This is a genomic window from Methylobacterium sp. Leaf361, assembly GCF_001424445.1.
Lineage (GTDB): Bacteria > Pseudomonadota > Alphaproteobacteria > Rhizobiales > Beijerinckiaceae > Methylobacterium.
The window spans coordinates 1-107376 of sequence record NZ_LMPY01000008.1 but is presented as its reverse complement, the minus strand read 5'-3'; the positions used below and the strand labels follow the sequence as shown (position 1 = coordinate 107376).

Genomic DNA, 107376 nt, shown 5'->3' with positions numbered 1-107376 from the left:
GGACCGCCCGCGAGGGTGCCGGCGTTGATCAGGCTGCCGCTGTTGGTCGCGCCGCCGCCGATGGTGCCGGTGTTGAGGGCCGTGCCGGTGTTGGTCAGGCCGCCCGCGACGGTGCCGCTGTTGGACAGCGTGCCGCTGTTGGCCACGCCGCCGGCGATCACGCCGCTGCTGAGCGCCGTGCCGGCATTGGTCGCACCTCCGGAGATGGTGCCGGTGTTGATCAGGAGGCCGGCATTGCTGACGCTGCTCTGGGTCCAGCCGGCATTGAGATAGGTGCCCGCACTCTGGACGGAGACCGGTGAGGTCAGGCTGCCGCTGGCGGACAGGAACAGGGTGCCGCCGGCGACGGTGGTCGGTCCGGCATAGGTGTTGGTGCCGGCGAGTTCGAGGGTGCCGAGCCCGACCTTGGTCAGSCCGCCGACGCCGGAGATGGCGTTGGCGAAGCGGCCGTAATAGGCCTGTCCGTTRTAGGTGGTGTTGACSGTCCAGTCGGAGGTGARCTGGCCCGGGCCGTCGATGGCCTTGCCGAGGTTGAGCAGGCCCCAGCCGAAGGTGGCGTTCGGGGCGTTGGCGGGCCCGTCGCCGAGATGGGTGGCGGTGGTGAACATGGTCTGGGCGATCTGCGGCGGCGGTGAGCAGGCCCCAGCCGAAGGTGGCGTTCGGGGCGTTGGCGGGCCCGTCGCCGAGATGGGTGGCGGTGGTGAACATGGTCTGGGCGATCTGCGGCGCCGTCAGGAACGGGAACGCCTGGAACAGCACGGCTGCAGCACCGGCCACGTGCGGTGCGGCCATCGATGTGCCGCTCTTGAGCCCGTAATTCGGGTCGTTGGGATTCTCACCCGATCCCATTCGGAGGGTTGAGTAGATGTCGACCCCCGGTGCGGACATGCACCAGTTCTTGGCGACGCCGCACAGATTACTGAAATCCGCGACGTTGTTGTTGCTGTCCAAAGCGACCACCGAAACGACGTACCCGTCGAGGCCGGAGAATCTGATCTGACTTTGGTCTACCGGATTTCCCGCATTGTCGACGAAGCGGTACACTCCCGCATTCGCGTTCTCTGGGCTGACATACGGAAAAAGCCCGCCGTTGATCGGGTTTTTATAGCTGGCTTGATTGTAGATCGTATGCTCGTTTCCGGCGGCTCGGACCATGAGCACGCCCTTCGCGGCCGCGTACTTCATGGCGTCGTACTCGGCCTGCGCTCCGCTCAATGTATAGGTCTGGTAGGACGTTCTCTCGTAGCGAAAATCGTCCCCGAAGCTGCCATTCAGAACCCGGGCACCCCGATCTGCCGCATACCGCGTCGCTTCATTGACGTATCTGAGATCGACCGCGGCGAGGATCGTGCTGTCGAAAGCGACGCCCATCATGCCCCGGCCGTCGAAACTCGCCGCCACGGTGCCGGACACGTGCGTGCCATGCCCCCCGATGGGATCATCGGCGGTGGGAAGGTCGGTGTCGCGGAGCCGCGTCTCGCCGGGGATGAAGTTCCGCGACGCCGGCGAGATGCGGCCGATGAATTCAGGGTGTGTCGGGTCGATCCCGCTGTCGACGACAGCCACCAGAACACCGAGGCCCGTGAAGCCGCGCGCATAGGCCGTGGCGGCATCGATCTTGGCCAGCCCCCAATCGGCTCGATACTCCGGCATCCGGATGAAATCCGCTGCCGTCAATCCCGCGGTCGAGGGTGATCGCGCCGGCAGGCTCTGTCCAACCACAGGTCCCAGAGCGAGTGCGAGCACGCCCAGCGAGGCGCCGATCAGCAATCCCATCCGCACACGGCCGCGCTTCCGCGTTCCGGAGCCGATACCTCTGCTCGGATCACAGGATCCGGTCACGGGCCCCGAACCGATATACTGTCGGACCATCGAACTGACCCCGGTCACGCCTGTCGCAAGCTTTGCGCGGGGCTTAGAAAATGCGGCCTCGACGAACTATCACATCGGGGCCACACTCGGCGTCGCGCGCGACAGCTTGAAACGGGGATCCCCCTTTCTGGAACGGATAGCCCCCCGGCAAGTGCGAGCTTGGGCCGAGCGCCGCGGTTCCGTGCGGCCAGATCGGGTCGGAACACCCGCGGGCGCAGCGTTCGATCCCCGCCACGTCGGACGGCTCAGCGTCGGTCCGGATCCGCGAGGCACGCAATCCAGGCGCGTGCGGCCGCCCTGTCCAGCGGCCCCGCGCATGACCGCCGAGCTCCGGAGGAGGTCTCATGCGATTCCTGGGGGCGGCGGCCGTTCGGATCGGCCCGTGCGGTCAGGCGACCGCCCAGAGCAAACCGAAGCGTAGCGGTTCGAAGGACGCACAGGAGCGGAATGGCGTTGTGACACGGCCGGACCATAGGATCGGGATCGCGGCGACCGGCTCGGCTTTCTCGGCGCCGCGACCGGCCCGCTCCCGCCATGCGGCCACAGACACAGGCGGAAGGTTCGCGAGGCGGTAAAGCGGCGGGCCGACGCCCGCCGATACCCCTCCGGTCCCGGCCGCCCGGAGACGGTCGGCGCCGCGCGCGTCATCGTCCGACGATCCTACCAGCGATAGGTGAGCGTCCCGAACACGCTCCGGCGGAACCCCTCGAAGACGTAGCCGGTGTAGAAGCCCGACGTGAAGTACCGCTGGTCGAAGATGTTGTTGGCGTTCACCGACAGGATTGCGCCCTTCCAGGCCGGGTTCAGCTGGGCGAGGTCGTAGTTCAGCGAGGCGTCGACGAGGGCGTAGGCCGGGATGCGATCGACGTTGGTGGCGTCCGTCCGCTCGCCGACGTAGCGCACGCCCGCCCCCGCCCGGAAGCCGGCGAAGGGCGAGTTCAGCGGCAAGGTGTAGTCGGCGAAGAGCGACAGGGTGTTGTCCGGCGCGTTCGGCAGGCGATTGCCGACGAGCGCCGGGTTGGTCGCGTTCCGCGTGACCTTCGTGTCGAGGTGAGCGTAGCCGAAGATCAGGTTGAACCCGTCGAACAGGCTCGCCTTGCCCTCCAGTTCGAAGCCCCGCGACTCCGCCGCGCCGGTCACGATGAAGAAGCCGGGGTTGCGGGGATCGGCCAGGGGGATGTTGGTCTGCGTGATCTCGAAATACGACGCGGTGACGAGCGCGTTGGTGCCGGGCGGCTGCCACTTGACGCCGCCCTCGATCTGGCTGGCCTCGCGGGGCGGCAGCGCCGACCCGTCCGCCCGCTGGCCGGCGATCTGCGGGTTGAACGACGTCGAGTAGGCGGCGTAGGGCACGATTCCGGCGGCGAACTCGTAGCCCAGGGCGGCCCGGTAGCTCAGGGCCGAGAAGTTCTGGTTGTCGACCGTCGTCCGGTTGAGGGTCGCGACCGGCAGGTTCGGGAAGTTGAAGGTGGTCCGGACCTGCTGGTCGACCCAGTCGTTGCGCAGGCTCCCCGTGAGGATGAAGCCGTTCCACTTCATCTGGTCCTGGACATACGCGCCCGTCTGCTGCTGGAGCGCCCGGGTCGAGACGTTCGTGCGCTGCGGGAAGGCGACGCCGAGGTTGTAGACCGGATTGTACAGGTCAATCAGGCGGTTCGCGGCGATCGTCGGGTAGCCGTTCGGGAAGGTCCGCGCGTCGCGGCGGTAGTAGTTCTGGAAGCCGACGCCGAAGACGACGTCGTGCTGGATGTCCCAGGTGTCGAAGCGCCCCTGGATATAGTTGTCGGTCAGGAGCCCCTGGCTCGACTGGTCGCGCAGGTACGGGAAGACCGAGACGGCGAGGAAACCGGGCGGCGTGAAGGCCGGGCTGGCGCCGACCGCGTCGAACTTCGAGGTGGTCTCGTAGGCCCGGAAGGCCGAGTGCAGCAGCCATCCCGGCGCGAAGCTGTGGTCGAGGATGTAGCCGATCTCCTTGTTCTCCAGGAGGCCGGTGTTGAAGTTCGGCTGCCCGACGAAGGGGCTGCGCGGGAAGAATCCGCGCGCGCTCGGCAGGATCGAGCCGACGATCGGCAGGCTCTGCTCCGAGCCGCCGCCGCGGTACTCGGCGTACTTGCCCAGCACCGTGAGCGACGTGTCGGCGTCCGGCCGCCAGGTCAGAGCCGGGGCGATGAAGGTCCGGTCATCCGGCGTGTACTTGACCTGGCTGTCGGCGTTGCGGACGAGGCCGGTCACCCGGTAGGCGAATTGCGGCGCCCCCTCGACCGGGCCGGACAGGTCGAAGCCGGCCTGGACGCGCCCGTAATTGCCGCCCTGGATGAACACCTCGTTGAACGGCACGAAGGTCGGGCGCTTCGAGACGAGGTTGATGATGCCGCCCGGCTGGCCCTGGCCGTAGAGGACCGAGATCGGCCCCTTCACGACGTCGATGCGCTCGTAGGCGTAGGGCTCGATGTTCTGGTCGAACGAGTTGAAGCCGTAGCGCAGGCCGTCCTCGTAGACGCTGTCGAAATTGTTGGCGTTGAACCCGCGCAGCGTGAAGGTCGGACCGCCCTGGCCGCCGGGATAGTCGACGGCCTGGACGTTGGGCGTGTAGGCGACCGCGAGGTTGACGTCCTGCACGCCCCGGACATTCAGCTCGTCGCGGGTGATGACGCTGACGGTGGCGGGCGTTTCCAGGATGGAATCGTTGCCCTTCGAGCCCGCCGTTGACCGGGTCGCGACGAAGCCCGTCGTCCCGAAGGTCGGCTGCTGGGCCTCGACCGAGAGCTCGTCGAGGGTGACCGACGCGGCGGCCGCCCCGACCGGCGTCGGCGCGTTCGAATCCCCCGGCGGCAGGGACGCCTGGGCGTAGCGCGGGTTCACGAGCGTGATCGTCGCGTGCTTCGCCGCGCGGTAGGTCAGCCCCGTCCCGTCGAGCAGCTGCGTCAGCGCCTCCAGGGGCAGGACGTCCCCCTCGACGCCCCGCGTCGCGAGGTTCTCGGTCAGCGCCGTCCGGTAAGCCAGCGACAGGCCCGTCCGCGCGATGAGGCTCGCCAGGGCCGGCTCGAGGGGGCCGGGCGCGATCGAGAGCCGGACGCGCCGCTCCGAGAGCGCGCGCGGCGGCGCGGCATCGCCAGTCGCGACGGGCACGATGTTGAGCCGCTCGCCCGCCCGCACGAAGGTCGGGGTGATCGAACGGTCCTGCGCGGCCGACGCCTGCCCGAGCGCGATCAGGGACGCGCTCGCCAGGGCCGCACCGCGCCATGGACCGCCCGGCGCGCGGCCGAGCGTGCCGCCAAGATCCCACACCGCCATTCATGCCCCCGTTCCGCGGAGGGCGGCGCGCTCGGCGCGCGCTCCGTGGCCCTCACGGACAAACGACAATCGAGGCGCGAAACTCCTGACCTCCCCGCGTCGGTTTTTTTCGCCTCGTCAGGCCGGCCGCCTGACGAGGACGAGGTACGGAGTCAGGCGCGTGACGCGCAGGCCCATCGTCGCGGCCAGAACGTCGAGCGCGTCGTCGGTGTCGCGGATGTCGAGCGTCCCGCTGAAGCGCTGCGCGCCGAGCCCCGAACCGAGCAGGACGATGCGCCCGCGCCGATAGCGGTTCAGGTCGGCCACGACCGCGGCGAGGGGCTGCCCCGTGACGACGAGCTTGCCCTCCCGCCACGCCGTGGCGCGCCCCACATCGCCGCGCTCGACCATCAGATGGCCGTCGGCGCTCCGGAGGGCGACCTCGCCGGCTCCGATGGTCACGGCGCCCGCGGTCGTCGACGCGTCCACGCGCCCCTCCGCCACGCCGACCGGTTCGGTGTCCCCGCCGGCCCGGACGAAGAAGCGCGTCCCCACAGCGCGCACCCGCAACCCGCCGCCGTAGACCACGAAGGGTCGGGCGCTGTCGGGCACGACATCGAACACCGCCTCGCCGCGCAGCAGGTGGACGTCGCGCGCGGCGGCCGTGAAGTGCAGGGCGAGCGCGGTGTCGGTGTTGAGGGCGGCGCGGCTGCCGTCGGGGAGCCGCGCCGTCTCGATGTCCCCGATCCCGGTCCAGACGTCGGCGCGGACACGGTCGAGGATCCCGCTCTCGTAGGTGATGAATCCGGACAGGCCCAGCGCTGCCGCGAGACCGACGAGGCGCGTCGGTGGCGGCCGCCTGCGCCGGCGCGTATCGGGCACGCGCCCGGCGATGCCCCGCCACGCCTCCATCTCCGCGTAGGCCTCGGCATGGGCCGGGTCGGCGGCGCGCCAAGTCTCGAAGGCTGCCCGGTCGGCATCGGTCGCGTCGGGGGAGGACAGGCGAACCACCCAGAACGCGGCCCGCGCGTAGATCGGGTCGTCGGCGGCCTCGTCGTCGCCCGCGGGCTTGCGCTCCTCCTCCATGTCGACCCGCTGCCCGCTCCGCCCGTCCGACCTATGAAGACCATCGAGGCCGCGAACTCCTGACGTGCCCGATCAGAAAAACTCGTGACACGCGCGACGAATGTGCAGCAGCGCCTTGATGAGGTGCTTCTCGACCATGTTGCGGCTGACGCCGAGACGGACGGCGACCTCCCCGTTCGAGAGGCCCTCGACGGTGCTGAGCAGGAACGCCTCCCGGCAGCGCGGCGGCAGCCCGTCGATCGTTGCCGCGACGAGGCGCAGCTGCTCGCGGGCGATCACCTGCGTCTCGGTCTGGGCGTGCCCGTCCACGACGCTCGACAGTTCGAGATCGGTCATGGATCGGAAGAGGCGCGCTTCGAACCGGCGGCGCTTGCCGAGATTGGCGGCGACGTTGCGCGCGAGGTGGAACAGGAAGAGGCGCGGATGCTCCAAGTCGGTGGTCGTGAGTGCTTTGACGAGGCGAAGATACGTCTCCTGCGCGGCGTCGGCTGCGTCGGCAGGGTTCCCGAGTTTGCGAAGAAGGAACCGCTGGAGGTTCAGGTTCTCACTGCGATGTAGGGCATCCAATGATACCGCCGCCATAACTCCAATCCTCAGGTGCCTCGCCGACGCACACGAGCGCGCGGCGCCGACCGATTAGACTGTCACGCCGAGGATAGATGCAAGCGTTCTGAACGCTTTTAGCCGATCTAAACTGATGCACCTGCTCTCAGCCAAACGCTTGTTCGGCCGCAACGAAACAGCGATGCGAATGCAGGGCCTTGAACTGGAATAGTTCTATTAGAACGGCTGTTTTCCATGTTCTGTTGCAAATCTGCGGCATGGATCGGGGCATGCCGGTGGCGTTCTGGGACCCGGATTCGCGCCGTTCGTGGTCGAGACGCGCTCAACGTCCCGGGGCGGCCTTCCGTCAGACGTCGAACGCCCACGTCCTCGACATGGTGCTCGGACCCGGCCGATCGCGGAGCCGCCCGTTCCGGCCACGCACCTTCGCCTCGCAACGCGACCTGCGATCTGGCGCTGCGAGGGTCTGAAAAGGGTCGGACTTGGTCCGTGCGGCTATATATCCGTTTCGCTACATCTGCCGTCCCACAGCAAAAATGGCGGCATTCCACCCGGAGCCGCCCTTCGGCTGTCGGCTCATCTCAGACGGCTACGCCCGTGGTGGGGAAGCCGACAGGCGGACGTTCTGATCTCCTGGCCGTATCATGGAGGTGCGGTGCGTGACGGCGATGATGGTCAACCCGTCAACGAGGTCACGTAAGCCGTCCATGATGTGCCGCTCGGTCTCGTCGTCGAGGGCCGAACTGGCTTCGTCCAGAACGAGAATCGCCGGTTCGCCGTAGAGCGCCCGCGCGATGGCGATGCGTTGCCGTTCACCGCCCGACAGCTTGAGGCCCCGTTCGCCCACGACGGTCTCAAACCCTTCCGGCATGGCCTCGATGCGCGTGAGGATGGAGGCCTGCGCGGAGGCCCGGCGGAGGCGCTCCGCGTCGAACGGACGGCCCAGCACGATGTTGGCCGACAGCGTATCGTTGAGCAGTGTCACCTCTTGCGGCACGACGCCGACATGGTTGAACCAATCATCGCTCGCGATGCGAGTCAGGTCGGTTCCGTCGGCGAAGATGTGGCCGCCGCTCGGTTGCAACCCCTTCAACAGCAGGCGAACGACGGTTGATTTGCCTGCACCGGTCTCACCCGTAAGGAAGGTCGGCGTGCCGCGGCGAGCGACGAAGGAGAGGTCGGCAACGCCACGACCATTGGCGTAGCGAAAGCTGACGTTCTCGAAAGCGACGATGCCGAGGGACGGCCGGTAGGGCAGCGGATCGGCGGGCTCGAGCTCTTCCGGTGCTCTCCACATCATCGCTAAGGGCCGGAAGCGGGCCGCTGCTTCGACCGACTCCTTGATGGCCATGCCGACCATGTGGAACGGCTCATTCAACTGGATCAGCAACGTGTTGAAGAGCACGATGCCGCCGATCGAGATCAGGCCGCCCTCGAACCGGGGGACGAGGATCAGGAACGTGACCGTCAACTGCAAGGCTGCAGCGATGCCCAGAAGCCCACAGAAGGCGCTGCTCACCAGCGCGTAGCGCCGCAAATTCGCGAAGGCGTCACCCGCGCTGGCAGTAAAGCGCTCGGTGATCCATCGTTCGCCGCGTGTCTGGCGCAGGGTGTCGATGACGGCGATGGCGTTGCCGACCAGGCGCGCATTGGCCTGACTTTGATTCATCGCCTCATTGAGAGCGGGTTTGACTTTGCCGATACGCGTGTAGTCGAGCGCGATCACGACCACGCCGTAGATGAATATGATCAGGGCTATGTCCCAGCTGACGAGGTTGCCGAGGACTAGGACGCTGAAGGCGATCTGGACGCATCCAGGGAGCAAGCCTCCGAGCCCAAGCTGGGTGATGAGGTTCAGCGTCTGGGTTCCCTGCTGACGGGCAGTCCCGATCTCCGCGGCGTTGTGCTCCAGGAAGAAGGCTGGCGTCTTGTGTAGGAGGCGCGCAAAGAAGGCCGTATTTGCAATGAACGATAGACGCTCCGCGCAAAGCACGATCAGGAACCGTGATCCAATGCCCAGAGCTTTCGCGCATCCGAACAGAAATGCGTAGGACATGAGGAGCGGGAGCGCGTCGGACCGCACTTGTCCGCGGGCCAGATCGTCGACGGCGCGTGAGAAAAGGTACGGAGCCGAGATCGAGGCCAATGCACCGAGCAAACTGGCCGAGATCACCGCGATGGTCGTCAGGCGGGCGTCACGCCAGTAGGCTCGCAGCAACGCGTTCAGAATCGATATCATTCGAAATTGCCAAGGAAAATCCTGAGGGCGATTTTCGAATCCCTCGCAAGCTTGAGGAATGCAAGATTTTTCGCGGCAACCCGCGACTGGATCTGTCCGCCGCGATGCATCCGCCGTCCGGGAGAGGACGGGCAAACAGCCAACTATCCCGGATAGTCGTCCTGTTCTGCCCTATGACCGGATGACGATCGAATACCCGATATCAACACGCTACATGTCCGGCGCGGGATACATCACATACTGCCATGCCAATCGATTATCCCTCACGCAATCCGGAAATTCGACCCGCTCCGATCCAAGCATCAATACAAGTTCTATTTTTCGGAAAACCGGAATGAACCAATAGGACCTGAGTACGAGAGCACCGCTTGACGCAGATCTGCACGCGATTCAATTGGGTTTCCCATCTTCCGCGATGTCCGCCGTGAGCGGGCCGGCGGCCATTTCCTCGATGTGTTCAATCGCGGCTTTCAGACTTATGAACGCGCCCAGCGGGCCGCGCAGGTGTACGACTATCTTTCGCCGACTGATCGGGGTGCCGTCCGCGCTGGGCTCGGAGAGCATCATCTCGAGGGCGAGGCGACCGACGCCTCCTCCGACGCCATGCGTCGATGTGGCTTCGAAGTAGATGACAGGAGCTTCGAGAGTACCTTCGACCTCACTGGGGACGATCGGAACGGAGCTGATCTTGGGACGGCTGGTCAACGGTGTGTCTCCGGTGTTGGCCGCGTCGATGGTGCAACCGGCCACATTGAGCACGCCATGCGGGCGTGCGCCTTCGCCGATGTCCTTCCATCGCTGCCTGTTCGACCTCCTCTGTCGCGTGCCAACGGTCGCCCGACAGAGCCACGATGCGCCCCTATTCAAAAGTGTCGGGACGATCACCGTCTCCCTGAGAGAGCGAACAGAGGACGAGCGTCACTCGGATCGAGAGGCGGACCGTCGATCCTGAGCAGCAAATGCTCCGGCGATGGCACCGCCCCACCCTCCACTTCGAGAGTTCCGCTCACGGGATGACAAAGGGATCCTCGAAGCCGTCGGGATACGTCGAGCAGGCCGGGGCGTCATTGAGCTTGCGACACGGCCATTGCGATCGGGTAATTCGATCGACGAGCTCGAAACGAGAACCGGTCCAGTGGACGAAGCCGAAGTGGGCCCAAGGGCCCGCGGCCTTCGGATCGTCCTTCTCGAGTGGTGGCGAGTCAGGATCGAATTCCATGATCCAGCGCATGGTGGGCGCATAAGGCAGCTTGTCGTCGAGCAGAAACAGGACGCTGCCGCCGTACTTCGTCTGACGCACGCGGTCGTCGGAGCTCAGGACCGGATCCGTCGGCAGCACGTCCGCACTGACATCCCGCAAGGCGCCGTCGGCAGCGAACCGAAAAGCCTTCCGACCCATGCCGTTGTGGCAATTCAACCCCGCCTCACCCTGATCGCATCGTACGGGCCAGATCAGGTACACGGTGTCTCGGGGGTCCGCTCCCTCGAAGCTGCGGACCATGAACGCGCCGGCCCCCAGCGTGAAGTCAGGACGGCGCCCGAAGCCGGGAGCCGCCAGGTAAAAAGCTTTGCGCAGATCCTCACGGCGCGTGTCACGTTCGAGGTCGAACGCTCGGACAGGGAGGGCCAAGATAGCGTGTGCCACGTGCTCAGGAGCCGGGCCGAAGCAGTAATCGTCGAAATGAAGCGCGAGGAACGAGGTCCCTCCGCCCGCGTCGTGGGGCTTGCAGATCGCCCCCATGGTCCGCCCAACCTCGAGGGGCATCCACGGACTTGGCATGATCGCCGTGACCTGAGGAAAGACGGGCTCGGCGTCAAACAGCTTCATGGCCGCGGGACGCACGATGGCCCCACGTGCGTCACCCAGTCCCGGAGCATGCCCTCGCGCGCACCCAATGCTGTAAAATCCGACCAGTGATGCGGCCACAAAGAGACTGGATAAGGATTTCATCCGACGACCTTGTCGCACGTCCGCGAATAAGCGATGTCACCAGCTATGGTTCAGCAGTAAATCGGCCCTGTATGGTAGGCGAATGTTAGGCTTGCTCGTTGCCGCGAGCCACCAGCGTTCCCGCTCTGACTTCGGCAACCGTCGCAGACCCGTCGGACAAACCCGAGCCCGCGCAGCGCGAGCGCCTGTGTTTCTGTACGCCGCGTAACAGGCGTCGTCACGCCACGGCGATGAGCTAGTCCGCTGGACAAGCCCATCGAGGTCTATGGTTTTGCGGGCCTGCGCCGTCACCCGCAGTGAATCGCGGCGGCTTTCCCGGAGCCTGTCCGGTTCGGGTCAGGCGGCCAAGGCTTGGACCTCGGCTTCGGCAGAAGCGGCGGGTTTCCGTCTCGGCGGAGGCAGCGTGCCGATCGGTTGGAGCGGCCGCCGGTGGTTGAACCAGTCGACCCATTCGAAGGTGGCGTACTCGACCGCCTCGAACGAGCGCTCAAGATCTCACGCCGCAGCGTCCATCGCGCCCTACAGGACGCAGCATCACCGGAATCGCTCGGGCGGTCCCCGCCCCTCGAATGACTGGTCGGGCCGCTCGCGCCCCTCGTGTGACTGTACCATCGGGCTCCAGAAGCCATCCGGCGACCAACTGTGCGGTTGCACGGGAACATGCCCGCCGTCCCAGTTGCGAGGCCTCATGTCGGCGATCAGCCTCGACCCAGTCTCGTAGCGGTACATCTCACGGCGGTCGCCATCGGCGCGGCGTCGCACCGCGCTCAGGTCCGTGGTGATGTCGATGGGAGCCATCTTCTGGGAAGCGCTGCGCGGCGCGCGCTTCGCGGTCACGGGCTTCGCATCGAAATAGTCACGGTAATCCCCGTACGACTCGACCGCCATCGCGCCGACCGTCGATCCGAGAAGTATGGCGGCTGCGAGCAACGTCTTCACTATCCCACACCTTCTGCATGCACGGTGGCGTCTAGCAGATCCGCGTTTACGTCGGCCCGCCGAACTGTGTAGGATTGTAGGCGATCTTCCAGAGGATGCGGTGACGTGCAGCACAGGCCGGATGCCGCTCAGGCCGCACGAAGGCGCGGCTCTCCAGCTCTCACGCGGCTCCTGATTTTGCTCCGCCGCGCATCCCGATCTTCCTGGCGCAGGGCAGCACGGACAATCGCGTGCCGCCGCGGGTGACCGAGGACCATCGCGCGCGGCTGTGCCGAGCCGGCAGCCGGGTCGAGTTCGACCGCGTGCCTGGCGTGGGACATCTGTCGATGGCCGAGGACGCTGCGCCGGCGGCCCTCGACCGGATCGGTCACCGCTCCGCCGGCGTGCGGGCACCGAGCGAGTGCGGCGAGCCTTGACCGCCGGACGGCGCCCTTTAGGGTCGGGTCTCTCCGCTGGGCGAATTCGAGACTGAGGTGATACCCCCTCAGAATATGCGACCGAGCGAGCCACGTGGCGCGGGAGGCGGGTCCATGACGGACATTCTCATCGTCGGCGCGGGGCCGGTCGGTCTGACCATGGCGGCGGAGCTGGCCCGCTACGGCGTCGGAGTGCGCCTGATCGACCGCGCCCCGCACGCCACGGAGACCTCGAAGGCCCTCGTGGTCTGGTCGCGCACCCTCGAACTCATGGATCGCATGGGTTGCACGCGAGCCTTCCTGGATGCGGGACTGCGCGCTCCCGGTGCCTCGATCCGCAGCGGCGGCAAGGTGCTCGGCAGCCCGCGCCTGGAAGGCGTGGCGAGCGCGTACAACTTCGCCTTGATGATCCCACAATGCGAGACGGAGCGCCTTCTCACCGCGCAGCTGGGCGCCTTCGGCGTCGAGATCGAGCGTCAGGTCGAGCTGGTCGACTTCGCCGAGACGGCCGACGGCATCGACGCGCACGTGCGACACGCCGACGGGCGCGAGGAGACGGTGAGGACGCCGTGGCTGATCGGCTGCGACGGTGCTCACAGCACGGTCCGGCACAAACTCGGCATCCCGTTCTCCGGCTCGGCGCAGGGGGACGACTGGCTGCTCGCCGACGTGCGCCTCGAGGGGCCCGCAGCACCGCCGGCGGACGAGATCGCGACCTACCTGCACCGTGACGGCCCCTTCGTCGTCTTCCCGATCCCGGGCGGTCGGGCGCGTGTCATCGCGACGGTGGGCAAGGCGGATGCGGCGCACCCGCGGCCGGAGCCCACCCTCGACGACGTGCAAGCCCTCGTCGATCAGCGCGCCGGCGGCGGCTTCCGCGTGTCTGACCCGGTCTGGTTGACGCACTTCCGCATCAACGAGCGCAAGGTCGCGGATTACCGGCGCGGGCGCGCCTTTCTCGCCGGCGATGCGGCGCACATCCACAGTCCCGCAGGCGGACAGGGGATGAACACCGGTATGCAGGACGCGGTGAACCTCGCCTGGAAGCTGGCGATGGTGGTGCGCGGTCAAGCGAGCGCGTCCCTTCTCGACAGCTACAGCCCAGAGCGCAGCGCGGTCGGGGAGCTGGTCCTGCGCAACGCGACCCGGCTGACCGACATGGCGACGCTGTCGAACCCGGCGGCGCAGACGGCGCGCAACCTCGCGCTGCGCTTCCTGCTCGGCCTCCATGTCGTCCGCGACCGGATGGCGACGCAGCTGAGCGAGATCGAGATCGCCTATGCCGACAGCCCGCTCTCCCTCGGACACGGCGCCGGGGCGCGTTGGGAGCCTGCTGCCTACGCGGGACCGCCCCCGGGCGCCGGCAGCGAGCCGCGCTTCGTCCTCTATGCGGCGGACGCGACGCGTGGGGCTGAACTGATCGAGCGCTTCCCCGGCCTGCTCGAACCGACGCGTCGGTCGCTGCCGAGCGGTTCCGACCTCATCGTTGTCCGACCCGACGGCTATATCGGTCTGGCTGCGAGGGACGGCGCGTGGGAGACCGCCGAGCAGTATCTGCGAGCCCTCGCGTAAGGTCCGAGCACCACCTGCTCCGCGCTCGTCTTCTGACCTCGCCGCATGCCCGACTTCTTCGGTCCTGGCCGATCCTCTCAATCAGCCCGGTCCAGAGCCAGTCGGTCAGGTCACACCGGCCTGTCCGTCACGCCCGCTTCGTCACCGCCGCCCACGCGACGTCCCTGGAATGGTCCACGTCGCGCTCAGAAGCGCAGCTGCATCCGAGCAGTCCCCGCATGCGAGAGGAAGTGATCGCCGACTTGACCCTGATACTCGCCGGTCACCTCGATGCCGCCACCGAGGCTGATCTGAAAGCCCAGCCCCATCTCGCCGAGGCGATCGGGGATCGACGATTCCGTAGCGAACAGGCCGAGAGCGCCGGTCCCCTGGAAGCTCGCCCGACCGGTGAAATGGTCGTCCGAGAGGAGCGTCACGCCGAGGATACCGTAAGGCCGGATCCAGCGCCCCGCATCGAGGTCGATCCGGCCGCCGATCTCCAGCATCGGGCTGAACGCCACCAGCGTCTTGGCGACCGGTCGCATGTCGAGGTTGAAGCCGGGGGCCCCGGTCTCTGAATAGGCGGGACTGTAGCTGTAGAGCAGATCCAGATCCGCGTAGGGCTTGAGATACCAATCGCCGAACAGGACTTGGTAGCTTGCCCGCAGCCGCCCGCCCGCCGAGAGGATCCCGGACTTGCTGCGCGCCGTGGCCGTGGCGCCGCCGAAGTCGATCAGGCGCCTGTTCTCGGCCCAGGAATAGCCGAGATTGGCCGATGCCGCGAGCAGCCAAGGGCCGATCTGGTGCTTGAGCGCCGCCGAGACATCGCCGGCATCGCTGGTCGTCCCGGTGATCCGGTCGGGATCGCTCTGGATGGCGCGTGTGTAGGCGCCGGTCAGACCGAAGAACCAGTCAGGGGCGAACTCGGTCTGGAGGCCGGTCTGGTAGCTGAGGGCGGTCTGGCGATAGCCGCCGTCCTCCGCGGTCGCGGAAAGGGTCGTGTGGGCGCTCGTGATCCGCCCCCAGACACACTCGCCCTCCCGCAGGAGCGTGCCGGTACCGCTGAAGGCCGGACAGCTCATGGCCCGCTGAAGACCTTTGCGGGTGTCGAGCGTCCGGTCGGTCAGGCTGTCCTGGTTGGACTCGGGCTTCAACTCGTCGAGGGCGGCGGCGTAGGCCTTCTGGCTGTCGACCGATAGGAAGCGCCCGTAGAGCGTTCCGAGCTGCCTGGTATTGCCGTCCCAGGCGTCCTGCAGGCCCTGCGCGACGCTGCGCTGGTCCGGCGTGAGCGTGACGCCCGTCGGCTCCGTGAACCGGGCTCTCGGGACCAGGGAGAGGGTATCGCCCGACGCGACGATCGACCAGGAGATCGGAACCGCGCCGGAATGGATGCTGCCGCCGACAGCCATGGCGCCGCTCTCCACGACCTGACCGGCCCGGAGGAAGGCGTACCGGCCGGGCAGCAGCCCGTCGATCAGATGCGGCTCGACGAGGCCCTTCAGCGATGCGGTGCCGGTGACGGTGAGGAGATCGGCGCGCAGGGCCCCCTCCGGCGCCAGGGGCGCCACGTCGACGAGCATCCGCCCGTACGCGCTCTGCTCGAAATTGCCGGTCACCGTCGCTCGGGCGACCTTGCCGACGCCGCCGATGTCGAGGGTGGCGCTGTTGTGCAGGCGGCCGTTCGGCCCCAGGGCGATGACGCCTTCGGGTCCGGTGCGCAGGATCGCCGAGGTTCCACCCGTGTTCTGGAAACCGCCGTTGACGAAGGTGACGCCCCCCGCCTGGCCGGCGGCCAGGTCCACGTCGCCGATCACGGTGCCGTGATTGTTGATCTCGCCGGCGGAGAACGCGCCGACGATGGCCCGGCCCGAAGCCGCGCTGACCACGGCGCGCCCGCCGATCACGATCGTAGTGGAGCGCCCGCCGTCGATGCGGATCGCCGCCCCGGTGCCGCTGCCGCCCGTGACGAGGCCGTTCACTTGGAGGTTGATCCTGCCGCCCCGCTCCGGGTCGGGTTCGAGGCTCCCGTCGGTGCGTTGGACGCCGGACTGGACGAAGATCGCGTTCGCGTCGCGGCCCGACGCGATGATCGATCCGGACGACGCGACGGAGATGTCGCCGCCCTTGCCGGTCGCGTTCAGACGGCTCTGACCCGACGCCCCGGCGGCCGGGCCGGTGAGGTCCAGGAGCAGGCCGCCGCCGCCTCCGAGGCTCTGGGCGAGGAGGCCGTGGGACTGGGCGCCCGACGTGCGGATCGCGCTGCCCTCCTCCAGCGTCACCCGGATCGTCCCACCGTTGCCGTCGGACCCGTCGCGCAGAGCGTAGGGCACCGCGTATCCCATCGCCTGGTGCGCGCCGCCGTAGCCACCGCCGCCGCCGATCGACTGCAGCAGCAGCGCCGGCGCCGCGTCGCCGGCGGTGGAGACCTGCGCGCCCGCGGTCAGGCTCACCGCGACCGGGCCGCCGCTCCCCGAGGCGCCGCCCGCGCCGCCGATCCCGAACGTGTAGCGGTGGCCGCCCGGGCCGGCCGCCACCGAGGCGAGACCGCCGCCGCCGCCGATGCTCTGCGCCAGGATGCCCACCGCCCCGAAGCCCGTCGTGGCGACCGTGCCGGATTGCACGATCGTCACGCCGCCACCATCGCCCGCCACGCGCCCGGAGCCGCCGAGCGTCAGGCTGCCGGATCTCTCGGAGACGCCGGCCGGATCCTCCGGTGGGGCGATCCGCTCGATGTCGAGCGCGGCGAGCAGGGCGTCCGCCAGCGCCTGGGCGTCGCTCTTCGTCCCGCCCTTCGTCTCGCTCTTGGTCTGGCTCTGAACCTGGCTCGCGGCCGGCTCCTTGGATGATTCCGTCCCCTCCGCCGCAGCGGCGGGGGTGGCAGCGGCGGGAGTGTCGGCCTCGGCGGAGGGCGCGGAGAAGCTTCCGCCACCGCCGCCGATGCTCTGGGCGACGACGGCATGCGCCTCGGCCCCGGCGGTGGTCACCGAGCCGCGGTTATCGACCTGGACAGATCCGCCCCGGGCGCCGGTTCCTCCCGATCCGCCGACGGTCAGGTTGAGCGTCAGGCCCTTGTTCGCTTGGCTGCCGGCGACCGTGGCGCCGACGCCGTTGCCGCCGCCGCCGCCGATGCTCTGCGCGTAGAGGCCGTAGGCGGCATCGTCCGCGGTGGCGACGGAACCGGTGTTCACGATCTTGGCCGTGCCGCCGATGTTGCCGCTGCCGCCCGTGCCGCCGAGCGTCGCCGTCACGGTCGTCCTGTTGGTCGCCTCCGCGTAGGCGAGGCCGCCCTGGCCGCCGCCGCCGCCGATGCTCTGCGCCAGGATGCCGTGCGCGCCGATCCCCATCGTCCGGACGGTGCCGCCGTTCTCGACCGAGACGCGACCGCCGTTCCCGCCCTGCGCGCCGCTCCCGCCGAGCGACAGGGTGAACGCCACGTCGGGCAGCTTGGTGGCGCCCTTCTTCTGCGCGTCCAGATAGCTCGAGACGCTGCCGCTGTAGGACTTGAGCGCCTTGCCGAAATCCGAGTTCTTGAGCTGATCCGCCAGGCCCTTGTACGTGTCGCTGGACTTGATGTCCTTCAGGAATCGATCGAGATCGTCCTTGTTCTCCTTGTCCTTCGCCCACTCCTGGTAGGCGGCGACACCGATCGTCTTCTTGATCTGCGTCCAGATCGTTCCGACGGTGTCGGGGTCGGAAACGTCACGCGCCGCGACGCTGCCGCCCATGCCGCCGCCGCCGCCGATGCTCTGCGCCACGATCCCGTGCGAGCCGTCGCCGCTGGTCGCGATCACGCCGGCGGCGGCATTGGTGACGGTCACGTCCCCGCCGCTGCCGCCGCTGCCGCCCTGGCCGCCGAGCGTCAGGCCGACGGTGAGCTTGCCGACGGCCGATCCGGACACGGTGCCGCCGTTGCCGCCGCCCCCGCCGATGCTCTGCGCCTCGATGCCGTGGGCGTTCGACCCCCCGGTCGTGATCGCGCCCCGGTTCGTCACCGTGACCGCGCCGCCGACATTGCCCTTGCCCTTCCCGCCGCCGATCGTCTCCGTCACCGAGAGGGTATCGGCGATCGGAAGCTTTCCGACGAGGCCGTTCAGGGTCTTGTCGAAGGAGAAGCCGGGGGCCGCGAGGCTCGCGGCGTTGCCGCCGTTGCCGCCGCCCCCACCGATGCTCTGCGCGAGGATGCCGACCGCGCCGGCTCCCCCGGTGGTGACGCTGCCGGACTGCGTGACCGTGACCGCGCCGCCGATCCCGGCGACCCCCGCGGTGCCGCCGACGCTCCGCGCCACCGTGACATTCTGCTTGAGGCTCAGGCTGTTGCTCGTCGCGGTCGCGCCCCCGCCATTGCCGCCGCCCCCGCCGATGCTCTGGGCCTGGATGCCGATCGCGCCGTCCCCGGACGTGCGCACCGCGCCGCTATTCGCGGCGGTGACGGTGCCGCCATTGCCGCCGCCGCCGCCCGTCCCGCCCAGCGTGGAGGTGGCGGACACGGCCATCTGGCCCGGCGGGGCGACCGCCAGCGCGTAGGCGGCGGCATCGCCGCCGATCCCACCGCCGCCGCCGACGCTGAGGACCAGCAGCCCCGCGGCCGCGTCGCCGTAGGTGGTGACCCGGCCGGCATTGATCACGCCCGCCGGGCCGCCGTTGCCGCCGTCGCCCCCCGAGCCGCCGATCGCGGTGGAGAAGGCGAAGCTCGGCAGCGACTGCCCGCTCGGCGTGGCCAGGGGCGTCGTGATCGCCGTCGCGCTGGCCAGGCCGCCGACGCCGCCGCCGCCGCCGATGCTGAGGACGGCCAGGCCGTCCGCCCCGAGACCGGCGGTGGTCACGGTGCTGCTGCTCTCGATGCGGGCCTCGCCGCCGTTGCCCCCCTTGCCGCCGGATCCGCCGATCGCCCACGACGCGGAGAGCGCCGCGCCCACCGCGATGCTCCTGACGTCGCCGCCGGCGCCGCCGCCGCCGCCGATGCTCTGCACCAGCACGGCCGTCGATCCCGCCCCGCCGGTCTCGATCGCGCCGGCCCGGCCGGTGAAGCGCGCGAGACCGCCATCACCGCCGCCGCCGCCGCTGCCGCCCAGGCCGACCGCGAAGAAGGCCCCGGCCGGGAAGGCGCCGCCACCGCTGCCGCCGCTGCCACCGATGCTCTGCACCAACGCCCCGAAGGCCGAGTCGCCCTCGGTCGTGATCCGGCCACCCGCGTTGACGATCTCCGCGGTCCCGCCCGCGCCCCCGGTCCCGCCGGCCCCGCCGCGGCCGAACCAGAGCGAGATGCCTCCGGCCCCGCCGCCGCTCCCGGGCGCCACGTCGAGCGCCGCGAGCGGCAGGGCCGAGAGGGCGCTGCCGCCGCCGATGCTCTGCGCCACGAGGCCGGTCGCCCCGGCGCCGGACGTCGTCACCGTCCCGCTGTTGGTCAGGGTCACCGATCCGCCCGGGGCGGCATCGCCCCCGCCGCCGCCGCCGAACACGCCGCCGCCGCCCTTGCCGCCCGGCCCGCCGACCGATTGCGCGACGAGGCCGAGGGCGTAGTCGCCCGCCGTGACGATCGTGCCGCTCTGGGTCACCGTCACGGTCCCGCCTTCACCGCCCCGGCCACCGGGCCGGCCGCCGGCATCGGGCTGTATCCCGCCGTTGCCGCCGATGCTCTGGACGAGGCCGCCGAGGGCAGAGTCGCCGGAGGTCCGGATGGTCCCGGCCATGTCGAGGCGCGCGGTGCCGCCCGCGCCGCCCGGCGTCACGAAGGGGTTGCTGTAGAAGGTCCCGGACCCGCGGATCGAGCCCGCGCCGCCGATGGACTCGACGATCACCGCGGTCGCCCCGACACCGTCGGTCGTCACCTGCCCGGAGCGTGTCACCGTGAGCGCGGCCGCGCCGCCGGCGCCGCCCCGTCTGGAGGCGGCCTGGTCGGCGTCGGTGCCCCCGCGGCCGGCATCGCCGCCGACCGCACTGACCCGGACCCCCAGGAAGGCCTGCCCCTCGATCGCGACGCGGGACGACAGGGTCAGGGTCGCCGGCCCGGCATCGCCGCCGGCGCCGACATCCTTCTGGGCGTCGCCGCCGTTCCCACCCCGGGAGAAGACCCAGAACCGCGGGATCGGCCGGAACTGGAGCTGGGAGACGCGGGCGCGCGTCGTGTAGCCGACCTGATCCCCCTCTCCGCTCACATCCTCTCCGAGCGTCACCGCGACGGCACCGCCGCGCCCGCCGCTCGCGCCCGGGACGGATGCCAGCCCCGGGACCGCGTCGCCGCGCCCGCCCGCTCCGCCCACCGAACCGGTCCGGATCGTCGCGGCGAGGTCGTTGCCGGCGGCCGCGGCATCGACATCGATCAAGGACAGGTCAGGGCCGTCGGCACCGGCCGTCGCGACGACATTCGACGCGATGACGTTGGCTCTTCCGTCGCGGCCGCTGGTGGCGGTCACCACCTCGGGCCGAGGTCGCTCCAGGGCGCGCGCCGGCAGGTCGAGGACCAGGACCAGGCCGGTGCTGGCCGCGACGACGAGCCGTCCGCCATCGCGGATCTTCCGGTCGCGGCGTGGGACACAGAGCTGACCTGGCCGGTGACCCATCAGGAACGCGTCTCTCTGCGCCGCTGTCTCAAGAAAAAATCCGGGCCCTCGCGGCTCAGGGCACCCAGCGATCGTCCACACGAAGTTTTGAATGCATTCCTCTCACATGGTTAACAAAACGTTTAGAACGCTCTTTCGGGCCGATGATGGTCATATTTTTCCCAATTCTGGAGCAAATGTGCGGCCTGAGATCGATATTTCCGACAGCGACCGAACCCATATTTCTTGGTGAATTCACGATTTTTAGTATCTGAGTCCATGTTTAAATGTCCTCAGATATTCGAGGCCGCGCCTGGAGCGAATTGCACGCGTCGCGGGTGCAGCAATATAGGTGCGGTGGATTTCAGACGGTCGGCGTTGCCCACCCCGTCGGGGGACGCGTTTCACACCGCCACAGGCCGGAGACGGAACAGGAATGACGGCTGTCCCTCGACGACCGTCCTGCCGGGTCTCGTCGCCGTAGCCGGCCGTCGGAACCGGACACGCTCGCCGAGCTGCTCGGTGAGGCAAGGCGCGCGCCGGCGTGCCAAATGGCGACGCCCTCGATATATTAGGATCCGCTAAATAAGAGACCCTGAGAGCGCCCGGATCCGGACCGATGGACGTCGTCACGCCGAACGAACTGCTGCGCCTTCAGGACAGGGCCGGCGACGCGGCCCGTCTGCTCCGTCTCCTCGCCAACGAGAAGCGCCTGCTCATTCTGTGCCTGCTGGTCGCCCGCGGCGAGATGGACGTGACGAGCCTCGCCGAGGCGGTCGGACTCAGCCAGTCGGCCCTGTCGCAGCACCTCGCCAAGCTGCGGGAGGACGGGCTGGTCGCGTACCGGCGCGAGAGCCAGACGCTTCACTACCGCCTGGAGGATCCCCGGGTCGCCCGCGTGCTGGCGACCCTCAAGGACATCTTCTGCCCGGAACTCGCCTGACCGCGTCAGCCACGCAGGATCTCCACCGCGAGTCCCGAACGGTCCGGCCGGTTGCGCAGCCGCAGGCTCGGCCCGCTGCGGCGTGACGCCATCGCGGCGATGGCGAGAGCGAGCCCGCAGCCCGTCGCGCGCGGCGATCGCGGAGGAAGCCCGCGTGCTCCGGAAGCCGGCCGGCGCGTCGCTCCGGCGCTCGCAGGCTTGTCGCAGAACATTAGGGCGCGCTAAATAAGGACCGTCTAATGTTCTCGCGCGGGACAGCGTTCTCCGCCGAGCCGGGCCTCGCCTGGACCGGAGCTGTGGGCAGATCGAGATGGATCACTTCACCCCGGTCGGCGCCCTTCTCGGCGGAGCGATGATCGGCGCATCCGCGTCGCTCCTCCTCCTCCTCACCGGGCGCGTCGCCGGCATCAGCGGCATCCTCGGCAGCCTCCTGGTCCCGCCCGCGCGCGGGACCGCTTGGCGGGCCGCCTTCGTGGCGGGCCTCGTCCTGGCGCCGGTCGCTTACAGCGGTCTCGGGGGCGACCTGCCGCCGGTGACGATCGGGGCGTCGTTCCCGCTCCTCGTCGTCGCGGGCCTGCTGGTCGGCTTCGGCGCGCGCCTCGGATCCGGCTGCACCAGCGGCCACGGCGTCTGCGGCATAGGCCGCGGCTCGCCCCGCTCGCTGGCCGCCACCGGCACGTTCATGACCGTCGCGATCCTCACCGTCCTCGTCGCGCGGCGTCTCGTCGGAGCCTGAGCCATGGCCAAGACCGTCTCCGCCCTCGCCGTCGGTCTCCTGTTCGGCCTCGGCCTCCTCGTCTCGGGCATGGCCGACCCGGCCAAGGTGCGCGCCTTCCTCGACGTGACGGGTCGCTGGGATCCGAGCCTCGCCCTCGTCATGGCGGGTGCCGTCGCGGTCTCGGCCGCCGGTTACCGCCTGGCGCTGCGGCGCGGCCGGCCGGTGCTCGCGCCCAGGTTCGATGTCCCGACCCGGCGCGACCTCGACCTGCGTCTCATCGCCGGGGCCGCGATCTTCGGCCTCGGCTGGGGCCTGGTCGGCCTCTGCCCCGGCCCCGCCCTCACCATCCTGACGGTGGCCCCGGCCGAGGCCCTGACCTTCGTGGCGGCGATGGTCGCCGGCATGCTGCTGTTCCGCCTCGTGCCGCCGGTGCGTCCGAAGCCGAAGGCCGTGCCGGGAGCCGGCGCCTGAAGCGCACCGCTCGGGCAAGCGGGTTCGCTGCGTCGGGATCGGACGCTCCCGCCATGTCGTCCGCGTGCCGGCGTCGCCGTGCGCTCGCGGTCCGACAGCCCCAAGGCGACGCTCTGCGGGCGCGGCGGGCACGGCTCGGGTCCGGAATCCGGCATCGCTCCGGTGGTGGCGGCCGCGACGGTGATGGGGCTCCAGCCTTCGGGTCTCGCGCTCCGCGCATCGGGCCCGACGGAGCGTCGGCGGCGCTGTCAGTCGGTGGGCTGGAGCCGCAGAGCGATGCCCCAGGGATCGCGGACAACGAGCGCGCCGTCGTCCGCGCCGAGGGGCGCGTCGGCCTCGCGCAGACGGTCTCCCGTCGATGCCAGGGTCGGTCGATCGACCAGCAGCAGCACCTCGGCGAGGCCCGTCCGCCCCTCGGATCTGACGGCCGCACCGCGGCTGTTCCAGACGTTGCCGGCCAGCTGATGGTGGTAGCCGCCGGAGCCGAGGAACAGGGCCCCCGGATAGCGGCACATCACGTCGAAGCCGAGCAGGTTCGCGTAGAAGCGCTCTGCCGCTCCGAGGTCGCCCACCTGGAGGTGGACGTGCCCGATGCAGGCGGCGGCCGGCATCGCCGACCAGGGACGTGTCGCGGCACCGACGATCCCGGCCTGATCGAGCCGTTCGTTGCGCATCACGACCGAACCGTCCGACGCACGCGGCCACGCCGATGCCGGGCGATCGACGTAGATCTCGATGCCGTTGCCTTCCGGATCGTCGAGGTAGACGGCCTCGCTCACGAGGTGGTCGGCGCCGCCCGTGAGCGCGATGCCGTGCCTCTCCGCGTGCAGGAGCCAGGCACCGAGGTCGCTTCGGTCGGGCAGCAGGAACGCCGTGTGGAACAGGCCGGCCTCGCGCGGGTCCCGTGACCGCGCGTTCGGGTCACGGCGCAGGACGAGGCGCGTCGCGTCGCCCGTCCCGAGCTGCACGGCACTCTCGGTCTCCGAGAGGATGCCGAGCCCGATGATGTCCCGGTAGAACCGCGTGAGCGCGTCGAGGTCGCGCACGGCCAGGGTCACCGCACCGATCCGGTACGGCGCCTCGGCCAGGACGCGGTCCGACCCGGCCTGGGGCCGGCTCGAAGCGGGTGTCGCCATGGTTCGTCTCCCGATCTCTGTCCGTCCGGCAGGTGGGATCGCCGGCCGGTCCTCAGCGGCTTCTCGTCTCCCGGGCGGCGGGCTCCGGCGCCCCGCGCCAGGATCCGAACAGGCTGAAATGCGGGGTCCCGCCCTCGGACGCGACCGCGACCGTCGCCGTGCGGCCCGCGACCAGGCGGGTCTCGTCGGGAACGTCGTCCAGCTTGATCCGCACCGGGATGCGCTGGGCCAGCCGGACCCAGGCGAAGGTCGGGTTGACGCTGGCCAGCAGGTTCGAGCCCGCCGTGCGCTCGCGGTCCTCGATGCCGCCCGCGAAGCTCTCAACGCGGCCGTTCAGCGTCGACGTCTCGCCCATCAGGCGGACGCTGGCCTTGTCGCCGACATGGATGCGCGGGAGCTTCGTCTCCTCGAAATAGCCCTCGACGCGCAGCGTGTCGCTGTCGATGAGCGCCATCACGCCCCGCCCGGTGGACACGTAGGTGCCGGGACGCAGCTCCATGTTGGTGATGCGCCCGTTGACCGCGGCCTTCACCGCGGAGCGTTCGAGGTTGAGCTTGGCGAGGTCACGGTCGGCCACCGCCTGCCCGTACGCCGCCCTGGCCTCCAGGTCGGTCGCCCGGGCGGCCTCGACCCTCTGCTGGGACGCGGCGGCGTCGCTGAGCTTCTGATAGCGGACGTAGTCGGCCGCGGCCCGCTCGGCGGTCGCCTGCTTGCCCTCGACCACCGCCTCCGCCTGGCGCAGGGCGAGATCGAAGCGCTCGGGATCGATGCGGAACAGCACGTCGCCCCGCTTCACCACCTGGTTGTCCGCCACCAGCACCTCGGTGACGAGGCCGGAGACGTCGGGGGCCACCTGCACCACGTCGGCGCGCACGCGCCCGTCGCGGGTCCACGGCGCCTCCATGTAGTAGTCCCACAGCGCCAGCCCGACGACCATCGCGGCGGCGACCGTCCCGAGGGTGACGAGGAGGCGGAACGAGAGGGCGAGAAGCCGGGGCATGGAGGGATCCGGAGGGTGTGGGCAGGGCGAGACCGGGCGGCCGGACGAGCCCGCCGGTCAGGAGGTGAGAGGGACCGCGACCGAGACGACGAGGCCGAGGAGCACGACGTAGAGGGCGAGGTCGAACAGGGGCCGGTGCCAGACCATGCGGTAGAACCCGGTCCGGGCCAGCACCCGCCGCAGGAGCAGGCTCAGGGCGAAGGCGATCAGCATCCAGGCCGCGAGGCTCGGCACGAACACGCCGTACAGGTCGAGTTCACCCGTCATGCCGCGAGCTCCGGATGCGTGGTGGTGGGCAGCGTCGACCGGTAGGGCGGCGCGTCCGGGAACAGGCCGCGCCGGACGCCGACGAGACCCATCAGCGCGGCCCGGCCGGCCGCCCGCCGCGCGTCGCGGGAGACGGCGTCGAGGGCCCCGTCGACGGCCTCGAGCAGGCCGGGGGCGGGCTTTCCCGGCTCGGCCGCGAAGTGCCGCGACAGCGCGACGAGGAGTGCCTCGACCGCCGCCCGGGCCGGCTCCGAGAGCTGCCGTCGGTCGCGCCGCAGCTCCACGACGTTGATGCCGACCCGGACCTCGGCGAGGAGGTCGGCGGTCCATTCCGCGTCGTCGGACGGCAGGGCGGCCAGCCGCGGCGCGATCAGGCCGACCCGATCGAGCATCAGCGCGGCGAGTTCGAGACCGTTCTGCGCGCCCTGGCGCCCGGCGGCGCGGGCGAGGCTGCGGCGGTTGACGGCCCGCAGGCGCCGCGCCGACCAGCCAGCGCCGACCGAGCGGACGAGGCGCGTGACGATGGCCGCGCCCCACATGCCGACGATGACCGCGACGGAGGCGTTGGTGAAGGCCGCGAAGTCCCCCGTGTAGCTGCCCTGGAGGGCGATCATGGCCGAGCCGTTGACCGCCGCGCCCATCGCCAGGGGCGCGGTCCTCGGCTGGGCCATGAACACCCCGCAGGCCAGGAGGGCCGGGGACAGCGCCAGGGCCAGCATCTCGAAGGTGGTGGCCAGCGGCAGGACCGCGAACAGGTAGGCGCCCGCCCCCAGGGCGCCGACGATGGCCGAGTTGGCGAAGCTGACGATGAACGGGGCGGGATCGTCCTGGGCGGCGAAGAAGCAGCAGCCGACCGCGGCCATCATCGGGGCCGCCGAGCCGTGCGGCCATCCGGTCGCGATCCAGATCGCGCAGGTGACCAGGATGGTCAGGAACACGCCCAGGGCCGACAGCAGCGCCATGCCGTGGTCGCGGTGGCGGATCGTGCGCGCCGCCGCGGTGTACCGGAAGGTCAGGTCCTCGGTGACCGGCGTCCCGTCCGCGATGTGCCGCTGCAGGATCCGGGCGTCCTGGCGCAGGTCGATGAAGTCGCGCAGCCGCGCCAGGAGGCTCGCCAGCACGAGGGCGTCCCAGGACGGCCGCTCCCCGAGCCCGGGTTCGAGGGCGTCCGCCTCGGCCTTCAGGCGGTCGGCCTCGGCCTGTTCGGTGGTTCCGGAGGCGAGCCAGCCGGCCATGGCGTCGAGGAGGATGCGCAGGCGCTGCGGCAGCGCGCTCGCCCGCTCCAGCGTCTCGATGCGGTCCGAGACCGCCGAGGCGATGGGCAGGAACATGAGCATGTGCTGGCGCAGAGTCGCCATGGCATCCGCCGAGCGTTCCGCGCCGGTCATGTCGTAGCGCAGCGGCGTCGCCAGGGCATCGAACGCGACCGCGTCCGAGGCCAGCTTCAGCCGGGTGGCCTGCGTGTCCGTCGTCGCGCGGGTGCGGCCGAGGACGTCGATGACCCAGCCCCGCGCGTCGCGCAGCCAGAGGTCGAGCCGGCCGGAGATCACCGGCGCCACCGATTGCGGCAGCACGATCGTGTTCACGAGGCTGGCGCAGAGGATGCCGAGGGTGATCTCCTCGGCCCGGGCCACCGCGACATCGAACATCGTCCCGGGATCGCCCACGGCCGGGAAGCCGATCAGCGCCGCCGTGTAGCCGCCGAGCATCATCAGGTAGCTGCGCGGGGTGCGGTCGAGGAGGGAGAAGTAGAGGCACGTCGCGACCCAGGTCGCGATGGCGAGCGTCAGGAGTTCCGGCGCGTTCACGAGGTTCGGCACGAGGGCGACCGTGACCACGGCCCCGAGCAGGGTGCCGAGCACCCGGTAGAGCGCCTTGGAGCGGGTGGCGCCGGCCAGCACCTGGCTGGTGATGTAGACGGTGCCGAGCGCCCAGTAGGGGTTCGGCAGATCGATCCAGAACGCCAGGAACAGGGCCAGCATGCCGGCACCGAAGGTCTTGAGCGCGAAGGCCCAGTCGCGCCAGCCGGGGAGCGTCATTCCGCGGCCTCGCCGCGTCGCGCCCCGGCCTCCGCCCCGTCGAGCCCGGCCTCGCCGCGGAGATGATCCTGCAGGGCCTGGAACACCCGCAGGCCGGCCTCCAGATCCGCGGCGCTCACGGTCGCGAACACCGTCTCCCTGAGGCGCTCGAGATCCGCCTCGATCCGCGCGACGACCGCCTGCCCCGCGGGCGTCAGGGTCAGCACCTTCGCGCGGCGGTCGGTGGGGTCCTCCCGGCGCGCGACGAGGTCCGCCTTCTCCAGTTGATCCAGGAGTCGCACCAGCGACGGCCCCTCGATGCCGATCGCGTCCGCCAGGGTGGTCTGGCGCGGCTCGCCGCCCATGCGGGCGATCAGCACCAGCGGCAGGGCCTTGGCCTCCGAGATGCCGTGGGCCTCGGTCGCCGCGTTGGCCAGGCGCCGCCACTGCCGTCCGGAGAGCAGCAGCGTGTGGGTGTAGGCCAGACGGAGCTGCCGCAGGGTCTTGGCTGCCATCTCAAGCCTCCCGGCGGATCGTGGTGACGCGCATCGGGCGGCCCCGCACCGATATTGATAGTAACCTATCGATTGGCGCGGCGCCGTTCAAGGGCGCGCGCCGGCGGGCCACAACGCGCGGTGGTCCATCCCGGGGATCTTCGAGGCCGGAAGCCCGGTCCGCGAGGAACGCGACGCCGGCCTCGGCGATGCGCCCCTCGCGGCCGATGAGCCGACGCCGGCACCGTCTCCGCCTGGGACGCCCCGGCAACGCGGCGGGTGCGGCCGGGGGGCTCCTACCGTCCCGCCCATGCGGCGGGCCAGGCGCCCGGGCGTCCGTGACCTTCGTCACGGTCGCGGAGCGGCGCACAGGGCATGTCAGTCTCCGCAGGCCAGGAGGATCAGATGACGGCTCCGTTCTCCCTCATCAGGCGATGGCTCGACTGCCGTCGCGCGCGGAGCGAACTCGCGTCGTTCAGCGAGCGCGACCTCGCGGATCTCGATCTCGTCGGCTGTGACGTGAAGCGCATCGCCTCGGCGCGGTCCGTGCGGAGAGGCGGGGCCTGAGGATCCCGGCGCCGTCAGCGCGGCGACCTGCGCCGGTCGCGTGTCAGGCGGTCGACGGCGAACTCCGCGGCGATGCCGATGACGGCACCCGCCAGCACGTCGGCGGGGAAGTGCGCCCCGCGGAGAACCTGCGCCGTGACGACGCCGGCCGCGGCGGCGTAGGACGGTCCCCTGATCTCCGGATAGGCGCGCGCGGCGGCGCGCGCGACGGCGGTGCTCAGGGCGGAATGACCCGAGGGGAAGGATTGCCACGGACCGATGCCCGTTCCCGGCCATCCCCGCACGTAGACCCCCTCATCCATCAGGACGTTCGGCCGCGTCCGATGCACCGCCCGCTTCAAGCTCGTCTTGACGACACCGGCCAGGAGACCGGCTTGCAGCATGTGCCGCCCCGCTTCCGCCATCCGGCGATCGCGCACCATGAGCCCCAGGACGAGGGTGCCGGCAGACAGCGAGAGCAGGGACTGCCAGCTCCCGATCTCGCTCGCCGTCCCCACCGTTCGAACGACGGGGTGGTCTTTCGCGCGTGCCAGCCCGACGCCGAGGGCGACGTCGGCCGCCTCGAACCGGTTGGCGGTGTCGCGTGCTCTGACGTCGGACGGGCTGTTCGGGGATCGCGCAAGCATGGCCATAAACGCGCCCGACGGGCGTTCGTTCGATGCGGCCCCCGCGAACGGCACCCGCCACCGCACCCGCGCCCGGTCAGGGACGCGCGCCGCGTCGGCGAACTCACGGTCCGGACGGGAGAGGCCGTGATCGCCTGAACTCGGGCCCGGCGGATGGAGAGGATCGGCCAGGATCTGAGCCAGGATCTCAGTCAGGACCGGCGGAATCGGATATGCGGCTCGGCCCCGAATACTCGTCAGGCCGGCCCGGAGTTGACGGAATCGGACAGATTGGACAGGTTCCAGTGACTAACCTGTGTTACAGTCAGGGCGACGATGTCCACTGATCTCCCCCAGGGTAGAGTCACGTTCCGCGGCCGCGGTCTGGCCTTCGCGCACGGGGCCAAGCTGGTGCTGAAGGTCTGCCCGCTGTGCTCGCAGTGGAACGCGCCCCGGGCTGCCGACCTCGGGCAGTGCGGCTGGTGCGCCTACACTCCGTCCTGTCGCGACGTCGAACCCGCGCCGAGCCGCCACGACACCGACGTCACCTCGTGAGACCGCGGAGGCTCGGACCGGCGCGCGACGCCGCGCATCGCGACGGTGCGGGCGCGGCGTTCCGCACCGATGCCGGCATGCCCCGCGCCGTTCAGCTGTACTGAAGCTCGGCCCGCGCGCGGGAGAGCTTGCGCAGGATACGGCGGATGTGCTCGCGGAGCATGAGGGTCTCGTCCGTCGGGTTCTCTTCCGAAGCCATCGCCGACACATCCAAGACACTTACGGCCCGGTAGCGCATCCGCTCCTCCGCACGACATCACGACGTGTCCTAGCAGCTACTTTCAATTAACGCATCCATCATTTGATCGATTCCGCGCCTCTGCAGCGCGCAAGTTTACGTAGATTTCTCAATCGATGCCCTGATCGGGCCGCGCAATAGAGTTTCCACGTCCCTCGCTTCACCGATCTGGCTTGCGCACGAAATAATCCCGACCCCGATCAGCTTCGGCCGCTCGGTCTCGTGGCAGACGGTGGCCGGCTCGACACAGACCGCGCGCGGGTTCGAAGGACTTCCCCGCCCCGCCGGCCGGGCGGCGCTCGGGATGCCGCGGACAGGGGGCGCTCTGGTCGAGCCGCGATGCCTTGAACGACGTGCCGAGATCCTGAGCGCGGCCGGATCGGCATCGGCTTTCCTGTGCTTTGACCGCCCCGGAAGGAACTGATCTTCCGCTCTGCTACGGCGCGGTGCCGCCGGGGCGCGGCCGGCGCGACGGACACCCCACCCCGGCGCCGGTCGTCCCGGACCTGCGCGTCCGCGCGGCCGCAGCGTTCGGCCGAGCGACCGTGATCGGGAGGTGCGCGCGTCCGGCGTCGCCCGCGCTAGGAATCCGCGGTCCGGCGCCCGATCTCGCTGTCGAGATACACGGACCAGTCCGACAAGGTCGTGAGCTGCGAGCCGAACATCTTGCTGACCTGGTAGTAGCCCAGGGCGCGATAGCTCTCGAACTGGCTCTCCGAGAACCACTGGTTGGCCGTGCTCTCGTGCGGGAAGGCCGGGCTGGTGGCGCCGTAGGCGCGGACTTCGGCGGGGATGTCGTCGAGGAAGCTCGGCTTGATGTAGATCAGCGAGGCCGCGTCGCGGGCCCCCGGATACGCGATCGTTCCCCGCGCGTAGCCCAGCGCACCGGCACGCTTGCCCTCGCGCTCGATCGTCGCGCGGGGGAGAATGCGCATCTCGCCCATCTGGACCTTCGCCAGCCCGTCCACCTCGGCCTTCCGGATCACGTTGCCGAGGTCGAAGAACGTGCAGCGCTCGTCCTGGCCCGCGTCGATCACCACGATCCGCGCGCAGCGCCGCCGCAGCATCTCGTAGACGCCGAGATTGTCGAAATGGCCGCCATCCGAGAGGTAGATCGCCTGCCGGACATCGGTGCTGCGGCCACCGAGCTCGCTCAGGAGCGCGAGCACGGAGTTCCTCGGCTTGGCGAGCTTGAGGTCGTCCCGGCGCGCCACCGCGGGGTTGGGCAGCCAGGCGCCGAGCCGGACGTTGAACAGGGTCATCAGGAACGCGATCAGGCGCGACGAGTGATAGCCCCAGTTCGGGCTGACCGCCGCCCCGGAGATCGTCAGCAGACCGCCCAGCAGCGGCCCTCGGCCCGCGCTGACACGGTCGCCCGGGGTCTCCATCCCGGCATATTGCGACGTGCGGATGTAGGCCCCGCGCGGGCCGACGGTGCCGGGCCGGTCGCGCGCCCTGTCGGCGCGGTCGAGGATCGCCGAGCCGCAGGCGAAGGGTGTCGCGGTGAAGGAGGCGGCCTTCCGCTCCGCCCACTCGGTGTGGAGGAGATCCGTCAGGTTGAGCGTCATGTTGACGACGGGCAGGAGCCGCTTCTCGGTCCCGAGATCGGCGATGCGCGGGCTGTCCTCCTCGTCGAAGTCGGTGAAGGGATCGGCGTCACGCCGCGTCCGCGCCGAGCCGAGGAAGCCCCGGGTCAGGCGGTTGCGGTAGACGCCGTGCATGGAGAAGCGGTTGACGTTGACGCGGCCGAACAGCCAGACGGCCCCGGCCAGGATTGCCGCCACCGCGACGTCCAGGAGCACGATCATGCCGTAGGGGTTGATGCCGCAGACGGAGCCGGCATCGGCGCCGGCGTCCGCGCCGCCGAGCGCCCGGCGCGGCAGCAGGCAGTCGCCCCACCAATCGTGCGCCTGGCCGAGGAAGCGGCCGAGCCACCAGCCCATCAGGGCGAACAGGCTGATCCCGAAGACCGCCGCCATCGCGCTGAGGCCGATCATCACGAGGTCGTCCATGCGTCCCTTGGCGGCCAGGGACTGCGCGCGGACGAAGACCTGCTTGCCCAGGAAGGCGGCGGCCGGGCCGGTGGCGAGGGCGCCGAGCGCGCCGAACAGGGCGGGGATCTGCGCGTCCTGGCGGCCGAGGGCGTCGGCGGACAGGACGAGGCAGCACAGGCACAGGCCTGTCCAGCCCATCGCGGCCAGCAGGAGCTGGCCGTCGACCCGCGCGACCCACTCGCGGTCGAGGTCGGCGCACTCGGCGCTCTTCCGGAACCCGATGAAGATGACGCTCTGGAGAAGGTGGATGACGATCAGCGCCGGCGGGGCCGCGACCGTCAGGATCTGAGAGACCTCGGCCTTCGCGGCGTCGAAGCCGGCAGCGGAGCCACCGACCAGCCAGCCGATGGACGCGTCGGCGCAGACGCAGATCAGCCCCGCCGAGACGAGGCTGCTGGCGAGCCAGGGACCGAGATTCCGCTCGTACAGCCAGAGGCCCGGATGGCCCTTCGAGGTCTGCCAGATCAGGCCGCTGAGATAGGCCGCGACCTGCACGGCGAAGTAGGCGAGGCCCAGGCGGCACAGGGAGAGGCCCGAGACCGGCAGCGGCTGCTCGAACAGCGCGCGGAGCGTGAACGGCAGCGCGAGGGCCCAGACGCAGGTCGGCGCAATGATGCAGGCCGCGATCCGCGCCGGGGACGCGTACGCCGTGACGCCGCCCGTCCGCGGCCGATGGCTCGGCAGGAGGGTGCAGGCGCTGAACGTCGCGACGAACAGCGCCGCGCTGCCGAGCACCAGGGGCAGCCACAGCGTGCTGCCGCTCGCAGCCTCGAGCGCCGTCCGGTAGGCGAGCAGCGCGAGGGGGACGAACAGCAGCAGCGGGAAGATGATCAACCAGTTGAGGATCGTGTTCCGGATGTAGAGAACGATGCCGGCCCAGGTGTCGCGCGACAGGATCCCGACCTCCGGGGTCAGGTAGTTCGTGTAGCGCCGCAGCTTGGCGAAGATCTCGTTGCCCGAGCCGCCGAGCTGGCGCTCGGCCTCGGCGATGCTGCCGCACTGACGGATGAACGTCTGCAACCAGCCGCCGGCGAAACCGCCCCCCGATACCGTCGACAGGTAGTGGAATTCGCCGAGCATCCGCCGGCTGGCCAGGGCCTGCAGGGCGCCGAGGCAGAAGGTGGCGCTGCGGATCCCGCCGCCGGACAGGCACAGGGCGGCGAGCCGAGCCTGGTCGGCCCGCGCCTGCCAGGGCGCGCGATCGCCGGGCTCCGGCGGCCCGCAGAAATGATCCATCTCCTCCGCGAGCGCCTGCTCGGTGTCGAGGAACCACGCGTCCCGGCCCGTCGTCAGGGCGGGCAGATGGTGGGGAGAGGCATCCGCCTGGATGTCCGCGACACTGGCGCTCATCGCTCCTCCTATCGCCCGCTATCGCCCGCGCTGTGCCGGACCGTGCCGGACTGTGCCGGACTGTGCCGGACTGTGCCGGACTGTGCGGTTCAGCCGCCGGGGCACGACAGCGACCGTGCCCCGGCCGTCCTGATCGGTGACCTCTCGAACATCTCCCCGCCCGATGTCGAAACAAGTGACGATAAAATTTTACGGGATCAGTAACCGCTATATAAACTATATCGAGAACAACGGTCGGGAGAACAGGTTGCCCGAATCAGCATTGCGGCCGAGCAGGGGCGCTGCACCACCGAAGCCCGAAACTACCGGTGCGCCGACCCTCACAGAAAAACTGTATTCGAACATCATCCATTCGAATGACGCGCGCACGGGGATCGGCGTTTATTGAAATCGGCGAGACGCTTCGCGAAGGCAGGGTTCCCGCCATGTCCCAGGTGCGATCGTGACCCGCTCCCAGGCCGCCCGCCAGACTGCCCGCCACGCCGCCCGCGTCGTCGCGCTCACCGCGGCGATCCTGCTCCCGGCGCAGGCCGGATCGCGCGCCGCCGACCGAGGACCGGCAGACGGGCCGGGCGACGGGCCGGCAGACGGGCCGAGCGACAGGCCGGACGGCACCCCGCACTTTCTCGAACAATCCTGGACGCCGCAGGAGCGCGCGTGGTTCTACCGGGCGAGCCAGGGCTCGCAGATCATGCCGTATGCCTGGTTCATGTCCCTGGAGCGCCCGGACGACGACACGCTCTTCGTCGCGGACGGGCTCGCGCGCTTCGGCTACCTGCCGAACCCGTACGACGGGACGCGCGGATCGGACCGCAGCGGGCTCCCCATCGGGTTCGTGAAGGACGTCGACGATCGCGGCGAGTGGATCGGCATGACCTGCGCCGCCTGCCACGTGAACCGGGTCGACCTGCGCGGTCGGTCGATCCTGATCGACGGCGGCCCGGCCGATGCCGACATGTTCGCCTTCATCGAGGAACTCGGCCGCGCCCTCGCGCGGACGCGCGACGACCCGGCGCGCTTCGAGCGCTTCGCCCGCCGCGTCATCCCGGCGGAACTGTCGGCGCCGGGGACGGGCCCGTCCGAGCCCGACCGCCGCCGCCTGCGGGCCAGCCTGACGCGGCTGGCCGAGGACTTCTCCCGTTACGTCGCGTCGAGCCGGACCGCGGTGCCCTGGGGGCCGGCACGCCTCGACGCGTTCGGCATGATCTTCAACCGGGCGACGGGCATCGATCTGCGCGACCCGCACAACATCGCCCCGCCCGACGCGCCCGTCAGCTACCCGTTCCTGTGGGACACGTCGTGGCACGACCGGGTGCAGTGGAACGGCTCCGCCGCGAACGGGCTCGCCGTCGAGCGCCTGGGCCGGAATGTCGGCGAGGTGCTGGGGGTCTTCGCCCGCACCGACATCCGGGAGCCGAGCCTGCCGCCGCTCTGGTTCGAGACCTCGGCGGACCGGGTCAACCTCCTGCGGATCGAGAACCAGCTGGGCGCCCTCACGGCGCCGGCCTGGCCCGACCGGATCGCGCCGCGCACCGAGGCGCAGGCCCGGGACGCCGCGGCCGGCAAGGTCCACTACGACCGGTACTGCGTGTCCTGCCACGCGATCGCCCCGACCGGCGCGAACCGCACGCTGACGGTGACCCTGACGCCGCTGGCGGAGATCGGGACCGACCCGAAGATGGCGACGAACGCCGTGTCCCGGCGCGCGCGGACCGGGATCCTCGAAGGGATCCGGATGCCGTTCCTGGCGACGACGCCGCCGCTGGCCGCCGAGACGAGCAGCCTCGAACTCGTGGCCACGCTCGTCGCCGGCGCGATCCTGGCGCCCCTCGACCGTGGACCGGACCCGGCGGGCGTCGGGGCGGACCAGACCGTCATCCTCGACCGGCTGCTCAAGCGCGGCACCGCCGCCCTCGAGGCCCGCAACGCGATGCTCGACGATGTCTCGACCGCCGGCGGCAAGGGCCTCGTCGCCGCGTTCGTCGGTGCGCGGAGAGACCGCGACCTGATGGTCTACAAGGCGCGGCCGCTCAACGGGATCTGGGCGACGGGCCCGTACCTGCACAACGGCTCGGTGCCGAACCTGTACGAACTTCTGCTGCCCTCCAGCCGGCGATCCAGGACGTTCCGGGTCGGCAGCCGGGAACTGGACGAGGACCGGATCGGCTTCCGGTCCGACGTCGGGCCGTTCCTGTTCGACACCGCGCTGCCGGGCAATGCCAATACCGGCCACGAGGGGCCCGCCTACGGGACCGAGCAGCTCGACGACGCGCAACGCCGGCAGCTTCTGGAATATCTGCGAACCCTCTAGGCGCGCTCCGCGGCTTCGATTTCTATCTTATCAGTATTGATTTGCTGTTCGATTGCATTCGTGATGGAATAACCGATTTCGGCACCGGCCGGTCTGACCGGACGGCTGGAGATCTGACAACACTCAAGACTCGCACTCAGCGCGGAGCGTGGCCATGCAGGATCTCGAGGCGTATTCGGTTCTGGTGGGGTCGATCTACGACCGCGTCGGCCAGCCGGAGGAGTGGTCGGCGCTCCTGGAGGATCTGACCGATTTCGTCGGCGGCCGGGTCGGCCAGCTCGCCGTGTTCAGCCTCGACGGGAACCGCAAACCGCTCTGGGCGGTGTCCGGCTTCGAGCGGTCGCGGTACCGCGAGTTCCTCTACCGGCACGCCACCGAGGATCCGCGCCTCCCCTACATCCTGTCGAACCAGGGCAAGGTCATCCGCGCCGAGGAGGGGGTCGACGCGGTGCAGTTCCGCGAGTCGGCCCTGTTCAAGGAGGTCGTCCAGCCCTTCGAGATCGAGCACAGCCTCGTCACCTACTTCGCCAAGGAAGCCGACGTCATGGCGACGCTCGCGGCGATGCGGGGCGAGGAGGGCGGCCCCTTCCGGTCCGACGAGGTCCGGCGCCTGGCGATGCTCGTCCCGCACCTGCGCCGGGCCTTCGAGCTGTACGCATTGATGCGGCAGGCCTCCGAGCGCACGTCCGATCTCGCCTCCGCCCTGGACCTGCTCGACGCCGCCGTGATCCTCACGGATTCCGACCTGCGCGTCGCGCACGCCAACCGCGCCGCCGAGGCGCTGGCGCGGTCCCGGACCGGCCTGTCCTTCGTGAAGGGCAGCCTCGTCCTCAAGGACAGCCAGACCGGGCGGCGGATCGCCCGCGCGGCCGGCGAGGCGCTCGCGGCCGCGAGCGGCGACGTCGCGATCACGCAGGCCGACCACATCACCGTGACCTGCGGCGAGAGCGGCATGCCCTACCGGGTGTCGCTGCACCCGCTGTCGAAGCGGCCGGCCGGCACCGGGTCGAAGGTGCGGGCCGAGCTGGCGATCGTGATCCGGACCGGGACCCCGAAGGTCCAGGGGAGCAACGCCGCGCGGCTGCAGAAGCTGTTCGGGCTGACCGTCGCCGAGTCGATCCTCGCCAACGCGGTCGCTTCGGGACGGTCCCTCGACGACCACGCCCAGGACCGCGGCATCGCGATCTCGACCGCCCGCACCCAGCTGCGCGCCCTGTTCGCCAAGACCGAGACGCACCGGCAGGGCGAGCTCGTGGCGCGCCTGCGCGAGGGGCTGGACGTCTCGCTCAACTGACCACCGGGCGTCGGGCCGGACGGCCCGCGCCGCTCCGCGAACGCCACAGGAGGTCGTGCATGCGCGCCGCCGCTCCCGAGACGCCCTGCCTCGCCTTCCTGGAGGCCCTGCCGGTGGCGGAGCGCTGGCAGCGCGCCCGGGACTGGATCGCCCGCGCGCCGCGGCCCTTCTTCGCGCAGCTGCGCGCGCGGCGGACCGCCCTGGATTGCGGCGCGGCCATCCTCGTCGCCGGCCGCGCCGAGGTCGAGGAGATCCTGTCACTGCCGCAGGTCTTCTCCGTCGCGCTCTACAAGCCCAAGATGGGCGAGTTCATGCTGGCGCTCGACGGCACGGAGGTGAATTACCGCGACAAGGCGGTCATGCGCGCCGTGCTGTCCTGGCGCGACCTCCCGGCGATCCGCGATCTGGCGGGCGCCGAGACCGACGCGGCCCTCGACGCGGGCCTCGACCAGGGGCTCGACCAGGGCGGCGGATCCATCGACGTCGTGGCGTCGATCTCGCGCCGCGTGCCGCTGCGGATCGTGCAGCGCTTCTTCGGGTTCGCGGCGCCCGATGCCGACCTGCTGCGCTGGTCGTACGCGAACCAGTTCGACCAGTTCAACAACCTCCCCTTCGACGAGCGCCCGGACGCCGACGCGATCCACGCGGCGGCGGATCTGGCGCGCCAGGAGATGCGGGCGGCCTTCGCCAGGATCATCCCGGCGCGCGTCGCGGCGATCGAGGCCGGTGCCGACCTGCCCGACGACGTCCTAACCCGGCTGCTCCGGCTGCACCTGCCGGCGGCGACCGGCTTCGGCATGGACCGCGTCGTCATCAACGTCGGCGGCCTGCTGATCGGGGCCATCGAGACCACGTCGGAGGCGGTGGTGCACGCCCTCGCGGAGCTCCTCGGCCGGCCGCAGATCCTCGCGGCGGCCCGCGCGGCCGCCCGGACCGGACCCGCCGCCTTCGACGGCTACGTGTGGGAGGCGCTGCGCTTCGCGCCGATCGTCGCCTTCATGTTCCGCCAGGCGGAGACCGACCACGTGCTCGGCCGGGGCAGCCCGGCCGAGAGCCGGATCGCCAAGGGCCGGGTCGTCCTGCCCCTCAGCCTGTCGGCGATGTTCGACGCGACCGGCGTGCCCGACCCGGACCGCTTCGACCCGGCCCGCCCGGAGCAGACCTATCTCCATTTCGGCCGGGGCCATCACGAGTGCCTCGGCCGCTACGTGGCGGGCGCGATGGTCCCGGAGATCGTTCGCCGCATCCTCCTGCGCGACGCCGTGCGGGCCGAGGGCGCGGTCGAGGACGGGGGCACGCCGTTCCCGACCGCGTTCCGGATCTCCTGCGCCGGCCGGCCGGCGGGGGCCGCCGGGCCCGGTTAGCCCGGCGCGCGCGGGACGTCGCCGACACCGCGCCCGGTCCATCCGTCGCGAGCCCGGGCGGCGCGCGACCGCGCGCGCCCGGATCCGGGGCGTCGCCCGGAGCCCCGCCCGATCGGTGCCCGGCCGCGCGCAGGTGCCGGCCGTCCCATCAAGGCTTCGTCACCGCAGAGCCCGGAGCATCGACATGGCATCCTTCCAGGATTTTCAGGACGGCTACGAGCGGACCTGGGCGTCGCTCCAGATCCGGCCGGAGAAGCTCGCGACGGTGCGCAAGCTCGCGCAGCAGCTCGCCGCCGGCAAGCCGCGCTACCAGGAGATCGAGGCGCGCACCGGCGTGCCCTGGTGGTTCATCGGGCTCTGCCACTACCGGGAATCGACCTTCGATTTCGACACGTATCTCGGCAACGGACAGAAGCTCGGACGGCGCACCACGATCGTCCCGAAGGGGCGCGGGCCGTTCACGGGGCCGCAGGCCTTCGTCGAAGGGGCAGTCGACGCGCTGCGCCTCCAGGGCCTGGTCGGGCTCGGCGACTGGAGCGTCGCGCGGGCCCTCTACCGGCTCGAGGGCTTCAACGGCTACGGCTACCACGGCCGGGGCGTGAACTCGCCGTATCTCTGGGGCGGATCGACGGCCTACGGGCCGCCGGGCGCGCGCGGCGGCAAGTTCGTGCGCGACCACGTGTTCGACCCGAACGTGGTCGACACGCAGATCGGCACCGCGGTGATCCTGCGGAGCCTCATCGACCTCGACGCGACGGTCGCGCTCGCGGCGCCGCGCGCCGTCGAGGCGGCCGTGTCCCGCGAGCCCGACGACGAACTCGCCGACAGCACGCTCTGGGTCCAGCAATCGCTCAATCGCCTCGGCGCGACACCGCCCCTCGTCGAGGACGGCCGGAACGGGCCGCGGACCATGACGGCCGTCGCGACGTTCCAGGCGCGGTGCGGTCTGGACGATACCGGCCTCGCGGACGCGCGCACGATCGCCGCCATCCAGGAGGCGCTGCGGCCGGCGGCGCCGGACCACGCGGTGCTGACGCGGATCCAGGACCTGGAGCGACAGCTCGCCGCGAGGGCGGTCACCCCGATGCAGCCCGCCCCGATGCAACCTGCCTCGATGCCCCCGGTGGTGATCGCGCCGGCCGCGCCGCCCGCCGACGTCGCGGCGCGGCTCGACGAGTTCCTCCAGGCCCTGCGCCGACAGATCGACGGTGCGCGCCTCCCGACCGCCCCGATCTTGCCCGGCCCGCCCGCGGCGCGTCCCGACGGCGCGGTCCTCGGGCCGGTCAACGGCGCGCTCGGGCAGACGATCGGGCAGCTGCTCTCCGGCAAGAAGTCGGCGATCGGCATCATCGGCGCCGTCGCCACGCAGATCCTGTCCCAGGTTCCGCTCAACACCGGTCTCGGGCAGGTGCTCGCACAGCTCACGCCCGCCTTCGGGCTGAGCCCCTACACGATGCCGATCTTCATCGGGCTGACGGCGTGGGGCGCGCTCGGGAAGTTCGAGAAGTGGAACGCACGCGCGGGGCAGGCGACCCCGTAGCGCGCGGCGGTTCTCCGGGAAGGGCGGCGCTCACGACGCGCCGCGCCCGCTCACTCGGCGAGCACGAAGGCGAGGCCGAGGATCGCCACCAGCAGAGCCCCGCCCGCGAGCTCCTCGCGCGGCTCCTCTGCGAAACGCGCGGACCGGCTCGCGCTGGCGATCCCAGCTGCGGCGAGCCCGATGATCAGGAAGCCGAGGCCGAGCAGATCGGTCGTCTGAACGGACGGTAGCATCGGTGGTCCTCCGTCAGAGGTGCCTCTCACTCCTCTGGCCAAACCCAGTGCGCCTCGACATGCGCGATCAGCCCGAGCGCGTGATCGCGGACGAGGATCGCGGCCCGATCCGCGTCGCGTGCCTGCAAGGCGGCGATGATGGCGGCGTGCTCGCGCATCGAGTCCTCGAGCCTCCCGGCCCGATGGAGGAAGGCCGACCGGATCGCCCGCATGTGGATGAACAGGTTGGTCGTCATCTCGACCATCAACCCGCAGCCGCCGAGACGGATGATCGTCCGATGGAAGTCGAGGTTGGCCTCGTCGTAGGCCTTCAGATGGTCGGGCAGCGTCGCGATATCGAACGCCTCGAAGGCCCTGCCGAGCGCGCGGAGATCGGCATCCTCGGCGTTCCGTGCGGCGGCATGGGCCGCCATGCCTTCGAGCGCGGCCCAGACGGTGATCATCTCGACGATCTCGCGCTTGTTCTTGCGCGTCACGAAGAGGCCGCGGCGCGGCACCGTGGACACGAAGCCCTCCCGCTCCAGGAGCGTCAGGGCTTCCCGGACCGGCGTGCGGCTGATGCCGAGATCCTGCGCGATCTGGTGTTCGTGCAGCCGGATCTGCGCCGATCCGGCGTAGAGATCCATCGCCAGGATCGATTGCTTGATGCTGTCGTAGGCCTGTTCACGCAGACTCAGGGTCTGTCCGATCGAGGCTAGACCCAGGGAGGTCTCGGAAGGCTGTAGCACAGTCGAACTCCGGGAACGCGAGAATGGATTCTGGCCTCAGGTCCTGGAATGGCGCCGAGCGCGGCCGGGCTATCGCGTGAGAGCGAGGCGCCAGGAAAGCCGTCCCTCACCCGATCGTCGATGGACGCCCGAACATGCGCGATCGTCCGCGGCGCCCTGCGTCTCGACGAGACGGTCTCCGTGCGGGCCAGCTGCCCGGTGCTGGCCGACCCGGCTCCGGAATTCCGGAGCCGGGTCGAGGAGGCTTCGCCCCGGCCGCGGAGCGGCCGGGGCCGTCGCTCAGGCGTGGGCCAGCTTCATCGCCGGAGCCGCCGCGTCGTTGTTCGCCGCGTGGTGCTGCTTGAGCATCGGCCGCAGGACCGCGATCGCCAGGACGGCGGCGATCAGGTCCATGGTCGCCACCGTGTAGAGGACGGTCGCCCAGGTGCCGGTCGCCTGCATGATCAGGTTGCCCACCGGCACGAACAGCGCGGCGAAGCCCTTGGCGCAGTAGAGCACGCCGTAGATCTTGCCGATGTGCTTCGAGCCGAAGGTGTCGGCGGCGGTGGCGCTGAACAGCGAGTAGACCTCGCCCCAGGCCAGGAACACCACACCGGACAGGATCACGAAGGCCCACGGGTTGGAGCCGAAGTAGCCCAGCGCCACGATGCCGATACCCTCCATCGCGAACGCGATGAACATCGTCTTCTCACGGCCGATCCGGTCCGAGACGAACCCGAAGAGGGGGCGCGAGATGCCGTTCATGATCCGGTCGAGCATCAGCGCGAAGGGCAGCGCGGCCATGGCGAAGAAGTACAGGTTGACCTGGAAGTTCTTCACCCCGAGATCCTGCGCGATCACGCCGAGCTGGGCCACGGCCATCAGGCCGCCCGTCACCGTGCAGGTGAACATCAGCAGCATCACGTAGAACACGGGGGTGCGCAGCGCCTCGCCCAGGGTGTAGTCGCGCCGCGACTGCAGGACCTTGGTGGAGAACGGCACCTGATCCTTGCGCGGGGCGCGCATGCCGATGGCGGCGGCGATGATGATGGCGCCCTGGATCAGGCCGAAGACGAAGAAGGCCTGGGCGTAGTTGCCGCCGTCGATCATCTTGGCGATCGGCAGGATGGTGAGCGCCGAGCCGGCGCCGTAGCCGCCCGCCGTGAGGCCGACCGCGAGGCCGCGCTTGTCCGGGAACCACTTGAGCGCGTTGTTGACGCAGGTGGCGTAGACGCAGCCGACGCCGATACCGCCGGCCACCGAGCCGAGGTAGAAGCCGCTCAGGCTGGTGGCGTAGGAGTTGATGACCCAGGCCAGGCCCGTCATCAGACCGCCGAACATGACGACGCGGCTCGGGCCGTACTTATCGATGAAGTAACCTTCGATCGGGGTCAGCCAGGTCTGGACGACGACGAAGATCGTGAAGGCGACCTGAATCGCGGCGCGGTCCCAGCCGAAGGTCTTCTGAATCTCGGGGACGAACAGCGTCCAGGCATACTGGATGTTCGCCGCTGCAACCATGCAGATCACGCCGAGCACGATCTGCAGCCATCGATTTGTACTGGGTACTGCCGTAGCCGGCGTGGCATTTGGCATGGCCATGAGCTTCCTCCCTCATTCCTGCGCTGACATTCAGCGACGTGCTATAGGATTGGCGTGCACGCCGACGAATTCCTTGCCCGCGCCGGAACCTTATGTCGGGTTCCGAAATTGGCACGGCGGCATGCATTATTCTGTGTGCCAGGAACGTATGGCAAGCAGAATAATTCATCCGTTTCGGCTGAGAATTCGGGATTAGAGGGCGATCTCGCGCGTGCTACCGGATCGCGCGGCCGGCCGCCGCTCTCGCGGATGCTCGTCCTCGGTGTGCCGGCGCCATCTGAGACCCGGCCCGCGGCGTCGGCGCGATCCCCAGCTTTGAGGATCGGACGACGTGATCGCTCGGCCCTGAACAGCACCGATGCAGACGATCGGCCCGGATCGAAGGGATCGACGGGCGACGCGGACGGCGGCGCCGGGTCGCGGGGCGCGTCAGGGAATCAGCTTGCCGGGATTCATGAGGTTCCGGGGGTCGATCGCGCGCTTCAGGGTCCGCATGAGGCCGAGCGCCTCCGGCCCGTGCTCGCTTTCCATGAAGCGCATCTTCTTCTGGCCGATCCCGTGCTCGCCCGTGCAGGTGCCGCCCAGGTCCAGCGCGCGGGCGACGAGCCGGTCGAGGAAGCCGGCCACCGCGGACATCTCCTCGGGGCTGTCGGCATCGACGAGCGGCAGGGTGTGGAAGTTGCCGTCGCCGACATGGCCGGCGATCGGCGCCGTGAGCCCGGTCGCGGCGATGTCGCGCTTCGTCGCCTCCACGCATTCCGCGAGCCGCGAGCCGCGAGATCGGCACGCAGACGTCGGTCGACATGTTCTTGATCGTGGGACCCGGCCGCAGCGCGATCGAGGCCCAGTACACGTCGTGGCGCGCCTGCCAGAGGCGCGCGCGCTCGTCGGCCCCGGTCGCCCAGTCGAACGGGCCGCCGCCGAGATCGGCGGCGATCTCGCCGAACCGCTCGGCCTGCTCGCGCACGCCCGCGTCCGTGCCGTGGAACTCGACGAGGAGCAGCGGGGTCTCCGGCAGGGCGAGCTTCGAGTAGCGGTTGCAGGCCGCCACCTGCACCTCGTCGAGCAGCTCGATGCGCGCGACCGGGATGCCGGACTGGATCGTCAGGATCGTGGCGTCGCAGGCCGCCTTGATCGAGGGGAACGGGCAGATGCCCGCCGAGATCGCCTCGGGGATGCCGTGCAGGCGCAGCGTGACCTCGGTGATGATCCCGAGGGTGCCCTCCGAGCCGACGAGGAGCCGGGTGAGATCGTAGCCGGCCGACGACTTGCGCGCCCGCCGGGCGGTCGTGACGATGTCGCCGTTCGGCATCACCGCGGTGAGCCCGAGCACAGCGTCCTTCATCGTCCCGTAGCGCACGGCGTTGGTGCCCGACGCCCGCGTCGCCGCCATCCCGCCGATCGTGGCGTCCGCCCCGGGATCGATGGGGAAGAACAGGCCGGTGTCGCGCAGGTACGCGTTCAGCGCCCTGCGGGTGACGCCGGCCTCGACCGTGCAGTCGAGGTCGTCGGCATGGACCGCGCGGACGCGGTTCATCGCCCCCGTGTCGATCGAGACGCCGCCGAACGGCGCGTTGACGTGGCCCTCGAGGGAGGTGCCGACGCCGTAGGGCACGATCGGCACGTCGCGCTCGGCACAGGCGCGCACGACGGCCTGCACCTCCGCGGTGGAGTGCGGGAAGACCACGAGGTCCGGCGGCTCGCACGGCGCCCAGGTGAGCTGGTTGGCGTGCTGCTCGCGCACCGCCGGGCTCGCCGTCACCCGGTCCCCGAGCACGGCCCGCAGGGCCGCGGTGAGACCCGCGATCGTCGCCGCGTCCGGGCGGGTCCGCGGGGCGGGAACGGGGGCGTTCATGGACTGCTCCGATGGGCTCGAACTGGGGCGTCGCCGGGGACGGCGCCGGGGACGGCGCCGGGGACGGCGCCGGGGACGGCGCCGGGGACGGCGTATCCCGGGGGTCGCGCGGCCCGGCAACACGGCCGCTGCCGGGACGACATGGCGACGCGACCGTAGGTCGATCGGCGGCCGCCCGCCACCCGGGCGCGGCAGGGCGGCGGCGCGGCCCCCTCCCCCCGGGTCGCGTTGAGCCGCCGCGTCTGCCCCGCCGCGCCTACTCCGCCGCCCGCGCGCCGCGCGCCGCGGCCTGCTCCAGGTGCCGGTCGTGAGTGAGGCAGAGGACCGTCACCATGGCGGCGAGGCCGGCCGCCGCGATGAGGAGGAGGCCGCCCGTGAAGGTGCCGGTGGCGTCCTTGATCGCGCCGACCGCGTAGGGCGCGGCGAAGCCGGAGAGGTTGCCGAGGGCGTTGATGATGGCGATGCCGCCGGCCGCCGCGGCGCCGGACAGGTAGGCGGTGGGCAGCGTCCAGATCACCGGGAGGCCGCCGAAGATGCCGAAGGCCGAGACGCTGAACAGGGCCATCTTGGCGTAGGGATCGGAGACCAGCGCCGCCGCGGCCGTGCCGCCGGCCGCGAGCAGGAGCGCGATGGCCGCGTGCCCCTTGCGCTCGCCCCTGCGGTCCGAGGAGCGCCCGAGGGCGAGCATGCCGACGATCCCGATCGCGAAGGGGATGAGGCTGACGAGACCCGTCTGGAGGTTCGTGAGGTCGAAGCCCTTGACGATCTGCGGCAGGAAGAAGCTGAGCCCGTAGAGCAGCGCCACGTTGCCGAAATACACGAAGGCGACGGCGAGCACGCGCCGGTCGAGGAGCGCCTCCGCGACGCTGTAGCGGCGGGCGGATTCGCGCGCCCGCCGCTCCTGCGCGAGGCGCTCGGTGAGCCACGCGCGCTCGTCGTCGGGCAGCCAGGCCGCCTGCGCCGGCCGGTCCGTCAGGAAGGCCAGGACGATGCCCGCGAGGATGACGGCGGGCAGCGCCTCGAGGACGTAGAGCCACTGCCAGCCCTTGAAGCCCCAGACCCCGTCGAGGCCCAGCAGCGCCCCCGAGACCGGCGAGCCGATGACGCTCGAGAGCGGGACCGCGGCCATGAAGGCGCCGATGATGCGCGCGCGGTAGCGCGCGGGGAACCACAGCGTGAGGTAGAAGATGATGCCGGGGAAGAACCCGGCCTCCGCGGCGCCCAGCAGCAGGCGCACGGCGTAGAAGCTCTTCTCGCCGACGATGAAGGCCATCGCGCCCGACAGGAGTCCCCAGGTCAGCATGATGCGGGCGATCCACACCCGCGCCCCGACCCGCTCCAGGATCAGGTTCGACGGCACCTCGAAGACGAAGTAGCTCAGGAAGAAGATGCCGGCCCCGAGCCCGTAGGCCGTGGCGGAGATGCCGAGGTCCCCGTTCATGGTCAGCGCGGCGAAGCCGACATTGACCCGGTCGAGGTAGGAGATGAAGTAGCAGGTGATCAGGAGGGGCAGGAGCCGCCTGCTGACCCGCCGGATGGCGCGCGCTTCCACATCCATCGTCGCCCCCTCGAGGATCCGGAACGGACGCCGGGCGCCCGATCCGACCGGGCCTCCGGTCAATTCGCGGGTGACATAGCCGGGCCGTCGGCGCCCCGATAGGAGCGGACGCGGTGCGGCAGCGGGCGCTTACGCGCCGGGGCGGGATCCGGCCCCGCCGCGACCGAGCGCGTCGAGCAGGAGGTCCGCGACGGCCCGGGGCTGCTCCTGCTGAACCCAGTGCCCCGCCCCCGCCACGAAGTGGCAGCCGAGCAGGCCCGCGCCGGCGGCCTCCTTCATGCGCTCCAGCGCGCCCGGCGCCTGGAACGGGCCCCAGTCGCGCGCCCCGGACACGAACAGGAGGGGGACCTCGATCCGCCGGCCGGCGAACCGCGCGAGGTCGCGGTCGATGCTGCCATCCATGCGGCACCGGTAGCCCTGGAGCGCGCCCTGGAAGCCGGAGCGCGCGTACTCGGCCGCGTAGACGGCGAGTTCCGCCTCCGTCAGCCAGGCGCAGTCCGCGCCGCCCCGCTCCGGCATCTCCGGCGCCACGGTCGCGGGCATCGTCCGGCCTTCATCCATCACGTAGTAGGTCGGCATCTCGGCGAGGGCCTCGGCCGTCCAGCCGGCGAGCGCGCGGGGTCGATTGTCCGGCCAGTCCGCGCTCTTGTGGTGGAAATAGGCGCGCAGGAACGCGGCGAGGCCCTGGGGACTGCGCTCCATGTCGGCGGCGGCGCGGCGCGTCGCGTAGTAGCGGTGGTAGTGCGTGCGCGGGCGCGGCAGGGCGGCCAGCGCCGCGTGGATCGGGTCGTCGGCCGGCGTCCGGAGGCCGCGGGCCAGGGCGTCGAGCCCCGGCGCCCCCGCGAAGGGCGCGCTCATGAGGGCGACCATGCCGAAGAGATCGGGCCGCGCCAGGGCGCAGTAGCCGCAGACCCAGGACCCGTAATCGTGTCCGACGAGCGCCGCGACCCTGTCGCGCTTCAGGGCGCTCATCAGGCACAGCAGGTCGAGGAGAAGGTTGTGCAGCCGGTAGGGCGCGAGGTCGTCCGCGAAGGCGACCGGCGCGTCCGCGGTGCGGCCGTAGCCCCGGAGGTCGGGGGCGACGACGTGGTAGCCCGCCGCGGCCAGCGCCGGCATGACCTTCCGCCAGGAATAGGCGATCTCGGGGAAGCCGTGCACCAGGAGGATGAGCGGGCGGTCGGGACCGCCGTCGCCCGCCTCCAGCACGTGCATGCGCAGGCCGTTGACGCCCTCGACGAAGCGGGCGCGGATCCCGGCCGCGAGCGCGGCCGGATCGAGCGGGGGCAGGACGTTCGTGACCATCGCCGCGCGCTCCCGTGTCGATCGTTCGACGGCCGTTGACCGTACACGGTCGCCGATCCGACCGCGACATCCGGCCCGCGCGGGCCGGCCCGGCGCCACGTCCGCGCCCGATCGGCGCGCGGCCGAACCGTCAGGCCGTCAGGGCGGCGCGGGCCTCACGGTGCGCGGCCTCGGCCCGCCACGCGTCGCGCTCGGCCTCCAACCCCTGGATCCGGGCATGGAGCTGCCCGGCATCGATGGCCGTCTCCATCAGCATGTCCTGCGCGCCGGCGAGCTGCTCGCGCAGCTCGGAATTCTCGGTCACGAGGGTCAACAGGATCGCCGCCACGTCGTCACCCATTCGTCCACCTGCCTCACCGTCCGGGGTCGCGGCTGGTAGGACCGGCATGGTTACCGCCCCGGAAAGGATGGCGGCCGGGCGGCCGCGCCGGAGCTCCTGTCCACAGCAGGATTGCGCCGACCGCCGGGACGACGCCCGCGGGCCACTCCGCCACGGCCGCGCGGCGAGCCTGACGCGCGCCGCCGCGACGCGGTCGCAGGAACAATCGTCCGTGCGGGAAGATGCCGTCATGCGCACCCCGCGCGAACGGAGCTGCTCGCATGTTCATGAAGCTCGACCGCCTTCAGGCCGAACTGCCACAGCCGAAGAAGCCCGATCCCAACGCGGCGGCCGCGCTGCAGGAGCTGCTCGGCGGCAAGTACGGGGAGATGTCGACCCTCGGGAACTACATGTTCCAGAGCTTCAACTTCCGCAACAAGTCGAAGCTGCGCCCCTTCTACAGCCTCGTGTCGAGCATCTTCGCCGAGGAGCTCGGGCACGTGGAGCTGGTCTCGACCGGCATCGCGATGCTCAACAACGGCCCCGGCGACGACACCGAGGAGGTCGACGTCTCGAAGGCCCCGTTTCACGACATGCAGGACATCCGGCTCGCCGGCAGCTTCCTGAGCAACGGCGGCGGCGCGACGCCGGTCAATTCCAACGCGCAGTCCTGGAACGTCGACATGGTGACGACGACGGGCAACATCATCATCGACCTGCTGCACAACTTCCACTTGGAGTGCGGCGCGCGCCTGCACAAGCTGCGCGTCTACGAGACCCTGAAGGACCCGACCGGCCGCGAGGTCTGCGGCTACCTGCTCGTGCGCGGCTCGGTGCACGCGCACGCCTACGCGCTGGCGCTCAAGAAGCTGACCGGCGTCGAGATCGAGAAGATGCTGCCGACCCCGAACATCGTTCTCGACAAGATTCCGGAGTGCCAGAAATATCTGCAGGAGGGCTCGCACCGGCGCCTCTACCGCTTCAGCCCGGACGACTACAAGGAAGCGGCCGGCGTCTGGTCGAACGACGAGGTCGCGCTGCCGGGGGATCCGCCCGGCAACCTGGAGGTCGTCGACGGCCTGCCGGAGGGCGGCAAGATCCCGGAACTCGACGGCAATTACGGGGCCTTCGCGCCCAACTACGCCCCCGAGGAGATCTTCGAGATCGCCAGCAAGCTCTACAAGAAGGGGCGCTGAGGCGCGCTGAGAACCGGGCAGGGCCCCGCGGTCTCAGAACCGCGGGCCGCGCCGTCCCCGGTCAGTACCAGTCGTCGTCGTCGGCGGGCGATCCCGGCGGGAGGGGACCGTCACCCATCACGCCGGGATCCCCGTAATTGAACGGAGGTCCGTCGAAGCCGACGACACCGTCCGGATTGTCCGGCGTCACGTTCGGATCGACCTTCAACTCGGTATCCTCGCGCCCGAGCCGTTGATCGAGGCGATCCATGCGCTTGAGATCCTGCTGGATCGGGATGTCCTGCTGGGCCTGCGCGACGATCGCGGGACTTGCGAGGGCGAACACCAGCGCGGCGACGGTCAAGCGTGTCATAGCAATCGGCCCTTCGCGTCCCGGCGCGCTCCTGAAGTCGATGCATACCGTGGACGGACAACCGAGCATAGCATTGACGGCCGTCAACACTAATCGCGCGTGCATGTCGACCGGGAGCGCGCTCGGCGAATGCGCGTCGCCGCCCGGCCCGACCGGATCGAGATCTGCCATCGCGCCGTGAGACGTGCCCTCCCCGCCGGGCACCGTGCGGGCACCGTGCAGGCCTCGTGCAGGTCAGATCGCGGAAGGCCGGCAATCCTGCGGGCGCCGGGCCTGACCGGTCAGCGCGGCTGGCGGCCGGCCGGGCCGGCGACGTGCGGGCCGGCGGAGCGGTCGGCCGGCACGGGCCGGTGGTAGGTGACGGAGATCTCGGGCAGCATCACCGCGGTGACGTCGGACAGGCCGTGGCGTGCGGCGGATCCCTGCGCGGAGGCGGGCGTCGCGAGGGCGGCGGCGAGGGTCGCGGCGAGCGCGGCGGCAGCGAACAGGCGGACGGTCATGGCAAACCTCTTCTGACTTCGGCACGAAGTCATCCGGTCAACTGTCGCGAGTGAGGAAGATCGTCGTTCCGGCGGTCTTGATCGCCTCGGCTCTGTCGGGCCGAATGTCATCCTTCAACATGGATGTTAGGCCAGCGGTTGCCGCGAATGCGTGCGACGCCGCACAATCATCAGTATCGGATCGAGCGCGAGGTCTCTTCGTCGCGCCGGACCGGCCCCTTTTGGGCGCGCCCGGCACCGCGGCTCGATCCGGCGCGGCGATGGCCGGCATCCGCGACTCGCGGGCGCGCCGGGGCGCTCCCGCCGGGATTTCGTGGACGGACGTTCGCTTTCCGTACTCATGTGGCATCGGAGTGGCAGCCGGCGCGCGACGGCTCCGCTACGGTGCGGACGTCTCCCTGAGGCGCCCTCGATGCTCATCCCCGCCCCGACCATCCGCCGTCTCCTCATGCTGGGGCTCGTGCTCGTCGCCCTCGTCGCGCTCGCGGACGGCGTGGCCCGCCACGAGTTGCGCACGGCCGCGCGCGCGATGACCCTCGCCGACGCGGCCCCGCAGACGGAGCGCGTGTCGGATGAGTAGGCGCTCGCCCCTCGCGGCCGGCCTGACGCTCCTCGCGGCCCTGGCGGGGGCCGAGCCCGCCGCGGCGCTGGCAGTGGAGCCGGCCGACCTGCCGGGCCTGGAGCGGGCGTGGCACGGCTGCGTCCGCGAGGCCTTCGACCGGCAGCCGGCGCACCGGAGCAGGCCCGGCCGGGAGCGGGGCGCCCTGGACGCGTGCAAGCCGCAGGAGGACGCCTACGTGGCGGCCCTGATGGCCGCCCGGCCGATCGACGCGAACCGCCCTGCCCTGGCCTGGGCGCGGACCTGGATGGCCTACGTGGTGGATCCGCTGAGGGACTGGATCGCCGCGCTGCATCGCTGAGCCGTCCCAGCCGCGGCCGGGCGGAGGTCGGGCGCGGACGGCCATCCGCGCGGGGCGGGACGCCTGCAGATCTCACGCAGCTCTACCGAAGGTGCGCTCCGAGCATTCGCGCCAGTATTGTGCATCCCTTTCCGATGTTCGCGCGTTCCAATCTCGAACCGGCCGATATTTCGGTGCGATTGTCGACATAGAGGAGGCGCGAATGCTGCGCGGTGGATTGCTGTGGCTGCTGGGAATCCCGCTGCCGATCATCCTGTTGCTGTATTTCCTCGGCGTGTTCCACTAGGTCGCGGCGGACGGTCGTCGTGCCCTACACGGTCGAGATCACCACGCCGCCGGTGCGGATCGACGGCGCCGAGCAGGCCTCGCGGATGTATCAGCTGCCGGACCCGTTCAGCACGCTGGCCGAGGCCAAGGAAGCGGCGATCGCGCATATCGGGGGCCTCGGCCTCGATCCGGCCGGCATCCTCTACACCGTCTTCGATCGCGAGGGTTTCACGGTCGCCTCCAACGCGGATCAGCGCGCCGAGGCCGGATAGAGCGGGCCGGCGGATCAGGGTCCCGTCCCGCTCTGCGGGGCCCTCCGAGCCCGGAGGCGGCCTCCCTGCCCGCCTCCGGCCGGTACGCGGCCCGGGATCCGTGCGCGAGCGGCGGCCCTGCAGGTGTTCCGGGACACGCCGGACCTGAAAGCTTGGGCGTACATCGGGATCACACCGCGAACACAGTCGCGAACCCGATGGAGACGACGATGACCTGGACCAACCGCATCGCCCTGGCGGCGACCCTGATCGCCGGCGCGGTCGCCCTCGTGACCTACGCGCAGGCCCTCAGCCTGCCGACCCATTTCGCGTGAGCGAGACGGGCCCGGCGGCCGTCTCGCCCACCGTCGCCGCCTGAACGCGCGCCGAACGGTTCCGCGGCGCAGCGTGACTCTTCGCACCGCACGCAGCCGGCCGATCCGGCATCATCATTGCAGTCGGTGATCCCGGGTCTCGCCCGAGACCCGCTGCTCGATGAGAGGCGTGCACGACATGGTCCTGAAGGGCTTCTCCTACGCGATGATCGGCGCCTTCCTGGGCGGCCTCGCGATGACGGTGACCGGCTCGGCCGGGGTGCTGATGGGCTTCTGAGCCGCGGCGGTCCTCGGGGCCGCCCGGGCGACGGACTGCCCGAACGGACGGCGGGAACGGCGGGGCGAGAGCCCCGCCGTTCCCGTATGCGGACCCGGACGATGCCGCGGTTCGGGTCGAGGCCGCGCTCACGCGACCGGGTCATCCCATCCGATGGCGCGGCGCAGGAAGGTGAGCCCCAGCGCCCGGAACGCCGCCGTCTGCTCGCTGTCCTTGCCAGCGCCGTGCCCGCCGGTCGCGGGCTCGTAGAAGGCGACGTCGCAGCCGAGGACGCGGAGCTTCTGCGCCATCTTCCGCGCGTGGCCGGGATGGACCCGGTCGTCGCCGCGGCTCGTGGCCAGCAGGATCGGCGGGTAGGCCCGCCCGGCCTCGGCGGCGTGGTAGGCGGAGATGCCGGACAGGAACGCCCAGTCCTGCGGGTCGTCCGGATCGCCGTACTCCCCGATCCAGCTCGCGCCGGCCAGGAGCTTCGTGTAGCGGCGCATGTCGATCAGCGGGATCGTGCAGGCCAGCGCCCCGAACCGCTCCGGGTAGCGGGTGAGCATGTTGGCGATCAGCAGGCCTCCGTTCGAGCCGCCCTCGGCCGCGATCCGCCCCGGCCGCGTCACGCCGCGGGCGACGAGATCGGCGGCCACCGCGGCGAAGTCGTCGTGCGCCCGGGCCTTGCCCTCGCGCCGGCCCGCGTGGTGCCACCGGGTGCCGAACTCGCCGCCGCCGCGGATGTTGGCGGTCACGCAGGTGCCACCGCGCTCCAGCCAGAGCTTGCCCAGCACGGGCTGGTAATCCGGCAGGCGCGAGAGCCCGAACCCGCCATAGGCCGTCAGGTAGACGGGGGCCGCACCGGTCTCGGCTTCCGGCCCGACCTGAACGTAGGGAACGCGCGTTCCGTCCGCCGACACGGCCTCGTGGCGCGTCACCCGGATGCCGCGCGCGTCGAAGGCCGGGGGCGCCCGACGCAGGACGGCCGGGGCATCGAGCGCGGGCGGGAAGGCGAGCAGCGCCGGCGGCGTCACCGGATCGTGGGCCAGCGCCAGCAGGGCTCCGTCCGCCCGCTCCGGATCGCCGTCGAGGGGCCAGAGATGGACGGAGCCGAGGGCGGGCAGGCCGGCGAGGGGCCGCTCGGTCCAGCCGCCCGGCCCCGGCTCGAAGACCCGGTAGGTGGGACGCAGGTCCTCGAGCACGTCCACGATCAGCCGCCCGGCCGACCAGAACACCCTCTGCAGGGCGAGCCGCGCGTCCGGCTGCCAGAGGACCGTGAAGGCGCGGCCTCCCGCCAGCAGGTCGGGGAGCGCGATCGCCAGCACCGTGTCGGTGTCGTGCGCGACGCCGTCCACCGTCCAGGGCCGCCGCAGCCGCACGGACAGGTGGTCGCGGTGCAGCTGGACCCCGGCATGCGTGGGCAGGTCGAGGCGCGCGCGCAGGCCGCCGCGATCGCCGATATGGACAGCCGCGTCGAAGAAGCCGAGCTGCTCGACGACCGTGATCCGCTCGGTCCCGGTCTGCCGGTCGGACGCGCCCCAGACCGCCATGCTGGTCTCGGCGGTCTCGAACAGGACGGACGCGTCGCGCGGGTCCGTGCCGCGCGGCCAGAGCCGGACGGTGCGCGCGTAACCGGACCGCGTGGCCATGCCCGGGCCGAGGGCGCTCGACAGGAGCACCGTCTCGCGATCGAGCCACGTCGCGCCGCCCTTGCCCTCGGGCAGGACGAAGCCGTCGGCCACGAAGGTGCGGGTGTCCAGATCGAACTCGCGGATCACGGCCGCGTCCTTGCCGCCGCGGCTGAGGCGCACAAGGGCGCGATCGAGCGCGTCCCTGAGGATCGTCGCCCCGGCCCAGACCCAGTCCTCGCCCTCCGTCGCCGCGAGATGGTCGAGATCGAGCAGGATCTCCCAGTCCGGGACCGCGGCGCGGTAGCCGGCCGCGTCGACGCGCCGCCACAGGCCGCGCGGATGCGCGCCGTCCGTCCAGAAATTGTAGAGCCAGGTGCCGAAGCGCTGGACGAACGGGATGCGGTCCGGCCGGTCGAGAAGCGCGCGGGCGATGTCGCGGTCGCGGAGGAAGCCGGCATCGCCGTAGCGGGCGAGCGTCTCCGCGTTGCGCGCCTCGACCCAGGCGAGCGCGTCGGGCCCGTCGACCTCCTCCAGCCAGAGGTACGGATCGTCGTCGGGCCGCGCGAGGGTCGGCCTGGGGTCGGGGTGGGGGTCGGTTGCCGCGGACATCAGTGGGAGCGTAGCCCCTGCGCGCCACCCTCGATAGGCGCGCGGCATTCCCCCGATGAGCGGTCAATCGTCTCGGACGCGCAGATGTTCGCACGCCTCGCGCAGGTGGAAAGGACGATCCGGACACGCGGATCAGGACGTTTCCGCATGCGGGCGGCCGATCCCCCTCCCGAACGTCGCCCCCGCACGCGCCGTCGACTCGGCCAGCAGGCCGCGCAGGTCTCTCGGGCGCATCTATACTTATCTTTCCAGCACCATTCGGACCATATCAGATCTTTGACTGTTTTCGTTTTTATCAAATCAGCACATATGCCTTGCATTCGCACCGATCATGGTATTCAATGATGGTTCGGTCGCGTACGGTCTGGTTCGTGCTCTGAGTCCCCATGGCCTTACCGGGGGTCGCTGCGATGCGCGTCGTCGAACAGGGGTTGCGCAGGTCTCGGCTCGCCGAGACGGCGATGGTCGGCGTCGCGGGCGCCGCCGTCCTGGTCTCGGGTTGTCTCGGCATCTCGCCCGGATGGGCGGTGGACGCGGACGCGGTCGTCGGGACCTGGCGCCTCGCGGCGGCCACGCGCCGGATCGTGGACACGGGCGAGACCATCGACGCCTATGGCGGCCCGAAGCCGACCGGGTGGATCCATTACGGCCGCGACGGGCGCATGATGGTGGTCTGCGCCCACGAAGGCCGGGAGCGGCCGATCGCCAACGACAAGATGTCCGACGCGGACCGGATCAAGCTCCACAAGACCTTCTTCGCCTATGCCGGGACCTACCGGCTCGAGGGCGACCGGATCGTCCACGACATCGACACGTCCTGGAACGAGGCCTGGACCGGGACCTCCCAGGTCCGGCACGTCGCGCAGGAGAACGGGCGGCTCGTCCTCACGACGGTGCCGTTCAAGTTCAACGTCGACGGCAGGATGAGCGTCATCACGCTCACCTGGGAGAAATACCCTTAGTCCGACCCCGCAGATCCTGTGCCGTCACGCTCTCATCAACTACAACACGTCACGATGGAGGAAGACATGCTGCGCCCCCACGTTCTGCACGCGACCGTATTCGCTGTTGCCCTGATGACGCCGAGCCTGTGCCGGGCGGACACCGTCCAGGCCGACGCGCAGAGCGCCGCGAGCCAGTGGGACGCGGCGTATAACGGCGGCGACATGGACGCGCTGGCCAAGCTCTACACGCCCGACGCGATCGTCGTCACGAAGGGCGCGCCGCAGACCAGCGACGGCATCCAGAAGTTCTTCGCCGGGCTGAAGGCGAAGGGATGGGACGAGCACAAGACGACGGTCAAATCCGCGCTGCCGAAGGACAACCTGCTCATCGTGTCCGGCCGCTGGGAGATGACCGGCCCCGGGGACGGGGGCGCGAAGAAGAAGTTCGAGGGCAACTGGGTGAACGTGCTGGAGAAGCGCGACGGCGCCTGGCGCACGGTCCTGCACACCTGGAACTGATCGCCTCGCCCGGCCGGGGACGGCCGGGCGGAGCGCCTCCCGGTCTCAGTGGATCGGGCGCGGAACCGTGCCCCGCGCCCGGGCGGCCGGGCCGCCCTCGGCCGGCGCGACGCCGGCCTCCAGGCTCTCCAGGCTCTGGCTGCGCGGCTCGACGCCGAAGGCCGCGACCGCCACGATCTGCAGGGCGAGCAGCCCGATCATCAGGCCGGTCACGCCCGCGATGCCGTAGGTCTCGAACAGGGTCACGACCAGGAAGGGCGTCACGATGGTCGCCCCGCGCCCGACCGTGTTGCACAGGCCCGACGCCCGCAGGCGCACCTCGGTCGGGAACAGCTCGGGGATGTAGATCCCGAACAGCAGGGCCACCAGCACGTAGATCGGCACCGTCAGCCCGAACCCGACCAGCGGCAGCAGGACCGGGTCCAGGGTCATCGGGTAGAGGATCCCGAACAGGATGGCCGTCGCCGAGGCGCCGATGATCGTCGGCTTGCGGCCCCAGCGGTCGGCGGTCAGGGCGCCGATGGCGCTGCCCACCGGCGCGCCGAGCCCCATCAGCAGCGCGTAGCCGAAGGAGGTCGCCACCGAGAGGCCCTGCCGGATGAAGAAGGTCGGCAGCCAGGTCACGAAGCCGTACAGCAGGGTGTTGATCACCACGAGGCACAGGCAGCCCAGCAGCAGGCGCGACAGCAGCGGCGGCCGGAACAGGGCGGCGAGCCCGAGCTGCGTGACGGGCGCGGCCGCGGCGGCGGGCGGCAGCGGCGCGCCGCGGCCCGCCTCGGCCTCGATCGCGCGCATCAGCGCCTCGGCCTCGGCGTGGCGCCCCACGGCCTCGAGCCAGCGCGGCGATTCCGGCAGGCTCTTGCGGGCGTACCAGACGGCGAGCGCCCCGAGGCCGCCCAGCGTGAACATCGCCCGCCAGCCGAAGGCCGGGATGATCAGGTAGCCGATCAGGGAGGCGGCCGGCAGGCCCGTGACGACGAACACCGCCATGAGGCCGAGGAAGCGCCCGCGCGAGCGCGCCGGCACGAACTCGGTCATGGTCGAGTAGCCCACGACGTTCTCGGCCCCGAGCCCCACGCCCATGATGAAGCGGAGCACGATCAGCACCGTCATGTTGGGCGCGAAGGCCGCCCCGATGGCGGCCAGCCCGAAGACCAGGAGGTTCGCCTGGTAGGTGAAGCGCCGCCCGTAGCGGTCGCCGAAGAAGCCCGTCAGGAACGAGCCCGCCATCATCCCCACGAAGGTGGCCGAGACGAACCACGCGTTCTGCGGCAGGGTCGAGAAGCCGCTCTTCAGGGTCGCGCCGAGCACGGTGGCGGCGATGTAGATGTCGAACCCGTCGAAGAACATGCCGATCCCGATCAGCCACATGATGCGGCGATGGAACGGGCCGATCGGCAGGCGGTCGAGGCGGCCTCCGGCGTTGACCGCCGGGCTCACGGCTTCGGACATGGGGCGTTTCCTTCCTCGGGTTCGGGGCCGGCGCGGAAGGGGTCCGTCTGGCGCGGACCTCGCATTCCCCGCGCCGCCGGTCGTCAGTTCAGGCGGCGCTGGCCGGCCGTGTCGCGGTACCAGTCGAAGGGCCCGTCGCCGGTGGCGACCATCACGCTCTTCACGTCGAAATGGTCGTTGAAGCTCTCGATCCCGCACTCGCGGCCGAGCCCGCTGTCGCCGACCCCGCCCCAGGGCGAGGCCGGGTCGAGGCGGTGGTGGTCGTTGATCCAGACGATGCCGGCCTTGACCGCGTGCGCCACCCGGTGGGCCCGGGCGACGTCGCGGGTGCGCACGGCCGCGGCGAGGCCGAAGGGCGAGTCGTTGGCCAGCCGGAGCGCGTCGGCCTCGTCCTCGAAGCGGGTGACGCTGGTGAAGGGCCCGAACACCTCCTCCTGGAAGATGCGCATGTCGGCCGTGACGTCCGCGAACACGGTGGGCTCCACGAAGTAGCCGCCCTCGAAGCCCGGCACCCGGGCCGCCCGCCCGCCCGCCACCGCGCGGGCGCCCTGGTCGCGGCCGTAGCCGGCATAGGCCAGCACCCGCTCGCGCTGGCGCTCGGAGATGACTGGCCCGAGCTGGGTCGCCGGGTCGAAGGGGTCGCCGAGGCGGATCGCGGCGGTCTTGGCGGCGAGCCGCTCGACGAACTCGTCGTAGATCGAGGCCTGGACGAGGTGGCGGCTGCCGCAGACGCAGGTCTGGCCGGCGCCGATGAAGGCGCCGAAGGCCGCGTAGTTCACCGCCCGCTCGACGTCGAAGTCGTCGAACACCATCACGGGGGTCTTGCCGCCGAGCTCCATGGTCTGGTGGGCGAAGACCTTCGCGGCGGCCGAGCCGGCGATCCGGCCGGCCTCGGTGCCGCCGGTGAGCACGAGCTTGTTGATGTCGCCGTGCTCGGCCAGCGCCTTGCCGGTGGAGGCGCCGAGCCCCAGCACGATGTTGAACACGCCCGGCGGCAGGCCGGCCTCGGTGAAGATCTGCGCGAGCTTCAGGGTCGTGAGCGGCGTGTACTCGGAGGGCTTGACCACCGTGGTGCAGCCGGTGGCGAGCACCACCGCCAGCGACTTGCACAGGATCATCAGCGGGTGGTTGAACGGCGTGCAGTTCGCCACCACGCCGATCGGGGTGCGGCGGGTGTAGTTGAGGTAGTTGCCCTCGACCGGGATGACGTCGTCGCGCCGCGCCAGCGCCACGCCCGCGAAGTAGCGGAAGAAGTCCGGCAGCCGCGAGAGCTGCGCCCGGGTCTCGTTGACCGGCCGGCCGTTGTTGGTGGTCTCCAGCCGGTAGAGCGTGTCGAGGTTGGCCTCGAACGCGTCGGCGAGCCGGTTCACCAGCCGGGCGCGCGCCCGGATGTCCATCCCGCCCCATTCCCGGCCCTCGAAGGCCGCCCGGGCCGCGCGCATCGCCCGGTCGACGTCGGCCGGCCCCGAATTGGGGATCCGGGCGATCACCGCGCCGGTGGCGGGATTGCGCACGTCGATCAGCGTCCCGTCGCCGGCCTCGACCTCGCGCCCGTCGATGAAGTTGCCCCGTGTCTCGACGGTCGGTTCCGGCGCGTGCAGGGTCATGGCGTCTCTCCCGTGTCGGGTCCGTAGTCGGGCCGGGTCGGGCCCGGTGTCGTGTTCGACCGCGTCCCTCGGCTCCGCGCCGGGCGCGGGCTCGTTCAGAGGACGATCGCGCTGCGTTCCAGGGCGGTCAGGATGCGGCGCTCGGCCTGGGCGACGTGCGCGCGCACGAGGCGGCGCGCCCCGCGCCCGTCGCGCCGCTGCACGGCGTCGATGATGGCGGCGTGCTCGTCCACCAGCTGCGCCGGGTCGCGCCCGCGGATACCGTCGAGGCTGACCCGGACCAGCCGGTCCGCCTGCTCGACGAGGTCGCGCACGGTCGCGGCCATGCGGCGGTTCCCCGACGCCTCGGCGAGGGCGATGTGGAAGGCGCGGTTCTCCGCGATGAAGTCGGCGCCGTCCGCGACGGCGCGGAACGCGTCGAGGGACGCCAGGACGGAAGCGGGCGCGCCGGCCGCGGCCTCGGCCGCGCAGGCCGGCTCCAGGGCGAGGCGCATGCGCAGCAGATCGCGCGCGTCCGCCACCGAAATCGCGTTGATCTGATATCCCTGACGCGCGTGAACCGTGACGAGCCGCTCGCGCTCCAGGCGCAGCAGCGCCTCCCGGACCGGCTGCCGGCTCACGGCGTAGCGCTGGGCCAGTTCCTGCTCGCGCACCTCCGCGCCGGGGCGCAGGACGCAGGCCAGGATGTCGGCGCGGATCGCCGCGTAGATGTTGTCTCGGAGCAGCACGCACGGCCTCGTTCGATCGACACATGCTGCCATTCGTGAAATATCACGTCAACCGGATTGCGAGCGAACGCGTCGGATGCGACAGCGTCGTGGAGCCGCCGGCAGAGGCGGCGGGGGAGGTCTCGGATGCAGGCGATGTTCGCGGATGGCCAGGTCGCGGTGACCCTGTCCGGCGAGGGCCCGCCCCTCGTCCTGCTGCACTCGCTGCTCGCCGACCGGACGAGCTTCGACCGGGTCACCCCGGCGCTCGGCCGCGACTTCCGGCTCCTTCTCCCCGACCTGCCCGGGTTCGGCGCCTCCGCGCCCGCGCCGGGCGGCCTCGAGGCCGTCGCCGACCGGGTCGGCGCGGCATTGCGCGCGGCGGCCGGGGGCCGGCCGGCGGCCGGGCTCGGCAACGGCTACGGCGGCTTCGTGCTGCTGCTCTGCGCCCTGCGCCACCCCGACCTCTTCGACCGGCTCGTCTTCGCCGATTGCGGCGCCTGCTTCCCGGAGCCCGGCCGGGCCGCGTTCCGCGGCATGGCCGGCGCGGCGGCCGAGAAGGGCCTCGCGGCGCTCGCCGACACGGCCATGCGCCGCCTGTTCGCGCCCGCGTTCCAGGCCGCGCACCCGGACCTGATGGCCGAGCGCCGGGCCGCCTTCCTGCGCACGGACGTCGACGTGTTCCGGGCCGCCTGCGCGGCCCTGGCCGGCCTCGACCTGCGCGCGCGCCTCTCCGAGATCCGCGCGCCTGCGCTGGTGCTCGTCGGGGAGGAGGACGAGGCGACCCCGCCGGCCATGGCGCGCGAGCTCGCGGCCGGGCTGCCGGACGCGCGGTTCGTGACGCTGCCGGACTGCGCCCACGTCCCGCAGCTCCAGGCCCCCGAGATGTTCGCCCGCGAGGTCCTGGCGTTTCTCCGGCCGGGTGCCGCCTGAGCGGACGCGCGGAACGGTGCTAGGTTCGGCCGCTCCGGCGGGGTCGGTGGCCCCGATCCGCGCGGCCGCGGCGGCGCGCCATCCAGCGAGACGGACATGAAGACATTTTTCGTGCAGATCAAATGCGAGATCGGCAAGACTTACGCCGTGTCCGACGCGCTTGTCGCGATGGAGATCGCGTCCGAGATCTACTCCACGGCCGGACGGTTCGACATCATGGCCAAGTTCCACGTGGACAACGGCGTCGATATCGGGCTGTTCGTGAACGACTTCCTCCTGCGCCTCGACGGCGTGAAGGATTCCGAGACGATCATCGCCTTCAAGGCCTTCCACTGACGCGCCCGACCGGGACCGGCGGCCGGCCCCGCGCGCCGCGGACGCCCGGGGGGCGCCGGCTCAGCGGACGCGCGACGGGTCGATCACCAGAAAGTACTCGCACGCCTCCGTGCCGACATTGGTGAAGGCGTGCCCGGCATCGGCCTCGAAATACAGGCTGTCGCCGGTCTCCATGATGACCGCGCGCTCGCCGATCACTGCCCGCAGGCGGCCGCGCAGGACGTAGATGTACTCGGACACGCCGCGGCGATGGGCGGTGAACTCGCCGGTGCTGGCGCCCGGCGGCAGCGTGTTGAGCACCCAGTCGATGCCCCGCCCGGGCAGGACCGGCGAGATGCAGCGCCGCAGGTAGCCCGACGCCTCGTCGCGCAGGATCGGCTGGCGGCTCGCCGGGATCAGCAGGATCTCGCGCTCCGTCGCGGGCGCCATCAGCCGCGAGAAGGTGACGCCGAGCGCCTCCGCGAGGCGGGACAGCACCACTGTCGACGGCACGGCCTCGGAGCGCTCGATCTTGGAGATCATCGAGCGGCTGACGCCCGAGCGCGCCGCCAGCGTCTCCAGCGACAGGCCCTGCTCCCTGCGGCGGCGCCGGATCTCCTCGGCGATGTGGATCTGCGGGGACGTCTCCGTCGCTGCCGGGTCCGCCCCGATGATCGTCCTCGCCGTCATGCCCCGTCTTCCGCGCCCGCGTCCGGGCCGCGCGACCGGGGCGCGGCACCGAGAGAGTCGCCCCCGCCTAGCGCAGGGGCTGCCGAAATGCACCTTGCGCCGCACCTTGCGCCGAAGCGCACTCCGGAACGCGCGTCGCCGGGCTGGCACGCCGCTTGCCTCCACAAGAATGGATTTTTATCCATCACAGTGGAGGATGTGCCGTGGCCGATACCGCGTTGCCCCTTGAGGCGTCCCCGGCTCTCGATGCCGGCCCGGTGCCGGTCGCCGACCGGCGCCAGATCGTCTGGTCGAGCGTCATCGGGACGACGGTCGAGTGGTACGACTTCCTGATCTACGGGACGGCCACGGCGCTCGTGTTCAACAAGCTGTTCTTCCCGAGCTTCGACCCGCTGGTCGGCACCATCGCGGCGTTCGGCTCCTACGCGGTGGGCTTCCTGGCGCGCCCCCTGGGCGGCGTCATCTTCGGGCATTTCGGCGACAAGATCGGCCGCAAGGCGATGCTGTCCCTGACCATCATCATCATGGGCCTCGGCACGTTCCTGATCGGGTGCCTGCCGACCTACGCGCAGATCGGCATCTGGGCCCCGATCCTGCTCGTGGCGCTGCGCCTGGTCCAGGGCATCGGGATCGGCGGCGAGTGGGGCGGCGCGGTCCTGATGGTGGTGGAGAGCGTCCCTGCGGAGCGGCGCGGCTTCTTCGGCAGCATCGTCCAGCTCGGCTACCCCCTCGGCGTCATCGCGTCGATCGGGGCCTTCGCGCTGTGCGGCTTCCTGCCGGAGGCGGACTTCCTCGCCTGGGGCTGGCGGATCCCGTTCCTGGCCAGCGCGCTGCTGGTCGGCCTCGGGCTGTTCATCCGCCTGCGCCTGCATGAGACGCCCGCGTTCCAGCGAGTGAAGCGGCGGTCCGCCGTGGCGCGGCTGCCGGTCATGGAGATCCTCACCGAGCACCCGCGCACCTTCCTGAAGGCCGTGGGCCTCAAGGTCTCCGAGATTGCCTACGTCAGCGTCGTGACCGTGTTCTCGATCTCCTACGTGACCGGCCAGCTCGGGCTGTCGCGCAGCATCATCCTGAACGGCATCCTGGTGGCGGCGGTGATCGAGCTCTTCACCCTGCCGGCCTTCGGCTGGCTGTCGGACCGCTACGGCCGCCGGACCCTGTTCGTCGCCGCCTGCCTGTTCTCGATCGCCTTCGCGTTCCCGCTGTTCACCCTGCTCGACACGCGCGACCCGACGATCATCACCCTGACCGTCGCGGTGGCCCTGAGCTTCGGCCAGGGGATCATGTTCGGCACCGGCGCCGCCTGGATGTCCGAGCTGTTCGACGCGCGCCTGCGCTACAGCGGCGCCTCGCTGGGCTTCCAGGTGGGCGCGGCCCTGAGCGGCGGATTCACGCCGCTGATCGCCGCGGCCCTGCTGGGCTGGAGCTCCGGCGCGACCTGGCCGATCTCCGTCTACCTGATCGCCCTCGCCTGCATCACCCTGACGGCGACGCTCCTCGCCCCGGAGACGGCGCGCAAGCCGATCGACTGACCGGATGAGCCGCCGCCCCGGACGCGCGCGGCGGCTTCCCATACAGTGGATTATCGTCCACTATCTGAAACAGACCGACGCGAGATCGACCGCATGACGAAGCACACCATCCGCACCGAGAAGGCCGCCCCGGCGGTCGGGCCCTACGCACAGGGGATCCGGGCCGGCGGCCTGGTCTTCGCCTCCGGACAGCTGCCGATCGATCCCGCCACCGGCGCGTTCCCCGAGGGGGTCGAGGCGCAGACCCGGCGCTCCCTCGCCAACCTCGCCGCCGTGCTCGAGGCGGGCGGCGCCAGCCTCGCGAGCGTCGTGAAGACGACCGTGTTCCTCAAGGACATGGCGGAGTTCGCCGCGATGAACGCGGTCTACGCCGAGCACTTCCCGGGCGAGGCCCCGGCCCGCTCCACAGTCGAGGTCGCGCGCCTGCCGCGCGACGCCCGGGTCGAGATCGAGGCGATCGCGCTCGCCACGGAGGCCGCATGACAACCGAGGCGACCAGCACGATGACCGGCGAGACCGCACCCCGCATGGTCGAGGCCTTCGCGCACGCGGCCGGATCGGCCGCCGTCCGGGTTCCGGGCGGCGCCGCCGGCTGGGTCGGCAGCCTGACCCACATCCACATCGCCCCCGCGGCGAGCTACGAGATGGAGGAGGTGTCCGAGGCCGTGTGCGTGGCCGGCCGCGGGATCGAGGGCGACCGCTACTTCCTCGGCACCGGCACCTACTCGCCCAAGCCCGACGTGCGCGAGGTCACGCTGATCGAGCAGGAGGCCCTCGACGCCCTCAACCGCAACGACCCGCCGCTGCAGGAGGGGCCGCTGCGCCTCCTGCCGGGGGACCATCGGCGCAACCTCACGGTGCGCGGCGTGCCGCTCAACCACTTGGTCGGCCGGCGCTTCCGGGTCGGCGCGGTGATCCTGCGGGGCGGGCGCCTCAACTTCCCCTGCCGCTATCTCGAGGAGCTGCTCGGAATGCCGGTCTACCTGCCGCTCTACAACCGCTCGGGCCTGAACTGCGGGATCGAGAGCGGCGGCGTGATCCGGCCCGGCGACGCGATCGCGCTGCTGGACTGACGGAGCTGCGCGCGATGACGGCCCGCCTGATCATGAAGCTGCGCGTCGCCGACGCGGTCGCGACGACGCCGGAGGTGCTGCACCTCGGTCTGGTCCATCCCGCGCGCCCGGAACTCCCCGCCTGGACGGCCGGCGCCCACGTCGACCTGCGCCTGCCGGACGGGCGGGTGCGGCAGTACTCGCTGTGCGGCGACCCGGCCGACCGGAGCCGCTACGAGATCGCGATCAAGCGGGAGGCGGCCGGCCGGGGCGGCTCGGCCTGGGCGCACGAGACGCTCGCGCCCGGGGCGTTCGCCCACGTCTCGGCGCCCCGCAACAACTTCCCCCTCGACCCCGAGGCGCGCCGCCACCTGCTCGTGGCCGGCGGGATCGGGGTGACGCCCCTGCTCGCCATGGCGCGCGCGCTCGCCGCGTCGGGAGCGGAGTTCGCGTTCCACCTCTGCGCCCCCTCCCCCGAGGCGGCGCCGCTGCTGGCAGCGGTGCGGGCGGTCTGCGGGCCGCGCCTCCGGTGCTGGTTCGGGTCCGAGGGGCGGCGCTTCGACCCCGACGCCCTCGGCCCGGCCGAGACCGGGACCCACGCCTACGCCTGCGGGCCGCGGCGCCTCATGGACGCGGTCCAGGAGGGCCTGGTCGCGCGGGGCTGGCCCGCCGAGCGGGTGCACAGCGAGCATTTCGAGCCGCTGCGCGACGAGGGCTTCGTGCCGGAGCCGTTCGAGGCGCGCATCGCCTCCACCGGGCAGGTGCTCCACGTGCCCGCCGACCGATCGCTGCTCGACGTGCTGCGCGGCGCGGGGCTCGACCTGCCCTCCTCCTGCGAGCTCGGCGTCTGCGGCGCTTGCGAGTGCGGCTATCGCGACGGCGCGGTCCTCCACCGCGACGCGGTCCTGCCGCTCGCCAAGCGCGGGAGCCGCATGATGCCCTGCGTCTCGCGCGCGCGGGACGCCGTGACGCTCGAGCTCTGACGGCCGGACCCGCGCTGCGGCGTTATCAGACGTGCGGCCCCGCGCGGGCGACGACGCCGGCACCTCGCCGCGCGGCCCGCGCGACCGTGAGCTGCGCCAGCGCGCCGCACGATTCGGATCAGCGAACCTCACGCGGCGGATGGCGATGCCGCTCGGGCTGGGTTAGCCCACCTCGATCGCGCCATCGCCGTGGGGCAGTGCCCCGCCCGCCAAGAGGAGGTTGTGAGAATGAGCCGATCCACGCTGTCCATCAGCGCCGGTCTGGCGGCGGCCGCAGTCGTCCTGGCGGGCCTCTGGATCTCCTACGGGCCCCGCCCTCACGCGAGCCGCGACAGGCAGGCGTCCACACCGATTCCCGTGTCCAAGCAGGACCGATCCGGGATCGACCCGCAGGGCGAGGCCATCCGGTCCGTCTATCCGGGGCCGAACGCCGGATCCGCCCAGCGCGTCGCCCCGGCACCGCGGAACGCGACAGCCGCCCCCCCGTCGTCCCTGGCGGCAACCCCGCCCGCATCGCCGCCCGCATCGCCAGATGCCCCCGCGGCGAGCGGGGTGGCGAAGCCGGCGGCGCCGCCGCAGCAGGCCGAGGGCGCGCCGGGCTCCGGCCAGCCGCCGGCCTCTCCGGGCCAGGGCGTCGACCTCAACACGGCGTCCGTCGAGGAGCTGAACGCCCTCGGGGCCGGCATGATCGGGCGCCGGATCGTCGCGTTCCGGCCCTACGGCTCCCCGGAGGATCTCGTGACACGGCGTGTCCTGAAGAAGGCCGATTACGAGGCGATCAGGGCTGCCGTCGCGGTGCGGCAGACCGAGTCCGCTGGCGCGGGCCGCCCGGATTGAGGGTCGAAGCCCGTCGGCACCGAGCCGGGCTCGCCGGTCCCACGGGTGCCAGGGGCCACGGCCCGGACGCTACGCGCGCTTCGACGGGGCGGGCTGTTTGGCGGCGAGACGTTTGCCGAGCCGCTCGATGTCGACGATCATCCGCTCGTGCGTCCCGGACCCGATCTGCTCCGACTCGTCCCAGGCCGCGACGCGGAACTGGATCTGGCGTCCGGCGACGCCGACCACCTCGGCCTCCGCCCGGACGCGGTGCCCGACCGGCGTCGCCGCCATGTGGGTCACGTCCACCTTGGTCCCGACGGCGCTCTCGCCGGGATCGAGGTACTGGCGGACGGCGTTCAGCGCCGCGTTCTCCATGATCAGGACCATCATCGGCGTGGCGAAGACCGGCGGAAGGATGTTGTCCTTGAACTGGCTGGCCAGATGTGACGGCCCGACCAGCATGGCGAAGCTCCCCTTCGCCCCCAACGGGATGTCCTGCATGCGCGCGCTCCAGATCCGTTTCGGCCCGATGACCGATAGGTAGGGCCGAGGGACCGCGTCCGGACATCCCGGGACCTTCGCCGCACGCAGCCCAGCCCCCTCCCCGCCGCCCGGCCAGGCACGGGAACCCCGGACCGGGAACCCCGGGAAGGGAGGGACGAGCGCCCGCAAGCGAGCCGCGTCCGGTCAGCGCCGACGGCGGGGCTGGCCGGCCGCCTCGAGGATGAGGTCCGCGATATCCGGAGCGCGCGAGATCAGGGACAGGTGGCTCGCCCGGAGCTCGACGGTCCGCGCGTTCATGCGCTTGGCCATGAACCGTTCGAGGTCCGGGTCGATGGTCCGATCCTCGGTCGACACCGCGTAGAAGCTCGGCTTCGAGCGCCAGGCGGCCTGGGTGGTCCGTCCCGTCAGCAGGGCCTTGCGGAACGGCTGCCGGACCGCGAACAGCACCCGCGCCTTCTCCACCGGCAGGTCGCCCGCGAAATCCCGCAGGAACGCCGCCTCGCTCAGGCGCCCCTCGTCGCCGTCGAACACGATGCCGGCCGAGGCGGGCGGGGTCGGGTAGGCCTTCGCCAGCGCCGCGTAATCCTCGTTCGCGTCCGGCGCCCGCGCCGCCACGTAGACCAGCGCCGAGACCTTCGGGTCGATCCCGGCTTCGGTCACGATCATGCCGGAGAACGAGTGGCCGACGAGGACGGTCGGTCCCTCCTGGCGGGCCAGCACGCGCTGCGCCGAGGCCACCGCTTCCGCGAGGGTGGTCAGCGGGTTCTGCACGGAAGTGACGGAGAGGCCGGCCGCCTGCAGATGCGGGATCACCTCGGACCAGCACGACCCGTCGGCGAACAGCCCGTGGACCAGCACGACGTTGCGCGCCCGCGGCAGGTCCTGGGCGGTGGCCGGTCCGGGCAGCAGCGCGGCGGCCGCGCCGGCGGCAAGGGTGCGGGTCAGCGTTCTGCGCGTCATCATGGGGGCGCCTCCATCCGGACTCGTCGATGCGGGACGTACCGTCCCTGTTCGCCGTCGGCGCGGGAAGGATACAGCCTCGGGCCGCCCAAGGCGCATCTCGGCGCGCATCTCGGCGCGCATCTCGGCGCGACCCGGCGGCGTCCGGGACCGCGCCAACAGGAACATCCGGGCGCAAGCGTCCCGGGATGTTACCCGGATATGCTGCGCGATGCTGGACGAGGGCGGCCTTTCAGCCTCTCATGGCGGCACGAATTGAGTAAAAACCGGGAGAGGAAACCGAGATGCTGCGACGCGTGCTGCGTCGGCTGACGGCTGCGGCCTCGCTGACAGTGCTGACATTCGCCGTTCCGGCCGGCGCCGAGGAGCCGCTGCGCTTCGAGGTCGATCCGGCCTGGCCGCAGCGCCTGCCGAACGACTGGATCATGGGTCAGGCGGCGGGCGTCGCGGTCGACGCGCAGGACAATGTCTGGGTGATCCAGCGGCCGCGCACCCTCACCGACGACGAGAAGGCCGCGAGCCTCGATCCGCCCCGCACCCGCTGCTGCAAGCCGGCGCCGCCGGTCCTCGTCTTCGACCAGGCCGGGCGCCTGGTGAAGTCCTGGGGCGGCCCGGGCGAGGGCTATCAGTGGCCCCAGAACGAGCACGGCATCCACGTCGACCACAAGGGCTTCGTCTGGCTCGCCGGCAACGGCGACACCGACGGCCAGATCCTGAAGTTCACCCCGGACGGCAAGTTCGTGCTGCAGATCGGCAAGCAGGGGCCGCAGACCGACAGCCGGGACACGAGCCGCCTCGGCAAGCCGGCCGGCATGATGGTCGATCCGGAGACAAACGAGCTCTACGTGGCCGACGGCTACTACAACCACCGCGTCATCGTGTTCGACGCGGAGACCGGCGCGTTCAAGCGGATGTGGGGCGCCTACGGCAAGCCGCCGACCGACGACAAGCTCGGCCCCTACGATCCGGCGGCGGCCCCGTCCCAGCAATTCGCCAACCCGGTGCACTGCGTGCAGGTCGCCCGCGACGGCCTCGTCTACGTGTGTGACCGGACCAACGACCGGATCCAGGTGTTCCGGAAGGACGGCACCTTCGTGAAGGAGATGTTCGTCGAGAAGAACACCCGGGCCAACGGCTCGGTCTGGGAACTCGCCCTGTGGCCGGACGAGCGCCAGACCTACCTGCTCAACGCCGACGGGGCCAACAACGAGGTTCGCACCCTGAGCCGCGACACCGGCGAGATCCTCGGCCGCTTCGGCCGCAACGGCCGGATGGCCGGCGACTTCCACTGGGTCCACAACCTCGCCATCGACTCCAAGGGCAACGTCTTCACCACCGAGGTCGACACCGGGAAGCGGGCGCAGAAGTTCCTGTTCCGGGGCGACATGGTGCTGCGCAAGCGCGCCGCCCTGCCGGAGGGCGGCGCGCGATGATCGCGGCGGCCGATCCGGCCACGCCGGTCGCCGGCGCGGGCTGCGCGTGCTGCCTGCCCCGGCGCGGCTTCCTGGGCCGCCTCGCGGGGCTGGGGGCGGCGGCGCTGACGGCCGGCGCCGCGCGGGCCGAGCCGTCGCGCTACACGGGTCTGGTGATCGATTGCCACGGGCACTACACCACCGAGCCGGCCGCCATGCTGGACTGGCGCAAGCGCCAGATCGGCGCGCTCAACGACCCGGGCCAGTCCCCCAAGCCGTCGGACCTGCAAGTCAGCGACGACGCGGTGCGCGCCAGCGTGAGCGGGCGGCAGCTCAAGCTCCAGTCGGAGCGCGGCATCTCCCTGGCGCTGTTCTCGCCGCGGGCCGGCGGGATGGGCCACCATATCGGCACGGCCCGCACCAGCCTCGACTGGTCGATCGTGTCGAACGACATGATCCACCGGGTGACGAGCCTGATGCCGCAGAACTTCGTCGGCGTCTGCCAGCTGCCGCAATCGCCGGGTGTCTCGCCCAAGAACTGCACGGCCGAGCTCGAGCGCTGCGTCAAGGAACTCGGCTTCGTCGGCTGCAATGTCAACCCGGACCCGTCCGGGGGCTACTGGACCGATCCGCCGCTCTCCGACCGGTTCTGGTACCCGCTCTGGGAGAAGATGGTCGAGCTCGACGTGCCCGGCATGGTGCATGTCAGCGCCTCGGCCAATCCCAACTTCCACGCGACCGGGGCGCACTACATCAACGGCGACACCACCGCCTTCATGCAGTTCGTGACCTCGGACCTGTTCAAGGACTTCCCGACGCTGCGCCTGATCATCCCGCACGGCGGCGGTGCCGTGCCCTATCACTGGGGGCGCTACCGGGGGCTGGCCCAGGACATGAAGCGGCCGCCGCTGTCCGAGCTGATGCGCAACGTCTTCTTCGACACCTGCGTCTACCATCAGCCCGGCATCGACCTGCTGCTCAAGGTCGTCCCGCGCGAGAACGTGCTGTTCGCCTCCGAGATGGTCGGCGCGGTGAACGGGGTCGATCCCGAGACCGGCCACGCCTACGACGACACCAAGCGCTACGTCGAGGCCGCGGCGATCCCGGACGCGGACCGGGCCAAGATCTACGCCGGGAACGCGCTGCGCGTGTATCCGCGCCTCGCGGCGCGGCTCCGGTCGGCCGGCGTGACGCCGTAGGGCCGCCGAGGGCCCCGGAGGAGTCGCAGAGGCAGGGCGGACCCGATCGCGGATCCGCCGGCGCGCGCCTGCCGGTGACCGGGCGAATGTGTCTCAGATCGACGGCGCCGCCGCGCGAACGATGTTGGTCCCAGGGCCGGGCCGGCGGGTGAAGCGGGGATGTCGTTCATGAGGGTCACAATCTGCGCCGTCGCGCTCTGCCTTGCCGCGGGCCTGGGCCACGCTCAGGAGGCCGGACAGACGGTCGCCGGCGAGGGCGACTGGGTGCTCAGGAAATCGGCGGCCCCGTCGAGCGGCGACGCCGCCTGCGTTCTGGCGCCGAAGGCGCGGTCGCGCATCCAGATCGTCGGCGACCGCATCGAGATCACCGGCCTACCGAAGAATTCCATCTTCAATTATCAGTATCGGATCGACGACGGACCTGTTTCAAACGCGATGTTTCCCACAACGCAGATGCAGGACGCCGGAGTGATCACGCTGAATGGGGACGTATTGAAAGACATTCTGGCCGGTCGACGCTTCAGCATCCGCCTGCTGGACCGATGGCACGAGGCCATCACGGAGGAGATCGGCCTCTCCGGGCTGCGCGGCCTGATCGACAAGCGGGCCGAGGCCTGCAGGTAGCCGGGGCCTCACGCAGCGCGCCGGCGCCCCCTCCCCCGTGCGGGCGGATCGCGCGCGGCGGATCTCGGGGACCGGCGGCCTCGCGACCGGTGCGCCCCGGCGGCGCGAGGCCCGCGCGGCGCGACCTCAGAGCCCGGATCGCTCCGGGCCGCGCGCCTGCTCGCGCTCGTAGGCCGCGAACAGCTCCGGGAGACGCGCGACGAGGAAGTCGCCGAAGGCGGGATGGAGCGTCTCGTCGATGATCAGGCCCACGGTCGTCGGGGTCCGCTCGACGCGCGCCAAGCGGCGCCCGTCCTCCGCCAGCCCCGCCTCCGGCCCCGCGCGGACCACCGGCGGTGCCGGGACGGGGACCGGCGCCACGGCCGCGTACACGCGCACGAACCGCTGGTCGGAGGACAGGGTCGCGAAGGCGTCCGCGGCGACGATCTCATCGACCCGCGCCCGCATCTCCGGGCTGGCGAGGCGATCCGCGAGGCTCATCCACCGGCGGCGACCCGCCTTCGGGGCGGGACCGATGGCGGCGATCACGGAATCGGGCAGGGCGCGCCGCGCCGCGATCAGGCGCGACAGCTCGGTCTTGTCGACGAGCAGGGCGGCCATGATCACGTCGCGCCCGTGCCCGAGCCGCTCCAGCGTCAGGGCGAAGGCGGCCCGCTCGATGAAGCTGAGATCGGCCCGCGCGTTGTTCTCCTGACCCTGGGCGACGACGAGTTCGGCATCCGTGAGCGTCCGCACCAGCGCGCGGACCGGCCGCCCCAGCGCGGCCGCGGCCCGCAGCCGCCGGTGGCCGAACGCGACCTGATAGCGCCCGCTGACGGTGGGATGGGGCCGCACCAGGATCGGGGTCTGCTGCCCCTGCGCCCGGATGACGGCGACGAAGGCGTCCTCGCCGGGGCCGTCGATCACCGGCAGCCGGTCGGGGGCCGGCGACGGGTCGACGAGGCCCGGATCGAGATCGACCGCGACGCTGCCGGACCTGAGCTGGTCCTCCGCGGCGCGCGCCGAGACGACCTCGGAGGTCAGGCGCTCCAGGGACCGGCTCATCGCGCCGACCGCGCCGCGGCCGGTGAAGCTGGGAACGGCCGGGGCGGGGCCCCGCTCCGATCGCCCGGCCGCCGCGTCGTCGCGGGGCGAGTTGACCGCGGTCAACTCGGTCTGGTCGGCCGGATCGAGCAGGCCGGCGAGGAGGTTCTTGCGGGCCATCGGATCAGCGTCCCCATGCCGTGCGGATCAGCGCCTCGATCTCGCCGTTGACCGCGTCCAGGCTCTCCATCGCGCGGTCGTAGGTCGCCCGCGTGAACTGGTCGCGACTGACCTCGAACAGGGTCTGCTTGGTGATGCCGGCATCCGAGACCGCCGTGCTCTTCAGCATCGCGTTGGTGAGCACGCGCTCCCCGAACAGGGTCCGCATGAACGCGACCATCTGGGTCTGCGGGCCGTCGGTCGGCTCGTAGCGCGTGACGAGGTAGCGCATCCAGTCGTAGTTCATGTCGCCGCCGGCCTTGGCGACGACTCCGAGCATCTCGGAGGTCATCAGCAGGAACTGGCACATCGACATCACGTCGAGCATCTGCGGGTGCACGGTGACGAGCACGCTGGTCGCCGCGCACAGGGCCGAGAGCGTCAGGTAGCCGAGTTGCGGCGGGCAATCGACCACGACCACGTCGTAGCGGTCGGCGACCGGCGCCAGGGCCTGGGCGAAGCGCGTGAAGAACAGCGAATCGCCGTCGCTGCTCCGCTGGAGGAGGGCGCGCGGTGTCTCGTGCTCGAACTCCATCAGCTCGAGATTGCCCGGAACGAGGTCGAGCCCTGGGAAGTAGGTCTTCTGGATGACGTCGGTTAGGGGACGGCGCGCCGCGTCGTACCGGATCGCGGCGTAGAGGGTCTCGTTGTCCCGCACGTCGAATTCGGGCTGGATCCCGTACAGGGCCGACAGGCTCGCCTGCGGGTCGAGGTCGACGGCGAGGACGCGGTAGCCCTGCAGCGCCATGTGCTGCGCGAGATGGGCCGCTGTGGTGGTCTTGCCCGAGCCGCCCTTGAAATTCACCACCGCGATGATCTGGAGATGCTCCTCGGCCCGCCGCTCCTTCCGGTACCGCCGGCCAGTCTTGGCCCCTTCGTCCAGCATGCCGCGCAGCGCCTGGATGTCGGCGCTCGAGTAGGATCGCCGCCCGGACGGCCCGATCTCGGGGGCGGGCCCCTTGCCGTCGAGCGAGAGGCGCCGCAGGTAGCCGTCGTCGACCCCGATCAGCTTGGCGGCCTCGCCGGACGAGAATCGCCGCAGCTGCTTGCGCGCCTCGGGCGGGAACAGCCGCTGCCGGTGCGACTGCAGTTTGGCCGACAGCGCCTGCGCGTCGCCGGCGATCAGATCGTGCATCGCCATGGAGGTTGACCCCGAAGAGGGTAGGGCGGCGAGCGCCGCGGGGCTGGCCACGGTTCCGAACTCCTGTCACGGTTTTCGCGGCCGCAAACGCCGCCGCACCGTGACAAGATCACAGTCAACCTTAACAGAATGTTGACGCTCGCGCCGCCCCGCCTCCGAGCGGGCGAGCGTGTTGACCGCGGTCAACTCCCGCGACGCGGTCCGGGCCGCTAGGGCCGTCGGCTGACGTCCGACGGCGCTGGCGCCACAGGGCGAAGAGCATCGGCCAGGCCGAGAACCGACCGGAGCACGCCTTCCGCGTCAGGTCGCGGAGATAGGCGCCGGGCGCGCCGATCGACGTGGCGCGCTGGAGGATCGCCGACAGCGCCGCCAGCGCGTGGTCCCGCCCCATCGCGGCCAGGGCCGCCTCCCAAACGTCCGGGCCGATTCCCAGCGCCGGACGAACGACCTCCGCCGCGCCGGCCAGATCGGACCAGCTCCGGATACCGTCGCGGGCGTAGAGCACGACGTCGGGACAGGCCTCGAGCACCATCGGCAGAGGCAGGGGCGAGGGGAGGGAAGAGGGGACCGGCGAGGGAAGGGGACGCGGCTGGCCGGGCGCGGGAGCGACGTCGGATCGCGCGGCTCCGGCCGGGCTTCGCCGGGGGCACCGTTCAGATTCGTCAGCAGGATCTGGATCTGAATTCCGATGGTGGCGCTCACCGTGAGACGCAGTGCCGACCATTTTCAGCGCATTCGCCAAACTTGGCAGCCACCTGTCCACCTCCCGGCGCAGCGCGCGCAGCGGTTCGGCGGCGGCGTGCAGGTGGGGCTCGCCGGCGGTCCGACCCGGCATGCCGCCGCAGGCCGCGAACCGATCCGCGAGCGCCGCCCAGGGCCCGGGCCATCCGGATTCGGCGGCCAGGGCGAGGATCTTCGACAGGTCGCGGCGGTGCAGGGCGATCTCCTCGCGCAGGAGCAGGCGCCGGCGCGCGGCCGCCCGTACCGCCCGGGCGAGCGTGGCGAGTTCCCCCGCGCGCGCCACGAGCGGCGTCAGGTCGAACCCGAAGGCGCGCGCGATCGCGCCGGCGCCGTCGCGGCGCGCGTAGCGCTTGCCGTTCGGGCTGTCCCGCCGGATCACCAGGCCGGCCGCGACGAGCTGGGCCAGCGCGCGCCGCAGCGTCGCCGGGGACGGGCCGTGCGACCGCAGCGACAATTCGCGGTTCGAAGGGAAGACTACGAGCGGCGAGCCGGGCGACAGCGCCGTCTCGGGATGGAACGTGAGCAGCGCGCTCAGCACCGCGAGGGCGCGGTCCGAGACGGCGAGGTGATCCTTCGCCTCGGTCACGTCGCGGAAGATGCGCCATTTGTGCCCGACCGCGTCGTCGGGGCAGGCCTTGGCCGCCGCCTGCGCGGCCATCATGCCGAGCGAGAGCGGTCGCCGCCCGAAGGGCGTCGTGGGTTCGTGTCCGGGATGCATGGTCCTCGCCCGCGATGAGGCAAGAGAGCAGCGCCCGCCGAGGCGATGGCCGCGTCGCGTGGTTGACAGCGATGTCCGGGAGTGATTCTCTGAGGTTGTCCAGACGACAGAGAGGGCTTCCGGGGCGAACGTCTCGGGGGCCTTTTCTTTTGCCGGGTTGCTCCGTCTAGAGGGGTGGGGGTGGGCCGCCGTCAGGCGCGCGCGGCACCGGCCGGCGTCAGCAGGTCCGCGCTCTCGCAGGGGCCCGTCTGATCCGGGACCCGCGCCGCCTTGCGCGCCCGCGGCGCGGCACGGGCGCGACGGGTCGGCCCCCCCGCGACGGCGACGAAGGCGCGCCGCAGCTCCGCCGGGTCCGAGTGCCGCAGCACCAGACCCTCGGCCGTCATCGCGACGTTGGCTTCCGGGTACGCGTCGAGGGTGCGCTTGATCGATTCCGAGAAGGCCTGCTTGAAGCGGGAGGCGAATTCCGAGGATCCGAACTGCGCCATCAGATCGCGCCAGGTCAGCAGTTCGCTATCGCCGCGCGACAGCAGCGGCAGCCGGTAGCAGAGGTACACGAGGATATCGATCGCCATGGCGTTGTGGGCGACCTGGCGCAGCCTGGCGGTCGGCACCGGGATCGAGTGCCGCGTGAAGCGGTCGTAGGCGTTCTGGCTGAGCATCAGCGCTTCCGGCCAGCGCATGGCGCTGTGTCCCCCGGCGGCCCAGACCTCGAGGTCGTCATCCTTGAACGCGCCCCCCTCGATCAGGCTCTCGCGCTTGAAGACGTGGCCGCCCTCGTCGCCGTTCAGGACCATCGTGAAGATGGGGAAGCTCAGCCGGACGAGCTGGTCCTTGGTCGGCCCGATCGAGCCCCGCTCGCCGCCCGTGACCGGCAAACCGACGGCCTTCAACCACTCGGTGATCCGCCCCATCTCCATCCAGCGGTCGCCGGCGCTCCGGCGCGGATCGCGGGCCTCCGTGGCCAGCCACATGGAGAGGAGGCGCGCCTTGGGTCCGAACGGGACGCCCACCTCGATCTGGCGCCCGTTGGGCAGGACGAACCGGGCCGGCTCGACGGTCAGCGAGAAGCGACCGTCGCGCCGGTTCCACGGCTCCATCGTGTTCTTGGGCCGGCGCAGCGGCAGGCCCGCGATGCAGAAGCCCTTGTGGAGGAACGACACATCCATGCGGCCGTCGAGCGCGGGGCCGAGCCCGGTCGTCGGCCGGTCGGCTCCGGCCTCGGGGCGCCGCAGGCTCTGCTCCCACAGGCTCAGCTGGCGGGTCTCTGCCGCGTTCATGCCGGTCTCGCTCTCCTCGTGCCGAGCACAGGGCAATTTGGAGGCTATCAGTCGCGAGTCGCCGACCGGGCGCAATCATCGGGTTTCCAAATCTCAGCGCGCCGGCCGGGATTCTTTACAAAACTCAGCGTCGGCGACCTACGGCCGCCCAGCAGTCGAGCCGCGACGGCGTCCCGGCACGGCTGCGACCGCCGTTGGCGCCGGTCGCGGCGGCGCGAGTGCGAAAAATCAGCGCTCGCCGACCGTCCGCTGGCAAAAGTCAGCGTGGCGCACGCCGTCGGTGACGGGTGAGGGCGCTTGGCGACCTTCCAAACCGCGGCAAGCGCGTCCACTTGCGCTGATTTTTGTAAGTCCCGCGCCGTCGGACACCGCCGGGGCCGCGCTGAGTTTTCTCAGGAGCGGACCCGGGGGCGCTGATTTTTGTAAGCGGTCGCGTCGGAAGGCCCGGCACCAGCGCATTGGGTGGCCACTGATCGGCCACGCGTCTCGGGCGCGCTCGGACGCCACTGGACAGAGACGCGAGGCGTGCGATCAGCCGCACGAAGGGTGGCGACCGGGCCTGCTCAGGACCTCGCCGACGCGCTTCCAGCGGCGGACCGTAACCCGCGCGCCCGTGAGGCGGCGTGAACCGATCGGCAGGGACGACCCAGATGCGAGCCACGCACCGCAGGATCAGGATGGTGGTGCGGCGACGCGTCGGCCAGTGGCGTCGCTGACCGGCAAGGTCCGCGTGGCCCAGAGACGGTCGGGCATCCGGTCGCGCCCCGCGACGACGCGGTCGGTGACCGCCCGACACATCGGAGCGCTACGGAGCGGGACCGTGAGGGGAGGGCGCCTTCGGGCCGCTCTCGCGACGGGCGTCGGCACCGGGGCGGTCATGGACGCCCCGTGCGCCCCGGCGCGGGCCGCGCGTCCCGCTCACCCATCGCCTGCGAAGTTCCAGGACGTGCCGCGTCGCGGGCGGCAAGTTGTCGCTCGAGGACAGGACGCGCGCATCCGAGGTGAACCGAATCTTCCTGTCGTTGTTTACGCTCGCCACCGAGGAGCGTTGACGACGTGACACCCCGATACGGTGTGTGACGCGGCGATCCGGGCCGTCTTGCCTTCCCGGAGCGCGGTCGCGCGCCGCGATCTCTGTCGACGCCCGAAGATCCGATTTGTCAGGAGGAGATCCATGAAGGGATTCACGAAAATTGTGTCGTACGCGGCGGCCGCGGCGGCGGTCTGCATGCTCGCGGTTGTGGTGGTCCAATCGGCGGGGCTCCTCGCCGGGTGATGGGCCCCACGCGGTGATCCAAGTTCAAAATTCGTACAGGGTCAGGAGCGATCGTCTAAATCTGTCTCATCGACGATGATGCCGGTATCGGGACCGTGGAGGAACAAGCGGCTTGGCGATTCTTCCCGGCATTGTCCGAGCCGAACACCGACTCAGACCGGGGTCGGAAGACGGGCGATGACCTTGATCTCGAAGTCGAAGCCCGCGAGCCAGGTCACGCCGACGGCAGTCCAGTTCGGATAGGGCGGTTCGCCGATCATTACGTCGCGTACCGCCATCACTGTGTCGAACTGCGTTTCAGGGTCGGTGTGGAAGGTTGTCACGTCCACCACGTCGTCGAAACTGCAGCCGGCCGCCGCGAGAACGGAGTTCAGCCTGTCGAAGGCACGGCGAACCTGCGCACCGAAATCCGGTTCAGGCGAGCCATCCTCGCGGCTGCCGACTTGGCCGGAGACGAAAAGCAGGTCGCCGGACCGGATCGCGGCCGAGTAGCGGTGCTTGTCGTAGAGGGCTTGCCGTCCGGGCGGAAAGACTGCATCGCGCTTCGACATATCGCGTGTCCTCTGCGAAGGGTGCCGACGGCTTCCATCGACCTCGCGGCACCATTCACATACGCCGCGTATGTAGAAATATCGTGACATACGCGGCGTATGTCAACACATGCGGGCTTACGTGAAGGATCGAGGCATCCTGTGGCATCGGGACGGCGCGCGCTGAAGATGGAGGAAACCCGCGCGCGGCTGATCCGCGCGGCGCGTGCAGCCTTTGCCGAGAAGGGCTACGCAGCGGCGTCGATGGATGAGCTGACGGAAGCGGCCGGCCTGACGCGCGGCGCGCTCTATCACAACTTCGGCGACAAGAAGGGCCTGCTTCAGGCCGTCATCGCGCAGCTCGACGCCGAGATGGTCGCTAAGGCGCGGGTCGCGCGCGAGAGGGCGCCAACGCCCTGGCTCGGCTTCCTCGACGAGGGCGTCGCCTACATCGAGTTGGCCCTCGAGCCGGAGATCCAGCGCATCGTGCTCCTCGACGGACCGGCAGTGCTGGGCGATCCGTCGCGGTGGCCGGGCCAGACCGCCTGCCTGCGCACGACGACCGAGACGATCCAGGCCCTCGTGGAGGCCGGGACGGTCAAGCCTGTCGATGCCGAGGCCGCGGCGCGCCTGATCAACGGCGCGGCGCTCAACGCCGCGCTCTGGGTCGCCGCGTCCGACGATCCGCCGGCCGTCCTCGCCAGGGCCACCGAGGCCTTCCGGTGCTTGGCGAACGGCCTCCTGAAGTAGGCCGTCCCGCCGGTCTGGACGCGTCATCCGCAGGCGCGCGCGACGCGTTCGTCGGGGGACACCTTGCAGGGTGGCCCGCGCGCGAACAGCGAGAGAGGAGACGACAACGACGTCTGCCTCGAACCCATGTCGCTCGAAAGCCGACCAGCCGGAAGCCATCCGTCTGAGACGTTCAGGCGGGCGTCGCGCGATGGCGGATGCTGGCCGAGAGCGGAGTGGCCGCCGGGGAGCGGGACCGCTGCGAATGCGGACGGCCTCCCACCGACCCTGCCGTCAGAGCGTATCGGCACGTGTCCCGGAAGCGGATCTCCAGCGTGCAGAGACCGGACGATGCGCGCCCTGCTCAGTGCGCCGGCGATCGGTCCGATGCGTCCGACGAGCGCTTCTTCCTCTTGCGCTTGCTCGCTTTCAAGACCACGTCCGCGTTGTCCTCGGCGATGCGCTCAGCCAGCGCGAAGTCGTGAAGCTCCGCGGTCGCGCCCTCGGTAGCGGTCCGCCCTTCTGTCACGGCGTAGAACGCGGCGCGGACGATCTCCTTCTTGCTCGCCTCCGGATGCCGCTCACGGATGGCGGAACGGATCGCCTTCGGCTTCATGCCCGGCGCGGCGATACTCCTCAGCGTGTCCGCGATCTCCCGGATCGATGCCATACCGCTACCTTCACCTGACCCCTTCTGCCGGCTCACAAACCCGTCAGCCGACGGGGCGTTCCGATACCGCGGCCACACAGGCGGCTTCCCGCGCGCGACGTCCCGCACCCGCGGACGTGAGCTCGCGCGGAACCGCCGCGCTCCTCCCGAGACCGCAACGCGCTCGGCGCGCGCGGGGGCACGCAAGCGGGCCGCGTTCACCTCAGTAGCGGGTGATGGCACGCAGGCCGAACACCGCGGCGCCGCGCACCCGCTTGCCGTCAGGATCGCGCGGATTGGCGATCCCGCCACCCGGATGGGCGATGTACTGCACGGTCGGCTGCAGGGCGATGCCGGGCGCGAGCACGGCCTGATAGGTCGCTTCGAACAAGATCTCGGCGCTCCGGCGCGGTGCGGGTGTCGTGCTCTGGAGCGCGGCGATCGCATCGAGCCGGCGTGCCGCCGGGGAGATGCGGGTGATGCCGACGGCGAGGCCCAGCGTGTCGTCCGACCGTCCGGGGATCAGGCCGCGATAGGCGATGCCGCCGTCGATGTAGAGATCCACCAGATTGCGGTCCCCCGGCGAGACGGACGCACGCAGGAAGACGCTGGCGCCGTCGTTGGGATCGTCCGGCTCGTGGTAGATCGTCTGGTCGATGAGCCCGTAGAGGCCCGAATTGCCCGAAACCCTCCGATCGAGGCCACTCACCGGATCCGGCGTGAGGGCATCGACGCGGCCGAAGCGGTGCCAGCCGCCCAGCGTGACGGTGCCCGGCCGGCCTTCGGAACCCGGACGGGTGTTGTAGGCGTAGGCGACCTCGGCGATGACGAGCGGGGGGCCGGAGACGGGGAAGCGGATACCGTTCGGATTGCGGCGCTGCGGGTCTACGCCCGAGCGGGGACGGCCGCCGCCGGGTGTGCCGTCGATCACGCTCGCCTGGAACGAGAGATCGGGCGTCGGGACGTACTTCAGGCGGACGGTCGGCGCCGAGAGCGGATAGGCCGGCCCTCCGTCCACCATGTTCGCTGCGAAGATCTCCGGCCAGCCGAAGGTACCGTTGGTGAACAGGATGCTGGTCTGGCTCACCATGTACTCGGTGTCGGCGGAGAGCTGGCCGATACGGACGGACAGCCTGTCGTCGAACAGGCTCTGCTCCAGCCACAGCTCCGAGAGCCGCGAAGCCGGCAGGGCCTCGATCTCGCTGATCGTCATGAGGTTGCCGACGCGGCTGCGGGAGGCTCCGCTGCCCTGGATCTGGTAGACGGTGGCGTGGGCCGTCGCCCCCTTCCACCCGGCGAGCGTGTCGAGATCGACATCGACGTCGAGATCGAGCAGCGTCAGGCCCGTGGAACCGCGCCGCAGGCCGCCGCGCAGGTTGCGGTAGGTCTCGGCCACACTGATCAGGCCGAAGGTGATCCCGCGGCTCTCCAGGAAGGCGCGGTACCCGCCGGGATCGCCGGCCGCCCCGAGGAGGGGCTGGAACGAGGTCGTGACCTCCGCCGCGCGACCGGCCGAGAACACGGGCTGAGCGACCGAGGTCTGCGGATCGCCGCCTGCGCCGGAGGGTGAACCGATGGCGAGGCCCTCCGCGGCGACCCGCGCGGCCGTCGCCAGCGGATCCGCGGCCGGTTCGGCCAAGGCACGGCCGACCGGCGCGATGAGAACGAGCGTGATGCCAGCGAGGGCGCAGATGACAGAGCGCACCAGGACCTCTGGAGACATCGGGCTCGGCGAACGAAGGCATAGCCTCGTGACCATTCGACGACGGCGGTGGCGAGACATCGCCGCGAATTGATGGGACAGACGCGGCACTGACGCTGGCTCGTACAACCGCAGGTCGCTAGGGTTCTCCGCATCACCGGAGGTCCTCCACCGTGCGTACGCTCGCTCTCGCCTCGGCCCTCGTCTTCGCCTGCACGGTGTCCGTCCGAGCGCAGGCCCCCGCACCCTCGGCGGCTCAGACCGCGCAGCGGGATCGGATGAAATCCTGCAACGTGGATGCTGGGACGCAACGGCTGTCGGGCGCCGCCCGCAAGAGCTTCATGGCAGATTGCCTCGCGGGAAAGAGCGCCGCGCCGGCCAAGGAGCTGACGCCGCAGCAGATGAAGATGAAGAGCTGCAATGCGGATGCCTCGGCCAAGAGCCTCAGGGGCGCCGAGCGCAAGGCGTTCATGAGCACGTGCCTCAGAGGTTAGTCGCCTGCGCCCATACCGCGTCCCTGTTCGGCTTCTGACCAATGTCAGGGCTGCGTGAAACGGATGCCGTTCGAGATACCGACCGATCTCGGGCGTCCTGAACGTCACTCGGGCTTCCACGAAGCGGTCGACGTCCCCCTCACTCTCCCCCCGCTCCGTCGCGGAACGGTTTTGCCAGCCTCGCCGTAACTGACCCATCGAGCCGCGACGGCGCGGGTCAGATGGCCGAGGCGGTCCCAGCATGAAGCGCGCTCCCTTCCGCATCCTGATCCGCATCGAGGGCGATCGGCGCGTCCTGCGCGCGACCTCGGAGCGCGAGGCGGCGCTCAAGGCCGAATCCGTTCTCCGGCGCTACGACGTCCTGCCCGGCGGCGCCGGCCTCATCATCGAAGCGTCGGACACCCGGGCGAGCGCGCGCATCGCGGCCTATCTGGCCGACGTCGCGCTCGAGATGGAAATCGCGTGATCGGCCTCCGAGGATGACGGTCTCGGACAGCGCGGTCCCCTACGTGCTGGGCGCTGCGGCGGTGCGCTCGGTCGAGGTCATCGACGGCGGCGGCACACTGGCGATCCGATTGCGGTCGCCCGACGACAGTGAGTTCTGCGTCCTGCTGCCGATCGGTGTCGTGGGCGACCTCCTCTTTCAACTCGCGGATATGATGAGCGTCAGCCTTGACCCACGCCCATGACCGAGAGGATGCCCACCTGGGCGAAGGGGATGACCCGGTGCTCGACGCGGTCGCCGTGCTTCGGTGCCGCGGGTACACGGTCGAGCCGGATGACGACTGCGCGCGCTGGCGGATCGACGGTGCTGACTGGATCACGCTCAGCGACCTGTTCGCGCGGGCTCTGCGGCTCGGCTTGAGAGACGGGCCGGGACGCGCGCAGTAATCCCCGGCCAGACCGGGAGCCTGTCCGCTGAGGGATCGACCGGCGGGGTCCTAGAGCGACGCGCCGCGCACCCGCGTGCGGGCCGATCCGCCACGCGGCGCTACGCAACGTTCGGCCGCAGCGCGGCACAGCCGACCTCCGTATGCTGCCGGGTCGCCGGCGCGATGGCCCCACCGTCGCGTCGTGCTGCGCCGCCCCGATCGGGCGGCGGCCAGCATCCCCGATCTAGTTGATCAGGCAGAAGCCGGCTTCCGCCCTGTCGACGCCGCCGACGCGTCTCCCGGTCTCGCAACTCGGGGCGACGGCGCGCACCGCTTGGACACGCGGCGTTTCGGGCGGCGGGCGGAGGAGGGTGGGCTGTGGCCGAAGCTCCGGCTCGCGCGCTTCGGCCGGCGTGTTCGCCACCGCTGCCGCGGCCGCCGCAGGAACGGCCGCAGCGATGGGGGCCGGCGCGATCGCGATGATGGGACGGTAGCCGGCACGGCCGCTCGGGGCCGTGTCGGTCGCGGCGACAGACGGAGGCAACGCGGGTCGCTGCGCCGTCGACGACCGCCCGAAGAACAGACGCCCGCGCCCGCGCGCCTCGACGGTGTCGATGCTACCCACAAGTGTAGAGAACGCCACACCTGCCACCAGCCACACGCGCATGATGTCTCCCACCGCACGCGAGGAGTATGGCAGCAAACCAATTCAATAGTGCTGCCGTGACCTTTCAAATTCGATTGATTTGATGAATGCAGAGCGCGGACATGTCGCGACAGCGCGGAAGTTCCGCGCGCCTGACCTGTCGGCACCGAGCCGCGATCGACCGGACAACGCGGTCCTTCAGCAAGAGCGGCTCCCGGCGCGTCGATGACCGATTGCGCCGTGCACCGTCTGCCGTGTCGCGTGCTGAGCCGACCGATACGGTTTGGCCGCGCAGCCGGGAGGACACGCCCCCGCGGCAAGTCTCGCGGGCAGGACTTCCAGGCACGACCCACCGGCAAGCCGTCATACGTCCCCGGACTCGCTGCGGGAGACCGGGGCCGAGACAGCCGGACGTCAGGTACCGGGGCGGCCCAACCAACGACACCCTGGAGCCGCACCGCCCGGCGGGCCGCGCCGTGCCGGAGGGCCGGATGAGAACGGTGACTCCACCCGTTCTCGATCGAGGGCCCGTCGCCCGCCGGATCTCCTGCCCGTGTTTCGACGCCGCAAGACTTCTCCGACCGACGCGTCGCCCGGCGCCGGTTCAGGTCCCGCCGCGGGGCAACTCGCGGTGTCGGGCGTGAGCCGACGCTACGGCCGGACGCTGGCGCTGGACAACGTGTCGCTGACGCTCGGTCCGGGTGAGATCCTGGCGGTGCTCGGCGCCTCCGGCTGCGGGAAGAGCACGCTGCTGCGGCTCATCGCCGGCCTGGACGCGCCGGACGGGGGCGAGATCGCCTTCGGCGATCGCCGCGTCGCCGGGCGCGGCCGCAACGCGCCGCCCGCGAGCCGCGGCGTGGGCCTGATGTTCCAGGACTACGCGCTGTTTCCCCACCTCACCGTGCTGGCCAATGTCCGCTTCGGCCTCGCCCATCTCCGCGGCGCGGACGCGCGGGACATCGCCCGCGAGCGCCTCGATCAGGTCGGGCTGGCACACCGCGCCGACAGCTATCCGGGCACGCTGTCGGGCGGAGAGGCGCAGCGGGTGGCGCTCGCCAGGGCCCTGGCCCCGCGTCCGCGGGTGCTGCTCCTCGACGAGCCGTTCTCGAACCTCGATGCCGGCACCCGCGAGCGTGTCCGCGCCGACACCCTGGCGGTCCTGCGGCGGGACGGCATCGGCGCGATCCTCGTCACGCACGACGCGGCCGAGGCGGTCGCCTGCGCGGACCGCATCGTCCTGATGCACCGGGGTCGGATCGTCCAGAGCGGCAGCGCCGAGGCGCTGTACGCCGCGCCGGCGACGCCGTTCGCCGCCCGGGCGCTCGGCGAGATCATCGAGATTCCGGGCCGCGCCGTCGACGGCCACGTCGCGACACCCCTCGGCACGCTGCCCCGGCCCGACGCCGTGCCGGAGGGCGCGGTCAAGGTCTGCCTGCGCCCGGAGGCGATCCGCCTCGGGCCGGCGGGCGCCGGGGTGCCGGCCAGGATCCTGGGCCGGGCCTTCGCGGGGCCGCGCCTGCGCCTGGACATCGCGGTCGCGGGCCTCGGCGCGCCGCTGCGCCTCGACCTCCCGCCGGAGGCCGTCCCGGGCGAGCAGGTCGGCATCGAGCTGCTGCCCGGGCGCGCCCACGTCTTCCCGCTGCCGGACGGAGTCCAAGTGTTGTCAGATTGTAATTAGAATACATCTAAATAAATCCGCCTTGCAGGGCGCATTCTTACTGTATAGCACCGGTCGTCGCTCGACGAACGGGGTTTATCATGTTGGACGTCTGCAGAACCGGAGCCTGGGCGAGCCTGTGCCTGTCTCTCTGCTTCGGCGGACCGGCCTACGCGGCCGAGGTCAACCTCTACACCACCCGCGAGCCGGGCCTGATCCGGCCGCTGCTCGACGCCTACACGGCGCAGAGCGGCGTCACCGTGAACACGGTCTTCGTGGAGAAGGGGCTGGCCGAGCGGGTCGCCGCGGAGGGCGCGCGCTCGTCCGCCGACGTCCTCATGACGGTCGATATCGGCAACCTGATCGAACTCGTCGACCGCGACCTGACCCAGCCGGTGCGCTCGCCCGTGCTCGAAGCGGCCGTGCCGGCGCCCCTGCGCGGCGCCGACGGGCGCTGGTTCGCCCTCTCGATGCGCGCGCGCGTGCTCTACGCCGACACGGGCCTGAACGATCTCGCGGCCGCGACCTACGAATCGCTCGCCGACCCGCGCTGGAAGGGCAAGGTGTGCCTGCGCTCGGGCCAGCATCCCTACAACACCGCCCTGATCGCCGCCTTCCTCGTCCGCCACGGCGCGGAGAAGACGGAGGCGTGGCTGCGGGGCGTGAAGGACAACCTCGCCCGCAAGGCGACGGGCGGCGACCGGGACGTGGCCCGCGACATCGCGGCCGACCTCTGCGAGGTGGGCCTCGGCAATTCCTACTATGTCGGACTGATGCGCTCGGGTCGCGGCGGGGCGGACCAGCAGAAATGGGGCGCGGCCATCAAGGTCGTGCTGCCGACCTTCGAGGGCGGGGGCACGCACGTGAACGTGTCGGGGGCGGTCGTCGCCAAGAACGCGCCGAACCGCGACCAGGCGGTCAAGCTCCTCGAGTACCTCGTCTCCGACGCCGCGCAGGCGCTCTACGCCAAGGTCGACTACGAGTATCCGGTGAAGGCCGGCGCCCCGATCGAGCCGCTGCTCGCGGAACTCGGTCCGCTGAGCGTCGATCCGACGCCGCTCGTCGAGATCGCCCGCAACCGCAAGGCGGCGAGCCTGCTCGTCGACAAGGTCGGCTTCGACAACTGAGTTCGAGCCGGGCCGGATGTCGGTGACCCGCTCTCTGGGCTGGGCGGGGGCGGTCGCCCTGGCGGCGCTGCTGCTCGCGCCCGTGATCTCCCTGGGCTTCACGGCGTCCGAGGGCGGCGGCGAGCTGTGGCCGCACCTCGCCGCCTACGTGCTGCCGCAGGCGATCCGCGACACCGCCCTGCTGCTCGCGGGCGTCGGCCTGCTGGTGATCGGGCTCGGGACCGCGACGGCGTGGCTGGTCGCGGCGTTCGACTTCCCCGGTCGGCGCCTCCTCGAGGCCGCCCTGCTGCTGCCGCTGGCGATGCCGACCTACGTGGTCGCCTACGCCTATCTCGACCTGCTGCACCCGCTCGGGCCGTTCCAGGTCGGGCTGCGGGGCCTGCTCGGCCTGTCGAGCCCGCGCGATCTCGCCCTGCCGGACCTGCGCTCGCTGCCGGGCTGCAGCCTGCTGCTCGGCTTCGTGCTCTACCCTTACGTCTATCTGCCGACCCGCGCGCTGTTCCTGATGCAGGCCGGCTCGCTGCTGGAAGCCGCGCGCGCGCTCGGGGCCGGGCCGTGGCGCAGCTTCCTGCGGATCGCCCTCCCGCTCGCGCGGCCGGCGATCGCCCTTGGCACCGGCCTCGCCCTGATGGAGGCGCTCAACGATGTCGGCGCGGCCGAGTTCCTGGGGGTGCGCACGCTGACGGTGCAGGTCTACGCCACCTGGGTGAACCGCTCGGACCTGCCCGGCGCCGCGCAGATCGCGCTGGTGATGCTGGCCGCGGTGGTCGCGGTCGTCGGCCTCGAACGGCTCGCGCGGGCCGGCCGCGGCTATGCCGGGGGCGCCCGTCGCCACACGGCCGGCGCGCGCCGCCGGCTGGACGGCTGGCGGGCCGGGGCGGCCCTGGCCCTGGGCACGGCCCCCGTCGCGATCGGATTCCTGGTGCCGGCGGGCTCTCTCGGCCTCGAGGCGTGGCGCCGGATCGACGCGAGCGGCTTGCCCGACGCGCTCGCCGCCCAGGCCCTCAACACGGTCTACTACGCCGGCCTCGCCACGGCGGTGACGGTGCTGGCGGGCCTGGCGGTGGCGGCCGTTCCCTCCCTGCTGAGCGCCCGGGCCGGGCGCCTGCTCATCGGCGCGGCCGGGATCGGCTACGCCATGCCCGGGACCGTGCTGGCGGTCGGGCTCCTGGGTCCTCTGGCGCTGGTCGAGGCCGGGTTGTTCGAGGCCGGCCTGACGACCGCACGGGTGGGGCTCGGGACCGGCGCCGCCCTCGTCATCGCCTACGCCCTGCGCTTCCTGACCGTCACGGTGGGCGCCAGCGAGGCCGGCTTCGCGCGGATCCCGCGCACCATCCCCGACGCCGCGCGGGTGCTCGGGCGGGGTCGGCTCGCCACGCTGGTCACCGTGCAGCTGCCGCTGGCCTGGCCCGCGGTGCTGAGCGGCGGCCTCCTCGCCTTCGTCGACATCGCCAAGGAACTGCCGGTGACGCTGCTCCTGCGTCCCCTCAACGTCGAGACGTTGAGCACGCATCTCTACGGCGAGGCGGCGCGCGGCACGTACGAGGACGGCGCCGTCGCCGCCGTGCTCATCGTGATGATCGGTCTCCTCCCGGTGACGCTCCTGCTCAGGCTCGACCGGAACGCGATCGGGCCGGGACGGTTGGCCGGGGAAGAGCCGCGGACCGGCCGGGGATAGGCCGGGAAGAGGCCGGGGAGAGGTCGGGGAGAGGCCGGGGATCGATCGCCCACCCTTCGTGCCGCCCGCTCCCCGCGCCGGTATCCGTCCCGTGCCGCGCGCCCGTCTCCGCGTCGCGGGCCTCGGCGGTCAGGCGACGGTCGGAACGATCCCGCCCTCGACCCGGAGCGCGGCGCCGTTGGTCGCGGCGGCGAGGGGACTCGCCAGGTAGGCGATCATGGCGGCGACCTCGTCCGGCTCGATCAGGCGCTGGATCAGCGACAGCGGCCGATGGAGCCGGAAGAACTCCGCCTCCATCGCCTCGGGCGACAGGTCGGGATCGGAGGCGACACTCTTCAGGAAATCGCCGATCCCGTCGGAGCGCGTGGGCCCGGGCAGCACCGTGTTCACGGTGACGCCGCTGCCCTTGGTGAGCTGCGCGAGTCCGCGGGCGATCGTCAGCTGGGCCGATTTGGTCACGGCGTAGTGGATCATGTCGGGCGGCGGCACGATCCCGGACTCGCTCGAGACGAACAGGACGCGCCCCCAGCCGCGCGCCTGCATCCCCGGGAGATAGGCCTGCGCGAGCCGGGCCCCCGACACGACGTTGACCGCGAACAGGCGGTGCCAGTCGTCGTCGGCGATGTCCGGGAAGGCCTTGGCCTCGTAGATCCCGAGATTGTTGACCAGGATGTCGACCGCGGGGGCCGCGCGCACGAGCGCGGCAGCGCCCTCGGCCGTGGCGGGATCGGCCAGGATCGCGCGCGCGCGGCCCGCGGCGGCGACCGCGGCCGCGGCCGCGTCGAGCTTGGCCTGCTGGCGCCCCGCGATGATGACCTCCGCGCCCTCCGCGGCCAGCCGTTTGGCCACGGCGAGACCGATCCCGGCGGTCGAGCCGGTGACCAGGGCGCTTCGTCCCGTGAGCTGAAGATCCATGACGGTTCGTCCTCGTTGCCGTGTCGGTCCCGAGGAGATGGACGGCCGCCGGATTGCTGAGTAGCAGGCATCGCGGCACGATGATCGTGACTTCGATGCACGAGTGGCGGCGCGATGGACAACCGGCTCGGGGACATGGAGGCGTTCCTCCAGGCGACGCGGTGCGGCAGCTTCGCGGCGGCCGCCAAGGCCCTGCGGCAAACCCCCTCCGCCGTGAGCCGGGCCGTCGCCCGCCTCGAGGCGCGCCTCGGGGTCGCGCTGCTCCGGCGCACGACCCGATCCCTGACCCTGACCCCGGAAGGCGAGGCCTATCGCGAGCGGGCCGCCGAGCTGATGGCGGAACTCGACGCGATGGAGCGGGGCCTCACCCAGACCGCCGCCGAGCCGAGCGGGCGGCTCCGGGTGAACGCCTCGGTCCCGTACGGGACCCACGTCGTCCTGCCGGTCCTGCCGCGCTTTCTCGCGCAGCACCCGCGGATGAGCCTGGATCTCGCCCTGACCGACGAGGTGATCGACCTGCCCGCCACGCAGGCGGACGTCGCGATCCGGATCGGCCCACTCCGCGACACCCGCCTGCGGGCCCGACGCCTCGGGCGCAGCCGGATGATCGTGGTCGCCGCCCCCGCCTATCTCGCGCGGGAAGGTGTCCCGGAGCATCCCGACGGCCTCGCGGCGCACAATTGCCTCAACTTCAGCTTCCGCCGCTCCCTCGATACCTGGCCGTTCCGCGTCGGAGCCGGTCTCAACCAGCGGCCGATCCAGGGGAATTTCTACGGCAATTCCGGCGAGGTGGTGCGCCTGATGGCGCTCGGCGGCGCCGGGATCGCCCGCCTCGCCCGGTTCCATGTGGCGGCCGATCTCGCGGCCGGTCGGCTCGTGCCGGTGCTGGAGGCGTTCAACCCCGGCGATGCCGAGGACGTCCACGTCCTCTATGTCGGCCACGCGCGCTTGGCGCTGCGCATCCGAAGCTTCGTCGATTTCCTCGCCGCCCACGCGACGGTGGAGGAATGACATCGGCGCGGCAGACGCTTCACGAGCGATGCCTCGACTGCAGTAATATTTATTTTCATTGCTCGAAGACGCGCAATATTGGAGACGCTTGGGTCCTGAACAGGATCAGATCCGGCGACGGAGAGGCCGGCTCGCGGTCCGGGCGCTGGAACCGAGCGTCGCCGAGCCCGTCCTGCGCGGCCCGACCTCGGTGCAGCGCGCGCGTGCGCGCGACCCCGAACCGCTCTGGCAGCCATCGTCCGCTCTGAGTGCTAACCGACTGAGATCGCGGGCGATTCGGCGTTTGTTAACAGCTCAGCCGGCAACTTTCTTGCTTCGTCGTGGGTCACTCTCACGATGCGCGCAGGAGGGGCCGCCATGAGCGTTTCGACCGCCTTCCGTCGTCAGCTGGAAGGCTACAGCCTGACGACAGCCGAGATCCTGTATCACCTGCCCGACCATCCCCACCTGCTCCAGACCTTCATCTGGCAGCAGCACGATCTCTTCCCCGTCTTCCCGGAGCTGAAGCGCTTCCTGGCCTTCTGGCAGGGCGCCCTCGATGGGCCGCTGCATTCGGTGAAGGTGGCCCACAGCCGCCTGATCAGGCCCGCGGAATTGCGGGCCGTCGGCAGCGAGTTTCACCTCCACTGACGCCGGGGGCGGGAGCCGAGCTTTCCGCGGACCCGCGCGGGAAGCGCGATCGCGATGGTCGCGGAGATCGCGGAGATCGCGGAGATCGCCTGCGCCGGCCGGATGCGGGCGCCGGATCCGCGCTCAGATCTCGCCGCGACTCATCCGCTTGGCGATGTGGTCCGCCTGCCGCAGGGCCAGCGCGACGATGGTGAGGGTCGGATTCTCCGCGGCGCCGGTCGTGAACTGGGAGCCGTCCGAGACGAACAGGTTCTCGACATCGTGGGCTTGGCCGAAGCGGTTGACGACGCCGTCCCGGGGCTTCTCGCTCATGCGGTTCGTGCCGAGGTTGTGCGTCGACGGATAGGGCGGGGTGCGGATGGTGCGGACCGCGCCGACGGCCTCGTAGAGGGCGCTGCCCTGCCTGTAGGCGTGCTCGCGCATCGCCTCGTCGTTGGGATGGTCGGCGAAATGGACCGACGCGACCGGCATCCCGTAGGCATCCGTGTCGTCCGACAGGGTGATGCGGTTGTCGGAACAGGGCATGTCCTCGCCCACGATCCAGAGGCCCGCCATGTTCCGGTACTTGTCGAGGGCGCCGGCGAAGTCGCGGCCCCACGTCTGCGGGTCGAGGAACGCCGCCATGAAGGGCAGGCCCAGGGAGAGCGTCTCGAGCTCGTAGCCGCCGACGAAGCCGCGGCTCGGATCGTGCCGGGCCTCGTCGCGCACGATGCCGGCCATCGTGGTGCCGCGGTACATGTGGACCGGCTTCTCGAAGATGGCGTAGACCGAACCGGTCGTGTGGCGCATGTAGTTGCGCCCGACCTGCCCCGACGCGTTGGCCAGACCGTCGGGGAACTTCGCCGAGTGCGAATTGAGGAGGAGTCTCGGGCTCTCGATGGAGTTGCCGGCCACGGCGACGGCCCGCGCTCTCTGCCGGTGCTCGACGCCGTCCTTGTCGGCGTAGACCGCGCCGGTGACCTTGCCGCCGGGATCGTGCTCGATCCGCAGGACCTGGCAGCCCGAACGGACCTCGAGCCGGCCCGTGGCCTCGCCCTTCGGGATCTCCGCGATGAGCGTCGACCACTTGGCGCCCGACTTGCACCCCTGGAAGCAGAAGCCGAGCTGCATGCACGCGGCGCGGTCGTCGCGCGGCTCGGAGTTGATGGCCATCCGGCCGGTATGCACCTCCGTGTAGCCGATCTTGCGGGCGCCGGCCTCGAGCACCTTGAAGTTGTTGTTGCCCGGCAGGCCCGGGATGCCGTTGGTGCGCGTGACGCCCATCCGGTTCTCGGCCATGGCGTACCAGGGGTCCATCTCCGGGAGGTTGACGGGCCAGTCGAGGAGGTTGGCCCCCTTCACGGCGCCGTAATGCGTGCGCGTCCTGAACTCGTGCTCCTGGAAGCGCAGCGACGCGCCCGCCCAGTGCACGGTCGAGCCGCCGACGGCCTTCACGATCCAGGCCGGCAGGTTGGGGAACGTCTTGGCGATCGGCCACGGCCCGGTGGCGTGCCGCTTGTCCTTCCAGGCGAGCTGGGCGAACGAATCCCACTCGTCGTTGACGAAGTCGAAGGTCTCGTGCCGGTCGCCCGCCTCGAGGATGACGGTGTCGATGCCCTTGAGCGCGAGCTGGGTCCCGAGGGTCCCGCCGCCGGCGCCCGAGCCGACGATGACGAAGACGGAGCCGTCGCTGAGGTCGTAGGGAGCTGACATGGTTTCCTCCTGCCGCGGATCGGCCCCGTCCCGTCTTCGCGCGGGATGGTCGGACCGAGCGGTGAATGCGTGTCGCGCGCGGCCGCCGGCGCGGGCGCCGGGCCGCCGTCAGAGCCAGTCGATGTCGTCGAATCCGCGCTCCAGGTAGCCGCCCTTGTCGAAGGAGGCGCCCTCGTAGCCGAAGATCGGCCACAGCTCCTTCTGGTTGTAGAGACCGACGATGAGGTTGGCCCGCACCTTCTGGAAGAACGGGGTCGGCTCGATGGTCTCGAGGAGGGCCGCCCGGTCCGTGTCCTGCGGAACCTTGGCGTAGGGCAGGCGGTGGATCTCGACGGCCGTCCGGTTGAGCGCGGCCATCCCGTCCTCGAGGAGCGTCAGTTCTCCTGGAGCGGTCCGCGCCGCGTCGTCGAGGATCTGCACCGCGGCGGCGTAGTACCTGTCGGCGACGCGGTCGTGCGGGTAGCAGTCGCGCGACATCTGCACGAGGGAGGCGAAGGTCTCGGGCTTCGTCGCCTTCGGCATCTGCGCCCAGGCCCGCCCGGTCACGCTGCCGTCCGGCATGACCGCGACCGCGAGCAGCGTCGAGCCGGCGGCGCCCAGGAACCCGCGGCGGGACAGGTGCGCGCCCGTCTCCTGCATCCTCATCCCGTCCTCCCCTGTCGGTGTCGGTCGTGCCGGTGCCGCGGCGGCCGATGGCGGGCCGTCGCGGGTCATCAGGCGAAGCGCCAACCGCGGGCGAGCACCTCGATCTTGTGCTCGTCCGGGTCGTCGATGAAGCAGGAGCGCGCCGTGCTCCGGGCGGCCCCCATGCCCAGGTCGCAGGCGCCGTCGTGGCCCGTGTTGGCCGTCAGCTCCGACGCGAGACCGGACGCGGCATGCGCGAGATCGATCGGGGTGAAGGTTTCGAAGCCGGGCCGGTCGGCGGTGTCGAGGCGGAAGGTGGCCCGGTAGAAACGCGCGGAGCGCGCCGCGTCCCGGACCCGGATCATCGCGGGGATCCGCTCGGGCATGTCGGACATGTCGCGCATGATCCCCCTGTCGAGGCCCGAGGCCGAAGGCCCCGAGGGGTCCCGCCGAGCGGAAACTTAGAGCCGCTCCAGCGTGCGGTGGTAGTATCATGCTACTGCGGAGCGGGCCCGCGACGATCCGCGGAGCGCGTTATGCCAGAGCCCGGAAGGCGGTGGAAACGGGCGCGCGCTGCATTATTGTTCCTCATCCCGGGGAAGCGCGGGCGGTCGCCGCGGGTGAGCGGCGCGGATCGCAGGGGTGGGCATGTGCAATCTGTACTCGGGGATGCCGTCCGCCGACTACGAGGGCGAGACCCGCTCCATCCGGCTCGGCGGACACTCGACCTCGATCAGGATCGAGGTGATGTTCTGGAACGTGCTCGAGGACATCGCCGCCGCTCAGGGCATGACCCTTCCCCGCCTCGTGACGCTTCTCTACGACGAAGTGCTCGCTCTCCACGGTGAGGCACGCAATTTCGCCTCGCTCCTGCGGTGCGCGTGCCTGAGGCACCTCGAGATGAAGGCGGACCGCCTCGCCTCGGCGCAGCGGCGCGCCGTGGAACAGCGCGGCAGGGTCGCGGGGGACGTCGATGGCGCCCTGGACCGGATCGACGACCGTGACGTCGGCGTCGGACACGTCGCGCGGACCGCGCGCGCCCTGCGCGGCGACGCGGTCCGGCCGCGCGATGCCCGCGGCGAGGGCTGAGGCGCGTCCCCCCCGGCATGGCCGATGCAGAGGGCTGGCGCGGTCGGCCGCTCCGGCCCCGATGAACGGATACCCGACATGCCGCTGCAGGAAGCCCCGAGGTCGCCCATCCGCGGCGGTCGCATCGCGATCGCCGGCCTCGGCACCGTCGGGCTGGCCGTGGCGCGCGCGCTCGATGCGGGCGCCATATCGGGGCTGAGGCTGACCGCCGTCGCGGTTCGCGATGCCGCCAGAGCCCGGGCCGCCCTCGCGGCGCTCGCGGAGCCGCCGGAGGTCGTCACCGCGTTCGACGCCCTGGAGCCGCGGGCCGACATCGTGCTGGAATGCGCGCCGTCCCAGCATCTCCCGGCGATCGTGCGGCCCTTCGTGGCGGCGGGGAAGACCGCGATCGTGCTGAGCTGCGGCGCGCTCCTCGATCACGAGGACCTCGTGGCGACGGCCCGCGCCCACGGCGGTCAGATCGTCGTCCCGACCGGCGCGCTGCTCGGCCTCGACGCCGTGACGGCCGCCGCGGAGGGCACCATCCGCACGGTGCGGATGATCACCCGCAAGCCCGTGCGCGGCCTCGTCGGCGCGCCCTACCTCGCGGAGAACGGCATCGAGATCGGCGGCATCACCGAGCCGATGCGCATCTTTGCCGGCAGCCCCCGCGAGGCGGCCCGCGGCTTCCCGGCGAATCTCAACGTCGCGGTCGCGCTCTCGCTGGCCGGCATCGGTCCCGACCGGACCGAGCTCGAGATCTGGGCCGACCCCGGCCTGGAGCGCAACACGCACCGCATCGAGGTGGAGGCCGACGCCGCGCGCTTCGCGATGACGATCGAGAACGTCCCGACCGACGAGAACCCCCGCACGGGCCGCATCACGGCCCTGTCGGTCGTCGCCTACCTGCGCAAGCTCACAGCCCCGCTCCGGGTCGGAACCTGACAGACCGGACCCGGCCGGCACGGCCCCTGCCGCCGCGCCCCCCCGCCCGGAGCGGTGCCCGGGCGCGGTCGCCTCTCAGAGCCCGGAGCGGTCCGTGACAGCGGCGAGCGGCGCGATCCCGTCCGCCATCGAGCGGGCCACGGCGGCCCCGTCAAGCGCGGGCGGCGCCGGCCGCGGGCCGCGCGGCGAGGTCGAGGCGCGGCCCCGCGGGCTCCGCGCTCACCTCCCGGACGCCGCCCGCGATCTCACCCCGCCACTTGGCGACCGCCGCGGTGGCGAGCCCGTTACCGAGGACGTTCGTGACGGTGCGCCCCATGTCGAGGATCTGGTCGATGCCCATGATCAGCAGGATGCCGGCGGCCGGGAGACCGAACATCGGCACGGTGGCGGCCACCACGACCAACGAGGCCCGCGGCACGCCGGCGATGCCCTTGCTCGTCACCATCATGACGAGCAGCATCGTCAGCTGCTCGCCGAAGCCCATGTGAATCCCGAACGCCTGGGCGATGAACAGGGCGGCCATGGCCTGGTACATCATCGAGCCGTCGAGGTTGAACGAGTACCCGAGCGGCAGCACGAACCCCGTCACGCGCGGGCGCACCCCGAAGCGCTCCAGCACCTCGACGGTGCGCGGGAAGGCGGCCTCGCTGCTCGCCGTCGAGAAGGCGAGGATCATCGGGGCGCGCAGCAGGCGCAGCAGCTCCACCACGCGCCGGCCCAGCACGGCCCAGCCGGCACCGATCAGCAGCAGCCAGAGCAGGGACAGGCCCGCGTAGAAGCTGGCGATGAACTTGCCGTAATCGAGAAGGACGCCGAGCCCTTGGACGGTGACGACCGCCGCGATGGCCGCGAAGACGGCGATCGGCGCGAGCCGCATCACCGTGTCGGTGACCCTGAACATCACGCGGGCGAGGCCGTCGAGAAGCTGCACCATCGGCTCGCTGTAGCGCCGGTCGATCGTGCTGAGACCGAAGCCGAAGAAGATCGAGAAGACCAGGATCTGCAGCACCTCGTTGCCGGCCATGGCCGAGACGATGCTGGTCGGGAAGACGTGGACCAGGAAGTCGCGCAGGTTCAGCGAGGCGGCCTTCAGGCCGGTCTGCGCCCCCGCGTCGGGCAGCGGCAGGCCCAGGCCCGCGCCCGGCTGGAACAGGTTCGCGGTCAGGAGCCCGAGGGTGAGCGAGACGACCGAGGCGGTGACGAACCAGCCCATGGCCAGCGCGGCGACCCGGCCGACCGAGCGGGCGTCGCCGAAGCTCGCGATGCCGGCCACGATGGTGGCGAACACGAGCGGCGCGATGATCATCTTGATCAGACGCAGGAAGATGTCGGTCGCGAGGGTGAAGTGCGCCGCGAACGCCTTGGCCTCGTCGGGTCCGGCCGCCAGTCCGTGCAGGACGGCGCCGACGAGGATGCCGAGTGCCAGCCCGAGCCCAGTATAGAGCGTGAGCCGGCCCGAGCGCGATGTCGTGGAATCCGGGTCCGTATCGGCGTGCGTCATCCGTTGTCCTCCCATGGGATCGTGTTGTTCGGCGTGCAGGATCCGACCGCTGGCGTCGCGGGCGCGGATCCCGGATTCTGGATCAGGCCCCGGCGACGGCCCGGGCGATGACCGGATCGGGGGCTTGCGGGCGGGTCAGCCGCTCGGGCCGGAGGACCGCGTCGAGCTGCGCGCGGGCCATCAGCCCCTTCTCGAGCACGAGGTCGTAGACGCCGCGACCGGTCGCGTGCGCCTCCATGGCGACGGCCGTCGCGTTGCGGTAGCCGATATAGGGGTTGAGCGCGGTCACGATCCCGATCGAGTGCTCGACGCTGGCGCGCAGCCGTTCGCGGTTGGCGGTAATGCCCCGCACGCAGTGGAGATCGAGCGTGCGGCAGGCGGCTTCGAGATGCGCGAAGCTGCGGAACAGGCTGTAGGCGATCACGGGCTCGAAGGCGTTGAGCTGCAGCTGGCCGGCCTCGGCCGCGAAGCTGATCGTCACGTCGTTGCCGATCACCTCGAACGCCACTTGGTTCACCACCTCGGGGATCACCGGATTGACCTTGCCGGGCATGATCGAGGAGCCGGCCTGCCGGGCCGGCAGGTTGATCTCGCCGAAGCCCGCGCGCGGACCGCTGGAGAGCAGGCGCAGGTCGTTGCAGGTCTTGGACAGCTTCACGGCCACCCGCTTGAGGACGCCGGACACCTGCACGAAGGCGCCGCAATCCTGGGTTGCCTCGACCAGATCCTCGGCCGTGACGAGCGGGATGCCGGTGATCTCGGACAGCCGCGCGCGGACCGCGGCCGCGTAGAGGGGATGCGCGGTGATGCCGGTCCCGATCGCGGTGGCGCCCATGTTGATCTCGCGGATCAGCAGCTCGGCCTCGCCCAGCCGGGCCTCGTCCTCGCCGAGCATGCGCGCGTAGGTGCCGAATTCCTGGCCGAGCGTCATGGGCACCGCGTCCTGCAGCTGGGTGCGGCCCATCTTGAGCACGTCCGAGAACTCGGCGGCCTTGGCCTCGAAGCTGCCGCGCAGCGACGCCATCGCGGCGACGAGCCGACGGATCGCGCCGATGCCGGCGATCTTGAGGGCCGTCGGGTACACGTCGTTGGTGCTCTGGCCCATGTTGACGTGCTCGTTCGGGTGCAGCTGCCCGTAGGCGCCGCGGGCGTGGCCGAGCAGTTCGAGCGCGCGGTTGGCCACGACCTCGTTGGCGTTCATGTTGGTCGAGGTCCCGGCCCCGCCCTGGATGAGATCGACCACGAACTGATCGTGCAGGCCGCCGGCCCGGATCTCCTCGCAGGCCGCCACGATCGCGTCGCAGCGCGCCGCGTCGAGCAGGCCGAGTTCCCGGTTGGCGAGCGCCGCCGCCTGCTTGATCGCCGCGAGCGCCCGGATCAGGTCCGGGCAGGTGGCCAGCGTGGTGCCGGTGATCGGGAAGTTCTCGACCGCGCGCAGGGTATGGATGCCCCAGTAGGCCGCCTGCGGAACCTCGCGGTCGCCCAGGAGGTCGTGCTCGGTGCGGGTCGGGGCGGCGGAAGCGATCTCGGACACGGCTCTCTCCTCGCGCGCGGAAGCGATCCGGCGCGCCGTAGGGCAGGACGGGTGGGCGGACGATTGCGCGTGAGCGACCGGCCCGCGTGAGGGGGCGTCGACGCTCTCGACAGTGCGCGATGAAGGGTCGCCGCCAGTCGCCCCGCCCTCACGGGCGGCCGCGCCTGACCGGCCGGCGTCTGATAGTCCCGGTGCCGGCGGGCCGCCAATGCTAGTTGCGACCAGAACTATTCCGAACCGGAATAGTTCTTCGAATCCGCGGCGGCGGCCGACCAGACGGCCTCCAGGAACGGCCGGGCCCGCTCCGCGCTGCGGTACAGCCGGATCTCCATCGACATCTCGGGGCTGACGATGGCGAGCGCGCCCGCCGCGATCTCGCCGGCCACGAGGCTCCTCGGCAGCCACGCGACCCCGTGTCCCGCGAGCGCCATCGACCGCAGGGCCTCGGCCATCGAGTTCTCGTTCGTGTGGACCGGATAGGTCGCGGGCGCGCCCTCCCGGGCCTGGGCGATGGCGGCGAGCCGGCCCAGGAAGGAGCCGCGGGAATATTGCAGGAGCGGCAGGCGGCCTTCCCGGTCGCGGGGGAGATCCGCCGGCGCCGCCACGGCCACGAGGCTGTCCTGGCCGACGACGAGGCAGGGAAAGCGATCGGGCCCGAGCGGGATCGGGATGCCAGGATGGTGATAGGTCAGCATGAGGTCGTAGCCGCCCTCGACCAGGGCCTGGAGGCAGATGTTGAAGTTCTCCGGCAGCACGCGGCTGCTCATCGCGCCGAGCTCGCCCCGGAGCGTGCCGAGCCAGCGCGGCAGGAAGGAGAGGCAGAGCGAATGCAGGGCCGTGATGGCGACGACGGGCAGGCTCGACCGCTCGCTGCGGTTGCGGAAATCGGCGCGGCTGAGGGTGAGGAGGCGCACCACCTCCTCGGCGGTCTCGAGGAAGTGGCGCCCGTCCGCCGTGAGGGTGATCGGGTAGGTGCTGCGGTCGAGCAAGGCCGTGCCGAGCCAGACCTCCAGGGAGCGGATGCGGCGGCTGAACGCCGATTGCGTGACGTGCCGCGCCTCGGCCGAGCGTGAGAAGCTACGGGTCTCGGCGAGGCTGAGGAAGTCCTCGATCCACTTCAGTTCCATCGCCGGCCGGGCCACGTCCAGGGGTCACGGCCTTGAAACGCCGAAAGGGCGGGCCCGGCAAGCGGGGCGGGCGCGTCCGCGCCGACGCGATCCGGCGCCCGATCCTGGGCGATCGTGGCCGATCCTGCCGAGAACCGCGCGCCGACGGCGCGGCCCGGAGCGGCTCAGCGGTCCGCCAGGCGCCCCTCGGAGAAGCGAGGCGGCACGATCGTGGGCTGCGCGATAAGTCTCAACGCGACGATGGCCGTCACGACGGCGTCGGAGGAGCGGCGCGGGGCGCTCCCCCGGCAGGCGGGCTCAGGCGAAGTGCGTCGGCAGACTCAGGGCCTGCGCGTAAGTCACCAGCGCGATCGCGCCGCCGATGAGGGTCGCGGCTACGGTGATGCGGTTCGTCCAGGTCATCGTCGTCTCCATCGGGCTCGCGACTGTCGTCGCGGTGTGATCCCGATGTAGGCTCAAGCTTTCAGGCCCGGCGTGTTCCGGAGCACCCGCGTCGGCGGCGTTGCCGGAGCGACGGGATCGCCGTGGCCGCCGGCTAGGACCGCGGCCGGCTCGGGGAGCGCCCGACCGAACGGCCCCTCCGGCGGCCCGCGGCGATCGTGCAGGCGTGCGGCACATCGAACGACACGGCGCAGCGATGTGACCGCGGGGCCTCAGCCGCGGGCGCGGCGGCCCGCGACAGGGTGCTACGTCCTTCGGTCGAGCCCCGAGCACCACAAATGATGGCGACGGAAACGCCCGCGCGGGCTCTGCGCCTGGACAGGACTGGTCCGAGTCTGGGTCAGCCTCGGCGGCCGGCCGCAAGATCAGCATGAGCCGGCTGGCCGCGATCCGAGAGCGTCGCAGGACACACATGCAGGAAACACCCCGCAGAGTCGTGATCCGAACGGATCCCGATTTCGAACAGGCCGTGATCGGCGGATTCAAGCTGGTCGAAGACGCCTACGCGCGCGGGATCATCTCTTGGATGCGCCGGTGCGCGTTGCTGGACCTGTTGGCGAGCGGCGAGTCCGAGCTGTACGAGAGGCGCACCTATGTGACGCCGCATTCGGACCCGGATGCGATCCAGATCGGCGTCTACTTGGAACCGACTTCGGCCTTTCTGATCGAACTCGGTCTGCTGACGCCGGAGATGACCGCGCCCGAACAGGCCGATTCCGGGGCCGACCGCGAGCGCTAGGGCCCGAGGCGCCGGGACGGAGGCTCCGGCCCGGCGGATGCGGGGTCGTGCAGGGGGCTCGCGGCGCGAGTTGCCCCGCCTCTGTGCCCCGGGCAGCGGCCGCGCGCGCCGGGGCGCGGCCCCGCGTTTGCCTCGCTGCCTCTCCGAGGGCACCATGCGACGCGACGAGGGTGACGGGCGCACGGTCTCCGATGGCATCCAGCACGAGCGCTCGCCGATGAGGCGCCGCGAGGTCCTCGCCGCCCTGGCCGCCGCCGCGGTCGCGCGGCCCGCCGTCGCGCAGCCCGCCAAGGTCCTGCGCTTCATCCCGGAAAGCGACGTCGCGGTGATCGACCCGATCTGGACGACGGCGACCGTGACGCGCAACCACGGCTACCTCGTCTTCGACACCCTCTACGGCCAGACCGCGGGCTACGAGTTCCAGCCGCAGATGGTCGAGGGCCACGCCGTCGAGGCGGATGGCCGCCTCTGGCGCCTGACCCTGCGCGAGGGCCTGCGCTTCCACGACGGCGCGCCGGTGCTGGCGCGCGACGCGGTGGCGAGCGTGCGCCGCTTCGCCGCCCGCGACGCCTTCGGCCGGGCGCTGATCGACGCCACCGACGAACTCGCGGCGACCTCCGACCGCGTCGTGCAGTTCCGCCTCAAGCGGCCGTTCCCGCTGCTGCCCGCGGCTCTGGGCAAGACCGGTACCTCGATGCCCTGCATCATGCCGGAGCGCCTGGCGAAGACCGACCCGAACACGCAGGTCACCGAGATGGTCGGCTCGGGCCCGTTCCGCTTCAAGGCGGACGAGCGCGTCCCGGGGGCGCTCACCGTCTACGAGCGCTTCGACGGCTACGTGCCCCGCCCGGACGGCGCGGCGAGCTTCACCGCCGGACCGAAGCGGGCCCATTTCGAGCGGATCGAGTGGCGGATCGTGCCCGACGCCTCCACCGCCGCGAGCGCGCTGGCGGCCGGCGAGGTCGACTGGTGGCAGAACCCGACGCCGGATCTGCAGGCGCTGCTCAGGAGCAGATCGGGGATCCGGCTGGAGGTGCTCGATCCGGCCGGCGGCATCGGCTGCCTGCGCTTCAACCACCTGCATCCGCCCTTCGACAATCCCGCGATCCGCCGGGCGCTGCTCGGCGCCATCGACCAGACCGAGTTCATGAGCGCGGTCGCGGGCGACGAGCGCGCCCTGTGGAAGGACCATGTCGGCGTCTTCAGCCCCGAGGCGCCGATGGCGACGCGCGCGGGCACCGACGGGCTGGTCGGCCCCCGCGACTACGCCGCGGTCAGGCGCGCCCTGGCGGAGGCCGGCTACCGGGGCGAGCGCGTCGTCATGCTCGACCCGACCGATTACCCGGCCACCCATCCCCTGGCCCTCGTCGCGGCCGAAGCCTTCCAGAAATGCGGGCTCGCCGTGGACCTCGTCGCGATGGACTGGGGGACCCTGGTGCAGCGCCGGGCGAGCCGCCAGCCCCCGGACAAGGGCGGCTGGAGCACCTTCGTCACCTACCTGAACGGCACCAACAACTTCGATCCCGCCGGCCAGCTCGGCATCCGCGGCAACGGCGATCAGGCCTGGTTCGGATGGCCCCGCGCGCCCCGTCTCGAGGAGCTGCGCGCCGCGTGGTTCACCGCGCCCGATTCTGCGGCGCAGAAGGCGATCTGCGCCGAGATCCAGCGACAGTTCTTCATCGACGTGCCGTACCTGCCGCTCGGCGCCTATTACGAGGCGACGGCCTATCGGGGCCTGACGGGCGTGCGTAACGGCTTCCCGCAATTCTACGACGTCAGGCCGGCCTAGAGCGCTCTCCACCGAAGTGGATACCGGTTCGGCGCAAGAGAGCGCGTCGAAACAGAGGCTTAGAGCCGCGCCCGGTCCGTACGTGGCGCGCCATCCTTCGCCGGGCCAAACCGTCGCCCCGGCGCGCGGCGCCCCGAGGACACCGGAGCCGATGCGCGTCGCCGTCCGGCCTTTCGCGGCCGCGGCGATGCGGGCGTGGTGGCGCGCGCTACATCGGTGCCATGCGGACTGCGCCAGCCTTCTCCTCCCGCCACCTCGACCGCCTCGGCGACCGCCTGACGGCCGATGTCGACAGCGGCGCGATCGCCGGGGCCGACATGCTCGTCGGCGGCGCGGACGGGGCGATCTGGCGACGCACCGTCGGCTACCGCGACCGCGTCGCGCGCGCGCCCCTCGGGCCCGACGCGCTCTGGCGCATCTACTCCATGACCAAGGTCGTCGTCTCCGCCGCTACCATGGTGCTCGCCGAGCGCGGCGCCCTGCGCCTCGATCAGCCCGTGGCGGCGTTCATTCCCGCCTTCGAGCACCTGTCGGTGCTCGATCCGGACGGCGGCCTCAGGCCCGCCAGGGCCGGGCCGACCGTTCAGGATCTCCTGCGCCACACCGCCGGGATCGCCTACGGCTATCTCGGCGACGGGCCGGCGCGGCGCGCCTACGCGGCCGACGGCCTGCTCGCCGAGGATCTCGACAACGCGGCGTTCGCCGACCGGATCGCCCGCCTGCCGCTGGAGCACGAGCCCGGCACGGTGTGGCACTACTCGCACGCCACCGACGTGCTCGGCCGCGTCCTGGAGATCTCGGGCGGCGCGGATCTGCAGCGGGTCCTCGACGCGACCGTGCTCGAGCCGCTCGGCATGGCCGACACGCTGTTCCAGACATCGGCCGCGATGGGATCACGCGTCGCGCAGCCGCTGCCGCAAGCACCGGGGCAGCGCCCTGTCTTTCACGATCCGGCGCAGCCGCGGCGCGGCCAGAGGGGCAATGGCGGCCTCGTATCGAGCACGGCGGACTGCGCCCGCTTCCTGCGCATGCTTCTCGCCGGCGGCAGTCTCGACGGCGCGCGCGTCCTGGCGCCGGCCAGCGTGCGGCTCATGACCTCGGATCATCTCGGGGCGGCGATCGCGAAGGCCGCCTACTATCCGCCGGGGCCGGGCTACGGCTTCGGGCTGGGCGTGGCGGTCCGCCTCGCGGCGGGCGAGGCGCCGTTCCCCGGCAATGTCGGCGACTGGTTCTGGAGCGGCGTCGGAGGCACATACTTCTGGGTTGACCCTGTAGAGGGGTTCTTCGCGCTCCTGATGATGCAGACCTCCTCGGCCGACCAGCGCCAGCACTACCGCACGCTGACCCGCACCATGGTCTACGCCGCCCTGGAAGACCGTCGACTGTCCGAGACGTCTCCCTGAGGGACAAGGTCCGCCCGACGCATGTCTACGCCGGCGGCACGACCGAATCCGGAGCGGTCATGGCGCGGACTCCTGCCGCGCCGCCTGGACAAGGCGGTCGCCGTCCTCGCGCAGGAGCAGGCGATCCCGAACCAGCGCGTCCACGGACTTGGTCACGGCAGCCAGGTAGGCATTCGGATCCGGGTAGCGCTCCTCCAGCGAGGGCCGCGGATCCCCGTTGGCCTCCCGCTCCGCCCGGGTCCGGGCGAACGGAAGCTGGCTCCCCTCCCGGTCGCAGAGGGCCCCCGCCGGGAAGGGATCGGCGTAGAGATTCCAGCCCGTGAAGGTCGCGCGCGGTGCGGCGACGGCCGGCAGGCGAATGCCTGCCACGTCGTTGCCATCCGCGTCGACGCGGGGCACGAGCGGCCGGTACTGCGGCCCGCTCTCGGGCTTGGGATCGACGTAGGTGCTGAAGCGGGCGATCGTGTTCGGGGCGGTCGGGACCGGCACACCGACGATGAAGGGATAGCCGGCTTCGGCCGGCTCCACCAGCGTGCCGTCCGACAGGCGCGGGATCCGGCTGTCGGGCGGGGGCGTGCCGAGCGTCACCCAGTCCTCGAGTGCGACGAGAAGCGCCCGGAGGGCAGGCGCCGGATTGAGGGTGCTGCGCATGTTGGCGCAGGGGCCTCTGCTCGAGGTCAGTCCGGCGCGCCCGTAGTGGAAGCCGCTCGAGACCAAGTAGACGCGTGTCGTGTCGGGCAAGGCCAGGTCGGTGCGGCCCAGGGGATCCGTCGCCAGCAGCGAGGCACCCTTCTGCCAGTACTCGGTGCCGGTGTTCACCTCGATCAGCAACGGGTCGAAGCCGTCGTCGCGCAGCAGCGCGCCGGTCCGTCCCGTCACCGGGTCGTGCTGAGCCGCCGCGGAGAACGGGAAGGCATTCTCCGGATAGAGATGGTCCTCGTGCTGCGTGTTGGTGCGGGACGGTTGGCCGAAGCGCGCGTTCAGGAAGACGCCGCCGATCCCCGCGATGTGCGACAGCACGCCGTCGAAGACCCGGCGCCCGGCCTCGTCGCGATTGAAGCCCTGGGCGATGAAGTCGCGCAGGTACCGCCCGCTCTGGGAGATGCCGAGCGCGACCGCGTGCCGGATCGCTCCGCCCGCCGGGTTGGCGCCACCGGCGGCATCGCCGCGCAGGTAGGCGACCACGTCGCGCGTCGCGGCGAAGCCGATGCCGAGCACCTTCGGCTCGGTGGCGCGGTAGGTGAACTGGTAGATCGAGCCCGGCAGCGGCTTCGTTCCCTTGGGCAGGAGCTCGAGTTGCCGCGGCGTCGCGTAGTGCCACGCCTCCTCCGGAACCGGCCGAGGCGGGTCGGCCTCCCGGCGGCGCACGGTCAGCTGCGTGCCGGCCTTGTCCTGGCTGGCCGCCTTGAAGGTGAGATAGAAGGGCGCCTCTGGCGGCCCGCGCGTCGCGCTCACGAGTTCGTCGCGCACGATCTCCACGATCGGCTTGCCGTTCCTGGAGGCGACCGGCACGTCGATGGCCATGCCGCCCTGCTGGCGCAGCGCGTCCGCCTCCCAGCCCGACCAGACGATCGTATCGCCGCGACGCAGGACGAGGCCGGTTCCGGCGTCGACGGCGTTGCGCGGATCGTTGACGGCCTGGGCCCCTTGGGCCGGCGCGTCCAGCACCCAGTTGAAGAGGAACTTGCGGCCGCGATTCAGCACCTCGAACAGCAGCGTACCGCTGCCGCGGGCGGGGTCCTTCGGGCGCAGGATGAACAGGTCGGTCCTGTATTCGACCATGCCGCGCGCGTTGCGCGGCGCCAGCGCGATGTCGACGATGCCGGCATTGGCCGGATCTGCCGGATCGAGCTCGCCGCGGGCGGCACCGATGACCCGCTCGTACGCGCCGGCAGGTCCGAATTCAGCGCCGTCGGCGAACGGCTCGACGGTGACGACCTCGATCTGAGTGATCCGCGCCTGTGCCGGCGTGACGCCGAGCGCGCAGCCGAGCGCGCCGGCAAGAATCCAACCGGTCCGCATGGTCCCCCCTCCCGCGCGGCTCGTTCTCCTGGCCAGCCGTGTCAGCAAACACAGATGGAACGGGCCGTCGAGCGCGCTGCCCGCGAAGGCATTGCGTTCCCGGACCGCCTGTCAGCCGGTCTCGGGAGGCCCCCGGGCGGGCAAGGCGAGCATCCGCGAGGGGCAGCCTAGCGAGGCGCGAAGATCGTCACGTTGCTGTTGATCTGGTAGGCGGCCGTCGGCTTCGTGTTGACCAACCGCAGATAGATCGGGCTCTCGCCGAGGATCGCGCCGAACGCCCGTGTTACCTTGAGCGGGAAGCAGCGTGCCAGCACAGCGGATGCCGCCTCCTCGTAGCGACGGTGCGCGTCCTGGTCGCCGACCAGTCGCCGCGCGGTGATGAGCGGCTTGCCCCGGATGACACCCGTCTTGTCGAGGCCGAACCGGTAGGCAATCAGGGATCCCTCCGTGCCGGGCGGCACCGTCCAGCACGCCGCCATCGCCTCGCGGAACTCAGCCCAGTTGTTGACGGGCGCGACCTGAGATCGCGCCGGCAGATCTGACAGAACAGAGACGGCTGCTGCGAGCAGCGTGGCAAACGGTTTTGCCAAGGGCACCTCCGCGATGACCGCCGTATCTCCGAAGTATTCTGCTCGAACAGGGCCGCGATCTCGTTGCCGCGGCTTCAGGTCATCGCCGACAGGGGAGGATGTGCCGTCGACCCCGATGCCAGTGACCCGGGCCGATCCCGGGGCGTGCTCGACGTCGCGGACCCACCATCGACGCGCCCGGATTCGCTCACTGACGCGGTGCCGGCGCGGGATTCTGCGGCGACGCCCCCGGCTGTGCGGGTGCCTGCGGGATCGAGTTCTGAGGCGGAGGCGGCGGCTGCTGACCGGTGCTGGCCGGAGCCTGATCGTTCTGCAGGGTCTGGTTCGCCTGAGTCTGGATCTTGTCGGCCGTCTGCTGGCTGATGACTCCGTAGGAGACTGCAGCGGCGAGCGCGACGGCGATAACGGCTCCGATGATGGTCTTGGTCAGCTTGGGCGGCATCGTTGCGTCCTCCACGATCAAAGTCAGTCCGACGGCGGCTCCCGGTCAGATGACATAGGCGGCAACCGTGCCTGAGGTAGTTCCCCGGCCCGGATCAGCAGCCGCCCGGCCTCTGAGATCGGGGGGTCTGCCGGGACCGGAGCCGTTGGGCCGGAAGTGCGGCCGGTGCCCGGAGCTGGTGAGGGAAGGCGCGTCGCCGCGGCGATCAGGGCGGACTACCCGAGGGAGAAGGATCTCCAGCGCGCCGGCGCCGTCGGAACCCGACCCTGCCACCGGGTTGCAATCGGTTAAAGAACGGTTAAGCTTCTACGTAGGTAATACGGGGGAGCGGTCATGAAACCAATCTATCCGCAGCGTGAGGACGGTCTGCGTGTCGCGCAATCGACCGCGATCACAGTTTTCCCTCAGCACGAAGACGAGATCCTCCAGGAACAGATGCGGCGGCAGCACAATGCGCGTGCCCGCCACCGTTCGGCGCGCCGCCATCTCGCCGCGCGGGCCCATAGCTGAGGGCACGGCCATGCTCGAACCATTGCTCTTCATCGGCCTAATCATCGCCGCTGTGGCTGCCGCGACCCGGCTCGGGATCGCCGCCGCGGCACCGATGGCGCCGTCGCGCCTCGACGCGTGGGACGGACGCGCCGACGCGGACGCCTGAATCGGCAGCGTCCTCCCGGTAGCACCGTCGTCGCGCCCGCGGACGGGCGGGCTGGACCCCAGGCGTCGCCGAGCGCCGCGCCCGTCTTCCCGGGTTGTCGGGTCCCCGCCGCGGAGGCTTACGGGGGCGGCGCGTCGGAGACCGTGGCGGTGTCGCCTGAGACACCGATCGTCGCCTATGAGCTAGTCGATCCGTCGGCGATCCCTCCCGACGCGAAGGTCTTCGTCACCGCCGAGCGGGACGGCGGCAAACTGACGGCGCTCCGGGCCGGCGTGGGCGAGGACGGCCTCACCCCGGCATGTAGCCGACGATGTGGCCGGCGGCGGTCGGTCGCCGCGCGGCCATGGCGTCGCGGCGCATCCCGGAGGCGTGCCGGCGATCGCGCGTGGCGCTGTGGATCGCTCACCGAGAACGGCGTCTCAACTGATTTGGTGCAATCCAACGCAATAATCGAAGCAATAACGGCGCAATCCAGCTTGGCCATATGACCGTCCTGGGACAGCCGATCCACGGCTGCACGGATGAGGCAACCACCGATGGCCACCAAGATGATGACCAAGGGCATGACCGTCACCGACCACATCGTGGCTTGGTCGATGCTGACTGGCTTGGCGCTCGCCGTCCTCCAGCTCGCCCTGACCGCGGCGCTGCCGACGCACTTCGTCTGATCCGCCGAGAGTGATGCCTGCAGGGAGGGGTGTGGGGATGGCTCGGGTTCGGGATAGGCGGAGTGTCGGCAGCGTGGCGCTGCGAGGCCTGTTGACCGCGGTGTTCCTGGTGGCTGCCGTCATGAAGTTCGCCGCTGTGCCGTTCGAGGTCGAGGGCTTCGTCCGCTTCGGCTACCCGCTGTGGTTCATGGACGTGGTCGGCGCCCTGCAACTCCTCGGCGCGGTGCTCCTCTGGACGCCCGGTTGCGTCGCCCTCGGCGCCGGTCTTCTCGCCGTGCTCATGGCCGGCGCGGTCGGCAGCCATCTCCTCGCGGGCGACCCCGTTCTGATGCCGCTTCCCGCCCTCATGCTTCTCCTCCTGCTGGGCGGCGTCGCTCACGCGCGCCGGTCCGAGCTTCTGCCGTCCGGCAGCGACACGGAGATGCGGCAGGCCTGACCGTTCCGACAGGGCGGATTCGGCCATTCACGTCCGCGCGGGGGCGAAGTGGGGGCGCAGTGGGGGCACAGTGGGGGCTCGTCGGTTCGAGCCTTGACCGGCGCGGCCGCGAGCGGAGTGACGGGCACGCGGCAGTCCAGACACCACGCCCGGCCGCCGGGGCTCGGTGCCAGCGACGCGGAAATCGTCCCCGGGCGCTGATCGATCTGCGGCGACGGTCACGCATGTCTGCCGTGCCGACACGGGTGTGGCGACCATCGCGAACCGCCGTTAAGCCCTCCGGCCCTACCGGCGACACGGTACATGCGCCGGGCCTGGCCCATCGGGACCCCCATGAGAAAGTTGCTCGCGTTCGCCGTGGCCATCGTCGTGTGCGCGGGTCCCGCGCTCGCCCTGGCCGATCAGCCGGCTCGGGATTGCGACCGGGACCCCGAGACGACGGGCGCGTTGCCCGGTGATCCCCGCAGTCTGTACCTGCCTGGCGAGCGACCGGTGAAGGCCGACCGAGACCCGCCAGAGGCCAGCTGGCAGGACGAGGCCCGAGAGACGTCCGAGCAGCGCAGGCGCGATCTCCTCGCCTGCGGCGTGGACTGAGGCGGGTGGCCGATCACCGCGACGGAAGGATCGGCGGCGTCAGCGTCAGCCTGGGACATCTTCGGTTCCCCGCCGGTGACGATCCCCTAACCGGGCCCAGGCACCGTGATGGCGGGCCGCGTTGCGTATCGGCTCACGGGTGGTGACACCGGACGCTCCCCCGCCCCGTGACGGGATCGGTGGCGCAGGACGGCCGAAGCTGGGGGGGCACGCATGAGGGACGAGCCGGACCAGACGCTCTCGGACGAGGAGCTGGACCGTCTGGCGCGCGAGCTGTTCGCCGAGGTCCGCGGCGAGTACTCGGAAGCGAAAGTGGAGCGGGCCCTGAAGACCGCCGGTGAGGTCGCCGGGGAAGTGCTTCCCGGGATACCGGACTGGCTGCTCGACGATAGCGACGACGCCAGCGCCGGCGACAGCGGGACCTGAACCTCGCGGGACTGTCAGGAATTTCGTGTGGGGGCGGCCATAGTGGACCCGAAGGAGGTTCCCGATGGCACGACGCAAAGCACCCCGCATCCCTGACGCGATCCTGACGCAAAGCACCCCGCATCCCTGACGCGATCCT

At 71.1% G+C, this 107376-nt stretch carries 97 protein-coding genes and 4 pseudogenes; 49 read left to right on the top strand and 52 right to left on the bottom strand.

Features of this window, described 5'->3' with window-relative positions; genetic code table 11:
• The 10 genes and pseudogenes from ASG32_RS34950 to ASG32_RS07900 form a co-directional block, all read right to left on the bottom strand.
• Positions 1-608 (bottom strand): autotransporter-associated beta strand repeat-containing protein (locus tag ASG32_RS34950; RefSeq protein ID WP_244491849.1); only part of this gene is annotated, 608 nt, incomplete at its 3' end.
• Between the two features lie 91 nt (positions 609-699).
• Positions 700-1653 (bottom strand): annotated as a pseudogene (locus tag ASG32_RS34945) (S8 family peptidase); the annotation flags it as partial.
• 879 nt (positions 1654-2532) lie between these two features.
• Positions 2533-5166, bottom strand: coding sequence for a TonB-dependent siderophore receptor (locus tag ASG32_RS07930; RefSeq protein ID WP_056524288.1), 2634 nt, complete (start codon positions 5164-5166; stop codon positions 2533-2535).
• A 117-nt stretch (positions 5167-5283) separates the two neighbouring features.
• Positions 5284-6231 carry a FecR domain-containing protein gene (locus tag ASG32_RS07925; protein ID WP_056524286.1) on the bottom strand — a complete coding sequence of 316 codons (948 nt, stop codon included), beginning with the start codon at positions 6229-6231 and terminating at the stop codon, positions 5284-5286.
• Positions 6232-6303: 72 nt separating this feature from the next.
• Positions 6304-6813, bottom strand: coding sequence for a sigma-70 family RNA polymerase sigma factor (locus ASG32_RS07920; RefSeq protein WP_056524283.1), 510 nt, complete (start codon positions 6811-6813; stop codon positions 6304-6306).
• 571 nt (positions 6814-7384) lie between these two features.
• Positions 7385-9034, bottom strand: coding sequence for an ABC transporter ATP-binding protein (locus tag ASG32_RS07915; RefSeq protein ID WP_056524280.1), 1650 nt, complete (start codon positions 9032-9034; stop codon positions 7385-7387).
• Positions 9035-9424: 390 nt separating this feature from the next.
• Positions 9425-9739, bottom strand: a complete 315-nt coding sequence (locus tag ASG32_RS07910; RefSeq protein WP_020095892.1) for a hypothetical protein — start codon at positions 9737-9739, stop codon at positions 9425-9427.
• Positions 9740-10040: 301 nt separating this feature from the next.
• Entirely contained in the window at positions 10041-10862 is an 822-nt protein-coding gene (locus tag ASG32_RS07905; protein ID WP_082557786.1) for a hypothetical protein, read from the bottom strand.
• 459 nt (positions 10863-11321) lie between these two features.
• Positions 11322-11471 (bottom strand): annotated as a pseudogene (locus ASG32_RS32240) (IS3 family transposase); the annotation flags it as partial.
• Between the two features lie 48 nt (positions 11472-11519).
• On the bottom strand, positions 11520-11924 hold the full coding sequence (locus ASG32_RS07900; RefSeq protein ID WP_244491848.1) for a hypothetical protein: 405 nt from the start codon (positions 11922-11924) through the stop codon (positions 11520-11522).
• 191 nt (positions 11925-12115) lie between these two features.
• On the opposite strand from ASG32_RS07900, the gene ASG32_RS35580 reads away from it, so the two are divergent.
• Positions 12116-12340, top strand: a complete 225-nt coding sequence (locus tag ASG32_RS35580; RefSeq protein WP_107351933.1) for a lipase family protein — start codon at positions 12116-12118, stop codon at positions 12338-12340.
• 114 nt (positions 12341-12454) lie between these two features.
• Positions 12455-13912 (top strand): FAD-dependent monooxygenase, encoded by a 1458-nt coding sequence (locus tag ASG32_RS07890; RefSeq protein WP_056524270.1) that lies wholly within the window; start codon positions 12455-12457, stop codon positions 13910-13912.
• Positions 13913-14097: 185 nt separating this feature from the next.
• Here the strand turns inward: ASG32_RS07890 and ASG32_RS07885 are convergent, their stop codons facing one another.
• Positions 14098-20451 (bottom strand): autotransporter outer membrane beta-barrel domain-containing protein, encoded by a 6354-nt coding sequence (locus ASG32_RS07885; RefSeq protein WP_056524267.1) that lies wholly within the window; start codon positions 20449-20451, stop codon positions 14098-14100.
• Between the two features lie 598 nt (positions 20452-21049).
• Here ASG32_RS07885 and ASG32_RS07880 point away from each other — a divergent pair.
• From ASG32_RS07880 to ASG32_RS07870, 3 genes are all read left to right on the top strand, one after another.
• On the top strand, positions 21050-21373 hold the full coding sequence (locus ASG32_RS07880) for a metalloregulator ArsR/SmtB family transcription factor (protein ID WP_020095886.1): 324 nt from the start codon (positions 21050-21052) through the stop codon (positions 21371-21373).
• Between the two features lie 310 nt (positions 21374-21683).
• Positions 21684-22109, top strand: coding sequence for a YeeE/YedE family protein (locus ASG32_RS07875; protein ID WP_056524264.1), 426 nt, complete (start codon positions 21684-21686; stop codon positions 22107-22109).
• A 3-nt stretch (positions 22110-22112) separates the two neighbouring features.
• Positions 22113-22562, top strand: coding sequence for a DUF6691 family protein (locus ASG32_RS07870; protein WP_042673736.1), 450 nt, complete (start codon positions 22113-22115; stop codon positions 22560-22562).
• 248 nt (positions 22563-22810) lie between these two features.
• On the opposite strand, the gene ASG32_RS07865 is transcribed toward ASG32_RS07870, so the two are convergent.
• The 5 genes from ASG32_RS07865 to ASG32_RS07845 are packed head-to-tail and all read right to left on the bottom strand — an operon-like array spanning position 22811 to position 27498.
• Entirely contained in the window at positions 22811-23698 is an 888-nt protein-coding gene (locus tag ASG32_RS07865) for a VOC family protein (protein ID WP_056524260.1), read from the bottom strand.
• A 52-nt stretch (positions 23699-23750) separates the two neighbouring features.
• Complete coding sequence (locus ASG32_RS07860) at positions 23751-24698, bottom strand: HlyD family secretion protein (RefSeq protein WP_056524259.1); 948 nt, start codon at positions 24696-24698, stop codon at positions 23751-23753.
• A 57-nt stretch (positions 24699-24755) separates the two neighbouring features.
• Positions 24756-24965, bottom strand: coding sequence for a DUF1656 domain-containing protein (locus ASG32_RS07855; RefSeq protein WP_056524255.1), 210 nt, complete (start codon positions 24963-24965; stop codon positions 24756-24758).
• A complete protein-coding gene (locus ASG32_RS07850) occupies positions 24962-27004 on the bottom strand; it encodes an FUSC family protein (RefSeq protein ID WP_056524253.1) in 2043 nt (680 codons plus the stop codon). The genes ASG32_RS07855 and ASG32_RS07850 overlap by 4 nt, the downstream gene beginning before the upstream one ends.
• Positions 27001-27498, bottom strand: coding sequence for a MarR family transcriptional regulator (locus ASG32_RS07845; RefSeq protein WP_020095879.1), 498 nt, complete (start codon positions 27496-27498; stop codon positions 27001-27003). Before ASG32_RS07845 ends, ASG32_RS07850 begins: the two co-directional genes overlap by 4 nt.
• Positions 27499-27852: 354 nt before the next feature.
• Between ASG32_RS07845 and ASG32_RS35575 the strand changes: the two genes are divergently transcribed.
• On the top strand, positions 27853-28044 hold the full coding sequence (locus tag ASG32_RS35575; protein ID WP_056524250.1) for a DUF1127 domain-containing protein: 192 nt from the start codon (positions 27853-27855) through the stop codon (positions 28042-28044).
• 14 nt (positions 28045-28058) lie between these two features.
• On the opposite strand, the gene ASG32_RS07835 is transcribed toward ASG32_RS35575, so the two are convergent.
• Positions 28059-28724, bottom strand: coding sequence for a phosphatase PAP2 family protein (locus tag ASG32_RS07835; RefSeq protein ID WP_244491847.1), 666 nt, complete (start codon positions 28722-28724; stop codon positions 28059-28061).
• A 261-nt stretch (positions 28725-28985) separates the two neighbouring features.
• Between ASG32_RS07835 and ASG32_RS32230 the strand changes: the two genes are divergently transcribed.
• Positions 28986-29204: a hypothetical protein gene (locus ASG32_RS32230; protein ID WP_020095876.1), complete on the top strand. Its 219-nt coding sequence runs from the start codon at positions 28986-28988 to the stop codon at positions 29202-29204.
• A gap of 819 nt (positions 29205-30023) precedes the next feature.
• Here the strand turns inward: ASG32_RS32230 and ASG32_RS07830 are convergent.
• A complete protein-coding gene (locus ASG32_RS07830) occupies positions 30024-32846 on the bottom strand; it encodes a hypothetical protein (protein ID WP_056524247.1) in 2823 nt (940 codons plus the stop codon).
• Positions 32847-33288: 442 nt separating this feature from the next.
• On the opposite strand from ASG32_RS07830, the gene ASG32_RS07825 reads away from it, so the two are divergent.
• From ASG32_RS07825 to ASG32_RS07810, 4 genes are all read left to right on the top strand, one after another.
• The gene (locus ASG32_RS07825; RefSeq protein WP_056524245.1) at positions 33289-35157 is read left to right on the top strand and encodes a di-heme-cytochrome C peroxidase; all 1869 of its coding nucleotides are present in this window, start codon (positions 33289-33291) and stop codon (positions 35155-35157) included.
• Between the two features lie 154 nt (positions 35158-35311).
• The gene (locus ASG32_RS07820) at positions 35312-36451 is read left to right on the top strand and encodes a helix-turn-helix transcriptional regulator (protein WP_020095872.1); all 1140 of its coding nucleotides are present in this window, start codon (positions 35312-35314) and stop codon (positions 36449-36451) included.
• A gap of 59 nt (positions 36452-36510) precedes the next feature.
• Positions 36511-37815, top strand: coding sequence for a cytochrome P450 (locus ASG32_RS07815; protein ID WP_056524241.1), 1305 nt, complete (start codon positions 36511-36513; stop codon positions 37813-37815).
• A 184-nt stretch (positions 37816-37999) separates the two neighbouring features.
• A complete protein-coding gene (locus ASG32_RS07810) occupies positions 38000-39355 on the top strand; it encodes a peptidoglycan-binding protein (RefSeq protein WP_056524238.1) in 1356 nt (451 codons plus the stop codon).
• A 50-nt stretch (positions 39356-39405) separates the two neighbouring features.
• Here ASG32_RS07810 and ASG32_RS07805 read toward each other — a convergent pair whose 3' ends face one another.
• The 7 genes and pseudogenes from ASG32_RS07805 to ASG32_RS07775 all read right to left on the bottom strand — a co-directional run bounded on the left by ASG32_RS07805 (position 39406) and on the right by ASG32_RS07775 (position 46952).
• The gene (locus ASG32_RS07805; RefSeq protein ID WP_020095869.1) at positions 39406-39588 is read right to left on the bottom strand and encodes a hypothetical protein; all 183 of its coding nucleotides are present in this window, start codon (positions 39586-39588) and stop codon (positions 39406-39408) included.
• A gap of 26 nt (positions 39589-39614) precedes the next feature.
• A complete protein-coding gene (locus ASG32_RS07800; RefSeq protein WP_056524234.1) occupies positions 39615-40316 on the bottom strand; it encodes a GntR family transcriptional regulator in 702 nt (233 codons plus the stop codon).
• 279 nt (positions 40317-40595) lie between these two features.
• The gene (gene oxlT / locus ASG32_RS07795) at positions 40596-41897 is read right to left on the bottom strand and encodes an oxalate/formate MFS antiporter (protein WP_056524231.1); all 1302 of its coding nucleotides are present in this window, start codon (positions 41895-41897) and stop codon (positions 40596-40598) included.
• A gap of 429 nt (positions 41898-42326) precedes the next feature.
• Positions 42327-43752, bottom strand: a pseudogene (locus ASG32_RS07790) (FAD-linked oxidase C-terminal domain-containing protein).
• A gap of 256 nt (positions 43753-44008) precedes the next feature.
• On the bottom strand, positions 44009-45310 hold the full coding sequence (locus tag ASG32_RS07785) for an MFS transporter (RefSeq protein ID WP_056524229.1): 1302 nt from the start codon (positions 45308-45310) through the stop codon (positions 44009-44011).
• Between the two features lie 129 nt (positions 45311-45439).
• Positions 45440-46612: an alpha/beta hydrolase gene (locus ASG32_RS07780; protein ID WP_056524226.1), complete on the bottom strand. Its 1173-nt coding sequence runs from the start codon at positions 46610-46612 to the stop codon at positions 45440-45442.
• A 130-nt stretch (positions 46613-46742) separates the two neighbouring features.
• Positions 46743-46952, bottom strand: coding sequence for a hypothetical protein (locus ASG32_RS07775; RefSeq protein WP_056524222.1), 210 nt, complete (start codon positions 46950-46952; stop codon positions 46743-46745).
• A gap of 260 nt (positions 46953-47212) precedes the next feature.
• Here ASG32_RS07775 and ASG32_RS07770 point away from each other — a divergent pair, with 260 nt between their 5' ends.
• Positions 47213-48127 (top strand): manganese catalase family protein, encoded by a 915-nt coding sequence (locus tag ASG32_RS07770; RefSeq protein ID WP_010685278.1) that lies wholly within the window; start codon positions 47213-47215, stop codon positions 48125-48127.
• Between the two features lie 61 nt (positions 48128-48188).
• Here ASG32_RS07770 and ASG32_RS34940 read toward each other — a convergent pair whose 3' ends face one another.
• Together ASG32_RS34940 and ASG32_RS07760 are read right to left on the bottom strand one after the other, a co-directional pair.
• A complete protein-coding gene (locus ASG32_RS34940) occupies positions 48189-48650 on the bottom strand; it encodes a hypothetical protein (RefSeq protein WP_244491844.1) in 462 nt (153 codons plus the stop codon).
• Positions 48651-48760: 110 nt separating this feature from the next.
• Positions 48761-48979, bottom strand: coding sequence for a hypothetical protein (locus ASG32_RS07760; protein WP_020095860.1), 219 nt, complete (start codon positions 48977-48979; stop codon positions 48761-48763).
• Between the two features lie 412 nt (positions 48980-49391).
• On the opposite strand from ASG32_RS07760, the gene ASG32_RS34395 reads away from it, so the two are divergent.
• The 4 genes from ASG32_RS34395 (at position 49392) to ASG32_RS07750 (ending at position 50438) form a co-directional block, all read left to right on the top strand.
• Positions 49392-49559, top strand: coding sequence for a hypothetical protein (locus ASG32_RS34395; RefSeq protein ID WP_199866089.1), 168 nt, complete (start codon positions 49392-49394; stop codon positions 49557-49559).
• Positions 49552-49899: a hypothetical protein gene (locus ASG32_RS07755; RefSeq protein WP_056524219.1), complete on the top strand. Its 348-nt coding sequence runs from the start codon at positions 49552-49554 to the stop codon at positions 49897-49899. Before ASG32_RS34395 ends, ASG32_RS07755 begins: the two co-directional genes overlap by 8 nt.
• A gap of 91 nt (positions 49900-49990) precedes the next feature.
• On the top strand, positions 49991-50185 hold the full coding sequence (locus ASG32_RS33715; RefSeq protein ID WP_139237890.1) for a hypothetical protein: 195 nt from the start codon (positions 49991-49993) through the stop codon (positions 50183-50185).
• Between the two features lie 19 nt (positions 50186-50204).
• Positions 50205-50438, top strand: a complete 234-nt coding sequence (locus ASG32_RS07750) for a hypothetical protein (RefSeq protein WP_056524217.1) — start codon at positions 50205-50207, stop codon at positions 50436-50438.
• Between the two features lie 719 nt (positions 50439-51157).
• Here the strand turns inward: ASG32_RS07750 and ASG32_RS07745 are convergent.
• Positions 51158-53248 (bottom strand): prolyl oligopeptidase family serine peptidase, encoded by a 2091-nt coding sequence (locus ASG32_RS07745; protein ID WP_056524212.1) that lies wholly within the window; start codon positions 53246-53248, stop codon positions 51158-51160.
• 410 nt (positions 53249-53658) lie between these two features.
• On the opposite strand from ASG32_RS07745, the gene ASG32_RS07740 reads away from it, so the two are divergent.
• Both ASG32_RS07740 and ASG32_RS07735 read left to right on the top strand, forming a co-directional pair.
• Entirely contained in the window at positions 53659-54210 is a 552-nt protein-coding gene (locus tag ASG32_RS07740; protein WP_244491843.1) for a lipocalin-like domain-containing protein, read from the top strand.
• Between the two features lie 66 nt (positions 54211-54276).
• Positions 54277-54711 carry an SgcJ/EcaC family oxidoreductase gene (locus ASG32_RS07735; RefSeq protein WP_056524205.1) on the top strand — a complete coding sequence of 145 codons (435 nt, stop codon included), beginning with the start codon at positions 54277-54279 and terminating at the stop codon, positions 54709-54711.
• 45 nt (positions 54712-54756) lie between these two features.
• On the opposite strand, the gene ASG32_RS07730 is transcribed toward ASG32_RS07735, so the two are convergent.
• From ASG32_RS07730 to ASG32_RS07720, 3 genes are all read right to left on the bottom strand, one after another.
• A complete protein-coding gene (locus ASG32_RS07730) occupies positions 54757-56163 on the bottom strand; it encodes an MFS transporter (RefSeq protein ID WP_056524202.1) in 1407 nt (468 codons plus the stop codon).
• Positions 56164-56246: 83 nt separating this feature from the next.
• Entirely contained in the window at positions 56247-57770 is a 1524-nt protein-coding gene (locus ASG32_RS07725; RefSeq protein ID WP_056524199.1) for an aldehyde dehydrogenase, read from the bottom strand.
• A 95-nt stretch (positions 57771-57865) separates the two neighbouring features.
• On the bottom strand, positions 57866-58498 hold the full coding sequence (locus ASG32_RS07720) for a GntR family transcriptional regulator (protein ID WP_020096173.1): 633 nt from the start codon (positions 58496-58498) through the stop codon (positions 57866-57868).
• A 126-nt stretch (positions 58499-58624) separates the two neighbouring features.
• Between ASG32_RS07720 and ASG32_RS07715 the strand changes: the two genes are divergently transcribed.
• A complete protein-coding gene (locus tag ASG32_RS07715) occupies positions 58625-59410 on the top strand; it encodes an alpha/beta fold hydrolase (protein ID WP_056524196.1) in 786 nt (261 codons plus the stop codon).
• Positions 59411-59506: 96 nt separating this feature from the next.
• On the top strand, positions 59507-59746 hold the full coding sequence (locus tag ASG32_RS07710) for an Lrp/AsnC ligand binding domain-containing protein (protein WP_012329666.1): 240 nt from the start codon (positions 59507-59509) through the stop codon (positions 59744-59746).
• A 60-nt stretch (positions 59747-59806) separates the two neighbouring features.
• On the opposite strand, the gene ASG32_RS07705 is transcribed toward ASG32_RS07710, so the two are convergent.
• Positions 59807-60415, bottom strand: a complete 609-nt coding sequence (locus ASG32_RS07705) for an XRE family transcriptional regulator (RefSeq protein ID WP_012329665.1) — start codon at positions 60413-60415, stop codon at positions 59807-59809.
• A gap of 257 nt (positions 60416-60672) precedes the next feature.
• On the opposite strand from ASG32_RS07705, the gene ASG32_RS07700 reads away from it, so the two are divergent.
• The 5 genes from ASG32_RS07700 to ASG32_RS34935 all read left to right on the top strand — a co-directional run bounded on the left by ASG32_RS07700 (position 60673) and on the right by ASG32_RS34935 (position 64819).
• Positions 60673-61947: an MFS transporter gene (locus tag ASG32_RS07700; RefSeq protein ID WP_170855219.1), complete on the top strand. Its 1275-nt coding sequence runs from the start codon at positions 60673-60675 to the stop codon at positions 61945-61947.
• A gap of 93 nt (positions 61948-62040) precedes the next feature.
• Positions 62041-62430 (top strand): RidA family protein, encoded by a 390-nt coding sequence (locus tag ASG32_RS07695; RefSeq protein ID WP_056524190.1) that lies wholly within the window; start codon positions 62041-62043, stop codon positions 62428-62430.
• Between the two features lie 20 nt (positions 62431-62450).
• Positions 62451-63020: an MOSC domain-containing protein gene (locus ASG32_RS07690; RefSeq protein ID WP_026605417.1), complete on the top strand. Its 570-nt coding sequence runs from the start codon at positions 62451-62453 to the stop codon at positions 63018-63020.
• 14 nt (positions 63021-63034) lie between these two features.
• Positions 63035-63982 (top strand): PDR/VanB family oxidoreductase, encoded by a 948-nt coding sequence (locus ASG32_RS07685; protein ID WP_056524187.1) that lies wholly within the window; start codon positions 63035-63037, stop codon positions 63980-63982.
• A gap of 552 nt (positions 63983-64534) precedes the next feature.
• Positions 64535-64819: a helix-hairpin-helix domain-containing protein gene (locus ASG32_RS34935; RefSeq protein WP_234083251.1), complete on the top strand. Its 285-nt coding sequence runs from the start codon at positions 64535-64537 to the stop codon at positions 64817-64819.
• A 69-nt stretch (positions 64820-64888) separates the two neighbouring features.
• Here ASG32_RS34935 and ASG32_RS07675 read toward each other — a convergent pair whose 3' ends face one another.
• Entirely contained in the window at positions 64889-65302 is a 414-nt protein-coding gene (locus ASG32_RS07675) for a thioesterase family protein (RefSeq protein WP_020096182.1), read from the bottom strand.
• Between the two features lie 186 nt (positions 65303-65488).
• Positions 65489-66268: an alpha/beta hydrolase gene (locus ASG32_RS07670; protein ID WP_056524181.1), complete on the bottom strand. Its 780-nt coding sequence runs from the start codon at positions 66266-66268 to the stop codon at positions 65489-65491.
• Positions 66269-66549: 281 nt separating this feature from the next.
• Between ASG32_RS07670 and ASG32_RS07665 the strand changes: the two genes are divergently transcribed.
• The 3 genes from ASG32_RS07665 (at position 66550) to ASG32_RS07655 (ending at position 69500) form a co-directional block, all read left to right on the top strand.
• Positions 66550-67698 carry a hypothetical protein gene (locus ASG32_RS07665; protein WP_056524178.1) on the top strand — a complete coding sequence of 383 codons (1149 nt, stop codon included), beginning with the start codon at positions 66550-66552 and terminating at the stop codon, positions 67696-67698.
• Between the two features lie 149 nt (positions 67699-67847).
• Positions 67848-68876, top strand: a complete 1029-nt coding sequence (locus tag ASG32_RS07660) for an amidohydrolase family protein (RefSeq protein WP_056524304.1) — start codon at positions 67848-67850, stop codon at positions 68874-68876.
• A gap of 168 nt (positions 68877-69044) precedes the next feature.
• Positions 69045-69500: a hypothetical protein gene (locus ASG32_RS07655; RefSeq protein WP_157861915.1), complete on the top strand. Its 456-nt coding sequence runs from the start codon at positions 69045-69047 to the stop codon at positions 69498-69500.
• 126 nt (positions 69501-69626) lie between these two features.
• Here ASG32_RS07655 and repB read toward each other — a convergent pair whose 3' ends face one another.
• From repB to ASG32_RS07630, 5 genes are all read right to left on the bottom strand, one after another.
• Complete coding sequence (gene repB, locus ASG32_RS07650; RefSeq protein WP_056524173.1) at positions 69627-70703, bottom strand: plasmid partitioning protein RepB; 1077 nt, start codon at positions 70701-70703, stop codon at positions 69627-69629.
• A 4-nt stretch (positions 70704-70707) separates the two neighbouring features.
• Positions 70708-71883 (bottom strand): plasmid partitioning protein RepA, encoded by a 1176-nt coding sequence (gene repA, locus ASG32_RS07645; protein WP_056524170.1) that lies wholly within the window; start codon positions 71881-71883, stop codon positions 70708-70710.
• A 121-nt stretch (positions 71884-72004) separates the two neighbouring features.
• Complete coding sequence (gene repC, locus ASG32_RS07640; protein WP_082557784.1) at positions 72005-73342, bottom strand: plasmid replication protein RepC; 1338 nt, start codon at positions 73340-73342, stop codon at positions 72005-72007.
• A gap of 191 nt (positions 73343-73533) precedes the next feature.
• Positions 73534-74622 carry a replication protein RepA gene (locus ASG32_RS07635; RefSeq protein WP_056524166.1) on the bottom strand — a complete coding sequence of 363 codons (1089 nt, stop codon included), beginning with the start codon at positions 74620-74622 and terminating at the stop codon, positions 73534-73536.
• Between the two features lie 1428 nt (positions 74623-76050).
• The gene (locus tag ASG32_RS07630) at positions 76051-76449 is read right to left on the bottom strand and encodes a RidA family protein (protein WP_020096193.1); all 399 of its coding nucleotides are present in this window, start codon (positions 76447-76449) and stop codon (positions 76051-76053) included.
• Between the two features lie 141 nt (positions 76450-76590).
• Between ASG32_RS07630 and ASG32_RS07625 the strand changes: the two genes are divergently transcribed.
• Positions 76591-77178, top strand: coding sequence for a TetR/AcrR family transcriptional regulator (locus ASG32_RS07625; RefSeq protein ID WP_056524163.1), 588 nt, complete (start codon positions 76591-76593; stop codon positions 77176-77178).
• A 343-nt stretch (positions 77179-77521) separates the two neighbouring features.
• Here the strand turns inward: ASG32_RS07625 and ASG32_RS07620 are convergent, their stop codons facing one another.
• Positions 77522-77827, bottom strand: a complete 306-nt coding sequence (locus tag ASG32_RS07620; RefSeq protein ID WP_056524160.1) for a hypothetical protein — start codon at positions 77825-77827, stop codon at positions 77522-77524.
• Positions 77828-78029: 202 nt separating this feature from the next.
• Entirely contained in the window at positions 78030-79511 is a 1482-nt protein-coding gene (locus tag ASG32_RS07615) for a carbohydrate porin (protein ID WP_348271886.1), read from the bottom strand.
• A 170-nt stretch (positions 79512-79681) separates the two neighbouring features.
• Here ASG32_RS07615 and ASG32_RS07610 point away from each other — a divergent pair, with 170 nt between their 5' ends.
• From ASG32_RS07610 to ASG32_RS07595, 4 genes are all read left to right on the top strand, one after another.
• Positions 79682-80002, top strand: a complete 321-nt coding sequence (locus ASG32_RS07610; protein ID WP_056524153.1) for a PsiF family protein — start codon at positions 79682-79684, stop codon at positions 80000-80002.
• A gap of 241 nt (positions 80003-80243) precedes the next feature.
• On the top strand, positions 80244-80468 hold the full coding sequence (locus ASG32_RS07605; RefSeq protein WP_020095939.1) for a hypothetical protein: 225 nt from the start codon (positions 80244-80246) through the stop codon (positions 80466-80468).
• A 13-nt stretch (positions 80469-80481) separates the two neighbouring features.
• Entirely contained in the window at positions 80482-80691 is a 210-nt protein-coding gene (locus tag ASG32_RS07600; RefSeq protein ID WP_056524150.1) for a hypothetical protein, read from the top strand.
• The gene (locus tag ASG32_RS07595; protein WP_020095937.1) at positions 80675-80893 is read left to right on the top strand and encodes a hypothetical protein; all 219 of its coding nucleotides are present in this window, start codon (positions 80675-80677) and stop codon (positions 80891-80893) included. The genes ASG32_RS07600 and ASG32_RS07595 overlap by 17 nt, the downstream gene beginning before the upstream one ends.
• 225 nt (positions 80894-81118) lie before the next feature.
• Here ASG32_RS07595 and ASG32_RS07590 read toward each other — a convergent pair whose 3' ends face one another.
• Positions 81119-81541 (bottom strand): hypothetical protein, encoded by a 423-nt coding sequence (locus tag ASG32_RS07590; protein WP_056524147.1) that lies wholly within the window; start codon positions 81539-81541, stop codon positions 81119-81121.
• A 610-nt stretch (positions 81542-82151) separates the two neighbouring features.
• Here ASG32_RS07590 and ASG32_RS07585 point away from each other — a divergent pair.
• From ASG32_RS07585 to ASG32_RS07575, 3 genes are all read left to right on the top strand, one after another.
• Positions 82152-83198, top strand: a complete 1047-nt coding sequence (locus ASG32_RS07585) for an ABC transporter ATP-binding protein (RefSeq protein WP_082557783.1) — start codon at positions 82152-82154, stop codon at positions 83196-83198.
• 80 nt (positions 83199-83278) lie between these two features.
• A complete protein-coding gene (locus tag ASG32_RS07580; RefSeq protein ID WP_020095934.1) occupies positions 83279-84304 on the top strand; it encodes an extracellular solute-binding protein in 1026 nt (341 codons plus the stop codon).
• A 16-nt stretch (positions 84305-84320) separates the two neighbouring features.
• A complete protein-coding gene (locus ASG32_RS07575; RefSeq protein WP_056524141.1) occupies positions 84321-85982 on the top strand; it encodes an iron ABC transporter permease in 1662 nt (553 codons plus the stop codon).
• 129 nt (positions 85983-86111) lie between these two features.
• Here the strand turns inward: ASG32_RS07575 and ASG32_RS07570 are convergent, their stop codons facing one another.
• The gene (locus ASG32_RS07570) at positions 86112-86897 is read right to left on the bottom strand and encodes an SDR family oxidoreductase (RefSeq protein WP_020095932.1); all 786 of its coding nucleotides are present in this window, start codon (positions 86895-86897) and stop codon (positions 86112-86114) included.
• A 114-nt stretch (positions 86898-87011) separates the two neighbouring features.
• On the opposite strand from ASG32_RS07570, the gene ASG32_RS07565 reads away from it, so the two are divergent.
• The gene (locus tag ASG32_RS07565) at positions 87012-87908 is read left to right on the top strand and encodes a LysR family transcriptional regulator (protein WP_020095931.1); all 897 of its coding nucleotides are present in this window, start codon (positions 87012-87014) and stop codon (positions 87906-87908) included.
• A 357-nt stretch (positions 87909-88265) separates the two neighbouring features.
• Positions 88266-88538 (top strand): usg protein, encoded by a 273-nt coding sequence (locus ASG32_RS07560; protein WP_020095930.1) that lies wholly within the window; start codon positions 88266-88268, stop codon positions 88536-88538.
• A gap of 123 nt (positions 88539-88661) precedes the next feature.
• Here the strand turns inward: ASG32_RS07560 and ASG32_RS07555 are convergent, their stop codons facing one another.
• The 3 genes from ASG32_RS07555 to ASG32_RS07545 all read right to left on the bottom strand — a co-directional run bounded on the left by ASG32_RS07555 (position 88662) and on the right by ASG32_RS07545 (position 91249).
• Positions 88662-90230 carry a GMC family oxidoreductase gene (locus tag ASG32_RS07555; RefSeq protein ID WP_056524138.1) on the bottom strand — a complete coding sequence of 523 codons (1569 nt, stop codon included), beginning with the start codon at positions 90228-90230 and terminating at the stop codon, positions 88662-88664.
• Positions 90231-90338: 108 nt separating this feature from the next.
• Positions 90339-90875, bottom strand: coding sequence for a twin-arginine translocation pathway signal (locus ASG32_RS07550; protein WP_056524135.1), 537 nt, complete (start codon positions 90873-90875; stop codon positions 90339-90341).
• Between the two features lie 68 nt (positions 90876-90943).
• A complete protein-coding gene (locus ASG32_RS07545) occupies positions 90944-91249 on the bottom strand; it encodes a hypothetical protein (RefSeq protein ID WP_056524132.1) in 306 nt (101 codons plus the stop codon).
• A gap of 253 nt (positions 91250-91502) precedes the next feature.
• On the opposite strand from ASG32_RS07545, the pseudogene ASG32_RS34930 reads away from it, so the two are divergent.
• Positions 91503-91742: pseudogene (locus ASG32_RS34930) on the top strand (ribbon-helix-helix domain-containing protein); the annotation flags it as partial.
• A 279-nt stretch (positions 91743-92021) separates the two neighbouring features.
• Entirely contained in the window at positions 92022-92867 is an 846-nt protein-coding gene (locus ASG32_RS07535) for an aspartate dehydrogenase (protein ID WP_056524129.1), read from the top strand.
• A gap of 151 nt (positions 92868-93018) precedes the next feature.
• Here ASG32_RS07535 and ASG32_RS07530 read toward each other — a convergent pair whose 3' ends face one another.
• From ASG32_RS07530 to ASG32_RS07520, 3 genes are all read right to left on the bottom strand, one after another.
• Positions 93019-94368: a dicarboxylate/amino acid:cation symporter gene (locus tag ASG32_RS07530; RefSeq protein WP_056524126.1), complete on the bottom strand. Its 1350-nt coding sequence runs from the start codon at positions 94366-94368 to the stop codon at positions 93019-93021.
• Positions 94369-94450: 82 nt separating this feature from the next.
• Complete coding sequence (gene aspA / locus ASG32_RS07525; protein ID WP_020095924.1) at positions 94451-95902, bottom strand: aspartate ammonia-lyase; 1452 nt, start codon at positions 95900-95902, stop codon at positions 94451-94453.
• A gap of 227 nt (positions 95903-96129) precedes the next feature.
• Positions 96130-97029, bottom strand: coding sequence for a LysR substrate-binding domain-containing protein (locus tag ASG32_RS07520; protein ID WP_020095923.1), 900 nt, complete (start codon positions 97027-97029; stop codon positions 96130-96132).
• Positions 97030-97840: 811 nt separating this feature from the next.
• On the opposite strand from ASG32_RS07520, the gene ASG32_RS07515 reads away from it, so the two are divergent.
• The 3 genes from ASG32_RS07515 to ASG32_RS07505 all read left to right on the top strand — a co-directional run bounded on the left by ASG32_RS07515 (position 97841) and on the right by ASG32_RS07505 (position 101401).
• Positions 97841-98209 carry a hypothetical protein gene (locus ASG32_RS07515; RefSeq protein WP_132368888.1) on the top strand — a complete coding sequence of 123 codons (369 nt, stop codon included), beginning with the start codon at positions 97841-97843 and terminating at the stop codon, positions 98207-98209.
• Positions 98210-98426: 217 nt separating this feature from the next.
• Positions 98427-99998 (top strand): ABC transporter substrate-binding protein, encoded by a 1572-nt coding sequence (locus tag ASG32_RS07510; protein WP_056524301.1) that lies wholly within the window; start codon positions 98427-98429, stop codon positions 99996-99998.
• A gap of 221 nt (positions 99999-100219) precedes the next feature.
• A complete protein-coding gene (locus ASG32_RS07505; RefSeq protein ID WP_056524120.1) occupies positions 100220-101401 on the top strand; it encodes a serine hydrolase domain-containing protein in 1182 nt (393 codons plus the stop codon).
• A gap of 57 nt (positions 101402-101458) precedes the next feature.
• Here the strand turns inward: ASG32_RS07505 and ASG32_RS07500 are convergent, their stop codons facing one another.
• The 3 genes from ASG32_RS07500 to ASG32_RS07490 all read right to left on the bottom strand — a co-directional run bounded on the left by ASG32_RS07500 (position 101459) and on the right by ASG32_RS07490 (position 104455).
• Entirely contained in the window at positions 101459-103423 is a 1965-nt protein-coding gene (locus ASG32_RS07500) for an alpha/beta hydrolase domain-containing protein (protein ID WP_056524117.1), read from the bottom strand.
• Positions 103424-103590: 167 nt separating this feature from the next.
• A complete protein-coding gene (locus ASG32_RS07495) occupies positions 103591-104013 on the bottom strand; it encodes a hypothetical protein (protein WP_244491840.1) in 423 nt (140 codons plus the stop codon).
• 187 nt (positions 104014-104200) lie between these two features.
• Complete coding sequence (locus ASG32_RS07490; RefSeq protein WP_026605357.1) at positions 104201-104455, bottom strand: hypothetical protein; 255 nt, start codon at positions 104453-104455, stop codon at positions 104201-104203.
• 333 nt (positions 104456-104788) lie between these two features.
• Here ASG32_RS07490 and ASG32_RS33710 point away from each other — a divergent pair, with 333 nt between their 5' ends.
• The 6 genes from ASG32_RS33710 to ASG32_RS07470 all read left to right on the top strand — a co-directional run bounded on the left by ASG32_RS33710 (position 104789) and on the right by ASG32_RS07470 (position 107237).
• Positions 104789-104965 (top strand): hypothetical protein, encoded by a 177-nt coding sequence (locus tag ASG32_RS33710; RefSeq protein ID WP_157861914.1) that lies wholly within the window; start codon positions 104789-104791, stop codon positions 104963-104965.
• Between the two features lie 10 nt (positions 104966-104975).
• Positions 104976-105113, top strand: a complete 138-nt coding sequence (locus ASG32_RS07485; protein ID WP_157861912.1) for a hypothetical protein — start codon at positions 104976-104978, stop codon at positions 105111-105113.
• Positions 105114-105649: 536 nt separating this feature from the next.
• Positions 105650-105781 (top strand): hypothetical protein, encoded by a 132-nt coding sequence (locus ASG32_RS35570; RefSeq protein WP_020095914.1) that lies wholly within the window; start codon positions 105650-105652, stop codon positions 105779-105781.
• Positions 105782-105818: 37 nt separating this feature from the next.
• Positions 105819-106217, top strand: a complete 399-nt coding sequence (locus ASG32_RS07480) for a DoxX family protein (RefSeq protein WP_056524111.1) — start codon at positions 105819-105821, stop codon at positions 106215-106217.
• 333 nt (positions 106218-106550) lie between these two features.
• Positions 106551-106811 carry a hypothetical protein gene (locus ASG32_RS07475; RefSeq protein ID WP_056524291.1) on the top strand — a complete coding sequence of 87 codons (261 nt, stop codon included), beginning with the start codon at positions 106551-106553 and terminating at the stop codon, positions 106809-106811.
• 213 nt (positions 106812-107024) lie between these two features.
• Positions 107025-107237 carry a hypothetical protein gene (locus ASG32_RS07470; RefSeq protein WP_056524108.1) on the top strand — a complete coding sequence of 71 codons (213 nt, stop codon included), beginning with the start codon at positions 107025-107027 and terminating at the stop codon, positions 107235-107237.
• Positions 107238-107376 lie beyond the last annotated feature (139 nt).

Excerpts from the sequence above, each read along its gene's own strand:
- ASG32_RS07930 (WP_056524288.1), bottom strand. The coding sequence starts at position 5,166 with ATGGCGGTGTGGGATCTTGGCGGCACGCTCGGCCGCGCGCCGGGCGGT.
- ASG32_RS07925 (WP_056524286.1), bottom strand. The coding sequence starts at position 6,231 with ATGGAGGAGGAGCGCAAGCCCGCGGGCGACGACGAGGCCGCCGACGAC.
- ASG32_RS07920 (WP_056524283.1), bottom strand. The coding sequence starts at position 6,813 with ATGGCGGCGGTATCATTGGATGCCCTACATCGCAGTGAGAACCTGAAC.
- ASG32_RS07915 (WP_056524280.1), bottom strand. The coding sequence starts at position 9,034 with ATGATATCGATTCTGAACGCGTTGCTGCGAGCCTACTGGCGTGACGCC.
- ASG32_RS07905 (WP_082557786.1), bottom strand. The coding sequence starts at position 10,862 with ATGAAGCTGTTTGACGCCGAGCCCGTCTTTCCTCAGGTCACGGCGATC.
- ASG32_RS07890 (WP_056524270.1), top strand. The coding sequence starts at position 12,455 with ATGACGGACATTCTCATCGTCGGCGCGGGGCCGGTCGGTCTGACCATG.
- ASG32_RS07885 (WP_056524267.1), bottom strand. The coding sequence starts at position 20,451 with ATGGGTCACCGGCCAGGTCAGCTCTGTGTCCCACGCCGCGACCGGAAG.
- ASG32_RS07880 (WP_020095886.1), top strand. The coding sequence starts at position 21,050 with ATGGACGTCGTCACGCCGAACGAACTGCTGCGCCTTCAGGACAGGGCC.
- ASG32_RS07875 (WP_056524264.1), top strand. The coding sequence starts at position 21,684 with ATGGATCACTTCACCCCGGTCGGCGCCCTTCTCGGCGGAGCGATGATC.
- ASG32_RS07870 (WP_042673736.1), top strand. The coding sequence starts at position 22,113 with ATGGCCAAGACCGTCTCCGCCCTCGCCGTCGGTCTCCTGTTCGGCCTC.
- ASG32_RS07865 (WP_056524260.1), bottom strand. The coding sequence starts at position 23,698 with ATGGCGACACCCGCTTCGAGCCGGCCCCAGGCCGGGTCGGACCGCGTC.
- ASG32_RS07860 (WP_056524259.1), bottom strand. The coding sequence starts at position 24,698 with ATGCCCCGGCTTCTCGCCCTCTCGTTCCGCCTCCTCGTCACCCTCGGG.
- ASG32_RS07855 (WP_056524255.1), bottom strand. The coding sequence starts at position 24,965 with ATGACGGGTGAACTCGACCTGTACGGCGTGTTCGTGCCGAGCCTCGCG.
- ASG32_RS07850 (WP_056524253.1), bottom strand. The coding sequence starts at position 27,004 with ATGACGCTCCCCGGCTGGCGCGACTGGGCCTTCGCGCTCAAGACCTTC.
- ASG32_RS07845 (WP_020095879.1), bottom strand. The coding sequence starts at position 27,498 with ATGGCAGCCAAGACCCTGCGGCAGCTCCGTCTGGCCTACACCCACACG.
- ASG32_RS35575 (WP_056524250.1), top strand. The coding sequence starts at position 27,853 with ATGTCAGTCTCCGCAGGCCAGGAGGATCAGATGACGGCTCCGTTCTCC.
- ASG32_RS32230 (WP_020095876.1), top strand. The coding sequence starts at position 28,986 with ATGTCCACTGATCTCCCCCAGGGTAGAGTCACGTTCCGCGGCCGCGGT.
- ASG32_RS07830 (WP_056524247.1), bottom strand. The coding sequence starts at position 32,846 with ATGAGCGCCAGTGTCGCGGACATCCAGGCGGATGCCTCTCCCCACCAT.
- ASG32_RS07820 (WP_020095872.1), top strand. The coding sequence starts at position 35,312 with ATGCAGGATCTCGAGGCGTATTCGGTTCTGGTGGGGTCGATCTACGAC.
- ASG32_RS07815 (WP_056524241.1), top strand. The coding sequence starts at position 36,511 with ATGCGCGCCGCCGCTCCCGAGACGCCCTGCCTCGCCTTCCTGGAGGCC.
- ASG32_RS07810 (WP_056524238.1), top strand. The coding sequence starts at position 38,000 with ATGGCATCCTTCCAGGATTTTCAGGACGGCTACGAGCGGACCTGGGCG.
- ASG32_RS07805 (WP_020095869.1), bottom strand. The coding sequence starts at position 39,588 with ATGCTACCGTCCGTTCAGACGACCGATCTGCTCGGCCTCGGCTTCCTG.
- oxlT (WP_056524231.1), bottom strand. The coding sequence starts at position 41,897 with ATGGCCATGCCAAATGCCACGCCGGCTACGGCAGTACCCAGTACAAAT.
- ASG32_RS07785 (WP_056524229.1), bottom strand. The coding sequence starts at position 45,310 with ATGGATGTGGAAGCGCGCGCCATCCGGCGGGTCAGCAGGCGGCTCCTG.
- ASG32_RS07780 (WP_056524226.1), bottom strand. The coding sequence starts at position 46,612 with ATGGTCACGAACGTCCTGCCCCCGCTCGATCCGGCCGCGCTCGCGGCC.
- ASG32_RS07775 (WP_056524222.1), bottom strand. The coding sequence starts at position 46,952 with ATGGGTGACGACGTGGCGGCGATCCTGTTGACCCTCGTGACCGAGAAT.
- ASG32_RS07770 (WP_010685278.1), top strand. The coding sequence starts at position 47,213 with ATGTTCATGAAGCTCGACCGCCTTCAGGCCGAACTGCCACAGCCGAAG.
- ASG32_RS34940 (WP_244491844.1), bottom strand. The coding sequence starts at position 48,650 with ATGGCAGATCTCGATCCGGTCGGGCCGGGCGGCGACGCGCATTCGCCG.
- ASG32_RS07760 (WP_020095860.1), bottom strand. The coding sequence starts at position 48,979 with ATGACCGTCCGCCTGTTCGCTGCCGCCGCGCTCGCCGCGACCCTCGCC.
- ASG32_RS34395 (WP_199866089.1), top strand. The coding sequence starts at position 49,392 with ATGCTCATCCCCGCCCCGACCATCCGCCGTCTCCTCATGCTGGGGCTC.
- ASG32_RS07755 (WP_056524219.1), top strand. The coding sequence starts at position 49,552 with ATGAGTAGGCGCTCGCCCCTCGCGGCCGGCCTGACGCTCCTCGCGGCC.
- ASG32_RS07745 (WP_056524212.1), bottom strand. The coding sequence starts at position 53,248 with ATGTCCGCGGCAACCGACCCCCACCCCGACCCCAGGCCGACCCTCGCG.
- ASG32_RS07740 (WP_244491843.1), top strand. The coding sequence starts at position 53,659 with ATGCGCGTCGTCGAACAGGGGTTGCGCAGGTCTCGGCTCGCCGAGACG.
- ASG32_RS07735 (WP_056524205.1), top strand. The coding sequence starts at position 54,277 with ATGCTGCGCCCCCACGTTCTGCACGCGACCGTATTCGCTGTTGCCCTG.
- ASG32_RS07730 (WP_056524202.1), bottom strand. The coding sequence starts at position 56,163 with ATGTCCGAAGCCGTGAGCCCGGCGGTCAACGCCGGAGGCCGCCTCGAC.
- ASG32_RS07725 (WP_056524199.1), bottom strand. The coding sequence starts at position 57,770 with ATGACCCTGCACGCGCCGGAACCGACCGTCGAGACACGGGGCAACTTC.
- ASG32_RS07715 (WP_056524196.1), top strand. The coding sequence starts at position 58,625 with ATGCAGGCGATGTTCGCGGATGGCCAGGTCGCGGTGACCCTGTCCGGC.
- ASG32_RS07710 (WP_012329666.1), top strand. The coding sequence starts at position 59,507 with ATGAAGACATTTTTCGTGCAGATCAAATGCGAGATCGGCAAGACTTAC.
- ASG32_RS07705 (WP_012329665.1), bottom strand. The coding sequence starts at position 60,415 with ATGACGGCGAGGACGATCATCGGGGCGGACCCGGCAGCGACGGAGACG.
- ASG32_RS07695 (WP_056524190.1), top strand. The coding sequence starts at position 62,041 with ATGACGAAGCACACCATCCGCACCGAGAAGGCCGCCCCGGCGGTCGGG.
- ASG32_RS07690 (WP_026605417.1), top strand. The coding sequence starts at position 62,451 with ATGACCGGCGAGACCGCACCCCGCATGGTCGAGGCCTTCGCGCACGCG.
- ASG32_RS07685 (WP_056524187.1), top strand. The coding sequence starts at position 63,035 with ATGACGGCCCGCCTGATCATGAAGCTGCGCGTCGCCGACGCGGTCGCG.
- ASG32_RS07675 (WP_020096182.1), bottom strand. The coding sequence starts at position 65,302 with ATGCAGGACATCCCGTTGGGGGCGAAGGGGAGCTTCGCCATGCTGGTC.
- ASG32_RS07670 (WP_056524181.1), bottom strand. The coding sequence starts at position 66,268 with ATGATGACGCGCAGAACGCTGACCCGCACCCTTGCCGCCGGCGCGGCC.
- ASG32_RS07665 (WP_056524178.1), top strand. The coding sequence starts at position 66,550 with ATGCTGCGACGCGTGCTGCGTCGGCTGACGGCTGCGGCCTCGCTGACA.
- ASG32_RS07655 (WP_157861915.1), top strand. The coding sequence starts at position 69,045 with ATGAGGGTCACAATCTGCGCCGTCGCGCTCTGCCTTGCCGCGGGCCTG.
- repB (WP_056524173.1), bottom strand. The coding sequence starts at position 70,703 with ATGGCCCGCAAGAACCTCCTCGCCGGCCTGCTCGATCCGGCCGACCAG.
- repA (WP_056524170.1), bottom strand. The coding sequence starts at position 71,883 with ATGGCGATGCACGATCTGATCGCCGGCGACGCGCAGGCGCTGTCGGCC.
- repC (WP_082557784.1), bottom strand. The coding sequence starts at position 73,342 with ATGCATCCCGGACACGAACCCACGACGCCCTTCGGGCGGCGACCGCTC.
- ASG32_RS07635 (WP_056524166.1), bottom strand. The coding sequence starts at position 74,622 with ATGAACGCGGCAGAGACCCGCCAGCTGAGCCTGTGGGAGCAGAGCCTG.
- ASG32_RS07630 (WP_020096193.1), bottom strand. The coding sequence starts at position 76,449 with ATGTCGAAGCGCGATGCAGTCTTTCCGCCCGGACGGCAAGCCCTCTAC.
- ASG32_RS07620 (WP_056524160.1), bottom strand. The coding sequence starts at position 77,827 with ATGGCATCGATCCGGGAGATCGCGGACACGCTGAGGAGTATCGCCGCG.
- ASG32_RS07605 (WP_020095939.1), top strand. The coding sequence starts at position 80,244 with ATGAAGCGCGCTCCCTTCCGCATCCTGATCCGCATCGAGGGCGATCGG.
- ASG32_RS07600 (WP_056524150.1), top strand. The coding sequence starts at position 80,482 with ATGACGGTCTCGGACAGCGCGGTCCCCTACGTGCTGGGCGCTGCGGCG.
- ASG32_RS07590 (WP_056524147.1), bottom strand. The coding sequence starts at position 81,541 with ATGCGCGTGTGGCTGGTGGCAGGTGTGGCGTTCTCTACACTTGTGGGT.
- ASG32_RS07580 (WP_020095934.1), top strand. The coding sequence starts at position 83,279 with ATGTTGGACGTCTGCAGAACCGGAGCCTGGGCGAGCCTGTGCCTGTCT.
- ASG32_RS07575 (WP_056524141.1), top strand. The coding sequence starts at position 84,321 with ATGTCGGTGACCCGCTCTCTGGGCTGGGCGGGGGCGGTCGCCCTGGCG.
- ASG32_RS07570 (WP_020095932.1), bottom strand. The coding sequence starts at position 86,897 with ATGGATCTTCAGCTCACGGGACGAAGCGCCCTGGTCACCGGCTCGACC.
- ASG32_RS07565 (WP_020095931.1), top strand. The coding sequence starts at position 87,012 with ATGGACAACCGGCTCGGGGACATGGAGGCGTTCCTCCAGGCGACGCGG.
- ASG32_RS07560 (WP_020095930.1), top strand. The coding sequence starts at position 88,266 with ATGAGCGTTTCGACCGCCTTCCGTCGTCAGCTGGAAGGCTACAGCCTG.
- ASG32_RS07555 (WP_056524138.1), bottom strand. The coding sequence starts at position 90,230 with ATGTCAGCTCCCTACGACCTCAGCGACGGCTCCGTCTTCGTCATCGTC.
- ASG32_RS07550 (WP_056524135.1), bottom strand. The coding sequence starts at position 90,875 with ATGAGGATGCAGGAGACGGGCGCGCACCTGTCCCGCCGCGGGTTCCTG.
- ASG32_RS07545 (WP_056524132.1), bottom strand. The coding sequence starts at position 91,249 with ATGTCCGACATGCCCGAGCGGATCCCCGCGATGATCCGGGTCCGGGAC.
- ASG32_RS07535 (WP_056524129.1), top strand. The coding sequence starts at position 92,022 with ATGCCGCTGCAGGAAGCCCCGAGGTCGCCCATCCGCGGCGGTCGCATC.
- ASG32_RS07530 (WP_056524126.1), bottom strand. The coding sequence starts at position 94,368 with ATGACGCACGCCGATACGGACCCGGATTCCACGACATCGCGCTCGGGC.
- ASG32_RS07520 (WP_020095923.1), bottom strand. The coding sequence starts at position 97,029 with ATGGAACTGAAGTGGATCGAGGACTTCCTCAGCCTCGCCGAGACCCGT.
- ASG32_RS07515 (WP_132368888.1), top strand. The coding sequence starts at position 97,841 with ATGAGCCGGCTGGCCGCGATCCGAGAGCGTCGCAGGACACACATGCAG.
- ASG32_RS07510 (WP_056524301.1), top strand. The coding sequence starts at position 98,427 with ATGAGGCGCCGCGAGGTCCTCGCCGCCCTGGCCGCCGCCGCGGTCGCG.
- ASG32_RS07505 (WP_056524120.1), top strand. The coding sequence starts at position 100,220 with ATGCGGACTGCGCCAGCCTTCTCCTCCCGCCACCTCGACCGCCTCGGC.
- ASG32_RS07500 (WP_056524117.1), bottom strand. The coding sequence starts at position 103,423 with ATGCGGACCGGTTGGATTCTTGCCGGCGCGCTCGGCTGCGCGCTCGGC.
- ASG32_RS07490 (WP_026605357.1), bottom strand. The coding sequence starts at position 104,455 with ATGCCGCCCAAGCTGACCAAGACCATCATCGGAGCCGTTATCGCCGTC.
- ASG32_RS33710 (WP_157861914.1), top strand. The coding sequence starts at position 104,789 with ATGAAACCAATCTATCCGCAGCGTGAGGACGGTCTGCGTGTCGCGCAA.
- ASG32_RS07485 (WP_157861912.1), top strand. The coding sequence starts at position 104,976 with ATGCTCGAACCATTGCTCTTCATCGGCCTAATCATCGCCGCTGTGGCT.
- ASG32_RS35570 (WP_020095914.1), top strand. The coding sequence starts at position 105,650 with ATGGCCACCAAGATGATGACCAAGGGCATGACCGTCACCGACCACATC.
- ASG32_RS07480 (WP_056524111.1), top strand. The coding sequence starts at position 105,819 with ATGGCTCGGGTTCGGGATAGGCGGAGTGTCGGCAGCGTGGCGCTGCGA.
- ASG32_RS07475 (WP_056524291.1), top strand. The coding sequence starts at position 106,551 with ATGAGAAAGTTGCTCGCGTTCGCCGTGGCCATCGTCGTGTGCGCGGGT.
- ASG32_RS07470 (WP_056524108.1), top strand. The coding sequence starts at position 107,025 with ATGAGGGACGAGCCGGACCAGACGCTCTCGGACGAGGAGCTGGACCGT.